This is a genomic window from Paenarthrobacter sp. PPS72, assembly GCF_048537125.1.
GTDB classification, from domain to species: Bacteria; Actinomycetota; Actinomycetes; order Actinomycetales; family Micrococcaceae; genus Arthrobacter; species Arthrobacter nitroguajacolicus_E.
Map to the genome: position 1 here is coordinate 1 of NZ_JBLYIE010000017.1, position 113,259 is coordinate 113,259.

Annotated in this window: 99 protein-coding genes, 1 tRNA gene and 1 pseudogene; 39 read left to right on the forward strand and 62 right to left on the reverse strand. The window is 62.7% G+C overall.

The window, feature by feature from the left end:
- From ACLRGI_RS08060 to ACLRGI_RS08085, 6 genes are all read right to left on the reverse strand, one after another.
- Positions 1–1,738: Hsp70 family protein (locus ACLRGI_RS08060; protein WP_419201154.1), on the reverse strand; the 1,738-nt coding region annotated here is incomplete at its 3' end.
- 214 nt (positions 1,739–1,952) lie between these two features.
- A complete protein-coding gene (gene ccsB / locus ACLRGI_RS08065; RefSeq protein WP_419201155.1) occupies positions 1,953–3,020 on the reverse strand; it encodes a c-type cytochrome biogenesis protein CcsB in 1,068 nt (355 codons plus the stop codon).
- The gene (gene resB / locus ACLRGI_RS08070) at positions 3,020–4,756 is read right to left on the reverse strand and encodes a cytochrome c biogenesis protein ResB (protein ID WP_419201156.1); all 1,737 of its coding nucleotides are present in this window, start codon (positions 4,754–4,756) and stop codon (positions 3,020–3,022) included. The genes ccsB and resB overlap by 1 nt, the downstream gene beginning before the upstream one ends.
- Entirely contained in the window at positions 4,756–5,511 is a 756-nt protein-coding gene (locus ACLRGI_RS08075; protein WP_419201157.1) for a cytochrome c biogenesis CcdA family protein, read from the reverse strand. The genes resB and ACLRGI_RS08075 overlap by 1 nt, the downstream gene beginning before the upstream one ends.
- A gap of 5 nt (positions 5,512–5,516) precedes the next feature.
- Positions 5,517–6,122 (reverse strand): TlpA family protein disulfide reductase, encoded by a 606-nt coding sequence (locus tag ACLRGI_RS08080; protein WP_419201158.1) that lies wholly within the window; start codon positions 6,120–6,122, stop codon positions 5,517–5,519.
- A gap of 5 nt (positions 6,123–6,127) precedes the next feature.
- On the reverse strand, positions 6,128–6,793 hold the full coding sequence (locus ACLRGI_RS08085; RefSeq protein WP_419201159.1) for a histidine phosphatase family protein: 666 nt from the start codon (positions 6,791–6,793) through the stop codon (positions 6,128–6,130).
- A gap of 207 nt (positions 6,794–7,000) precedes the next feature.
- Between ACLRGI_RS08085 and ACLRGI_RS08090 the strand changes: the two genes are divergently transcribed.
- From ACLRGI_RS08090 to ACLRGI_RS08100, 3 genes are all read left to right on the forward strand, one after another.
- The gene (locus tag ACLRGI_RS08090) at positions 7,001–7,552 is read left to right on the forward strand and encodes a YceI family protein (RefSeq protein WP_419201246.1); all 552 of its coding nucleotides are present in this window, start codon (positions 7,001–7,003) and stop codon (positions 7,550–7,552) included.
- Positions 7,553–7,723: 171 nt separating this feature from the next.
- Entirely contained in the window at positions 7,724–8,455 is a 732-nt protein-coding gene (locus ACLRGI_RS08095; protein WP_419201160.1) for a hypothetical protein, read from the forward strand.
- A 261-nt stretch (positions 8,456–8,716) separates the two neighbouring features.
- Positions 8,717–9,496: a hypothetical protein gene (locus tag ACLRGI_RS08100; protein ID WP_419201161.1), complete on the forward strand. Its 780-nt coding sequence runs from the start codon at positions 8,717–8,719 to the stop codon at positions 9,494–9,496.
- Between the two features lie 45 nt (positions 9,497–9,541).
- Here the strand turns inward: ACLRGI_RS08100 and ACLRGI_RS08105 are convergent, their stop codons facing one another.
- Both ACLRGI_RS08105 and ACLRGI_RS08110 read right to left on the reverse strand, forming a co-directional pair.
- Complete coding sequence (locus ACLRGI_RS08105) at positions 9,542–10,249, reverse strand: redox-sensing transcriptional repressor Rex (protein WP_419201162.1); 708 nt, start codon at positions 10,247–10,249, stop codon at positions 9,542–9,544.
- A 72-nt stretch (positions 10,250–10,321) separates the two neighbouring features.
- Positions 10,322–10,576, reverse strand: coding sequence for a glutaredoxin family protein (locus ACLRGI_RS08110; RefSeq protein ID WP_419201163.1), 255 nt, complete (start codon positions 10,574–10,576; stop codon positions 10,322–10,324).
- Positions 10,577–10,774: 198 nt separating this feature from the next.
- On the opposite strand from ACLRGI_RS08110, the gene ACLRGI_RS08115 reads away from it, so the two are divergent.
- Both ACLRGI_RS08115 and ACLRGI_RS08120 read left to right on the forward strand, forming a co-directional pair.
- Positions 10,775–11,635 carry an HAD family hydrolase gene (locus tag ACLRGI_RS08115; protein ID WP_419201164.1) on the forward strand — a complete coding sequence of 287 codons (861 nt, stop codon included), beginning with the start codon at positions 10,775–10,777 and terminating at the stop codon, positions 11,633–11,635.
- A gap of 500 nt (positions 11,636–12,135) precedes the next feature.
- Positions 12,136–12,714, forward strand: coding sequence for an endonuclease domain-containing protein (locus ACLRGI_RS08120; RefSeq protein WP_419201165.1), 579 nt, complete (start codon positions 12,136–12,138; stop codon positions 12,712–12,714).
- Between the two features lie 96 nt (positions 12,715–12,810).
- Here the strand turns inward: ACLRGI_RS08120 and ACLRGI_RS08125 are convergent, their stop codons facing one another.
- The 4 genes from ACLRGI_RS08125 to ACLRGI_RS08140 form a co-directional block, all read right to left on the reverse strand.
- Positions 12,811–12,909 carry a 30S ribosomal protein bS22 gene (locus ACLRGI_RS08125; RefSeq protein WP_003792170.1) on the reverse strand — a complete coding sequence of 33 codons (99 nt, stop codon included), beginning with the start codon at positions 12,907–12,909 and terminating at the stop codon, positions 12,811–12,813.
- 165 nt (positions 12,910–13,074) lie between these two features.
- Positions 13,075–13,287, reverse strand: coding sequence for a helix-turn-helix domain-containing protein (locus ACLRGI_RS08130; RefSeq protein ID WP_017199160.1), 213 nt, complete (start codon positions 13,285–13,287; stop codon positions 13,075–13,077).
- Between the two features lie 151 nt (positions 13,288–13,438).
- Positions 13,439–14,581 (reverse strand): 3-deoxy-7-phosphoheptulonate synthase, encoded by a 1,143-nt coding sequence (locus ACLRGI_RS08135; protein WP_419201167.1) that lies wholly within the window; start codon positions 14,579–14,581, stop codon positions 13,439–13,441.
- Between the two features lie 220 nt (positions 14,582–14,801).
- A complete protein-coding gene (locus ACLRGI_RS08140; protein WP_419201168.1) occupies positions 14,802–15,809 on the reverse strand; it encodes an acetylxylan esterase in 1,008 nt (335 codons plus the stop codon).
- Between the two features lie 271 nt (positions 15,810–16,080).
- Here ACLRGI_RS08140 and ACLRGI_RS08145 point away from each other — a divergent pair, with 271 nt between their 5' ends.
- Positions 16,081–18,165, forward strand: a complete 2,085-nt coding sequence (locus ACLRGI_RS08145) for a DUF6807 family protein (protein WP_419201169.1) — start codon at positions 16,081–16,083, stop codon at positions 18,163–18,165.
- Positions 18,166–18,264: 99 nt separating this feature from the next.
- Here ACLRGI_RS08145 and ACLRGI_RS08150 read toward each other — a convergent pair whose 3' ends face one another.
- The 5 genes from ACLRGI_RS08150 to ACLRGI_RS08170 form a co-directional block, all read right to left on the reverse strand.
- A complete protein-coding gene (locus ACLRGI_RS08150) occupies positions 18,265–19,539 on the reverse strand; it encodes an MFS transporter (protein WP_419201170.1) in 1,275 nt (424 codons plus the stop codon).
- Positions 19,540–19,643: 104 nt separating this feature from the next.
- On the reverse strand, positions 19,644–20,294 hold the full coding sequence (locus ACLRGI_RS08155; RefSeq protein ID WP_419201171.1) for a Poxvirus protein I5: 651 nt from the start codon (positions 20,292–20,294) through the stop codon (positions 19,644–19,646).
- Between the two features lie 13 nt (positions 20,295–20,307).
- Positions 20,308–21,225 carry a carbohydrate ABC transporter permease gene (locus tag ACLRGI_RS08160; protein ID WP_419201172.1) on the reverse strand — a complete coding sequence of 306 codons (918 nt, stop codon included), beginning with the start codon at positions 21,223–21,225 and terminating at the stop codon, positions 20,308–20,310.
- Entirely contained in the window at positions 21,222–22,175 is a 954-nt protein-coding gene (locus tag ACLRGI_RS08165) for a carbohydrate ABC transporter permease (protein ID WP_419201173.1), read from the reverse strand. The genes ACLRGI_RS08160 and ACLRGI_RS08165 overlap by 4 nt, the downstream gene beginning before the upstream one ends.
- Positions 22,176–22,224: 49 nt before the next feature.
- Complete coding sequence (locus ACLRGI_RS08170) at positions 22,225–23,511, reverse strand: ABC transporter substrate-binding protein (RefSeq protein ID WP_419201174.1); 1,287 nt, start codon at positions 23,509–23,511, stop codon at positions 22,225–22,227.
- Between the two features lie 216 nt (positions 23,512–23,727).
- On the opposite strand from ACLRGI_RS08170, the gene ACLRGI_RS08175 reads away from it, so the two are divergent.
- A complete protein-coding gene (locus tag ACLRGI_RS08175) occupies positions 23,728–25,764 on the forward strand; it encodes a beta-galactosidase (RefSeq protein WP_419201175.1) in 2,037 nt (678 codons plus the stop codon).
- A gap of 137 nt (positions 25,765–25,901) precedes the next feature.
- Here the strand turns inward: ACLRGI_RS08175 and ACLRGI_RS08180 are convergent, their stop codons facing one another.
- The 3 genes from ACLRGI_RS08180 to ACLRGI_RS08190 form a co-directional block, all read right to left on the reverse strand.
- On the reverse strand, positions 25,902–27,272 hold the full coding sequence (locus tag ACLRGI_RS08180; protein ID WP_419201176.1) for an ABC transporter substrate-binding protein: 1,371 nt from the start codon (positions 27,270–27,272) through the stop codon (positions 25,902–25,904).
- Between the two features lie 113 nt (positions 27,273–27,385).
- A complete protein-coding gene (locus ACLRGI_RS08185; protein ID WP_419201177.1) occupies positions 27,386–28,327 on the reverse strand; it encodes a carbohydrate ABC transporter permease in 942 nt (313 codons plus the stop codon).
- Positions 28,320–29,264, reverse strand: a complete 945-nt coding sequence (locus ACLRGI_RS08190; protein WP_419201178.1) for a carbohydrate ABC transporter permease — start codon at positions 29,262–29,264, stop codon at positions 28,320–28,322. Before ACLRGI_RS08190 ends, ACLRGI_RS08185 begins: the two co-directional genes overlap by 8 nt.
- Before the next feature lie 375 nt (positions 29,265–29,639).
- Between ACLRGI_RS08190 and ACLRGI_RS08195 the strand changes: the two genes are divergently transcribed.
- The 3 genes from ACLRGI_RS08195 to ACLRGI_RS08205 are packed head-to-tail and all read left to right on the forward strand — an operon-like array spanning position 29,640 to position 34,071.
- Complete coding sequence (locus ACLRGI_RS08195; RefSeq protein WP_419201180.1) at positions 29,640–30,866, forward strand: acetylxylan esterase family protein; 1,227 nt, start codon at positions 29,640–29,642, stop codon at positions 30,864–30,866.
- Positions 30,863–32,965: a DUF6807 family protein gene (locus ACLRGI_RS08200; protein ID WP_419201182.1), complete on the forward strand. Its 2,103-nt coding sequence runs from the start codon at positions 30,863–30,865 to the stop codon at positions 32,963–32,965. The genes ACLRGI_RS08195 and ACLRGI_RS08200 overlap by 4 nt, the downstream gene beginning before the upstream one ends.
- Positions 32,962–34,071 carry a M24 family metallopeptidase gene (locus ACLRGI_RS08205; RefSeq protein WP_419201183.1) on the forward strand — a complete coding sequence of 370 codons (1,110 nt, stop codon included), beginning with the start codon at positions 32,962–32,964 and terminating at the stop codon, positions 34,069–34,071. The genes ACLRGI_RS08200 and ACLRGI_RS08205 overlap by 4 nt, the downstream gene beginning before the upstream one ends.
- 159 nt (positions 34,072–34,230) lie before the next feature.
- On the opposite strand, the gene ACLRGI_RS08210 is transcribed toward ACLRGI_RS08205, so the two are convergent.
- From ACLRGI_RS08210 to ACLRGI_RS08230, 5 genes are read right to left on the reverse strand one after another with little or no spacing between them, the layout of a single operon-like run.
- Positions 34,231–35,682, reverse strand: coding sequence for an aldehyde dehydrogenase (NADP(+)) (locus ACLRGI_RS08210; RefSeq protein WP_419201184.1), 1,452 nt, complete (start codon positions 35,680–35,682; stop codon positions 34,231–34,233).
- Positions 35,663–36,838 carry a mandelate racemase/muconate lactonizing enzyme family protein gene (locus tag ACLRGI_RS08215; protein WP_419201185.1) on the reverse strand — a complete coding sequence of 392 codons (1,176 nt, stop codon included), beginning with the start codon at positions 36,836–36,838 and terminating at the stop codon, positions 35,663–35,665. The genes ACLRGI_RS08210 and ACLRGI_RS08215 overlap by 20 nt, the downstream gene beginning before the upstream one ends.
- Positions 36,838–37,743 (reverse strand): 5-dehydro-4-deoxyglucarate dehydratase, encoded by a 906-nt coding sequence (locus ACLRGI_RS08220; RefSeq protein ID WP_419201186.1) that lies wholly within the window; start codon positions 37,741–37,743, stop codon positions 36,838–36,840. The genes ACLRGI_RS08215 and ACLRGI_RS08220 overlap by 1 nt, the downstream gene beginning before the upstream one ends.
- Positions 37,740–38,738 carry an NAD-dependent epimerase/dehydratase family protein gene (locus tag ACLRGI_RS08225; protein WP_419201187.1) on the reverse strand — a complete coding sequence of 333 codons (999 nt, stop codon included), beginning with the start codon at positions 38,736–38,738 and terminating at the stop codon, positions 37,740–37,742. Before ACLRGI_RS08225 ends, ACLRGI_RS08220 begins: the two co-directional genes overlap by 4 nt.
- Before the next feature lie 27 nt (positions 38,739–38,765).
- Entirely contained in the window at positions 38,766–40,178 is a 1,413-nt protein-coding gene (locus tag ACLRGI_RS08230; protein WP_419201247.1) for a Gfo/Idh/MocA family protein, read from the reverse strand.
- Positions 40,179–40,367: 189 nt separating this feature from the next.
- Here ACLRGI_RS08230 and ACLRGI_RS08235 point away from each other — a divergent pair, with 189 nt between their 5' ends.
- Positions 40,368–41,396, forward strand: coding sequence for a LacI family DNA-binding transcriptional regulator (locus ACLRGI_RS08235; RefSeq protein ID WP_419201188.1), 1,029 nt, complete (start codon positions 40,368–40,370; stop codon positions 41,394–41,396).
- Between the two features lie 67 nt (positions 41,397–41,463).
- On the opposite strand, the gene ACLRGI_RS08240 is transcribed toward ACLRGI_RS08235, so the two are convergent.
- Positions 41,464–42,162, reverse strand: coding sequence for a FadR/GntR family transcriptional regulator (locus ACLRGI_RS08240; RefSeq protein ID WP_419201189.1), 699 nt, complete (start codon positions 42,160–42,162; stop codon positions 41,464–41,466).
- Positions 42,163–42,252: 90 nt separating this feature from the next.
- Between ACLRGI_RS08240 and ACLRGI_RS08245 the strand changes: the two genes are divergently transcribed.
- Positions 42,253–43,584 (forward strand): alpha-hydroxy acid oxidase, encoded by a 1,332-nt coding sequence (locus tag ACLRGI_RS08245; protein WP_419201190.1) that lies wholly within the window; start codon positions 42,253–42,255, stop codon positions 43,582–43,584.
- A gap of 81 nt (positions 43,585–43,665) precedes the next feature.
- Here the strand turns inward: ACLRGI_RS08245 and gdhA are convergent, their stop codons facing one another.
- The 3 genes from gdhA to ACLRGI_RS08260 form a co-directional block, all read right to left on the reverse strand.
- A complete protein-coding gene (gdhA, locus tag ACLRGI_RS08250) occupies positions 43,666–45,003 on the reverse strand; it encodes an NADP-specific glutamate dehydrogenase (RefSeq protein WP_419201191.1) in 1,338 nt (445 codons plus the stop codon).
- Positions 45,004–45,210: 207 nt separating this feature from the next.
- Positions 45,211–45,768: an ArsR/SmtB family transcription factor gene (locus ACLRGI_RS08255; protein ID WP_419201192.1), complete on the reverse strand. Its 558-nt coding sequence runs from the start codon at positions 45,766–45,768 to the stop codon at positions 45,211–45,213.
- Between the two features lie 79 nt (positions 45,769–45,847).
- Positions 45,848–47,074, reverse strand: coding sequence for an acetoin utilization protein AcuC (locus ACLRGI_RS08260; RefSeq protein WP_419201194.1), 1,227 nt, complete (start codon positions 47,072–47,074; stop codon positions 45,848–45,850).
- A 102-nt stretch (positions 47,075–47,176) separates the two neighbouring features.
- Between ACLRGI_RS08260 and ACLRGI_RS08265 the strand changes: the two genes are divergently transcribed.
- Positions 47,177–48,610 carry a TrkH family potassium uptake protein gene (locus ACLRGI_RS08265; protein WP_419201195.1) on the forward strand — a complete coding sequence of 478 codons (1,434 nt, stop codon included), beginning with the start codon at positions 47,177–47,179 and terminating at the stop codon, positions 48,608–48,610.
- Between the two features lie 40 nt (positions 48,611–48,650).
- Entirely contained in the window at positions 48,651–49,289 is a 639-nt protein-coding gene (locus tag ACLRGI_RS08270) for a potassium channel family protein (RefSeq protein WP_011775951.1), read from the forward strand.
- A 77-nt stretch (positions 49,290–49,366) separates the two neighbouring features.
- Here ACLRGI_RS08270 and proC read toward each other — a convergent pair whose 3' ends face one another.
- The 7 genes from proC to ACLRGI_RS08305 all read right to left on the reverse strand — a co-directional run bounded on the left by proC (position 49,367) and on the right by ACLRGI_RS08305 (position 58,365).
- Positions 49,367–50,197, reverse strand: a complete 831-nt coding sequence (gene proC / locus ACLRGI_RS08275) for a pyrroline-5-carboxylate reductase (RefSeq protein WP_419201196.1) — start codon at positions 50,195–50,197, stop codon at positions 49,367–49,369.
- Positions 50,198–50,571: 374 nt separating this feature from the next.
- Positions 50,572–51,405, reverse strand: coding sequence for a sugar phosphate isomerase/epimerase family protein (locus tag ACLRGI_RS08280; protein WP_178995194.1), 834 nt, complete (start codon positions 51,403–51,405; stop codon positions 50,572–50,574).
- A gap of 1 nt (position 51,406) precedes the next feature.
- A complete protein-coding gene (locus tag ACLRGI_RS08285; RefSeq protein WP_419201197.1) occupies positions 51,407–52,525 on the reverse strand; it encodes a Ppx/GppA phosphatase family protein in 1,119 nt (372 codons plus the stop codon).
- 89 nt (positions 52,526–52,614) lie between these two features.
- Entirely contained in the window at positions 52,615–53,049 is a 435-nt protein-coding gene (locus tag ACLRGI_RS08290) for an SseB family protein (RefSeq protein ID WP_419201198.1), read from the reverse strand.
- A gap of 83 nt (positions 53,050–53,132) precedes the next feature.
- Complete coding sequence (gene topA, locus ACLRGI_RS08295; RefSeq protein WP_419201199.1) at positions 53,133–55,859, reverse strand: type I DNA topoisomerase; 2,727 nt, start codon at positions 55,857–55,859, stop codon at positions 53,133–53,135.
- Between the two features lie 122 nt (positions 55,860–55,981).
- The gene (locus tag ACLRGI_RS08300) at positions 55,982–56,692 is read right to left on the reverse strand and encodes an ArsR/SmtB family transcription factor (RefSeq protein WP_419201200.1); all 711 of its coding nucleotides are present in this window, start codon (positions 56,690–56,692) and stop codon (positions 55,982–55,984) included.
- A complete protein-coding gene (locus tag ACLRGI_RS08305) occupies positions 56,689–58,365 on the reverse strand; it encodes a DUF7059 domain-containing protein (RefSeq protein ID WP_419201201.1) in 1,677 nt (558 codons plus the stop codon). Before ACLRGI_RS08305 ends, ACLRGI_RS08300 begins: the two co-directional genes overlap by 4 nt.
- Positions 58,366–58,432: 67 nt before the next feature.
- Here ACLRGI_RS08305 and ACLRGI_RS08310 point away from each other — a divergent pair, with 67 nt between their 5' ends.
- Both ACLRGI_RS08310 and ACLRGI_RS08315 read left to right on the forward strand, forming a co-directional pair.
- Positions 58,433–58,876 (forward strand): DUF6023 family protein, encoded by a 444-nt coding sequence (locus ACLRGI_RS08310; protein ID WP_419201202.1) that lies wholly within the window; start codon positions 58,433–58,435, stop codon positions 58,874–58,876.
- A 63-nt stretch (positions 58,877–58,939) separates the two neighbouring features.
- Complete coding sequence (locus ACLRGI_RS08315; RefSeq protein WP_419201203.1) at positions 58,940–59,470, forward strand: DUF6023 family protein; 531 nt, start codon at positions 58,940–58,942, stop codon at positions 59,468–59,470.
- A gap of 8 nt (positions 59,471–59,478) precedes the next feature.
- Here the strand turns inward: ACLRGI_RS08315 and trhO are convergent, their stop codons facing one another.
- A complete protein-coding gene (trhO, locus tag ACLRGI_RS08320) occupies positions 59,479–60,375 on the reverse strand; it encodes an oxygen-dependent tRNA uridine(34) hydroxylase TrhO (protein WP_419201204.1) in 897 nt (298 codons plus the stop codon).
- A 159-nt stretch (positions 60,376–60,534) separates the two neighbouring features.
- On the opposite strand from trhO, the gene ACLRGI_RS08325 reads away from it, so the two are divergent.
- Both ACLRGI_RS08325 and ACLRGI_RS08330 read left to right on the forward strand, forming a co-directional pair.
- Complete coding sequence (locus tag ACLRGI_RS08325) at positions 60,535–61,227, forward strand: GNAT family N-acetyltransferase (RefSeq protein WP_419201205.1); 693 nt, start codon at positions 60,535–60,537, stop codon at positions 61,225–61,227.
- Positions 61,228–61,311: 84 nt separating this feature from the next.
- On the forward strand, positions 61,312–63,654 hold the full coding sequence (locus ACLRGI_RS08330) for a DEAD/DEAH box helicase (protein ID WP_419201206.1): 2,343 nt from the start codon (positions 61,312–61,314) through the stop codon (positions 63,652–63,654).
- A 67-nt stretch (positions 63,655–63,721) separates the two neighbouring features.
- Here ACLRGI_RS08330 and ACLRGI_RS08335 read toward each other — a convergent pair whose 3' ends face one another.
- From ACLRGI_RS08335 to ssd, 8 genes are all read right to left on the reverse strand, one after another.
- Positions 63,722–64,084 carry an Rv3654c family TadE-like protein gene (locus ACLRGI_RS08335; RefSeq protein ID WP_419201207.1) on the reverse strand — a complete coding sequence of 121 codons (363 nt, stop codon included), beginning with the start codon at positions 64,082–64,084 and terminating at the stop codon, positions 63,722–63,724.
- Positions 64,081–64,467 carry a TadE family type IV pilus minor pilin gene (locus ACLRGI_RS08340; protein WP_419201208.1) on the reverse strand — a complete coding sequence of 129 codons (387 nt, stop codon included), beginning with the start codon at positions 64,465–64,467 and terminating at the stop codon, positions 64,081–64,083. The genes ACLRGI_RS08335 and ACLRGI_RS08340 overlap by 4 nt, the downstream gene beginning before the upstream one ends.
- Positions 64,464–64,895, reverse strand: coding sequence for a DUF4244 domain-containing protein (locus tag ACLRGI_RS08345; protein WP_419201209.1), 432 nt, complete (start codon positions 64,893–64,895; stop codon positions 64,464–64,466). The genes ACLRGI_RS08340 and ACLRGI_RS08345 overlap by 4 nt, the downstream gene beginning before the upstream one ends.
- 245 nt (positions 64,896–65,140) lie before the next feature.
- Entirely contained in the window at positions 65,141–65,737 is a 597-nt protein-coding gene (locus ACLRGI_RS08350) for a type II secretion system F family protein (protein WP_419201210.1), read from the reverse strand.
- On the reverse strand, positions 65,737–66,546 hold the full coding sequence (locus ACLRGI_RS08355) for a type II secretion system F family protein (RefSeq protein WP_419201211.1): 810 nt from the start codon (positions 66,544–66,546) through the stop codon (positions 65,737–65,739). Before ACLRGI_RS08355 ends, ACLRGI_RS08350 begins: the two co-directional genes overlap by 1 nt.
- Complete coding sequence (locus ACLRGI_RS08360; RefSeq protein ID WP_419201212.1) at positions 66,543–67,745, reverse strand: TadA family conjugal transfer-associated ATPase; 1,203 nt, start codon at positions 67,743–67,745, stop codon at positions 66,543–66,545. Before ACLRGI_RS08360 ends, ACLRGI_RS08355 begins: the two co-directional genes overlap by 4 nt.
- Positions 67,742–68,179: a CpaE-like family protein gene (locus tag ACLRGI_RS08365; RefSeq protein WP_419201213.1), complete on the reverse strand. Its 438-nt coding sequence runs from the start codon at positions 68,177–68,179 to the stop codon at positions 67,742–67,744. Before ACLRGI_RS08365 ends, ACLRGI_RS08360 begins: the two co-directional genes overlap by 4 nt.
- Entirely contained in the window at positions 68,131–68,880 is a 750-nt protein-coding gene (gene ssd, locus ACLRGI_RS08370) for a septum site-determining protein Ssd (protein ID WP_419201214.1), read from the reverse strand. The genes ACLRGI_RS08365 and ssd overlap by 49 nt, the downstream gene beginning before the upstream one ends.
- Before the next feature lie 157 nt (positions 68,881–69,037).
- Here ssd and ACLRGI_RS08375 point away from each other — a divergent pair, with 157 nt between their 5' ends.
- Entirely contained in the window at positions 69,038–70,729 is a 1,692-nt protein-coding gene (locus ACLRGI_RS08375; protein ID WP_419201215.1) for a bifunctional 3'-5' exonuclease/DNA polymerase, read from the forward strand.
- Between the two features lie 185 nt (positions 70,730–70,914).
- Positions 70,915–71,115 (forward strand): YegP family protein, encoded by a 201-nt coding sequence (locus ACLRGI_RS08380; protein WP_054808913.1) that lies wholly within the window; start codon positions 70,915–70,917, stop codon positions 71,113–71,115.
- A gap of 38 nt (positions 71,116–71,153) precedes the next feature.
- On the opposite strand, the gene ACLRGI_RS08385 is transcribed toward ACLRGI_RS08380, so the two are convergent.
- Genes ACLRGI_RS08385 through ACLRGI_RS08395 form a run of 3 tightly spaced genes read right to left on the reverse strand, consistent with a single transcriptional unit; the run spans position 71,154 to position 74,192 of the window.
- Positions 71,154–71,831, reverse strand: coding sequence for an NUDIX hydrolase (locus tag ACLRGI_RS08385; RefSeq protein WP_419201216.1), 678 nt, complete (start codon positions 71,829–71,831; stop codon positions 71,154–71,156).
- Entirely contained in the window at positions 71,828–72,622 is a 795-nt protein-coding gene (nth, locus tag ACLRGI_RS08390) for an endonuclease III (protein WP_419201217.1), read from the reverse strand. The genes ACLRGI_RS08385 and nth overlap by 4 nt, the downstream gene beginning before the upstream one ends.
- A gap of 10 nt (positions 72,623–72,632) precedes the next feature.
- Positions 72,633–74,192 carry a hypothetical protein gene (locus tag ACLRGI_RS08395; protein ID WP_419201218.1) on the reverse strand — a complete coding sequence of 520 codons (1,560 nt, stop codon included), beginning with the start codon at positions 74,190–74,192 and terminating at the stop codon, positions 72,633–72,635.
- Positions 74,193–74,662: 470 nt separating this feature from the next.
- Here ACLRGI_RS08395 and acs point away from each other — a divergent pair, with 470 nt between their 5' ends.
- The 4 genes from acs to ACLRGI_RS08415 all read left to right on the forward strand — a co-directional run bounded on the left by acs (position 74,663) and on the right by ACLRGI_RS08415 (position 79,987).
- Positions 74,663–76,708: an acetate--CoA ligase gene (gene acs, locus ACLRGI_RS08400; protein WP_419201248.1), complete on the forward strand. Its 2,046-nt coding sequence runs from the start codon at positions 74,663–74,665 to the stop codon at positions 76,706–76,708.
- 224 nt (positions 76,709–76,932) lie between these two features.
- A complete protein-coding gene (locus tag ACLRGI_RS08405) occupies positions 76,933–77,721 on the forward strand; it encodes a DeoR/GlpR family DNA-binding transcription regulator (RefSeq protein WP_419201219.1) in 789 nt (262 codons plus the stop codon).
- 99 nt (positions 77,722–77,820) lie between these two features.
- A complete protein-coding gene (locus tag ACLRGI_RS08410; protein WP_419201220.1) occupies positions 77,821–78,624 on the forward strand; it encodes an ABC transporter ATP-binding protein in 804 nt (267 codons plus the stop codon).
- The gene (locus tag ACLRGI_RS08415; protein WP_419201221.1) at positions 78,617–79,987 is read left to right on the forward strand and encodes an FtsX-like permease family protein; all 1,371 of its coding nucleotides are present in this window, start codon (positions 78,617–78,619) and stop codon (positions 79,985–79,987) included. The genes ACLRGI_RS08410 and ACLRGI_RS08415 overlap by 8 nt, the downstream gene beginning before the upstream one ends.
- A gap of 37 nt (positions 79,988–80,024) precedes the next feature.
- Here the strand turns inward: ACLRGI_RS08415 and ACLRGI_RS08420 are convergent, their stop codons facing one another.
- Together ACLRGI_RS08420 and ACLRGI_RS08425 are read right to left on the reverse strand one after the other, a co-directional pair.
- Positions 80,025–81,044 carry a LacI family DNA-binding transcriptional regulator gene (locus ACLRGI_RS08420; RefSeq protein ID WP_419201222.1) on the reverse strand — a complete coding sequence of 340 codons (1,020 nt, stop codon included), beginning with the start codon at positions 81,042–81,044 and terminating at the stop codon, positions 80,025–80,027.
- Positions 81,045–81,058: 14 nt separating this feature from the next.
- Entirely contained in the window at positions 81,059–82,258 is a 1,200-nt protein-coding gene (locus ACLRGI_RS08425) for a Gfo/Idh/MocA family protein (protein WP_419201224.1), read from the reverse strand.
- A gap of 214 nt (positions 82,259–82,472) precedes the next feature.
- Between ACLRGI_RS08425 and ACLRGI_RS08430 the strand changes: the two genes are divergently transcribed.
- The 4 genes from ACLRGI_RS08430 (at position 82,473) to ACLRGI_RS08445 (ending at position 88,070) form a co-directional block, all read left to right on the forward strand.
- Positions 82,473–83,435, forward strand: coding sequence for a carbohydrate ABC transporter permease (locus ACLRGI_RS08430; RefSeq protein ID WP_419201225.1), 963 nt, complete (start codon positions 82,473–82,475; stop codon positions 83,433–83,435).
- A gap of 9 nt (positions 83,436–83,444) precedes the next feature.
- The gene (locus tag ACLRGI_RS08435; RefSeq protein ID WP_419201226.1) at positions 83,445–84,371 is read left to right on the forward strand and encodes a carbohydrate ABC transporter permease; all 927 of its coding nucleotides are present in this window, start codon (positions 83,445–83,447) and stop codon (positions 84,369–84,371) included.
- A 70-nt stretch (positions 84,372–84,441) separates the two neighbouring features.
- On the forward strand, positions 84,442–85,782 hold the full coding sequence (locus ACLRGI_RS08440) for an ABC transporter substrate-binding protein (RefSeq protein WP_419201227.1): 1,341 nt from the start codon (positions 84,442–84,444) through the stop codon (positions 85,780–85,782).
- 116 nt (positions 85,783–85,898) lie between these two features.
- Positions 85,899–88,070 carry an alpha-galactosidase gene (locus ACLRGI_RS08445; RefSeq protein WP_419201228.1) on the forward strand — a complete coding sequence of 724 codons (2,172 nt, stop codon included), beginning with the start codon at positions 85,899–85,901 and terminating at the stop codon, positions 88,068–88,070.
- Positions 88,071–88,196: 126 nt separating this feature from the next.
- Here the strand turns inward: ACLRGI_RS08445 and ACLRGI_RS08450 are convergent, their stop codons facing one another.
- Positions 88,197–88,874 (reverse strand): Crp/Fnr family transcriptional regulator, encoded by a 678-nt coding sequence (locus ACLRGI_RS08450; protein WP_011775987.1) that lies wholly within the window; start codon positions 88,872–88,874, stop codon positions 88,197–88,199.
- 223 nt (positions 88,875–89,097) lie between these two features.
- Here ACLRGI_RS08450 and ACLRGI_RS08455 point away from each other — a divergent pair, with 223 nt between their 5' ends.
- Entirely contained in the window at positions 89,098–90,282 is a 1,185-nt protein-coding gene (locus ACLRGI_RS08455; protein ID WP_419201229.1) for a MarP family serine protease, read from the forward strand.
- A gap of 41 nt (positions 90,283–90,323) precedes the next feature.
- Positions 90,324–90,788: a type II 3-dehydroquinate dehydratase gene (gene aroQ / locus ACLRGI_RS08460; protein ID WP_062071734.1), complete on the forward strand. Its 465-nt coding sequence runs from the start codon at positions 90,324–90,326 to the stop codon at positions 90,786–90,788.
- 87 nt (positions 90,789–90,875) lie between these two features.
- On the opposite strand, the gene ACLRGI_RS08465 is transcribed toward aroQ, so the two are convergent.
- From ACLRGI_RS08465 to sp36, 3 genes are read right to left on the reverse strand one after another with little or no spacing between them, the layout of a single operon-like run.
- Positions 90,876–91,787 (reverse strand): NUDIX hydrolase, encoded by a 912-nt coding sequence (locus tag ACLRGI_RS08465; RefSeq protein WP_419201230.1) that lies wholly within the window; start codon positions 91,785–91,787, stop codon positions 90,876–90,878.
- A gap of 17 nt (positions 91,788–91,804) precedes the next feature.
- Positions 91,805–92,341: a RidA family protein gene (locus ACLRGI_RS08470; protein ID WP_142938025.1), complete on the reverse strand. Its 537-nt coding sequence runs from the start codon at positions 92,339–92,341 to the stop codon at positions 91,805–91,807.
- Positions 92,342–92,343: 2 nt separating this feature from the next.
- Positions 92,344–92,499, reverse strand: a complete 156-nt coding sequence (gene sp36, locus ACLRGI_RS08475) for a Sp36 family protein (protein ID WP_011775990.1) — start codon at positions 92,497–92,499, stop codon at positions 92,344–92,346.
- On the opposite strand from sp36, the gene ACLRGI_RS08480 reads away from it, so the two are divergent.
- The 5 genes from ACLRGI_RS08480 (at position 92,498) to ACLRGI_RS08500 (ending at position 99,733) form a co-directional block, all read left to right on the forward strand.
- Positions 92,498–94,816, forward strand: a complete 2,319-nt coding sequence (locus ACLRGI_RS08480; RefSeq protein WP_419201231.1) for a transglycosylase domain-containing protein — start codon at positions 92,498–92,500, stop codon at positions 94,814–94,816. The genes sp36 and ACLRGI_RS08480 overlap by 2 nt on opposite strands.
- A gap of 2 nt (positions 94,817–94,818) precedes the next feature.
- Positions 94,819–95,766 (forward strand): metallophosphoesterase, encoded by a 948-nt coding sequence (locus ACLRGI_RS08485; RefSeq protein ID WP_419201232.1) that lies wholly within the window; start codon positions 94,819–94,821, stop codon positions 95,764–95,766.
- Positions 95,767–95,917: 151 nt separating this feature from the next.
- Positions 95,918–97,717 (forward strand): ABC transporter ATP-binding protein, encoded by a 1,800-nt coding sequence (locus tag ACLRGI_RS08490; protein ID WP_419201233.1) that lies wholly within the window; start codon positions 95,918–95,920, stop codon positions 97,715–97,717.
- The gene (locus tag ACLRGI_RS08495; RefSeq protein WP_419201234.1) at positions 97,714–99,546 is read left to right on the forward strand and encodes an ABC transporter ATP-binding protein; all 1,833 of its coding nucleotides are present in this window, start codon (positions 97,714–97,716) and stop codon (positions 99,544–99,546) included. The genes ACLRGI_RS08490 and ACLRGI_RS08495 overlap by 4 nt, the downstream gene beginning before the upstream one ends.
- A 110-nt stretch (positions 99,547–99,656) precedes the next feature.
- A tRNA-Pro gene (locus tag ACLRGI_RS08500) sits at positions 99,657–99,733 on the forward strand.
- A 143-nt stretch (positions 99,734–99,876) separates the two neighbouring features.
- Here the strand turns inward: ACLRGI_RS08500 and ACLRGI_RS08505 are convergent.
- Complete coding sequence (locus tag ACLRGI_RS08505; protein WP_419201235.1) at positions 99,877–100,101, reverse strand: hypothetical protein; 225 nt, start codon at positions 100,099–100,101, stop codon at positions 99,877–99,879.
- Between the two features lie 127 nt (positions 100,102–100,228).
- Between ACLRGI_RS08505 and ACLRGI_RS08510 the strand changes: the two genes are divergently transcribed.
- Entirely contained in the window at positions 100,229–101,494 is a 1,266-nt protein-coding gene (locus tag ACLRGI_RS08510) for a helix-turn-helix domain-containing protein (RefSeq protein WP_419201236.1), read from the forward strand.
- Positions 101,495–101,568: 74 nt separating this feature from the next.
- Here ACLRGI_RS08510 and ACLRGI_RS08515 read toward each other — a convergent pair whose 3' ends face one another.
- Positions 101,569–102,507: a phosphoribosylaminoimidazolesuccinocarboxamide synthase gene (locus ACLRGI_RS08515; protein WP_419201237.1), complete on the reverse strand. Its 939-nt coding sequence runs from the start codon at positions 102,505–102,507 to the stop codon at positions 101,569–101,571.
- A 2-nt stretch (positions 102,508–102,509) separates the two neighbouring features.
- Entirely contained in the window at positions 102,510–103,868 is a 1,359-nt protein-coding gene (purD, locus tag ACLRGI_RS08520; protein WP_419201238.1) for a phosphoribosylamine--glycine ligase, read from the reverse strand.
- A 163-nt stretch (positions 103,869–104,031) separates the two neighbouring features.
- Between purD and ACLRGI_RS08525 the strand changes: the two genes are divergently transcribed.
- A complete protein-coding gene (locus ACLRGI_RS08525; RefSeq protein WP_419201239.1) occupies positions 104,032–105,048 on the forward strand; it encodes an asparaginase in 1,017 nt (338 codons plus the stop codon).
- 75 nt (positions 105,049–105,123) lie between these two features.
- Positions 105,124–105,594, forward strand: a complete 471-nt coding sequence (locus ACLRGI_RS08530) for a sterol carrier family protein (protein WP_419201240.1) — start codon at positions 105,124–105,126, stop codon at positions 105,592–105,594.
- 69 nt (positions 105,595–105,663) lie between these two features.
- Here the strand turns inward: ACLRGI_RS08530 and ACLRGI_RS08535 are convergent, their stop codons facing one another.
- The 5 genes from ACLRGI_RS08535 to ACLRGI_RS08555 all read right to left on the reverse strand — a co-directional run bounded on the left by ACLRGI_RS08535 (position 105,664) and on the right by ACLRGI_RS08555 (position 111,716).
- Entirely contained in the window at positions 105,664–107,151 is a 1,488-nt protein-coding gene (locus ACLRGI_RS08535) for a C4-dicarboxylate transporter DctA (protein WP_017199038.1), read from the reverse strand.
- 178 nt (positions 107,152–107,329) lie between these two features.
- On the reverse strand, positions 107,330–108,139 hold the full coding sequence (locus tag ACLRGI_RS08540; protein ID WP_419201241.1) for a putative endonuclease domain-containing protein: 810 nt from the start codon (positions 108,137–108,139) through the stop codon (positions 107,330–107,332).
- A 328-nt stretch (positions 108,140–108,467) separates the two neighbouring features.
- Complete coding sequence (locus ACLRGI_RS08545; RefSeq protein WP_419201242.1) at positions 108,468–109,235, reverse strand: SDR family oxidoreductase; 768 nt, start codon at positions 109,233–109,235, stop codon at positions 108,468–108,470.
- A gap of 33 nt (positions 109,236–109,268) precedes the next feature.
- Complete coding sequence (locus ACLRGI_RS08550) at positions 109,269–110,045, reverse strand: aspartate/glutamate racemase family protein (protein ID WP_419201243.1); 777 nt, start codon at positions 110,043–110,045, stop codon at positions 109,269–109,271.
- Positions 110,046–110,150: 105 nt separating this feature from the next.
- Positions 110,151–111,716 (reverse strand): NCS1 family nucleobase:cation symporter-1, encoded by a 1,566-nt coding sequence (locus ACLRGI_RS08555; RefSeq protein ID WP_419201244.1) that lies wholly within the window; start codon positions 111,714–111,716, stop codon positions 110,151–110,153.
- A gap of 290 nt (positions 111,717–112,006) precedes the next feature.
- On the opposite strand from ACLRGI_RS08555, the pseudogene ACLRGI_RS08560 reads away from it, so the two are divergent.
- Positions 112,007–113,259, forward strand: a pseudogene (locus ACLRGI_RS08560) (pyruvate dehydrogenase E1 component-related protein); the annotation flags it as partial.

Here is a 113,259-nt window from a genome sequence, read left to right on the forward strand (position 1 = left end):
TGCTGGGGGCTTGGGTGCTGGGCGCAGTTCCCGTGCCTGGCGCGGAAGGCGTGGTGGTGGCGCCCGTCCCACCGGTAGCTGCAGCGGCAGTACCCGGACCTGCTGTGTTGCCGGAACCGTTGCCCGTGCTGCCGGCGCCTGTGGTGGTTGGGCCGGAATTTGCACCTTGACGGGCCGGAGCGCGTCCGTTGGAACCAGCCCTCGTCACCCCGGCCTTGGCGCTCGCCTCAAGACCCGCTGCCGGTCCTCCCACAACGGGGGTTGAGCCGGCGGCACCTCCGGCAGAGTTGTTGCCCTGTGCACCGGAGGCTTTGGCCACGGAAGCCTTCGCACCGCCGTCGCGCATGGCATCGGCGGCTTGGTTTCCAAACACGGTGGCCAGCAGTCCTGTACCTTCGGGGGTTTGCGCCGCCGTGGCAGTCGCGATGGTCAGCACCGTTGCCGCAGCGGCGGCTGCTGCTGCCATGCGAACGCGGGGCCGCGGCTTGTGGTGGCCAGGGTTTGCCGAGGCAGCTTTGAGGTGGCTGGACACCGGAGCCCGGTTCGGGACGTGCGGCCTTCCAGGTGCGGCGGTCGCGCTTGGTTCCGCAGACCCGGAGACCGCGACTGGGGCAGTTGTGGCGGCCGCGGCGATTGCCACAGCATCCACCGCGCCCATCCCGTTGGAGCGCAGGCCAGCTACCGCAGCGCCAAGGCAAATGGACGACTTGGGATCGGCGTCGACGGCGATGGGACGGTCCAACTCCACGGAAATAAGCTCAGCCACAAGTGGAATCCGGGACGATCCTCCGATGAGCAGCACTGCGCTCAGGTCCTGCGCCTCAAGGTTGATGCTCCGCAGGCTCCGTTCAAGAGCGTCAACGGTGTCCCTGACAGGGGTCTCGATCATCGTCTCGAATTCCGAGCGGACCAGTCGCACGGACTGCTGGGTACCGGGCAGGGAAACGGCCACGTTGGCTTCGCTGTCCAGGGAAAGTGCTTCCTTGGCTTCGCGACATTCCCGCCGCAACCTGGAAAGGGCAGCCAAGGTTTCAGGAGAGCTAGGATCCAGGGCAGCGCCCTCGCTAAGGTTCACCATCACATGACGCAGGACGGCGGCGTCGAAATCGGCGCCGCCAAGGGTCTCAATGCCGTCGGGACGGCCCAATAGTTCAAAATCGCCGGGGCCTGCTTTGCGGAGGACAGCGGTGTCGAAAGTGCCTCCGCCGAGGTCGTACACCGCGATGATGCTGCCGTCTTCCACCCGGGTTTGGGAGGCATAGTGCAGGGCTGCCGCTTCCGGCTCACTGATGAGGGTGACGTCCTCCAGTCCCGCCACGTTGAGCGCTGCAAGAACCAGCGAGGTGCGGTGCTGCCCCCATGCTGCGGGGTGCGTCATGATGATCGACGACGGCGCACTGCCCTCGCGCTCTTCAGCCCGGTCCACCACCCAACAGGCCATCCGGGCATACACGTCTTCGGGGGCCAGCCAGCTGTCCCCGATAGCCAAGGGAACGGAGTCACCTATCCGGCGTTTGAATTCCCTCACCATGCGCTGTGGGTCGTCAAGGCCGCGGCGTTCCGCTGCTTCGCCTACTAAGACCCTGCCGTCATCGGTATAGAACAGCACCGAAGGCACGGCGCTCCCATGCACTCCCAACGGAAGAATTTCGGGTGCGGGAACAAGGCGTTGGTCAGGATTAACAAGGGCTGCGGCGGTAAAACTCGTCCCGACATCAATGGCGAGAACATAGCTCATGGTTACCTCGAAAAGAACACGGCGCGTCGCTAGCGGGCTGCATCACAAGCGGGTTCTGAACAAGTTAGCACCTGCCCCGGACAGGCAAAAGGCATAGCTACAACACCAAGTTGTCATAGTTGATACACCAAATTGTCATATTCCAAGACCGTCATACGCACAAAGGAGCGAAGCCCCTGCTCAGACAGGGGCTTCGCTCAGTCAGCGACGTGGCCTAGAGCCCGGAGTAGGAATGCAGGCCTTGGAAAACTGTATTTACGAGTGTGAAGTTGATAACGACGCAGGCGTAACCAACGATCGACAACCATGCCGCCCGCGTTCCCGTCCAACCTCGTGTGGCACGGGCATGCAGGTAGCCTGCATAGACCACCCAGATCACGAAGGTCCAAACTTCCTTCGGATCCCAGCCCCAGAACCGGCCCCAAGCCTTTTCCGCCCAGATCGCACCAAACATGAGGGTGAACGTCCATCCGATGAAGGCGATGGCATTGATGCGGTAGGAGAGGTTCTCCAGGCTCAGCGCGTTCGGCACCAGGCGCATGAAGCCCAAGCTGTCCGCGCGGCCCGCTGCAAGCTTCTTCTGGCGGTGGGACTGCAGCAACTGCAGTACGGACATGGCGAACGTCAGCGTAAACAGAGCCGACGACAGAACAGCGATGGACACGTGGATGATCAGCCAGTAGCTCTGCAGGGCCGGAACCAAATGTCCCACCGGGGTCCAGAAAGCAGCAGAAGCCGCCACCAGCATGATGATGGCCAACCCGGTCACGAATGTGCCGAGGAAGCGCAGATCCCTCCGGATGAGCACAACCAGGAAGACAGCTACGGCTACAAAGGCGCCGGTGGTGAGGAACTCGTACATGTTTCCCCACGGCACGCGGCCTGCGCCGAAGGCCCGGGTTACAACGCCAGCGCCGTGGATGAGTACGCCCAACACCGTCAGCGCTACAGCCACTCGGGCCGGCACGCGGCGTTCACCCGCGTACTTCATGTCGCCCGCCGCGGTTCCGCCCTCAACGGTGAGGCCCGACGTCGGACGCTCGGCTCGCCCCGCAGGCCCACCGGCGTCGGCCCCTCCCAAGTCTGCTGCTGCTCGGCCTGCAGCAACCGTCACCTTGTGGTCAGCGGTGCTGGCAGCCGCTTTCAGGTCTACGGCGCGGAGCATCTTGCTGCTCTTCGCCAGGTCCCAGGCAAAGGCGATGAACGCCACGGTGTACGTGCCGGCGGCCAACAGCATGAACAGCTCGCTGTACTGGCCCAGGGTTTCGTTGATGACGGGCATTACTGGTCCTTCGAGGTTGAGGAAGATCCTGCTGTTGTTGTGGCGGTGTCCTGTGTTGTGGCGGTGTCCGACGCGTCCGGGACGTTCCATTCCCGGGCAAATATTTCACGGAGGGCTGCGGCTTCGCCGGCGAGGCGGTGGTCCTCACCTCGTGCCAGCAGGCCGTACTCAACCATGGTGCGACCGTCTGCGTGGGTTCCGGTGCGGACCCAGACGCGGCGGCGATTGATGTACAGCGACATGACCAGGCCGGCGACCGCCAAGGAACCGAAAATCAGCGCGTACAGCTGGCCGGGGTTGTGGTGGATGTCCACCCCGATATACTTCTTGACCCCGTCAAAGGTGATGCTGCCCTTGCCTTCGGGCAGGTTGACAGTGGCACCCGGGGTCAGGGTGATACCGCCAGCGGCGAGATCACGGCCATTGAGCTGCTGCAGGTTTGTGACATCCAACTCAAACACGTTCTGGGGCACGCCCTTGTCCAGCCCGAGGTCACCATAAAACGAGTTCAGGCTCAGCTGCGGGTTGACGAGTTCCGGGGCGCCGCTGAAAGAAACGCCGTCTTCTGTGACGAACGCGGTAGGAAGGAAAAAGCCAACAAATCCGAGCTGTTCCGGCTTGGCGTCCGGGACCTTGATGACCACGGAGGAGTAGTAGTTATTGCCTTGGATCTTTGCGATCACTGGTCCCGCGAAAGCAACGTTCCCCCCGCCGTCGCGGACTGTGACCATGGGGGCGTAGCCGTTTCCGGTGAGGTAGAGGCTGGTTCCTCCGAGTGAAACGGGGTCGTTAACCTTGAGAATCTCCTTTTTTCCTGGAGAGTCCGGGGTTTCCTTTGTGGTCACGTCGGCCGTGAAGTCGATGGGCTGTCCGCCTTTGCCGGGCGATTCGCGGTCGAACTTGACTTGGAACTTATCCAATTGCATCGAGTACGGCTGGAGCGAACTGCTCCGGAAGTTGGCGCCCGGCGTGAATTGGTCGTAGCCCACCAGGGTGTTGACGAACGCAGGGCCGCCCTCCACAAGGATTCGCTGGCCGCTGTACCCGTAGAGCCCACCAATCGCCACGGACACAAGCACTCCGATCAGGGAGGTGTGGAACACCAGGTTTCCCACCTCCTTGAGGAAGCCGCGCTCGGCTCCCAAGGACGGCAGGGCGCCGTCAATGTCCCTTACCTCTACGCGGTAGCCGCGCTTCTTAAGCAGCCCGGCGGCATCATTAATGGCTTTCGACGCCGGGATCCCGGCGTCGGCGGGCAACGCCAAGGTCCCGTACTCCGGAAGGCGCGAAAGGCGCTTGGGGGTACGTGGCGGCTGGGATTTCATGGCCCTGTAATGGGCAATGGCACGCGGAGTAACGCAGCCGATCAGGGAGATGAAAAGCAGGATGTAGATGGCGGAGAACCACGCCGACGAGTAGACATCAAAAAGCTGCAGGGCATCAAGAAACCTGCCGTAGGAAGGGTTGTCCTTGATGTACTGCGTGACAACGGCAGGGTTGGCTGGCCGCTGCGGGAACAGGGAACCCGGGACGGCACCGACAGCAAGAAGCAGCAGTAGGAAGAGGGCCGTGCGCATGCTGGTCAGCTGTGTCCAGGACCACCGGAGCATGCCCTTGAAACCGAGCGCGGGCAACGCTGCCTCGGACTTGGCCTCTTGGAGTTTTCCTCCGGCCGTATTCTCGGCCGTGCTTTGGGCGGCTGGTGACTTCTTCTTGACTTTCACGGACTCGCTCATCAAATTGGCAACTTTACATCGTTCTGGAACCAGTACTGCAAGTCGGTCACCCAGATACCCCACACACCGGTGGCCATCAGGATGCCGAGCAAAATCAGGATGCCTCCGCCGATCCGCTGGATGGCCAGCCGATGCTTTCGGAAGAAGGACATGACTCCCATGCCCCGGCGCACAGCCAACGCAATCAGGAGGAAAGGAATGCCGAGGCCAAGGCTGTAGGCGAAGGCCAGAAGGGCTCCCTTGGCCGCCGACGAACCGCCGGACAAGCTCAGCAGCTGCACCGCCGAGTACGTTGGGCCAATACAGGGGGCCCAGCCCAGGCCGAACGTGAGTCCCAGTAGCGGCGCGCCCCACAGGCCGGCCGGTGGTTTAACGTGGATCTTCGCGTCACGCTGGAGCCAGCCGAAACCACCCATGAACACCACACCCATGACGATCACCAGGATGCCCAACAGTTGCGTGATCCAAGCGTTTTGCGGACCGGTCAGCATCGCCCCCAGTTGCCCGAAGGCGCCGCCGACGAGAACGAAAATCACCGAGAAGCCCAGGACAAACAGTCCGATACCGGCCAGCATGCGGCCCCGCCGCTGCTTTTGGAGGTCGACGCCGGTCAGTCCGGTGACGTAGCCAAGGTAGCCGGGGACCAACGGCAGCACGCAGGGAGACAGGAACGAGACCAGCCCGGCCAGCAGCGCCACCGGCACAGCGAGCAGCAGTGATCCACTAAGAATCGCCTCAGCGAAAGGACTGTTCATGGATTCTACTCGGCCACGGCGGAGGCGATGAGGGCTTTCAAGGTGCCCTTCTCGATCTGGCCGAGGACGCGGGAGGCAACCTTGCCTTCCTTATCCAGGACCAAGGTTGTGGGAACTGCCCCCGGAGGCACAATGCCGGACACGGACAGCAGCACCGCCCCGTCCTTATCATTGAAGCTGGGGTAAGTGATGTTAAAGGTCTTGTCAAAGGCCTCGGCGGTGGCTCGTTCATCACGTAAGTTGACGCCGAAGAACTGCACGCCTTGGTCTTTGAATTCTTGGTGAAGGGCCTCAAGCAGGGGGGCTTCGATCCTGCACGGAGCACACGCGGCGAACCAGAAATTGAGGACGGTGACCTTGCCCAGGAGGTCCTCCGGCTTTACGGTCTGCCCGGTAAACAGGGTGCCCTTGAGCGCCACCGGGGCGGCGCGGTCTGCCTTGGCGAACTCCGTCACTGAACCATCACCTGCCACATAGTTCTTGTTGTCGCCTGCTTTGGCTTGCTCGGCAAGGGAGTCTTCCTGGGCACAAGCGGACAGTCCCATGGACAGTCCTGCCAGAAGGACGCCACCGGCGGTCAGCACGCCGCGGCGCGAGAGATTCTTGTCCATAGCTTCTACGCTCCGGGGGTGGTCGCTGCGCCGGAAAGCAAGACGGCGGCAGGTTCGGTGTACTCAACGCGGACTATCTTGCCGTGGTCGTCGAGGGTTAGGGATGTCAGGGACGTGAGGGTGCACTCGCGCTTGCGGGGATCGTGGGCCAGAGGGCGTCCCTCGGCGGTCAACCGGGTTGACCAGATGGGAAGTTGATGGCTGACCAGAATGGCTTCGGCACCGTTGCCTCCCAGCTCGATGGCCTTCACCCGCGCGTCTTCAACCGCAGCGAGTACACGGGCTGCTTGCTCCTTGTAGGGCTCGCCCCAGGAAGGGCGCAGTGGATTTCGGAAGTAGATCCAGTGCTTGGGCTTCAAGAACTCGCTCTTAGTGGGGTGGAGACCCTCGAAGTGGTTCTCTGCTTCGATGATGCGCGGTTCTGTGATGATCTCAAGGTCCAGAGCCTCGGCCGTGGGCATGGCCGTTTCCTGGGCGCGCGTAAGCGGTGAGGCCACCAAATGCACGATCTTGGCACCTTGGCTGGCACGGGCCGCGAAGTGGTCCGCCAGCATCCGGGCCATCTCCCGGCCACGTTCGGAGAGGTGGAATTCCGGCAGCCGGCCATAGAGGACGGCCTCGGGATTGTGGACCTCGCCATGGCGAAGCAGATGGACTGTTGCTTGGTGCATGTTTACCAGTTTCTCAAAGAAGAGGGGCGATCCGAAATCTTCTACCGCTAGTAGAACTCAAAGTTTTCCCGAAATGTTCCGCAGAGTTGGAATAAAAGATGCATATGCATGTTTATACTGGGTACGAAGCTCGGTTGACGCTTCAAGCATTGAGCTCGGCCAAGCAAGCAAGCAGTACCTACCACTCGATATAGGAGCAACACCATGATGACTCTTCCCGCTTCCGTCACTACCGGCACCTGGACCCTCGACGCTTCCCACAGCGAGATCGGCTTCACTGTCCGCCACGCCGGCATCAGCAAGGTCCGCGGCCAGTTCAAGGACGCCTCGGCCACCCTGGAGGTTGGCGAAACCCTGACTGATTCGAAGGTCACCGCCACCATCCAGACCGCCAGCTTCGACTCCGGCGACGTCAACCGCGATGGCCACGTCAAGGGCGAAGACTTCTTCGATGTGGAGAAGTTCCCGGAAATCACCTTCATTTCCCGCCACGTCAAGGCCAACGGCAACAGCTTCGACCTCGTGGGCGATCTCACAATCAAGGGTGTGACCAAGGAAGTTTCCATCGAGACCGAATTCAACGGCGTGGCCGTGGATCCCTTCGGCAACACCCGCGCCGGCGTTTCCGGCGAAACCACCATCAGCCGCAAGGACTTCGGCCTCACCTGGAACGCAGTCCTCGAAGCAGGTGGCGTCCTGGTCAGCGACAAGGTAGTCATCAACCTCGAGCTCGCGTTCATCGCACCGGCCGCCGCGTAGTCTGCACGCGGCGCGGGTTCGCGCGGCGCCCTGCACAGTTCACTCTGCGCAGGGCGCCGTTTCGCGTAGAGGGAAGTCACTCCGCAATTGTTCGGTAAATCGCCTGTGTTTAGCTGCGCATTGGCTCCGAATCTCCTATGCATCCTTCAACCTGCGGTCTAAAGTGATGCCATGAGTACCCCAGACGAAACACCACAGCCACAGCAGCCCGGCTCCCCACCGCCGCAGCCCGGCAATGTTCCTCCTGCGGGTAACCAGCATCCGCAGGGCTCCCCACCGCCGCAGGGTTACCAACCTCCTCAGGGTTACCAGCCGCCGTCGCAGCCTGGGCAGTATTCACAGCCCGGGCAGGCTCAGCCCGGGCAGGCTCAGCCCGGGTCCGGCCAACCGGCCCCCGGACAGCCTGGTTTCCACTTCGAAATGCCCACCGATGGACCGCGCAGTTTCAACGACGTCATGCCTCAAGGCGGCTTCTCGGGAATGTTTAAAACCCAAGGCCTGCCAACGGAGCTGAAGGTTTCCTACTTCATTTGGGTGATCTCCGGACTCCTGGGCTTGCTGTTCGGGCTCATCGCCTTCTTTGCCGTCATCGCCGCCTTCGCGTTTGCTCCGGGTTTCGCTGCCATCGCACTGATCCTCCTCCTGATCACCCTGGCCGTCGCGGCCGCGCAAGTGGTCCTGGCCATGAAAATGAAGGAAGGCAAGGAATGGGCCCGCCTCGCCTTGACCATCCTGGCCGGTGTTTCCCTGTTGCTTGCCATCTTCGGAGCGGCAAGTGGCGGTGGTTCCGGCATGGGATTGGGCGGCAACTGGTTCGGATTCCTCGTCAGTGCTGTAGCCGTAGTGCTGATGTGGCTCCCCAATTCCCAGCTTTGGTTCAAGACTGTGAAAGGCCACGCCTAGCACTGACTGAACCGCCGTCGTCGTGCGTTAGCGGCGGTATTGCAGGCTGAAGGCCGCGGTAAAATCCCCTCGGATCCCGCGGCCTTCATCATGTAGGCGTAAGCCGAGATGATGATTTTTGCGGTGAGCTTGAAATACCCGCGTGTGATCATCTGCAGCGTCGGACCCTGGAGGTACGGTGGTAGCAGAACCACGCTGGGGGCAGGGTCATTTTGCTGATCCCGGCGGCCGAACCAGCAGTCGAACAAGCAAAGGAATGCCATGAGCAACCCTCCGTACCCGCCCTCAAATCCGGGCGACGACAACAAGCCCGAGCAGCACGGCTCCCAACCTTCCGCGCCGCAGCCCCCTGCGCCCCAGTACGGTCAGCCTGCTGCACCCCAGTATGGGCAGCAGTCCCCCGCCGCGCCTCAGTACGGTCAGCCTGCTGCACCCCAGTACGGCCAGCAGTCCCCTGCCGCCCCTCAGTACGGTCAGCAAGCTTCTCCTTATGGTCAGGCTCCCGGGGCTCCGCAGTACGGACAGGACACCAACTGGCCGAGCCAGCAGCCCGGTCCCACCACCGTCCCGCCGATGGTCAACTACGCGTTCTGGATGATCATCGCCGCCGGCATTCTTTCTGCCATCAGCTCGGTGCTGCTGGCCACTACAGGAGCCGATCCCTTTATCAACGCCATGAACGAGCAGGCAGCCCAGCAGGGAACCGAGTTCCCTGAAGGATCCTTGGAAGGCATGCGCGGCGCCATCGCAATCGCCGCCGTGATCGGCGCGATTCTTTCGTTGGGCCTCTACGCCCTGGTCGCTTTCCCCGTCCGCAAGGGCAAGAACTGGGCGAGGATCCTGGGCACAGTGTTTGCTGCCATCTCCGTCCTCGGCCTCACCGGCCTCTTCCAGTTCGGCGCAACCTACGGCATCATGCAGCTGATCGTGATCCTGCTGGGCGTTGCAGCGATCGTCATGCTGTACCTGCCGGCGTCGGCTCCGTACTTCCGCAAGGCTCAGCCCTTCGGAAACCCGTACCAGAACCCCTACGGCCGCTAAACACCAGCTTCCGAGTACTAAACGCGGGCGCGGATCCGGCGAAGGCTAAACAGCCTGGCCCGGTGTCTGCGCCCGTTGTGCGTGGTACGCCAGGATCTGTAGTTCGGTTGCCATGTCCACTTTGCGAAGGTTCACGTGCGGCGGAACCTGCAGCAGCACCGGGGCAAAGCTCAGGATGCTCCTGATTCCGGCCGCAATAACACGGTCGCACACCGCCTGGGCCACGGTGGCGGGCAGCGCCAGAACCACCATGTTGGTATGCGTGCGTTCCAGGACCCGTTCCAACTCGGCCGAGTCACTGACCCGCAACCAGCCCACCTCGTTGCCAATCACCATGGGGTCGGCGTCGAAGATGGCTACTACGTCGAAGCCCCTGGATTCGAACCCGCCATACCGGGCCAAGGCTTTACCGAGGTTACCGGCGCCTACAATCGCGACCTTCCAGTCATGGGTCAGGCCCAAGGCTGCAGCAATGTGGCGACTCAAGTACTGGACCTCGTAGCCAACGCCGCGCGTTCCGTAGGAACCAACGTAGGAGAGGTCCTTGCGAAGCGTGGATGAGCTGACGCCCGAGGCCTCGGCCAAGGCTTCGGAGGAAACGCGTTCCACGCCCTCGGCCAGAAGCGAGTTGAGCGCGCGCAAATAGAGAGTCATCCGGGCCACAGCCGCGGGCGGGATCTGCTTGGTGGCAGGTTCGTTGTCCCCGGCTGTTGCTTCCGGGGACGGTTCCAGCGCAGTCACGGTATTCTCCATTGCGTCGCTTTGTTGTTCCACTCTATGACCCCCGACGGAACTCAACAAAAGCCACTACCTGCCGGTAACCCGTCAGCCCTCGAGGACTTTCTTCAGGGTGCGGGTGAGCCGTTCCTCGTCGATCTTCCAGAAATCGCGCTGGATACCGTTCACCAGCACCACCGGGATCTCCTCCGCGAAGCGCTCCTGCAATTGAGGGTCGGCGTCGATCTTCTGCTCGGTCCACTGCACGCCGAGGTCCTTGGTGACACGCTCGACGGCGGCACGCGCCTCCGTGCAGAGGTGGCAGTCAGCTTTGGTGAGGAGGACGACGTCGGGAGTAGCCATATCTCAACGGTAACCGCCCGGACGCTCTCTCACATCCCACGCGCTTGCGCCGGACGCTCTCTCACATCCCACGCGCTTCGGCCGGACGCTCTCTCACATCCCACGCGCTTGGGCCGGACGCTCTCTCACATCCCACGCGGGCGGCGACACCGCCGTGCGCCCTCAACGCCGGCCCCGGCGATTGACTAGACTCAAGGCATGCCCGAGGAGAAGAACGCCGCCGTGGTCGCAGATGCCTTGGTGCAGGTCACCGCGAGGCAGGACGCGGCGAAAAAGGACCTCGTGCGGAAGCACGCTGGCGAAGCCGCCTTCTTCGACGTCGATAACACGCTGATGAAGGGTGCAAGCCTCTTTCACGTGGCGCGAAAAATGTATGAACGCAAGGCGTTCACACTTTCCCAGGCCGCCGGATTCGCCTGGAAGCAGTTCAAATTCGTTATGCGCGGCGAAAACATGGAAGACGTACACTCCGTTCGCGACTCCGCGCTGACCCTTGCTGCCGGCATCACCGTGGATGACATCAAGGCCTTGGGCGAAGAGGTCTACGACGAAATGATCGAGTCGCGGATCTGGCCGGGAACCAAAGCGCTGGCGGAGCAGCATCTTCGGGTCGGGCGGAAGGTGTGGCTCGTGACCGCCACACCGATCGAGGTAGCCACGGTCATTTCCACCCGGCTCGGCCTCACCGGTGCTTTGGGCACGGTTGGCGAGGTGGACGAAGGCATGTACACCGGGAAGCTCGTTGGCGACATCCTTCACGGACCTGCTAAGGCAATTGCGGTCCAACTCGTGGCGGATCGCGAGGGACTGGACCTGGACCATTGCTGGGCCTACAGCGATTCGGCTAACGACATCCCGTTGCTCACCATGGTGGGTCACCCTGTGGTCATAAATCCCGATGCAAAGCTGCGGCGGCACGCCCGGGACAACAACTGGCCAGTCTACGACTTCCGCTCAGGACGCCGTGCGGCGACGCTTGGCCTCAAAGCCGCCACTGTCGGCGGAGCTGTGTACGGTTTGTGGCGCGGTTTCTCGAAGTTCCGCGGCCCCCGCATCTAACGCTCGCTCATATCCCTCGTGCTTGAACCCAACGCTCGCTCATATCCCTCGTGGGCTTCAACTTGCCTGTGGATAACTTCCGATGGCTCATGGGTTTCTGGGTAAGAATGCCGGTATGCAAAAAACCGCTTCACTGCCTCCCCCACTGACCGCTGCACCTTTCACTCTGGACGAGGCCCCAGGCCGCTGGCCTTAAGCATTCGCACCTATGGAATCGCGTAAAGATCGATGGGGTTAGCCGAGGAGTTTATCGGCCTTCCGATTGGGATTTCGAGCTGTCGGCGGCTGCAAGGTCCCTGTCAGTTGCAAGTCCTGGTGCCTGGATTTCCCATGTAACGGCTGCGAGGATCCATGGAGCATGCCTTCCGCCTTGGCTGTCAGATTCCAACGAATTGCACCTCAGCAAGCCTAGGCATCTCCCATCAGTGCGGCGCAAAGGAGTGATCGGACACACGGTGGTCGCCTGCGATGAAGAGATCGAGTATGTCCAGGGGCTCTGGATGAGCACTCGGGCGCGGACCTGGTTGGATCTCGCAAGACGCCTGCCGGTCCGCGACCTCGTTTGCATGGGTGACGAACTCGTTCGCATGCCGAGGCCGGAATTCGAAGAACGCGAAACACCATTCACCACGATTGAAGCCCTACGCAACTTGGTGGGCAGACACAAGAATCTGCAGGGCGTCGTCCGGGCAAGAGAAGCGCTCGACCTCATGCGTGTCGGTGCCGATTCTGCACCCGAGTCGTTGCTCCGCTTGGCGATGTTGGACGCCGGCATTCCCGAACCGGAACTGCAGGTCCTACTCCGACCGAACGATCCTTTCTCCCCTTCCGCGGACTTGGGCTTCCGTGATCGGCGAGTTGCGATGCAGTACGACGGCGGTCATCACCTTGAGCGGGAACAGATACTTAGCGATCGGCGACGGGACAAGGCATTTGAAGCAGCAGGCTGGACGGTCCTCAAATTCGGAAAGGATGACCTGGCGGACAACTTTTCGGCAGCAACGCAGAAGATTAAGAAGGCTTTGCGATCCGCTTGGACAGACCCCGCCGTCAGTTCGGGGTTTACCCGAGGGATGTGAGCGAGCGTCCGCCCCAAACCCGAGGGATGTGAGAGAGGATGCAAAAATGCCCGCCGCCTCGAGGGGCAACGGGCATTTACGCTTGATGAAGTATCTCTACTTCTTATTGCGGCGCTGGTGGCGAGTCTTACGAAGCAACTTGCGGTGCTTCTTCTTGGCCATACGCTTGCGGCGCTTCTTAATAACTGAACCCACGAAAGTTCCTTACAAACTAGAAGTTCCTGTCTGTTGGAACAGATCCGCGGAAGCAGACAAGTACAACTGACAGATTCTTACATTGACGTAAAACGTTCCTTAACAGAGTACCGCTTCAAAGGGGCACCCCATGACCACGGTCCGCAGGGCTGACCCCGGCAAGCCTCAGGCGGTCTCGGATTGCCCGTCCACCACAGCACCTTTGAGGTACTGGGCAACGGCTTCTTCAGGAACCCGGAAGGAGCGGCCGAACCGTACGGCAGGCATTTCCCCTGAGTGGACCAGGCGATACACGGTCATTTTGGAAACACGCAGGACGTCGGCCACTTCGGCCACCGTCATGAAACGCGCATTCGAGAAGTTAGTCTCCGCGGACATTTCCCATATTCCTTTGCTCTCAGACAGTAGGACACCCCCAGTGGAACGGTGTGCCGATGCTGAGCCATCAAACAACCATGTGCTAGATACTCTAGAGGCTGATGGGGCCAATGTGAAAGAGCTTCCAGTAACTCGTAGCCTTCACACGGATCTAAGCCGCAACAACGTCACGACGCTTCCGGGCCGAGGCTGCGAGCTGCTCCAGCACGGAGGCCGTAACGTCCCACTCCATGCATGCATCCGTGACGCTCCGGCCGTAAACGAGCTCCTGCTCCCCCGCAAGCTGCTTGGCGACATCGAGGTTCTGCGCCCCTCCAACGAGGAAGCTCTCCAGCATGACACCGGCGATCGGCGAAGTCTCGCCCGCTTCGAGCTGCGCACCGATTTCCAGGGCAACTTCTGCCTGCCGATGATGGCTCTTGCCGCTGTTCGCGTGACTGGCGTCCACGATCAAGCGCGGGTTCAGCCCCTTGGAGGCGAGCTTGAAGGAAGCCGCTGCAACATCGTCAACAGAGTAGTTGGGTCCCTTGCGTCCGCCGCGCAGGATCAGGTGGGTGTCCGGATTGCCGGACGTCGCCACGAGTGCCGCGCGACCGTCGTCGTCGATTCCCAGGAAGGCTTGCTCAGCGGCAGAGGCGCCGCAAGCGTCGATGGCCACCTGGAGATCGCCGTCGGTTCCATTCTTGAAGCCGATGGGCATGGACAGCCCGGACGCGAGCTGGCGGTGGATCTGGCTCTCGGTGGTGCGGGCACCGATTGCGCCCCAGGACACGAGGTCGGCCATGTATTGCGGGCTGATGGGTTCCAGGAATTCGGTGGCTGTGGGGAGGCCCAGTGCGGTGACCTGCTTCAGGAAGCCGCGGGCTGCACGGAGCCCGGCGGCGATGTCGTGGCTGCCGTCAAGGTGGGGATCATTGATGAGGCCCTTCCAACCAACGGTGGTGCGCGGCTTCTCGAAGTACGTCCGCATGACGACCAGCAGGTCTTCCTTGTGCTTCTCGGCCTGGCTGACCAACAGGCGGGCGTATTCAAGTCCGGCCTTGGGATCGTGGATAGAGCACGGGCCCACGATCACCAACAGGCGGTCATCCACGCCGTCCATGATGGCGCGGACCTGGTCACGGCCGCGGTCGACGACGGCGGCTGAGTGCGCATCCAGCGGCAACTCGGCGATGAGGTCCTGCGGGGCCGGAAGCGGCTCGAAACGGGCGACCCGCAAGTTGGAGGTCGCGGGCTGTCCCGCCTCAGATGCGGAGTCACGCGAATCGATGGGTTCTGCGGCGATGCTGGTCATTTCTGGGTCCTGTTCCGGGATACGGAGCGGGCCCCTTTTCAGAACCCGCCGGATATGGCGAAGGGCAGAGAATGATCTCTGCCCTGTTGGCTCTGAAGGAAAGTTGGATGCGTGTCAGTTAGACGCGGGCCCCTCCAGAGCCAACGAAAAATACGCATACCAACGGTTAGTCATAGCCACACCATAACCGCGGTTCTTCACCGCGGGCAAATTGCGTCCATCAAGATGACAACAGTTTGCGCAGGAACTGCAGTTGCCTGATCCAGTGGTGCTCCTGCCCGCCTTCATGGTTGTTGAACCGGTACACCTCGATGTCCTTGTCCGGCGACCCGCCCGAAACCCCGTAGTTGTTGAAGCTCGCGAACACCGTTGACGGTGGGCAGATATCGTCCATTTGCGCGGCGGAGAACAGCGCAGGCACTGTGGCCGCACGGCCCAGGTGGACGCCGTCAAAGTAATTCAGGACTGCCAACATGGGTTCGTACTTTTCGCGGTGCCGGCCCAGGAATCCGGCAATCTCCGGGTACGGGCCACGGGGTGTGATGTCAATCGCGCGGGGGAAGTCCTGCAGGAACGGGACATCGGGCAGCGCGGCGATAGCGCCGTCGAGCCTTCCGGCAATCAGCCCGGCCACGGCAACCGTGATGCCACCCCCCTGGCTGACACCGGCCAGCACCACTTTTGAGGGGTCGACGGCGGGATGGTTCCGCGCTGCTTCCACCGCACGGAAGGCGTCCACGTAGACCCTCCGGAAGTAGTAGTTGTCCTGGTGGTCGGCGCCTCGGGTCATGAGACCGGCGTAGTTGACTCCACCGGCTGACGGGTGTGGATCCGGGGTGTCTCCGGAAACCCCGCCATAACCCTGCCCTCGGGTGTCCATGATGAAGTGGGCGTAGCCGGCCTGTGCCCAACGGGTGTTTTGGTTCACCAGTCCCCGGCCTCCCGAGTAGCCGATGTACTCCACCACCACGGGAAGTTGCTCCCCGGACCCGAACTTCGCAGGCAGATGCAGCCAGCCTTTGATGCGGTCTCCCCCAAAGCCTGAAAAGGTGACATCGAAGGTGTCGATCACGCTGAGATAGTTGTCCACTGGCTCAAACACAGCATCAAGCGGAAGCCCACGGGCCTCAGCGATGGTGCGATCCCAGAAAGCCTCGAAGTCGGCCGGTGGCACTGCTGCGGAGGTGTACTGGCGGAGTTGATCAAGGGGAAGGTCAAAGAGGGGCATGGTCCATTCCGGTTCAGGTGGGTCTGACTGGGCTGATTCAGGCTACGGGGCGGGCTATTGCGTCCACTAGAAGACATCCTACGTCATCCGTGAAGGTTAGGAACCAACTATTCTTGAAACGTTACATTTCAAGCCCGGTGCCGCTAAACTAAACACAACAACTCATGGGAAAGCGCTTGCTGAGGTGTAGCCTAATCCCGCCCGAATACTTTTGTGAAGACCCAGACGACGGCGTCCTGCGCCATCGTTGCCGCGCCAGCCGAGGAGAACCATGGACACCGCATCCACCGAGTCCGTCAGTAGTCCCACGCCTGTCAAAACTGCCCCGGCAACCAAGACTGCTGCGTCCGGAACCACGCCGGCAAGGATCGCGCTGGTGGGGGTCCACGGCTTCGGCACACACCACCTCCGGAACCTCGAACGGCTCAGGAACCAAGGCAAAGTAGACCTTGTTGCCGTGGCAGACCCGAATCCCCCGGCGCCCGGAGACTTGCCTGAGACCACGGCTGTCCACACGAACCTGGACGAACTGCTCGCAGCCAACCACCACCCTGATGTCGTCATCGTGGCAACCCCCATCCAGACCCATGCCCCCTTGGCGCTGTCGGTACTTGCTTCGGAGGCCAATCTTTACCTCGAAAAGCCTCCCGTTGCCTCGATGAGCGACTTCCTCTGCCTCAGGAAAGCAGCCGATGAAGCTGGTCGCAGCGTCCAGATCGGTTTCCAAAGCCTCGGCTCCCACGCCCTCCCCGCCTTGGAGAAGCTGGCCAGCGGGGAAGCTGCGGAAGAACTGCCAAGCATCGGCAAGCTGAAGGGGATCTCCGCTACGGGACGTTGGGTCCGGGATCGCGCCTATTACAAGCGTTCCCGCTGGGCAGGCAAACGCAGCCTCGACGGCGTGGATGTGGTGGACGGCGTCGCAACCAACCCGCTGGCCCACGCCATCGCCACGGCGCTCCGCATCGTCGGAGCACGGACGTCGGAGGACCTCACGTCAGTGGAAACCGATCTCTACCGCGCTAACGATATCGAAGCGGATGACACGTCAGTGATCCGCATGCGCACCATCAACGGTCTGCCCATCACGTGCGCCCTCACCCTCTGCGCGGCCGAATCCGTGGAACCGTACGTCACGCTGCACGGCACTGAAGGGACGGCAGTGTTCCACTACACCGAGGACCGTGTGACAGTCCGGACCGGGGCAGGGGAAACCTCTCATACCTTCGGGCGGTATGACCTCACTGAGAACCTCCTCCACCATCTTTCCGTGGGCACGCCATTGCTAAGCCCCCTGGATCACAGCGGCGCGTTCATGCGTGCCCTGGAAGCCATCCGAACAGCAGAGGCACCCGCGTTGATTCCCGCGGAATGCGTGGAATGGGTGGGAACAGGCGAACAGGCACATGCCGTGATCCCAAACATCGAGGACATCCTGGAACGCGCAACGCGAGCCCACGCCACCTTCTCAGAGCTGGGGATTCCTTGGGGACGGCCCATGGCCGAAGGCACGGAGCCACTGTTCTCCCCCACCGCAGGTGGCCCCACCACAGGCAGCCCCACCACAGTCCTCCGCACCGGCGGCCACCTCGAGCCCGACCTCTCTCCCCGGCCCTACTTGCACCCGGTGTCCACGCCAGCCGGCGTTGTTGTCACAGACCACCTGCCCTCGGATCACGTGTGGCATCTGGGGGCAGGGTTCGCACTGCAGGATGTCAGCGGCAGCAACTTCTGGGGCGGCCGCAGCTACCGGCGGACCGCGGGCACGTACGTTGACCTGACGGACCACGGCAGGATCGAGACCGCGAACATCTCGCGGGACAAGGACCACACCACCCTCGAACTCAACTGGCTGGCAGCTGATGGCAGCCTCGTCCTGACGGAACGACGCTCCCTAAGCCGCACTTTGCTGGACGAGCGCACGTGGCGACTCGAGATCCAGACCCGGCTCACCGCCGTCGTGGACGTTTCGCTGGGCAGTCCCGGATCCCACGGTGCGGCCGGCAGCGGCTATGGCGGATTCTTCTGGCGCCTGCCTGTCAACCGCTCCCCGCGCGTCTTCTCCTCCACAGCCGAGGGCGAGCCCTCCGTGCACGGTTCCGTAGCGCCATGGCTGGCCTGGACGGGAGAGTTCGACGGCGGCCCTGCCACGTTGGTGTTTGGCGCACCTTCCGAGTCGGCGGACCCATGGTTCGTGCGGTGCAGCGAGTACCCCGCGGTCGGTTCTGCCTTGGCCTGGGATACGTCGGTGGAACTGGCGGCTGGGGACTCCCTCAGCCGGACCAACACTGTGTGGATCAGCGACGACATCCTTGATGCAACGGAGATCGAGGCCCTGGTGGGCAGCGCCGGGATGTAGGTTCCCGCCTTTGTCAGCCCTCCTCACAGTTCAACTGCGGGAAAGGCGGACAAGGGCGGGATTCGTGGCGGGCTGGAAGCAGCGGGCTGGTAGGAATATCTAGGCGCGGCGGCGGACTGAACAGCGCCAAAGCAGGAAGCCAATCACTGCCGCCGACACCATACCCAACGCTCCCGTGACCACAAGGCCCGCCCGGACACCGAAGTCCTCGGTGAGCCACCCCGCCAGCAAGCCACCCAAGGCATGACCGCCCAGCAGCAACGGGAAGTACAGGGCAAGGACCCTGCCGCGCACGCTGGCGCCCGCCTCGAGCTGTACCGCGGTGGCTGCACTCGTGAGGAACACCAGGGTCATGAACCCCACAACAATGAGCATCACCACGAACCACTCCTGCGTAGGCATCAACGCAGCGAGCGCTTGGGTCAGGCCGAAGAGCCCGGCGCTGGCCACTATCCCCTTGCGTCCAAACCGTTTGATCCGTGTTGCTACCAACGCTCCCGCTAGAGCTCCCAAGGCGCTGACGGTGTTGAAGAGGCCAAAGCCTGCCGGGCCGCTATGCCATATTCCGTCCGCGAAGGCCGCGAGGACAACGGGCCCGTTCATGCCGAAGGCACCTAATAAGCCAGCCAGCAGCATGGTCAATAACAAGGGTGGGCGCGCCCGGACAAAGCGGAAGCCTGCCAGTATCTGCCCTTTCCGGGCCGTGGGATCGGGAGCTTCAGTAGAGTGATGCAGCTCCCCTGGCCTGATGGAGGCGATCATCACCAGGACAGATACACCAATCAAGGCGTTGGCAGCGAAAGCCGCCGCCGGGCCCGCTTGGGCAATGACTACTCCAGCCAGTGCAGGGCCGGCCATGGCTCCCAACTGGCCGATTGCGCTGTTCAGGCCGATGGCGGCGGGCAGCCCGGCGTCGCCCACTACTTCGTTGACGAACACTTGCCGCGCCGGTCCGTCGATCGCGCTGGTGACGCCCAGGGCAATGCACGACGCGTACACCACCCAGACATCGGTGCCTCCCATCGCGTTCCACACGGCCAGGCCGGCGGCCAGCAGGGCGGCGACGGACTGGCAAACCAGGAGGATCCGGCGCTTGGGAAAGAGGTCCACCAACACGCCGCTAAGGGGACCCACCACCAGCATGGGCAGGAACTGAAGTGCAACGGCGAGGCCCACTGCGGCGGGGCTGCCCGTTAGCTGGAGCACCAGCCAGTCCTGGGCCAGCCGTTGCATCCACACACCACCGCTTCCCACAAGGGAGAGGGTCACAAAGATCCGGTAGTTGTGGTGCCTCAGTGGGTAGTGCCAGCTTTCCGTGGAGCGGGCACGCGGTGTAGTGGATTTGGGGCGCAGTGGGAACGGGCGCGGCGACACGGAGGGTTTTGCTCGATTCAGCGGGTTGGGGGCGGATTCACCGGAGTTTTTGTACAGCTGATGCCCTTAAGGAGGGTCCTTAGGGGCATTAGCTGTACAAAAACTCAGCGGTGGGAACGGATTTTGATGGCAGCCGCGGCCAGGACCAAGGTCCCGGGAACGATCACGAACAAGGCCTGCAGCATCCAAACGAAGACAACCGCCATGAAGACCGCGGCCAGCAACAGAAGCGAACCGGTCCAGTCCCGCAGCGCATCAGCTTTGGCCTGCTGGTAGGCAAGGGCCCAGCGCTGCGGACCGGGAACCTCGGCGGGCTGCTGGTCAGCGTCACCGCTCCAGTTCACCCCGCCGCTCCAGTTGGCGGCGATCCGCAGGAAGAGCACCGCCCCTCCTGCGGCCAGAATCAAAGTGGCGGGCAGGATCACTGAACGACCGGGCAGTTGCCCCACCAGGGCGAGCAACAGGTTAAGGACAATCACGACGGCGGCTACCGCCGTCGTGATTCCCGTCTTCCAGCTGCCGGGAAGCGCACGGCGGAAATTGGCCCAGAGACTGCGGAGGGAATCGTCCCTTCCACTGAGGTGCCTTTCCAGGTGCGCGACGCCGGCCGCATAGGCCGCCGGCGCCGTCACCAACGGAACAGAGAGGAGGAGCACGATGACTCCCGCCAGAATGGTCTCGGCGAAGAGGGCAAAGCGGTTGACCGGAATCCCGGGATTCCCCGAAGACTTGCCTGTGGCGTTCATTGTGCTCATTCTCTGTTGTCCTTTAGCCCTTGAGGCCCTGCGTCGAAACGCCTTCGACGATGTAGCGCTGGAAGACCAGGAAAAAGACCAGAACGGGCAGGAGCGCCAGGACGGACATGGCGATCATGGCGCCGTAGTCCGAGCTCTGGGTCTGGTCGACGAAGAGTCGCAACGCAAGGGGCAGCGGATATTTTTCGGGGGTGTTGAGGTAGAGCAAAGGGCCCAGGAAGTCGTTCCAGCTCCAGATGAAGGAAAAAATGGAGGTGGAAATCAGGGCCGGCTTCATGAGCGGGAGCATGATGGATCCGAAGATCCTCACGTGCCCTGCGCCGTCGATCCGGGCTGCTTCGTCAAGTTCGGCCGGAAGGCCGCGCATGAACTGGACCATCAGGAACACGAAGAACGCGTCGGCGGCCAGGAACTTGCCGATCAGCAGCGGCACGTAGGTGTCCACCAGGCCAAGCTGCTGGAACACGATGTACTGCGGGATGATCACCACGTGGAAGGGCAGGAGCAAGGTGGCGATCATCATGCCGAAGAACAGTCCACGGCCCGGGAAGTTGATTCGGGCAAAAGCGTAAGCGGAGATGGAGGCAGAGAGGACGGTTCCCACCACGGCGCCGACGGCCAGGATCAGCGAGTTGGTAAAGAACGTCAGCGTGGAGACGCCGCCGATTCCTTCCATGGCCGTGACGAAGTTATCAAAGCTGAAGTTGTTCGACCACAACGCGTTGTTGGCGCCACCGATCTCCGAGTTCGGTTTGAAGGACGCAGAGATCATCCAGATGGCCGGGTAGAGGACCATCGCCACGAGCCCCAGCGCAACGATGTGGAAGATGGTGCTCTTGATGCGCTTGGCCGTGGTGGACTCGGACTTCGGGTTGTACACCGGTGCCGGCGCCGTGGACGTGGACTGGGTGGGGGTTGCCATGGTTGTCATTTCGAATCACCGCTGTAGTGGACCCAGGACTTGGAGGTCTTGAAGAAGATCAGCGTGATGACGCCGACCACGATCACCAGGAGCCAGGCCATTGCCGAGGCGTAGCCCATCCGGAAGTCGCTGAAACCGCGCAAGTACAGGTAGAGGGTGTAGAAGAGGGTGGAACCTGCCGGGCCGCCCTCACCGTTGGAGATGATGTAGGCCGAAGCGAAGATCTGGAAGGCATGGATGGTTTCCATCAGGAGGTTGAAGAAGATCACCGGGGAAAGCATGGGCCAGGTGATGTTTCTGAACTTCCGGACCGGACCGGCACCGTCCATCGAGGCTGCTTCATAGAGGTCTGCCGGGATCTGCTTGAGGCCGGCCAGGAAGATCACCATGGGGGCACCGAACTGCCAAACGGTCAGGAGGATCATCATGGGCATGGTCATGGACGGGTTACCCACCCAGCCGCCAAGGTTGATCCCGAAGAAAGACAAACCCTGGTCCACCGGACCGGAATCGCCGAACATGGCTTTCCACACGATCGCGATGGAGACGGACGCACCGATCAGTGACGGTGCATAGAACGCGGACCGGTAGAAGCCCTGGCCCTTGCGCTTGCTGTTGAGCAGCATTGCAATCGCCAAAGCTGCGGCCAGTTTCAGTGGAGTACCGAAGATGACGTAGTTCAGGGTCACGCCCACCGACTGCAGGAAACGCTCGTCCTGGAAGAGGGTGATGTAGTTGTCCAGGCCGATCCACTTCGGAGCTTCGAAGAGGTTGTAGTTGGTGAAGGAGAGGTACAGCGAGGAGATCATCGGGCCTACTGTCAGCGCGATGAATCCCAGCAGCCAAGGCAGCAGGAAAGTGTAGCCGGCGCGGGCATCCGCTCCCCGCCGCCGCGACTTGCGCGGCTGCGGGGAAGCGGACGACGACGAGCGCCTGCTCAGGGTTGGGCTTTGAGTCACGAGATCAGTCCGTCAGTCGGGAAAGCCTGGATCAGACGCATAGCTCTGGTCAGGCGTTCTGCTTGATGAGGTCTTCGGCTTCCTTGAACCAGGCATCGGCTGCGCCGTCCAGGGTCAGCTTGCCGTAGTTCAGTTCGGAACTAACGCGCTTGAAGGAGGCTTCAAGCGTGCCGAAACCGACGATGGGGGGCTCGGGGGCGTCCTTGAGGTACTTCTCGATGGACTTCTCGTAATCCACCACCAGCTTGTCGGTACCTTCGAAGGTGGTGCCGTCGCGTTGGGTCTTCGACGCCGGGACACCGCGGGAGGTCTTGAAGATCTGGCCGACTTCGGGATCGTTGACCATGAAGTCGATGAAGCGGGCAGCAGCGTCCTTGTACTTGGTTTTGGCGCTGGCCACCATGAGCATGGAGGGCTTGAGGAAGAGGCCCAGGTTGTCCGGGTCGTCGGAGGGAACCGGCACCAGTTTGAGTTCCTTGGCTCCACTGTCGCCCAGGTAGCCTGCCATGAAGTTGTCCCAGGTGACTTCACTGGCAGTGACGTTGGATCCCATGGCGGACTTGGGCGCGAGCTGGGTGACCCGCTCTTCGGGAACGAGTGCGGGGGTGCCGCGAAGCTCTGCGGTGGTGTTCCACCATTTCTTGAGGTCGTCTTTGGTGAAGCCCAGCTTGCCGTCCTCGGTGAAGGCCTGGATGTTGTTCTGGCGCAACCAGATGTTGAACATCCACCACACGCCCGTGTAGTCGGTGCCGCCGTAGAACGCTCCGTTGCCCTTTTGCCCGACTTCCAACATGAAGGCGTTGAACTCTTTGTAGGTCCACTGGCCATCCGGCTCCGCAACGCCCAGGCTCTGGAGCTTGGCGGGATCGTAGTACACCGCGAAAGCGTTGGTGCTGGTGGGAATGCCATAGGTCTTGCCGCGAATCTGCCCCGAAGGAAGAAGGGACTTATCGAAGGCATCCGTGTTGATCTTCACGGTGCTCAGGTCAAGAAGCTGGTTCCGCTGCCCATAGTCACGCAGGTAAGACAGGTCCCACTGCATAACGTCCGGCAAGCCGCCACCGGCAGCTTCGGTGGCGCGCTTCTGCCAGTATCCGGCGAAGTCGGTAAAGTTGCCGTTCACCTTGATATCCGGGTTCTTGGACTCGAACAAGGCAATGGCCTTGCGGGTACGCTCCGCGCGGTCGTCATTGCCCCACCAGGTGTAGTTGATGGTGACGGGGTTCTCCGCGGAACCTGCCTGTCCGGCGGTCGAGGATTGGCCACAAGCGGAGAGGAACGCGGCAGATGCAGTGCCGAGAGCCACCGTGGTGAGGAATTTCCTTCTATCGATCATGAGAGCCTCCTTGCTCAGTTGGTGCAAGCTTCCAAGTTCTCTACAACGTGGCAGTGATCTCGCTTACACTCGTTCTGAATCGATACAATATCCCTAATCCGCAATCTGGGCAAGCGTTTTCCAAAGAAGCTGTTTCACGCCAATTTCACCGATACGCTGCACTTAGACCTTCAGTACCACCAGTACCAGCACGGCCAACCCGACGAAGGAGTCCCCTTGACCTCCCCCGAGATCCAACGCAGTCCATCCATCTGGAACAACATCAACGGCCTCGCTTACGGCGGCGACTACAACCCGGAGCAGTGGCCGGAAGACATCCGGCTCGAGGACATCGAGCTCATGAAGGAAGCTGGAGTGAACTTCCTGAGCGTCGCAATTTTCTCGTGGGGCCTCCTGGAACCCACTGAAGGAAACTACGATTTCGGCTGGTTGGACGATGTCATGGACAACCTTCACGGAGCCGGAATCAAAGTAGCCCTGGCAACAGCCACGGCTTCTCCCCCGGCGTGGCTGGCCCGCAAATACCCTGAGATCCTGCCCGTCACCGCGGAAGGAGTCAGGCTGGAGCGGGGCTCGCGACGCCACTACACGCCGTCGTCGGCTGTCTACCGCAGGTACGCCACCGCCATGACCCGTGCGCTCGCCGAACGATACAAAAACCACCCCGCCCTGGCGCTCTGGCATGTGGACAACGAACTGGGCTGCCACGTTGGAGAGTTCCACGGCGAAGAAGACGCGGCCGCCTTCCGCTCCTGGCTGGAACGCCGGTACGGCTCAATCGGGGCCCTCAACGACGCGTGGGGAACGGCCTTTTGGTCCCAGCACTACGCTTCCTTTGACGAAATCATCCCACCGGGCGCCGCACCCACCACGCTCAATCCCGGGCAGCAATTGGACTTCGCGCGCTTCAACTCCTGGTCCTTCATGGACTACTACCGCGAGCTGCTGGCCGTGATCCGCGAGGTCACTCCCAACGTCCCGGCGACCACCAACTTCATGGTCTCCAGTGCCACCAAGGCCCTGGACTACTTCGATTGGTCCAAGGACATGGACGTGATCGCCAACGATCACTACCTCGTGGCCGCGGACCCGGAGAGGGAAATCGAACTCGCTTTCAGCGCAGACCTCACCCGCGGCGTGGCGGGCGGTGAGCCGTGGATCCTGATGGAACACTCCACATCGGCGGTGAACTGGCAGCCGCACAACCAACCCAAGATGCCCGGCGAAATGCTCCGCAACTCCCTAACCCACGTAGCCCGTGGCGCCGATGCGGTCATGTTTTTCCAGTGGCGGCAGAGCAAGGCCGGCTCGGAGAAGTTCCACTCGGCCATGGTGCCCCACGGCGGGCGCGATACCCAGGTGTGGCGGAACGTAGTGGACCTGGGCGACGCGTTATCCAAGCTGGAACCCGTCAAGGGATCCCGCGTGGAATCCCGCGTTGCCATGGTGTTCGATTACGAAGCGTGGTGGGCCTCCGAATTGGATTCACACCCGAACAATTCGTTGAAATACCTCGACACCATGCGAGCCTTCCACCGCTCCTTGTACCTGCGCGGGATCACTGCGGACTTTATACATCCGTCCGCGGAGCTGTCCGGCTATGACCTCATTTTGGTGTGCACCCTGTACTCCGTCACGGACGCCGCGGCTGCCTCGATTGCGGCCGCAGCTGAGGGTGGTGCCACAGTACTCATTAGCTACTTCAGCGGCATCGTCGACGAACGGGACCATGTCCGGCTGGGCGGCTACCCGGGCGCTTTCCGGGAACTGCTGAAAGTTCGGAGCGAGGAATTCCACCCGCTCTTCCCCGGCGCATCGGTCACCTTGAGCGACGGAACGGTATTTGAACCCGGAACCGAAGGATCAGTGTGGAGCGAACACGTCCACGCTGCCGAGGGTACGGAGGTTGTGGCAACGTTCACCAACTACCCGCTCGACGCCGTTCCCGCACTGACGCGGCGCACTGTCGGCACCGGTTCTGCTTGGTACCTGGCCACGCTTCCCGACGCTGATGGCATCGACTCACTCACCGCCCGACTCGTGGAGGAAGCAGGGGTGACGGCCGTGACCGAGGTGTCTTCCGGCGTCGAACTCGTCCGGCGGCGCGGTACTGACGGTCGCACCTTCCTGTTCGCCATCAACCACGGCCGGGAAGACGTCACGGTGAAGGCCGACGGCGGCGAACTGCTCAGCGGTGCGCGCTTCACCGGCGTTGTACCCGCCGGAGCCGTGGCCGTCATCGCGGAAGACTGACCCAACTGACTGGCAGTAGCGGCTCTTCCCAGCGCTGGGAGCGACCACTACTGCCACCCAGTGGGGGAACACAAAAGACCGCGTCCCGGATTGATCCTCGTGGACCAATCCGGGACGCGGTTCCCGTTTCAAAAAGGCTAGCTGATGGCGGACTTCATTTCGTCCACGGCCTTTTTGCCTGCTTCTTCCGCCGAGAGCCTGTTGAACATGACTTCGGAGGTGTAGCGCTTAATGATTTCCTGGATGGCACCCGCGCCCTTCGGCGGGGCGGCCGGAGCCTCCCCGAGTTCTTCCTTGATGGCGCCGATGAAGTCGACTACCTTCACGTCTGCCTTGGCCAGCTTGGGAGCAATGGCCTCGCGGACGTCCGAGTTGGGATAGACGCCGCGGTCAGCGAGGAGGATTTCGCCGGCCTTGACGTTATTGGCGAGGAAGTCGATGAACTTTGCCGTCTCTTCAGGGTGCTTGGTCCTGGAGGATGCCGACCAGAACTGCGAGGCCTTGTACCAGAGCCCGGCATCTTCGGCCTTGCCCGTCTTGGACGGGAAGCGGAGGATCTGCAGCTCGCCGCCGGCAGCCTTCTCGAGGGCCGGAAGCTGGTTGGACCACCAGAACGCCATACCGTTCTTACCCGTGGCCAGTCCGCTCTGATCCAGCGGGGCTGCTTCAGCTTCAACGATTTCCGAGGCGGTGGGTACCGCCTTGTTATCGCTCATCTGCTTCAGGAATTCCCAGTAGCCCTTGATGTCCGAGGGCTCGAAGCCAAGCTTGCCATCCTGGGTGTAGAGTGACTTGCCGTTCTGCCGCAGCCACACGCCAAGGGAAGCTTCATCCGTACCGTAGGCAGCCGCGCCGTAGGTTCCCTTCGGGGACTTGGCGGTAACCTCGGCGGCAATCCGTTCGAAGTCTTCCCAGGTCCACGTCTTGTCATCGGGAAGCGGGACGCCCGCGGCCTGGAAGACCGCCGGATTGGCGAGGATAGTGGCGGCATTGATGCCTGCGGCGATGCCGGTCAGTCCGTCCTCGCCCTTGCCGGCGTTCAAGGCGGCTTCGTCCAGCTTGGACGTATCGATGTCGTACTTGGAAAGATCCAGCAGTGCGCCACGTGTGGAGTACTCGGTGATGTACTTTTCGTCCATCTGAATGATGTCCGGAGCATCGTTGGCCGCAACCTGGGTGGCCAGCTTGTCCCAGTAGCCACTCCAGTCGCCATACTCCGGCTTGATCTTGATATTGGGGTTTTCGGCTTCGAAGGCGGCAATGGCCTCCTGCGTCAGCTGTGCACGCTTGTCCCCACCCCACCATGAAAAGCGGAGCTCCACCTTGCCGTCGGCGCTCTTCGCCTCTGATCCTCCGCCGCCGCCGCAAGCGGTGAGGGCAAGGACTGCGGCGGCTGTGGCCGCGACAAGGGCTGAGGCCCGAAGCCGGCGCTTGGCCTTCGGCGCTGATACACGGATTTTCGAGGCAGTTGCAGGGGCGGCTGCTTCACCCTTTGGATTTTCCGGCACTGTTGTCTCCGATCTTCTTTGATCTCGATGCGAACTGAGAAAGCGTTTTCCCGTTGCGATGATGATATAAGTCACAGTCTTGTATTACAAGATAGAAACTTGTTCTAGTTGTTTTATTTGATGCCCGTGGTGGCTATGCCCTTAATGAGGAACCGCTGGCCGAAGAGGAAGACCAGGAATACCGGGAGCAAGGACACGATGGACATTGCAAAGAGCGATCCCCAGCTGGTTGCCGATTGCGAGTCAACAAAGGCGCGAAGGGCCACCGGAACAGTGAACATATCCGGGTCCGTGAGGTAGATCAGGGCGCCGAAGAAGTCGTTCCAGGTCCAGATGAACGTGAAGATGGTGGTGGTGGCCAGGGCCGGGACCATCAGGGGCAGGATCACCCTGAGGAAGATCCTGGGGTGGCCGGCACCGTCGATGCGTGCCGCCTCGTCGAGATCCTTGGGAATGCCGCGGATGAACTGGACCATGAGGAACACGAAGAAGGCATCAGTTGCCAAAAGCTTGGGCACGATCAGCGGCCAGAACGTGTTCACCCAGCCGATCTGCGAGAACAGGATGTACTGCGGGACGATCACCACGTGGAACGGAAGCATGATGGTCAGCAGCATGATGCCAAAGAAGATCTTCTTGCCGCTGAACTGCAGGCGGGCGAAAGCGTAGGCGGCCATGGAGCAGGAGATCAGGTTGCCAAGAATCGAGCCGAGGACCACGATCGCGGAGTTAAGCATGTAGTGCCCGAACGGGTGCGTCAGCGCGGACCAGCCATCGGTGTAGTTGCTCATCTCCAAGCTCTCGAGCCACAGGCCGGGTTCGCGGAAGATGAGGTCATTGGGACGCAGGGAAGAAACCACCATCCACAACAGCGGGTAGATCATCACTCCGCCTACGATGATCAGGATGGCGTGCTTGGCCAAGCCCTTAATGCGGGCGCTGCGGCTGAAGGCAAGGCTCCCTCGGGACTCGCGGCGCCGCGGGCTCTTTCCGTCCTTACCGGACTTGCCCGAGGAGGAACCGGAAGCGGCGGGGAGGGTCTGGAGTTTAGTCATCGTAGAACACCCAATACTTTGAAGCGATGAAGTTGATGGCGGTGAAGACGCCGATGATGACCAGCAGGAACCAGGCCATCGCTGAGGCGTAGCCCATATCAAATTGACCGAAGCCCTTTTGGTACAGGTACAGCGTGAAGAACATGGTGGAGTCGGACGGCCCACCGTTACCGCCGGAGACGATGAACGCCTGCGTGAACGATTGGAATGAACCGATGATCTGAAGCACCAGGTTGAAGAAGATAATGGGGCTCAGCATGGGGAGGGTAATCCGCCAGAACTGCTGCAGCGTGGTGGCGCCGTCCACTTTGGCTGCCTCGTAGTACATCACAGGGATCTGGCGAAGGCCGGCCAGGAAGATGATCATGGGGCTGCCGAACGTCCAGACGTGCAGCAGGATGATGGAACCGAGGGCGGTATTGGGGTCCGAGATCCATCCCGGTCCTTCAATGCCAACCATCGCCAGGACCTGGTTAACCAAGCCAGTGGTGCCGAAGATCTGCTTCCACAGGATGGCTACTGCAACCGATCCGCCCAGCAGTGACGGCAAGTAGAAAATAGAGCGGTAGAACGGCAGTCCGCGGAGGCCCTTGTCCAGGACCAACGCAATCAGCAAGGCCACACCCAGCTGGAGCGGAACACCCACCAGCACGTACGTGAAGGTAACGCGCAGCGAGTTGTGGAGGCGGGCATCGCCGAACATGCGGACGAAGTTATCCAGCCCCACCCATTCCGGCGGTTGCAGGAGGTTGTAATCCGTGAAGGACAGGTACAACGACATCAACATGGGACCCACCGTGATGGCGACCAGGCCGATCAGCCAAGGAAGGAGGAAAACGTAGGCGGCTTTGTTGTCGCGCCCGTTCGCCTTCTTCTCTTCCTTGGTCATGGGACCCTTGCGCCGGGTCATCGTGGAAAGTTCGCCTATGGCGCTCATTGCTTCCCCCTCGCCGGAGCGCGAACGCCTTTCGGCGTCCCCGTGCGTAGTACAGCGGCCATGTGGTCTCCTTTGGTCATCGTGGCCATCCACGGAGTTCGAGTCTGGTTGGTGCTTGCCGTCCGGGACGCCGCCAATCTCCTGGCGTTGTCCCCTGGATTGCCAGGATTGGGGTCCGGACGATCAGCGGCTCCGTATCAAAGTAAACGTTTTCTTGACCCTTGTACAGCCTTTTGCTAATTTTTGAGAAAGCGTTTTCTTGCGAAGCTGCCCGAACTCGTTTTCCCACGCTGAAGAAGTCCGGCGTGCGCTTCCGCACACCCTTGACGCATCGATCAGGCAGGACACTATTGTTTCCCACCGACTCCGCCTGCCATGAACGCCGTTGACATGGCACCATCCCCTACCCGCCCCAGCGCATTGGCTGGCTATGAGGATTGGCCGGCCTATGTTGCCCGGAACAGGCACAACGCTGTTTCCCCGGCATCCCGGCAACTTGCCGACACACTCGGAGTTCCTGCCGTAACACCGGACCTTGAATACAAAGTCCACTCTGAATCAGCACACGACGGCGTCATCACCTCGCGGTTATCGTGGCAGTTGGGGTTCGGGCCCAGGACGTCCGCGTGGTTCGTGCGGCCGGCCGGTGCCACGGGGCCGCTGCCGGGTTTGCTGGCCCTGCATTGCCATGGCGGGATCAAGGCCTACGGTGCTGAGCGGCTGGTGCGGTTCCCCCACGGTTTGGACGATCACGACGGCGGCGCACCCTTGGGCGTCCGACCGGATGATCACCCGTATGAGTTGCCGCCCCTGAACACGAGGGCAAAACTCTACGGTGGACGGGCACTGGCCACCTGGTTGGCGCAACAGGGTTTCTCCGTCCTGGCGCATGACACCTTCATGTGGGGCAGCCGGCGTTTCGGTCTCGAACCCCTTCCTTGGCGTACTGCCAATGCCGTGAAGGGCCAGCAGGCACTGCGGCGGGAGGCCGGCGTCGAACTTTCCGCAACGGAACAGTACAACGCCGCGGCGGCAGCCCACGAAGAAACCGTGGCGAAAGCCGCAACGCTGATCGGCACCAGCGTGGCCGGTACGGTTGCGCACGACGACCTCGCAGCGTTGGGAATCCTCGCGTCGCTCCCTGGGGTGAACGCGGATAGGCTCGGTTGCCTGGGTTTCTCCGGTGGCGGCGGGCGCGCAATGATGCTCGGTGCCCTGAGCCCGCTGATCCGCAGTTACGTAGTGACGTGCATGATGACCACGTTAGGATCGCTCCTGCCCGCGTACTTGGACGCACACTCGTGGCTGCTCCACACTCCCGGACTGGCAAAGCTTGGAGATTGGCCGGACCTGGCCGTGCGCTCCAATGCCAAGGTCCTGGTCCAATACGGCCTGGCTGATCCGCTTTTCCCTGAAAAGGGAATGCGGGACGCCCACCAGCATCTCCTGGAGAACATGCCGGCCCGATACACCGGCAGTTTCCGGCACGAACGCCACGTTTTTACTCCGGCCATGCAGGACGAGGCTGCGTCCTTCCTCGCCGCAAACCTGCAGCCCAACCAACCCACCAGTACCTCTGCACCCGCTAGGACAGACTCATGACACAACCCCTCACCGCCACAACAGCGGCGGGCATTGCCCGGCTCCCCCGCATCGCACTCGTGGGCGTGCACGGCTTCGGCGAACGGCATCTGGAAAACCTTGGACGGTTGACTGCCAACGGCGCCCTTGAGCTGGTGGCAGTGGCCGATCCGCAAAGCCCGGCAGAGGGAACACTTGGCCCCGATGTAGAGGTCTTCGCTTCCCTTGACGAACTCCTGGCTGCGGGAATCGACCCGGACGTCGTTATCGTCTCGACCCCCATCCAGACTCATGCGCCGCTTGCCCTCGCTGCCCTCAAAGCCGGGGCCCATGTGTATCTGGAAAAGCCGCCAGTGGCCTCCATGGCGCAATACGAGGAAGTCATGGCGGCGGCTGCGAGCGCGGGGCGCTTGGTTCAGGTGGGTTTCCAGAGCCTGGGTTCGGAGGCTCTGCCAGCTGTTGAGGCCTTGGTGGCATCGGGCGAAATCGGCGAAGTCCGCGGCATCAGTGCCACGGGTCTGTGGCTTAGGAACAGGGCCTACTTCAAGAGGTCGCGATGGGCCGGCAGGCGAAGCCTTAACGGGACGGATGTGGTGGATGGAGTGGCCACCAACGCGTTGGCCCATGCCGTGGCTACCGGATTACGACTGGCGGGCGCCCGGACAGTCGCGGACGTCGAATGCGTGGATACCGACCTCTACCGGGCCAACGACACCGAGAGTGACGATACGTCCGTGGTGCGGGTCAGGACCGCGGCCGGCACGGGGTTTTCGGCCGGCACGGGGTTTTCGGGCGGCATTGGTTCTTCGGGCGGCACTGTCCTGACGTGCGCCTTGACGCTTTGTGCACCTGTTCAGTCCGCGCCGTCGGTCAGTATTTACGGAACGCTCGGGCAGCTCACTTTCTTCTACACTGAGGACCGCCTGGAGATCAGCTCACCCCGAGGCGTCCGGACCGAGACCTTCGGACGGACCGACCTGCTGGAGAACCTGCTCGCCGCCGGCACGGAAGAGGACCTCCTCAGCCCGCTGTCCGGGTCCGGTGCCTACGTCTCTGTGTTGGAGGCCATCCGCACGGCAGACTCTCCCCGGCAGATTCCCGGGGACTTCCTCACTTGGGAAGGCGAGGGCGACGACGCCCACCCCGTGGTCCAAGGCATCGAATCATTGATACGCAGGGCAGCTCTGGGCCAGGCCACGTTCGCTGAGCTGGGAGCGCCTTGGACGTCATCCGGCGAACCCACCCTGGATATTGACGGCAGGCCCGTCGCTGTCTTGCAGGACGGATCCCACATCAGGCCTACGTCCTCGCCGCGCCCCTACCTCCACCCGGTGCGCACGCTTGCCGGCACCGTAGTTACCGATCACGTCCCGGAGGACCACGTGTGGCACTTGGGAGCAGGTGTTGCCCTCCAGGATGTGGACGGCATCAACTTCTGGGGTGGCCGCACCTACACCCGCGACGCCGGAGCCTATGAGTGGCGCAAGGACCACGGCCGCATCATTGTGGACGCAGCAGACCATGCGGACGGGCACAGGCAGGAACGGCTGAGCTGGATCGGCCCGGACGGATCACCGATACTCCGCGAACAGCGGCAGTGGCGTTGGGCCGCCGTCGGAAATTCAGCCTGGAAACTGACGCTGGACTTCACGCTGGAATCGGCCACGGGGCAGCCGGTACTGCTGGGCAGCCCCGGTTCCAACGGACGGCCACAGGGCGGTTACGGCGGCTTCTTTTGGCGGCTGCCCAAGGTTGGCGACGCGACTATATGGACACCGGAGGCACGGGGCGAGGACGCCGTGCACGGCAGCGTGGCGCCCTGGCTGGCTTGGTCCGGAACGTTCGACGCCGGAACCGCCGCGCCAGCGCATGTCACCGGCGATCCCGGTCTGGGCCACCCTGCCACCCTGGTGTTTCTCGCAGCACCCCAAGCACCTGACCCCTGGTTCGTACGGCATTCGGGCTACCCCGGCGTGGGGCTGTCCTTGGCGTGGGATGCGCCGGTGGTGGCCGAACCCGGCCACCCCGTGCAGCGAACTGTCACCGTGCTCATCGCGGACGGCTTTTTGGCAACACAAGACATTGAACAGCTCATCACTACCTTGGGGGAACCGGCATGACCACGCCTACTCAATTAACGCCAGCTCTGACTGCAGGCACTGCGCCTGGCAACGTCGCCGACCGCGCGGTCAAGCGACAGCGGGTGCTGGATATCCTGGACGCTGCGGGGCGCGATTCGCTTTTGCTGACCTCGAACACAGCCCTCACCTGGTACCTGGACGGCAGCCGGGTGCACATCAGCCTGGCCGGGGACCCCATCGCCGCCCTTTTGGTGGACCGCTCCGGTGACCACCTGGTCACGTTCAACAATGAGGCCGGCCGCATCGCTGCAGAGGAACTGCCGGAGGGCGTCAGCCTGGACGCGGTTCCATGGCATGGTCAGTTGCATGCCGTCGCGGCTGGCCTGGCCGTTGGTGGTGACCCGTTGGTGGAAGCGGCCGTCACAGCCGAACTTCGCGCGGCCCGGCAGCAGCTCCTCCCGGCCGAAACGGCCCGCTACGCCGAACTTTCCGCCGACGCCGCAGCCGCCATGACGGAGGTCCTCACTGCCGTGACGCCTGAAACCACGGAATTCCAGCTCGTCTCGGAGCTTGCCGCGCGGGTTGTCGCAGCGGGCGCGGAACCCCTTGTCCTGCTCTGCAATGGTGCCGCGCGGAGCGACTTCCGGCATCCCTTGGCCACCCATTCCCCCATCGGTCGCCGTGCCATGGCTGTGGTGTGTGCCCGACGGAACGGACTGGTTGCCAACGTGACCCGTTGGGTAGCGTTCGACGCCGGCACTCCCCAGGAGCTCGACGCCGAGGCCCGCATCGCCTCTGTTGAGGCCGACATCTTCCGGGCCACTGTCCCCGGGGCCAAGCTCAACGACATCTTCGCCGAGATCAAGCTGGCCTACGCCCGGCACGGCTTCGGCGAGGACCAGTGGACGCTGCACCACCAGGGCGGGCCCGCCGGTTACGCAGGCCGCGATCCCCGGGTCACCGCAGACGTCACGGATACGGTGGTGCTCAACCAGCCCTTCACGTGGAACCCTTCCGGTCCCGGCGTGAAGATCGAAGATACGGTACTGCTCACCGAATCCGGCCTGCGCGTCCTGACCAGGGACGACCGTTGGCCGACCACCCAAGTGGACGGCCGGCGTCGTCCGCTGACGCTCCGCCCGTAACGTCCTCGCACAAAACCCGACTCAAACGAAAGGGGCGGGGTCACCGTGATGGTGACCCCGCCCCTTACGTTCATGCCTACCCAAGTAAGTCGCAATTGAGGTCGTTCTCAGCGCTCACAACGGCCTGAACTGCGACTCAGTAGGGGACGTGCGGGTGGGTTAGCGGAGGGTGAGCACGCCGTCCACTCGCCGGGGAATGCCCAGCGGGTTGGCGTCGTGCAGTGCCGGGTGCAGGACAGTCTCCGGAGCGTCCTGGTAAGCCACCGGCCGCTGGAAGCGACGTACAGCAGTGGCCCCTACTGAGGTGAACAAGGACGTTGTGGCCGGGTACGGACCACCGTGCTGCTGTGCCCAGTTCACGGCCACGCCGGTGGGCCAGCCGTCGAACAGGACCCTTCCGACCAAGCCGCTGAGCTGCTCCACCAGGGCGGAAACGTCCTCACCCGGCTGCGCGTGCACCGTGCCCGTCAGGCTGCCGGGCACCTTCGCCAAGGCCGCGGACAATTCGTCCTGGTTGGCGTACTCGATAAGCAGCGTGGTGGGGCCGAAGCATTCTTCCAACAGCTCCTCGGGTCGTTCCAGCACGTTCGCGGCGCTGGTAGAGAACACCACAGGGGCGGCGCCATCAGCCAAGCTGTCCTGCTGCACCGTGCCACTGACCACGGCGACACCCGGCTGGTCAGCGACGTTCCGCAGCCCGTCCGGGTAAGCCTCGGCAATGCGTTCGGTAAGCATGGCAGCGGTGGGCTTGTCCTTGCTGGCCTCTGCCAGATGCACCGCGAAGTCCGTGCCGGCCGGGATGAACACGAGCCCCGGCTTGGTGCAGAACTGGCCGGCACCCATGGTGAAGGAGCCTGCCAGGCCCGCCGCGAGCTGCTGTCCACGTTCCGCAAGTGCGTCCGCCGTAATGACCACGGGGTTCAAGCTACCGAGCTCGCCGTAGAACGGGATGGGTTCCGGACGAGAGGATGCGAGATCGAACAGTGCGCGGCCACCCGGGATGGATCCGGTGAAACCGACGGCCTTGATGGCGGGATCCTGTACCAGCGCGGTTCCGGCCTCGCGACCGCTGACCAGGGCGAAGATTCCCTCCGGGGCACCGGCCTTGGCCAGCGCTTCGGCGACAACCTCGGCGGTCCGCTCGGAAAGACGAATGTGCCCCGAGTGCGCCTTGACGATGACCGGGCAACCCACGGCCAGCGCGGACGCGGTATCGCCGCCGGCCACGGAGAACGCGAACGGGAAGTTCGACGCCGAGAACACGGCTACCGGGCCGATCGGGCGCAGGATGCGGCGCAAGTCAGGCTTGGGCGGGGTGGATGACGGGTCAGCGTGGTCAATGACGGCCTCGAGGTACGACCCCTCAGTGATCACGTTGGCGAACAACCTCAGCTGTCCGCTGGTCCGTGCCACCTCGCCCGTGAGCCGGACAGTGCCCAGGCTCGACTCCGAATCGGCGATCGCCACCAGCTCAGTGACGTTGGCGTCCAAGGCGTCGGCGACGGCGTTCAGCCAGGCAGCGCGCTCGGCGTCCGAAGCTGCTGCTGTCACCTTGGCGGCTTCCGTGGCTGCGGCGGTGATGGCTGTCAGGTCAAGAGTTGCTGTACTCAATGCGGTTTCCTTTACTGTCGGGGGCTGCGTTCGCGGGGGCTGCGCTGGCAGGGGCTGCGCTTTCGGAGACGGGCTGCTTTCCGGTGAAGTGGAACCCAAGCCCCGCACGGCCTGTGCTGCTGAGCCGGCTTCGGCCGGTGCTGTTGCTGATCTTCACCGGCGAGGGCGCGGCCAGGATGCCGAGTTGCTCGAAGGAGGCGTCTTCCACGTCCTCCACGCTCACGGCTTCGGCCAAGGTGAGCGCCAGCTGCCCGGAGAGTTCCGGGAGCAGGTGCGGCGCCACCCTGATGCTGTTGGGCCGTGCCAACTCGACGATCCTGCGGAACGGGGTAATGCCACCAACCCGGACGATGTTGGGCTGGATGATGTCCACCGCTTCAGCTTCAATGAAGTCGCGGAAACGGTAAATGGTGTGGACGTTCTCTCCCAAGGCAATGGGCACGGGCGAGTGCTTGCGCAAGCGCCGGTAGGCCCAGAGATCGTCGGCGCGGATGGGTTCTTCGAGCCATTCCAGTCCGTACTCCCCCAAAACGTCCAAGGCACGGAACGTATGGGCCAGGTCCCAACGCTGGTTTGCGTCCACCATGAGCAAGCGGTCCGGGCCGATGACTTGCCTGACTGCGGCAACCCGTTCGGCGTCTTCGCGAAGCTCGGGTTTGCCCACCTTGATCTTCACTGCGTTGTGACCGGCAGCAACCCATCGCCGTGCCTGCTCCACCAGCTGTTCAAGGGTGTAATGCAGGTTCACGCCGGAGCCATAGACCTCCACGGACTCCTGGCGCTGGCCCAAAAGCCCCGTGACGGAGGTACCGGCCTGCCGTGCTTTCAAGTCCCACAGGGCCAGGTCCACACCCGCCATCGCAATGGTGGTCAGACCACCCCCGCCGGCTTCGTGCAGACGCTTCCAGAGTTGGTCCCAGACCAACTCCGGATTGGCTTCCAAACCCACAATGAACGGCGTGATGTCATGGTCCAGGAGCGCCTTTACCGCGTGGGGACCAATGGTCGGCGTCCACGAGAAGCCGTGGCCCGTGCCGCCGTCGTCCGTGGTCAATTCGGTGACGATGACGTGGTTCTCGGACGCTTCCGCACCCCAGCTGCGCAGCAGCGGAACCGTGATCAGCCGGGTGGTGAGGCCCGTGATGCGGGCCGGCATCAGCTGCCGGCCAACTCGTGGCCCTTGGCCAGGATGGACTTGAGCTCCAGCAGTTGTTCCTCGGAGGGGTCCACCAGGGGCGGACGAACCGGGCCAACGGGCAGCCCTGCCAGACGCAGGCCTGCCTTGATCAGGGAGACACCAAAGCCAGGAGTCTGGTCGCGGAGACGGACGAGCGGAGCGTAGAAACCTTCCAGCAACGCGTGGCGGCGCTCCTCGTCACCGGACATGTAGGCGTCGTAGTAAGCCTTGGCGATTTCCGGGGCCATGGCGAACGCTGCCGAGGAGTACAGGGGGATGCCGAGGCCCCGGTAGGCACCCTGAGTCAGCTCAGCTGTCAGCAGGCCATTAAAGAGGGCGAAGTCCGTGCGGCCGCTGGCGTTGATCGCCGAGACGATTTCCTGCGCCAGGCCGACGTCGCCAATTCCGTCCTTGAAGCCAACCACCTTGGGGTTGGCGGTCAGGCGGGTGATGGCCTCGGCAGTGAACTTGGCGGTGCCGCGGTGGTACACGATCACCGGCAGGCTGCTCGCTGCGGCAATGGCCTCAACATAGGCCACAACACCGTCGGTGGGGCCGGTGACCAGATAGGGGGGAAGCACCAGAAGGGCATCCGCGCCGGCTTCTTGGGCTACCTTCGCAGCGGCAATTGCGTGGCCAAGGGGTCCGCCGGCACCGGAGACCACAGGTACTGCTCCTGCAACAGCCTCGACGGCGGCAGTCACCACAGTGCGAATCTCATCGATGGACAGGGCATGGAACTCACCCGTGCCGCACGCGGGGAAAACACCGCCCGGGCCGAACGGAAGCCGGGAAGTGATGTGCTCCTTCAGCAACCCCACATCTACGGTGCCATCTTCAGCGAAAGGGGTGACGGGGAAGAACAGTACGCCGTCGAAGTTCATGGTGTCTCCTTGTTTGCTCCCGCCGGTACCAGGCCGGCGTGAATCTCGTCATTGAGTGCTGCTTGTTCGCTTGATGCTGTGTCTTCGCCCTCGAATGGCGGCGTAAGTTCGGTGCGCCAGGTTCGCTTGGGCTCCCAGCCCAGAAGTTCCTTGGCCTTATCGATGGAGAACGCGGGACTGGTGCCGGTCAAGTGCCCGGTCAGGGGCGCGCTGCCCGGCAGGAACCGCGGGAACAACTCCGCCAGGGGCGCGGTAGCCAAAGCATCCTTCGCACCGACGAAGAACACCTCGCCGTTAGGGATCAAATCCATCTTCTCCAGCAGCACGTCCAGGAAGTCGGCAACGTCCCGCGCATCCACATAGTTGAAGAGCGCCGGCGCGGAAAGTGCCGGGTCCTCCAACCGTTCACGGACTGTATGCCCTTGCTGCGTCAACGCCCCTTCCCATTCCTCCGGGGAAATCACGTAGCACGGACGGAACGCCGCGTACCTGATCTTGCTGCCCTGCGCCGAAGCGAACATCTGCACGGTCTGCTCGGCGATCAGCTTGGAAAGTGCGTAGGCGTTCCACGGCTTGGGTGGCGTCCGCTCGTCCAGGGGGAACGACGGCGGCAGCCACCCGGCCGGCGAGCCGTAGCCCAGGGCCGTGGGGCTGGACGCCGTCACGATCTTCGGGACACCGGCGTCGGTGGCCGCGCTGATCACCGCGTAGGCGAGCCGGGTATTGGTGCTGAAAATGACGTCCTCCGGCGCGCTGAAAGGTACGGCAATAGCGGCGAGGTGGATGACGGCGTCGGGTGCTGTTTCGCGGATGAGCCGCTCCGCCTCCCCCGGCGCCAAAAGGTCCGCGGTGTGCTGCTCGGCGCCCGCCGGCAACAACTCCGCCGGAATGGCATCCCGGTCAACCGAGATGACCTTGTGCCCCGCCTCGGCGAGGCCGGCCACTACGCTGCGGCCGAGTCGACCGGAACCACCGGTAACGAAAATCCTGCTCATGGTCTTTTCCTTGCTCGGGTTGGGGGATCAGGCCTGGCCGCGGCTGAGATCCACGCCGAGGCCAAGTTCACTGATGCGGACGGGAAGTTCTGAGTCCAACGACTTGTTTCCGGCAATGCCCACCGAAACGGACCGGAGGCCGTCGATGTAACCGGAGGGGCGGCCCAGCAGATCTACTCCGGGTCCATTGAAAAGGTCCGAAAGCAACAGGTTGTCGCCGCCACCATGGCCACCTTCGCCGTTGATGATGGGAACTTCGTAGGCAGCTTCCCAGTGGCGCTGGACCACCAGGCGCTCGCCGTTGCGGCGCACGGCGTCCTCTTCTTCGATAGGCGTGGCGCTTGGGTCCACCACGGTCTTTTTATCGGTGCTGGACTCGACGGCAGCGCGTTCCACCACTTCGAGTTCCGCCCGGCCCTCGGTTCCGTTGAACGTGACGCGGTAACCCTCCCACGGGCTGTGCGCGTTCAGTGAGTAGCTCAGTGTTGGGCCGCCCTGGTAGTCCACCACCAGCGCAAGATTGTCCTCGATGGTGATGCCCTCGGTGAAAACGTCCTGGTCGCGGATGTACCCGTCGAACTTCTCATTGTCCAGGTACAGGGCTTTCAACCGCTCGTCTTCCCGCATGTCCAGGCGGAACGGATCGTGCTCGAGTCCGTCAACGGTGCCACGGTCCGGACGGGCTCCCAACCCGCGTTCGGCGGCGTTCTTGTCACCGTAGAAGCGCAGGCCGCCGGATGCGAAAACACGCTCCGGGACGTCGTTGATCCACCAGTTGACGAGGTCGAAGTGGTGGGAAGCCTTGTGGATGAGCAGGCCACCTGAGTTCTTCTTTTCACGGTGCCAGCGGCGGAAGTAGTCAGCGCCGTGCACAGTATCGAGCACCCAGCTGAAGTCGATGGAAGTGACCTTGCCGATCACGCCGTTCCGGATGACTTCCTTCAGGGCGGTGTTACGCGGCGAGTACCGGTAGTTGAAGGTCACCACCACGTTTTTGCCGGTTTTCGCCACCGCTTCGGTAATGCGGCGGCAGCCCTCAACATCGATGGTCAGGGGCTTTTCAACCACGACGTCGGCGCCCGCCTCAAGCGCTTCAACGATGTAGTCCGCGTGGGTGTAGTCGGGCGTCGTGACAATGACGCGCTCGATGCCGTTGGACTGGATGAAGCTGGTGAGCTCCCCCGGAGTGAACGAAGCCACGGGCTCTGTTCCGCCGAGTTCCTTGATCAGGTCCTGGTAAAAGTCCACCCTGCCTTGGTTGACGTCGGAGAGCGCAATAAGTTCTGCGACGTCCGCGTGCTGCCCGTAAATGGCCCTGATGTACATTTCCGAGCGTCCGCCGGTTCCGATGAGCGCGATGCGGGTCCGCTTGCTGCCCCCGGACGGCCTGGCCGCTGCGCCAGGTTGGGTCTGGGTCTCGGCTGAGTCGACGTTGACCATGTTGGCCATGAGAGATGCCCCTTTCAGAAAGGCAGGAGTGAACCGCTTGACGGCCCGGCTTCGTATGGGAAGAATCATGAGAAAGCGTTTTCTCAGAGCGTTATAAGCTTTGTATCAAGACTCTGGTGGTCACGTCAACCACTGCTCCAACGACGGAGCATGCGGGAGGCGGGCAATGGAAGGGGCCACATGGCACGCAGGAACACCAACAGGCGCGTCGGTATCGCCGATGTCGCGGAGAAGGCGGGCGTCTCGCACGCCACCGTGTCGCGCGTCATGAACGGTAACGCCGCCGTGGATCCCGGCATCGCCGCCAGGGTTCGTGCCGCCGCCGTTGAATTGAAGTACCAGCCCAACCCGGTGGGGCGCAGCCTGGCGCTTGGCAAGACGGACACCATCGGCATTGTGGTCCCGGACCTGGCCAACCCCACTTTCCAGGCGATCCTCCGCGGACTCAGCATCGCAGCGGCCCAGGACGGCTACCGCGTCCTCATTGCCGATTCCTCGGAAGTCACCAGCGAGGAAGCCATCCTCGCTGGTGAGGCTCGACGCCGTTGCGACGGCGTGGTGCTCTGCGCCCCCCGCATGAGTGATGCCGAGCTGGAGGAGTTGGCGCCCACCCTGCACCCGCTGGTACTGATCAACCGCACCACCATAGCCACCAACACTCCGAGCCTGAGCGTGGACTACGGCCAGGGCATCCAGGAACTGGCACAACACCTGGTGACTTTGGGTCACCGGCGGCTGGTATTCCTCTCCGGCCCCGAGCACAGTGCATCCAACCGCCAACGCCTGGTGGGCCTGGACCAATTCCGCGAGGAGCACCCGGAGATCGAGCTGCAGATGCTCTACGGCGGCTCCAACTTCGACTCGGGCCACGAATCCACCGAGGCCATCATCGCCAGCGGTGCCACCGGGATCCTGGCCTTCAACGACCTCGTGGCCATGGGCCTGCTCAGCGGACTGCATGAGCGGGGGGTACGTGTTCCTGAGGACATCTCCGTCACAGGGTTCGACGACATCCCCTTCGCCAAATACACCACTCCCCCACTGACCACCGCCGCCGTGCCCATCAACGAGCTCGGAAGCCTGGCCTGGCGGAGGATGCGGGAACAGATCCAGCAGGCCGGCGAGGCAGCCACCCAGGCGCAGGACGAATTCTCGCCCAGGGTGGAGATCCGCAAGAGCACCGCAGCACCCGCCCTCAAGCCCGCCTAGAGCAACGCGGGGTCACTTGTGGCCCCTTGAGGGCGCCATTAGGGGCCAGAAGTGACCCCGCGTTGCTTTACTGGGACGAAGGGTTTGAGCCGACGCCAGCCTCCTTGTAGAAGCCTTGGATGTGGGCGGCAACCAGCTCAGCTGCTTTGACGCCGTCGTTGTTGTTCACGGCGGCCAGGATGGCGCGGTGTTCAGCACGAAGCCTGGCGGACGTTGCGTTCCAGTCGGGGAGATTGCCGGTCAGTTCACCCGCATAGTTTTCGATCGCACCCCTGAGCGAAGCCATCATGGCGCTGACCACCGAGTTGCCCGCCGCCTGGGCGAGGGCCACGTGAAAACGCGCGTCAAGGGCAAGGAAAGAATCGATGTCCGGGGCGGCATCCATCTGATCCAGCAGATTTGCAGCTTCCTGCAGCGCCGGAACGCCCACATGAGCCCGCTCTGCCGCCCAGGATTCAAGCAGCACGCGGGTCTCCACGATGTCCGCCACGGGAAGGTGCCGGGTTGCCACGTGCAGCCGAAGGGTGGAGCCAAGGGCCGAGCCCGGCTCGGCAATCACCACAGTTCCGGCGTCCTTGCCCGAACCCACTCCGGCGCGGACCACGCCCATGGCTTCAAGGATCCTGACGGCCTCGCGCACCGACGTCCGCGATACCTTCAGCTGCTCGGCCATGGCGCGCTCACCGGGGAGTCGGCCACCCAAGGTGAGGTCTCCGTCGGACAGTTGCTTCTCGATCCATTGCAGGACCAACTCGTGGGTACGCATAACGGAATACTAGTTGATGTGGTCCAACCACATGGATTACAGTGTGGTTAGACCACAGTGGTAAGACCATAGCTTTCAAGGGAGAACCGCATGACCGACACCCTCGATCCCAAGATCACAGCCGAGCCGGCCAATGCCGGGAGCGACCAAAACGTCGCCCGCCCACCGCAGCCGGCACCCGCCGTCGTGATCCCTCCGGCACTGAAGCGTCGCGTGCCCAAGGTTTCGGACCTGGCACCGCTGATGCAGTTCAAGAAGCCCGAGTTCAGCAAGACCGCGCGGCTCAAGCGCGCCAGCACCATCTGGGAGCTGCGGGACATGGCCAAGCGCCGGACCCCGCAGGCGCCCTTCGACTACACGGACGGTGCTGCGGAAGAAGAGATCACGCTGCGCCGCGCACGCCAGGCGTTCCAGGACATCGAGTTCCGTCCCGGAATCCTGCGTGACGTCTCCAAGATTGATCTCCGCACGGACATCCTGGGCAAGGAATCATGCCTCCCGTTCGGCATCGCGCCCACGGGCTTCACGCGGATGATGCAGTCCGAGGGTGAATATGCGGGCTCGCAGGCTGCAGAAGCCGCAGGAATCCCGTACACCCTATCCACCATGGGCACCGCGTCCATCGAGGATGTTGCCACCGCTGCCCCGAACGGCCGCAACTGGTTCCAGCTGTACCTATGGACCGACCGCCAGCGTTCGCTCGAACTGATCGAGCGCGCCGCCAAAGCCGGCAACGACACCCTCATGGTCACCGTGGACACCGCTGTTGCCGGTGCCCGCCTGCGCGATGTCCGCAACGGTATGACCATCCCGCCGGCACTGACCATCAAGACCGTCCTGGATGCGTCTTACCGTCCTGCGTGGTGGTTCAACTTCCTCACCCACGAGCCCCTGACCTTCGCCTCACTCTCCCGTTACACCGGCACGGTAGCCGACCTCATCAACTCGATGTTCGACCCCACCCTGACCTACGAGGACCTGGACTGGCTCCGCGAAACGTGGAAGGGCAAGCTGGTGGTCAAGGGCATCCAGACTGTGGAGGACGCCCGCAAGGTGGTGGACCACGGCGCCGATGGCATCATCCTGTCCAACCACGGCGGCCGCCAGCTGGACCGCGCACCCATCCCGTTCCACCTATTGCCGGAGGTCACTGCGGCCTTGAAGGCGGACAACAGCAAGGCCGCCGTCATGCTGGACACAGGCATCATGAGCGGTGCAGACATCGTGGCGGCACTGGCTTTGGGCGCCGACTTCGCCCTGATCGGCCGCGCATACCTCTACGGACTCATGGCCGGCGGACGCGAAGGCGTAGACCGCACCATCCAGATCCTGGAGAAGGACATGACCCGCACCATGGCGCTGCTCGGCGTCAGCAAGGTCTCGGACCTGAACCCGGACCACGTGCGGCTACTGCAGCGCTAAACGCGCCCAAGTAAGTAGCAGCAGAGGCCGTTTTGAACGCTCAAAACGGCCTCTACTGCTACCCAGTTGGGTTAAGGGGCGCTAGATGAGGCCCTGCGCCAACATCGCGTCGGCTACCTTGACGAAGCCGCCAATGTTGGCACCCACTACGTAGTTTCCTGGTGCGCCGTATTCGTCGGCGGTCGCGGCGCAGCGATCATGAATGCCCACCATGATCTCGGTGAGGCGCTGTTCGGTGTGCTCAAAGGACCAGGAGTCCCGGCTGGCATTCTGCTGCATTTCGAGCGCGGAGGTAGCAACACCGCCCGCATTTGCGGCCTTGCCCGGCCCGAACAGGATGCCGGCTTCCTGGAAGACCGACACGGCTGAACGGGTGGAGGGCATGTTGGCGCCCTCAGCCACTGCGATCAGGCCGTTGCTGACCAGCTTTGCGGCGGCCTCGCCGTCAAGTTCGTTCTGCGTGGCGCAGGGCAAGGCCACGGTGCCGTTGACGTCCCACACGGAGCCGCCGGAAACGTGGTTCGATCCCGGCCGACGTGAGGCGTACTCGGTGAGGCGCCCGCGCTCCACTTCCTTGATCCGGCTCAGAAGCGCGACGTCGATCCCGGCCTCATCCACGATGTAGCCGGCCGAATCGGAACAGGCAACCACAGTGGCACCTAGCGACTGCGCCTTGGCGATCGCGTGAATGGCCACGTTGCCTGAACCGGAAACCACAACGCGCTGTCCATCGAAGGACTGCCCGCGGGTCTTGAGCATCTCCTGGGCGAAGATCACCGTGCCGTAACCGGTGGCCTCCGGACGGACCAGGGAGCCGCCCCACGAGATGCCCTTGCCTGTAAGGACGCCGGATTCATAGCGGTTGGTGATGCGCTTGTACTGGCCGAAGAGGTAGCCGATTTCACGGCCACCCACACCGATGTCGCCGGCCGGAACGTCGGTGTACTCGCCAATGTGCCGGTACAGCTCAGTCATGAAGGACTGGCAGAAGCGCATGATTTCGGCGTCCGAGCGTCCGCGGGGATCGAAGTCCGAGCCACCCTTGCCGCCGCCAATGGGCATGCCGGTGAGCGCGTTCTTGAAGATCTGTTCGAAGCCGAGGAACTTCACGATTCCCAGGTACACCGAGGGGTGGAATCGGAGTCCGCCCTTGTAGGGGCCGAGCGCGGAGTTGAACTCCACACGGAAGCCACGGTTTACGTGGACGCGGCCGGCGTCGTCGGTCCAAGGGACACGGAAGATGATCTGGCGCTCGGGCTCGCACAGGCGTTCCAGAACGGCGCCTTCAAGGAACTCCGGGTGGCGATCATGAACAGGGCCAAGGCTTTCGAAGACCTCAGTAACGGCCTGGTGGAATTCTTTCTCCCCCGGGTTCCGCGCCAACACAGTGTCGCGGACAGCTTCGAGCCTTGAATCCATGCGTCTTCCTATCCTCGGTGCGCCGGCCAGCGGCGAGACGATCAGTCCCGCCCATGGTTGCACCGAGGGATATAGGATCTCCATCCAGAGCCAATGTGACTCAAAGAGAGGAGTTAACACAACTGTAGAAAATCGTTGAAAAATCAAGGAAAACGGAGATTAACAAAAACTCACAATGTGAGAAGGATCACGTTAAGTTGATGTTCACTATCGCTTTCGCCCGAACTTGGGAAGGTTTTGCAGGTTCGGAAGATTGGCCAGAAGATCAGCGGCCTTAGTGGCGGCCCGACCCACGGTGCGGCCGATCTGCTGGGGCACGGTATCGTCCGACGCCGGGTCCAGAGAGACGGGCGTACCACTGGCATGGACCTTCACGGCCTGGCCAATGGCGTCAGCGCGCGTGGGAGCCTCCAGTGCCGCGACTGTTGTTGCAGGCTCAACTGCGGAAGGCGTCACCTCGGAAGGCGTCACCTCGGAAGGTGCGACGACGGCGGGCGGCTGAGTGCCGACGTCGAACGTTTCCAGCCAGGTGGCCACGCCGGCCAGCGGCTTGGGATTCAACGCGTAGAAGCGCTTCTGACCCTGGGCGCGCATGCTGACGAGGTCCGCCTCGCGGAGCACTTTCAAGTGCTTGGAGATAGTGGGCTGGCTCGCAGCCAGTTCTTCCACCAGTTCGCCTACAGCTTTATCCCCAGAGCGGAGGGAGACCAGGATGTCGCGTCTGGTTGCCTCAGCTATGACGGCAAATACGTCGTCAGTCACCATGCCTCCCACCCTAGCGACATATACGCCGATTGGCATCCCTGTTTCTTGGCGCTACAAGCCCGCCAACCGAACCGAACCGTCAGTCGAACCAAGGATCCAGTCCGTAGAGGGGGAAGATTTCCTTGCGCGTGGCTATGACGGTCCGGTCAACCTCGTCCGCAGGATCGTAGCCGACCTCCCAAGAGCGCCACCAGACGTCCACGCCGTCGCCCATCGACTCCGGGGCCCAGACTCCGTACGTTTCCTTTACGTACGTCCGCCATGCTTCAGGCACGGCCGTGCTCAGCGGCACCGGCCGTTGCGTCACCATCCCGATCAGATGGCTCCACGCACGCGGGACCACACCGGTGACGTCATAGCCGCCTCCCCCGGTGGCGATCCAGCGGTTGTCGCAATACCGGGCAGCAAGTCCGGCGACGGCGGCAGCTGCCTCGCGCTGGCCATCAACGCTCAGGTTGAGGTGGGTCAGCGGATCATCGCGATGCGAATCGCAGCCATGCTGGCTGACGATGACCTCAGGCTGGAAGGCACCAACAAGCTGCGGGACCACAGCATGGAATGCGCGCAGCCAGGCCGCGTCTCCCGTGAAGGCGGGGAGCGCGACATTAACCACGGTCCCCGTTGCGTTCGGGCCACCGGTTTCGTTGGCAAAGCCGGTGCCAGGGAATAGGGTCAGGCCCGTTTCGTGCAAGCTGATGGTCATGACGCGGGGGTCGTTCCAGAAAATGCTCTGCGTGCCATCGCCATGGTGGGCGTCGACGTCGATGCTCACCACCCGCTGCACGCCCCCGTCGAGCAGCCTTTGGATAGCAATCGCTACGTCGTTGTAAACGCAAAAGCCGCTGGCACGCTCCCTCGCGGCATGGTGCATTCCGCCGCTGAAGTTCACGGCGCGGACAGCGTGGCCGGACAGGATGGTCTCGGCCGCCAACAGCGAACCGCCCGCCAAGCGGGCGCTGGCCTGGTGCATTCCGGCGAACGCAGGATCATCCTCGGTTCCCAGTCCGCGGTCCTCCTCGGGCATGGAGGGGTCGGCACTGACGCGGCGCACGGCCTCCACATATTCGGGGCTGTGCACGGTAAAAAGCTCGACGTCGGTGGCTACCCTGGGTGCCTCGACGGCCACATGCTTGTGGTCGAACAGGCCGAGGGATTCGGCCAGCCGCGCTGTCAGTTCGAGCCGTTGCGGCGCCATGGGATGCCCCGGGCCAAAGTTATAGGCAGTCATGGCTGGATCCCACACCACCGTCGTTGGCAGTGCGGATCGCGTAATGCTGGAAGCTGTTGTTCCAAGCCGTGAGTTCATCCAGAACAGGCTACCTGAGCCCGGAGGGACCTACCGCCGGGTTACGCCGCGGGAATAGTGGTTTACTACTCAGGAAAGCTTGTTCAACCGAGGAAGAGCGCCATGTCTCAAAGCCAGTCGCGGTCCACGAGCCCGACCAACTGGCAACCCAACCAGCAGGAGCGGGAAGGTCTCTGGATCTTCACGCGCGTGCGCGACTTCGTTGACAACATTGCCAACACTTCCCCTGCCCGTTTGGCGTTGACCGTCTTTGCCGTGGTCATCCTGGTCTTCACTGGCTTGCTGTCCCTCCCCGCCGCTTCCACGGCCGGAACAGTTACGCCGCTCCACCAGTCCATGTTCACGGCGGTCTCGGCCGTCTGCGTCACAGGCTTGACCGTGGTTTCCACCGCCACTCACTGGACCTTCTTTGGCCAATTGGTCATTTTGGTGGGCATCTTCGTTGGCGGCCTCGGCACGCTGACCCTCGCCTCGCTGCTGGCCCTCATGGTCAGCAAACGGTTGGGCGTCCGTGGCAAGCTCATCGCCCAGGAAGCCATGAACAACGCGGGCAGGCTCGGCGAGGTTGGTACGCTGCTGCGCATTGTCATCGTCACGTCCGTGGTGATTGAGGCGGCCTTGGCAATAGCCCTGATTCCCCGCTTCATGGTGCTGGGCGAACCTTTCTGGCAGGCCGTCTGGCATGGCGTGTTCTACTCGATCTCCTCTTTCAACAATGCCGGCTTCACGCCCCATTCGGACGGCATCGTCCCCTACGAAACAGACCTCTGGATCCTCATCCCGCTCATGTTGGGCGTTTTTCTCGGCAGCCTCGGCTTCCCCGTGGTGATGGTGCTGCAGCAGAACGGACTCAACTGGAAAAAGTGGAACCTCCACACCAAGCTCACCATCCAGGTCTCCTTCATCCTGCTCGCGGCAGGCACGGTCCTGTGGGCTTTGATGGAGTGGGACAACGTGCGCACCATCGGCCGCATGGACATGGGCGACAAGGTGATCCATTCATTATTCGCTTCAGTCATGACGCGCTCGGGTGGCTTCAACCTGGTGGACCAGAACCAGATGGAATCCACCACCATGCTCCTCACGGACGCCTTGATGTTCGCCGGTGGCGGTTCCGCGTCCACGGCGGGCGGCATCAAGGTGACCACCATCGCGGTCATGTTCCTGGCCATCATGGCTGAAGCCCGCGGCGACGCCGATGTGAAGGTCTACGGACGCACGATTCCGCAGGGCACCATGCGGGTGGCAATCTCCGTGATCGTGGCCGGAGCCACCCTGGTATCGGTGGCGGCCTTCCTGCTCCTCTCCATCAGCGGCGCTTCACTGGACCGGGTGCTCTTTGAATCCATCTCCGCTTTCGCCACCGTGGGACTGAGCACCAACCTCAGTGCCGAGCTGCCGCCGTCGGGCGTCTATGTCTTAACCGCGCTGATGTTTGCCGGTCGCGTGGGCACTGTAACCCTCGCGGCCGGGTTGGCCCTGCGCCAACGCAGCCAGCTGTATCACTACCCGGAAGAGAGGCCAATCATTGGCTAGTAGCACAGGGGCAGCCAACCGTCCCGCCCACAACGCACCAGTGCTGGTGATTGGCCTTGGCCGGTTTGGTTCTGCCACCGCTGAGCAACTGGTGAAGCAGGGCCGTGAAGTCCTGGCTATTGAACGCGATCGGACCCTCGTCCAGAAATGGGCTCCCGTTCTCACGCACGTGGTGGAGGCCGACGCCACCAACATTGATGCCCTCCGTCAGCTCGGCGCCCAGGAATTCAGCTCAGCGGTGGTGGGTGTGGGTACCTCCATCGAGTCCTCCGTGCTCATCACAGTGAACCTGGTGGACCTGGGCATCCAGCACCTCTGGGTCAAAGCCATCACGCCCTCGCACGGCAAAATCCTCACCCGGATCGGCGCCAACCACGTGATCTACCCGGAGGCCGATGCCGGTGTCCGGGCAGCCCACCTGGTATCCGGGCGAATGCTGGACTTCATCGAGTTCGACGACGACTACGCAATCGTCAAAATGTACCCTCCCAAGGAAACCGTGGGCTTCACCCTGGAGGAGTCCAAGGTCCGCTCGAAGTACGGCGTGACGATCGTCGGCGTGAAGACGCCCGGTGAGGACTTCACCTACGCGCGGCCGGAAACCAAAGTGTCCGGCCACGACATGTTGATCGTGTCCGGACACGTGGACCTGCTGGAGCGCTTCGCAGCACGCCCGTAATCCGTGGGAGTTTTTGTACAGCTAACGCCCTTTAGACGCTCCTTTAGGGGCGTTAGCTGTACAAAAACTCCGAGAGGTTAGCCGAGCTGCTTGGTGATCTCTGCGGCGCGGGCTGCTGCCGCGCGGGCTCCGTCGGCAATGATCTTGGGGATCCCGCCGTCGTCGAAGGTGGCGATGGCCCGCTCGGTGGTGCCGTTGGGGCTGGTGACGGCGATGCGGAGCGCTGAAGGGTTTGCTCCCGGTTCGGCCAGCATGAACCCGGCGCCTGCCACCGTTTCACGTGCAAGCGTCACGGACAGTTCTTCGTCCAGACCAAGCTCCACGCCCGCCGCGGCCATGGCTTCGGCGAGGTAGAACGCGTAGGCAGGGCCGGAGCCACTGATAGCTGAGAGTGCGTCCACTTGTTCTTCGGGAATCTGGACCACTGTGCCGGCGCCGGCCAACGCCTTCTTGGCCTTTTCGAGCTGCTCAGGCGTGCAGTGGGTACCCGGGGAGACAGAGATGACGCCGCGGCCCAGCCTTGCCGGAGTGTTGGGCATGGTGCGGATCACCGGCTGTCCATCCGGGAGTGCAGCTTCGAGCTGGGCAATGGAGACTGCCGCCGCGACGCTGACAACAACCGTGTCCTTCCCCAGTGCGGGGCTGATCTCCCGGGCCAGGTCCAGGATGCCCATCGGCTTGACGCCCAGAACCACCATGCTGGAGCCCTTGGTGGCCAGCTTGTTGTTATCCGGCTCCTCCTCGCCCGCAATGGCCATGACCCCGTGGCGTTGCGCGAGCTCATCGGCGCGTTCAGCGCGGCGGACGGTAGCGACGATGTCTGACGGGTCCGTCCCGGCGGCCAGTAGCCCTCCCAGGATTGCCTCGTTCATGGATCCACAGCCAAGGAATGCGATTCGGTTGCTCATGGCTCCATCATTGCAGTTGGGCTTGGACGGGGTCTAACGAATTCCGGATTCCCAGCTTGCTCCCAAGGTTATTGCAGGCAGCACCCATCCTTGGTCCGTAACTTAGTAGTTACCTCATTGAGGGTGCGAGTGATGAGGCGGGCATGGGGATGTCCGCCAGCAGCACCGGTGGCCGGGCGGGTTTTCCCCCATTTCCCGATTCGGCCGCCGGTGCTTTCGCTTTTAAGGGCCCGACGACGATGGCCCGACAGCGTGGGTCCCGACGGCGCGAGGCCCGACTGCGCGAGTCCCGCCTTTGTTCGCCTGACACACCCTTGTGGGGCGGGTCAGACGAACAAGAGCGGGATATGTGGCTCCGCTAGTTGTCGGCTCCGCTAGTTGTCTACGCTGCGCAGCAGTGGAACGCTGAGATGGTGCCGGGCAAACCGCAGGGTTTCAGCCAGCATTTCCTCGCGCTCTCCCGCTACCTTCGCCTTACGGGTTGAAATCTCGGCCACTACTACTCCGTCGAAACCCGTGGCTGCCAAGTGCTGCAGGGCGTCGGCACACTGCTGAGTTCCGGTGCCGGGCACCAGGTGCTCGTCCTTGCCGGAACCCGAACCATCGGTGAGATGGACGTGCCTTAGCTTGTTCCCCAAGGCTTTGATGGCTTCCAGGCTGTTGGCTCCCGCTGTGGCGGCGTGCGAGAAGTCCCACGTGACGTCGTCGTAATCCTGGCCCAACGGGTCCCAGTGCGGAAGGTAGGCGACCGCCTCGCGCCCACGGACGCGCCATGGGTACATGTTCTCCACGGCGATGCGCACCCGGTACCTGGCAGCGATTTCACGAACGCCTTCGACGAAGTTCTCCGCATAGTTCGACTGCCAACGGAACGGCGGGTGGACCACCACGGTGTCGCATCCGACGTCCGCGGCCATTTGGCAGGATTTCTCGATCTTGTTCCACGCAGTACCCCACACCTGTTGGGTCAACAACAAGGTGGGGGCATGGATGGAGACGATCTCCTGGTGGTACCGGTGGCTTAGCTGGATAAGGGCGTCCGGGTTCTGGCTCACCGCATTGTTGGTGACCATCACCTCCACGCCTTCGTATCCCAGGTCCTGCGCCACCGCGAAAGCGTCGTGGACGCTCAGGGGGTACACGGATGCGCTGGACAGCGCCACGGGAATTTGGCGGTCATTCACTTCAGGTTCGACGTCGTTGCTCATCTCAGGAGGCCAGCCCGCCTGCCACGGGGGCTGGGACGGGTGAAAGGGAGGGTGTGTTTGCGGGGACGGGGAATTCTTTGAACCCGGGGTGGGGTTCTTCTTCGGGAGCCTTCGCCGCTTCCTTGGCTGCTTTTTTCTTGAACTTGTCCTTCTTGCGTTTCCCCACGTGCGGCGCCGGGTCCAGGGCTTCCTCAAAGACCAACTGGTCCAGTCGGCGCAGGATCAAGCCTTCGCGGAGGGCCCAGGGACAGATCTCCATTTTGGGGAATTCAAAGAGTTCCAGCGCCGCTTCAGCAACCAGCGCCCCTGCCAGCAACTGGCGGGCGCGGGCATCGGAGACGCCGGGAAGGTACAACCTGTCCTCAACCGTCATGGCTGAAATCCGCTGTGCCCACAGACCCAGGTCCGCCGCGTGGAGCTCACGCTTCACGTACGGTCCTGCCGCGCTGGGGGCTGCACCGGCAATGCGCGCCAAGGAACGGAAAGTCTTGGACGTTCCGGCCACCAGGTTAGCCCGACCCAACTCGTGGAAGTCCCGAACCACGGGTTTCAGCGTGGACCGGATGTAGCGCCGGAGTTCCTTCACGCTCTTGGCGCTGGGCGGATCGTCATGGAGCCAATCCCTGGTCAAGCGGCTGGCCCCCAGGGGAACGGAGGTGGCGCGCTCAGGAAGTTCATCGGTCCCATAAGCCATTTCGAATGATCCACCTCCGATGTCCAGGTCGAGAATGGGACCTGCACCCCATCCATACCAGCGTCGTACAGCGAAGAAGGTCATGGAGGCTTCTTCGCTGCCCGTAAGTTCCTGGAGGGTCACCGTGGTCTCGTGCTTGACCCGGGCCAGGACCTCGGGCCCGTTGGTTGCCTCCCGAATGGCCGAGGTACAGAACGCCAGCAGGTCCTCTGCCTTGTGGCTGGCCGCGAACTCCCAGGCTTCCAGGACGAACTCGATGAGCTCGTGTTGGCCGGCGTCGTTGATGTTGCCATCGCCGTCGAGGTACTGCACCAGTGAAAGGGGGCGCTTATGGGAAGCGAAAGCTACCGGACGCGCGCCGGGGTGAGCGTCCACCAGCAGTAGGTGGACGGTGTTGGACCCAATGTCGAGAACGCCAAGACGCATTCTGCCATTATTCACCGATTCGGAGCCCGGGAAGCAACTTGGCGACGACGTTTCGCTGACCGGATGGTTACCGGCAGCTTGGGCCACCGCTATTCGGCGGACTCCCCGCCTTCGTCGGCTCGCTTGAAGTCGCGCCGAATGTTCGAAATGCCCTCGGGATCGATTTCGAAGCCGAATTCGCTTCCGGGGTTGATGACCATGCCAAGCTCGTCCCCGATGTTGCCGAGGATCGCTGAACCCATAGTGCCAAGGACGTGCGGGGCAGCTTCGAGGAAACGCTCATCGACGCGGCTCGGGTGGCTGAAAACGGCGAGGACAGGCTGGCCGTCGGCGTTGGAAAGCACCAAAGGCTCCACCGAAGAGTCCGGACCATCCACGGCCTCGGAGCTGACGAGGTAGACCTCGTTGTTCAGGAAAGCGAGGATGACGTCCACCGGGTTCGCGTCCGGCTGGTCGGCCGAGGCGAGCTTGGCCTCAAGGTCATTCAAGGGTTCGTTGTCCGGTGAAACCGTCTGTTCAGTCATGGTTCTACTCGACCACGATGCCGGCCGGGACGCAATTCGCGAATGCTGCCCCGGCCGTCATGGCACTACTTCTTGGCTGCAGCCTACTTCTTGGCTGCAGCCTTCTTCTTGGCCGGTGCCTTGCGGGTGGTGGTCCGCTTGACCGGCCCCTTGGCCCGCTTCTCTGCCAAAAGTTCGACGGCGCGTTCCCGGGTCAGTTCCTCGAGGGACGTTGAGCGCGGCACAGTGATGTTGGTGACGCCGTCTGTGATGTAAGGGCCAAAGCGGCCTTCCTTCACCACAATGTTCTTTTCGGAGACGGGGTCGGGACCGAACTCAGCCAGCGGCGGTACGGAAGCGCGGGCGCCCCGCTGCTTGGGCTGGGAGTAGATCTCCAGTGCCTGTTCCAAGGTGATCGTGAAGATTTCCTCTTCCGAACCGATGGAGCGGGAATCCGTGCCCTTCTTCAGGTAGGGCCCGAAGCGGCCGTTCTGCACCGTGATGGGGTTGCCGTCTGCATCCTCGCCGAGGACCCGGGGCAAGCTCATGAGCGCGAGGGCCTCATCCAAGGTGATCGAGTCCACCGTCATGGACTTGAACAGGGACCCGGTACGCGGCTTGGCCTTCACCGGCTTCTTGGGAGGCTTGGGCTTGCCGTTCTTGTAGTACTCCAACGGTTGGTTGGCCAGCTGTTCCTCGGTCATTTCAGGAATGATCTCGGTGACGTATGCGCCGTAGCGGCCATTCTTGGCAACGATGGTGTGGCCGGTGTGCGGGTCGGTTCCCAGAACCCGTTCCTCCGGTGCTGCTGTCTCCATGAGCTCTTTGGCTTTGTCGGCCGTGAGTTCGTCGGGAGCGAGTTCCTCGGGGACGTTGGCCCGCGCGGATTCGACTACTTCGCCGGTCTTCGCATCCAAGGTGGGGATGGAGCTTTCCAGGTACGGTCCGAACTTTCCCACACGCAGCGTGATGCCATCAGCGATGGGGACGGAGTTGATCTCGCGGGCGTCGATTTCACCGAGGTTATTGACGATGCTCAGCAGGCCCGGATCTGCGTCTTCACCATAGTAGAAGTGCTTCAGCCAGGCAGCGCCCACGGCCTGGCCGTTGGCGATCTTGTCCAGGTCGCCTTCCATGTCAGCCGTGAACTCGTAATCCACGTAATCCGTGAAGTGCTGTTCCAGCAAACGGATCACGGAGAACGCGATCCAGCTGGGAACCAAGGCGGAGCCCTGCTTACGAACGTAGCCCCGGTCCTGGATCGTGGAGATCGTGGACGCGTAGGTGGACGGGCGGCCGATGCCCCTCTTCTCCAATTCAGCGGTCAGCGATGCTTCGGTGTAACGCGGCGGCGGCGAAGTTTCGTGACCCACAGCCACGATGTCCGTGGCCGTCAGCGAATCGTCCTTGGCCACGTTCGGCAGGCGACGAGCTTCATCGGAGTCATCATCACCACGGCTTTCGTCCTTGCCCTCTTCATAAGCTGCAAGGAAGCCGGGGAAGGTGATGACCGTACCGGAGGCGGAGAATTCGGCGTCGCGACCGTCAGCGGCCACTGCACCGAGGCGGATGGTGGCCGTGGAGCCCTTGGCGTCGGCCATCTGGGAGGCGACCGTGCGCTTCCAGATGAGCTCGTACAGGCGGAACTCGTCGCCGCTCAGCTGCTTGGCAACCTGGGCGGGAGTGCGGAAGGAGTCTCCCGCGGGACGGATGGCCTCGTGGGCTTCCTGGGCGTTGGCAGCCTTGTTGGCGTAAACGCGGGGGCTCCGGGGCACGTACTCGGGACCATAAAGCTCCGAAGCCTGGCGGCGGGCTGCCGTGAGTGCTTCATCGCTCAAGGCAGACGAGTCGGTACGCATATAAGTGATGTAGCCGTTTTCATACAGGCGCTGGGCAACCTGCATGGTGCTCTTCGACGAGAAGCGGAGCTTACGGCCGGCCTCCTGCTGCAGCGTAGAGGTGGTGAACGGCGCGGCAGGACGGCGGGTGTACGGCTTGGTATCTACGGATCGGACGCGGAAATCAGCGTTCTCCAATCCGGTGGCCAACGATGTAGCGAGTTCCTCGTTGAGGTGCACCACGTTGGAGGAGGTGAGCTCCCCGTTGTCGTTGAAATCGCGGCCGCTGGCTACCTTGGAACCGTTCACGGCGGCAAGCTTGGCTTTGAACGAACCCGAGTCTGAGCCGAACTGGCCTGTGAGGTCCCAGTAGGAGGCTGCCCGGAAGGCCATGCGCTCACGTTCGCGGTCAACCACCATGCGGGTCACCACGGACTGGACACGGCCGGCCGACAGTCCGCGGGCAACCTTGCGCCACAGGACGGGCGAGATCTCGTACCCGTACAGGCGGTCAAGGATGCGGCGGGTTTCCTGGGCATCCACCAAGGCGGTATCCACATCGCGCAGGTTGTCCATGGCGCGGTGGATGGCTTCCTTGGTGATTTCACCGAAGGTCATGCGGTAGACGGGAACCTTGGGCTTCAGTACCTCCAGGAGGTGCCACGCGATGGCCTCGCCTTCGCGGTCCCCATCGGTTGCGAGGTAAAGAGCGTCAGCATCTTTCAGCTGGGCCTTGAGCTCGGCGACCTTTTTCTTCTTGTCCGGGGAAACAACGTAGTACGGCTTGAAGTCGTTTTCGACGTCGACCGCGAACTTGCCCAGCGAGGTCTTCTTCAGTTCGGCAGGGAGGTCCGACGGCTGCGGGAGGTCCCGGATGTGGCCGATCGAAGCCTCGACGATGAAGCCCTCGCCAAGATACTTGGCGATGGTCTTGCTCTTGGCCGGAGACTCCACGATCACGAGTTTCTTGCCGGTTTTTGCCTTGCTGGGCACGGTGCTCCTACAGAAAAAATGTGTAATTGGGCTGGTGCCCATATTGGCCTAGTTCACCATAGTTTGCAGAATCCTGCGTTGTGATGCGGAACCAGGACGGACAGTCGAAGACCCGGGGGCTCTTACTGACCGGGCGCTACCCGGTCATCCGGGATCATTGACCACAAGGTTGCCACACGTTCGGCACCTTCCGGTATCCGGGTGGGATCCTCAAGTTCGTACTCCCGCAGAACCGCGCGGATTCTGTCCAGAAGTTCCCGGCGCTGAGGGTTGGTCAAGTACAGCAGGTTGCTGGAAAGGACCACTGCTGCCGGCTCTTCTCCCGTTTCCCCGCGTTGCCGTCGTTCCCCGCGGGCCTTGGCAAAGGCCGAAGCCCTGCGTCGGAAGGCATCAAGCTCCAAATCGACTACGGCAATCTCAGGGCTCGCAACACTGCCACCCGAAATAGTGAAGTCCGTTCCAGCCGCTTTCCAGCGCCGCTCCCGGGCATCACCGGCGTTTTCCGCAGGTGCCACGATCCCCCATTTCTGAAGGGCACGAAGATGGTAGCTCATGGCGCTGGGCGTTAGACCGGTCCTGGCAGCAAGTTCCGTGGCTGTGTGGCTGACCTGTGTGGCGTAGAGCTCAGAGATAACCTCGATCCGGGCTGCGTGCGCCAATGCACGGATAGCCTTGGGATCAGTGATCTCAACCGTCTTCTCGGCACGCTTCCGCCGAGGAACGTCGCCTGACGCTTGGGATGTTTCGTTGTTCGCAGTCACTTCATCAGTGTAGTCAGGGTCACTTCCCGGGGGTCCGGTGTTTGATGAGCGTGGCGTTGCACTCCGGATCATGCGCTGACTTGCGCCGGGTCTGGAAGGAGGTAGCCGTCCAGGACCAGATTGGTGACGTCTCGGAAAAGCCCGTCGCGGAAGGATTCTTCATCGAAGTCTTCACCCCCGCCCAGGAGCGCGACCAATGCCGAAGCGATCTGGCGGACCGACAATTGGCCGTCGCAGGCGGAGACGAACCCGGCCAGCTCGGTACTGAGCAGGTTGGTCCGGCGAAGGCCCGCCCCTTGCCTCAGGAGGATCACTCCAGGGTGGGCAGCCCCTGGACGCTGGTGTCTTTCCTCGGTGACGTCTTCGGCAACCACCAGGTGCGCCTCCGGGACCGAATGGGCAGCCACCCAATCAGCCCGTTCCACTGCAGCGCCCAGAGCCGGCCCGACTGGCTGCTCGATGGGGTAGGTGATTTCTTCGAAGCGGCTCATATTGGCCGCAAGCGGTGACGCCGGGCGCCGCAGCCAGATCATCCCGAAGCCAATTCCCTCGACGTTCCTCGAAGCAAAGTCATCCAGATAAGCGGCGTAGGCTTCCTTATATTGACGGCCCTCGCGGTTCTGTGAGGCGTCCTGCAGCCAGGTCTCCGCGTACTGCTCAGGACCCACCTGCTCCCGCTGGATGAACCAGACATCCAAACCCGAGTCCTGGAGCCATGCTTTGGGCCGGTCCTTCCAGTCCGTGCCGGAAGTAACCTCCCAGTTGCCCAGCATTTGCGCTGTTCCGCCGGGCTCGAGGACCTCGGCAAGGGACTGAACGAGGGAAGCCACGATGTCGTCACCGGGCAGCCCTCCGTCGCGGTACGTGAACTGGTCCGACGACGATTCGCCGCCCGTTCGCGGTGTGATGACGAACGGTGGGTTGGATACCACCAGGTCAAACTGCTCCCCTGCCACCGGTTCCAGGAGCGATCCGAGCCGAAGGCTCACCCGATCCTCCAGGTTGTTGGGGTCCAGCTCCAGTTCAGCGGCGTTCAGCAGAAGATTGAAGCGGGTGAACGCGAGCGCCCTTTCAGAAATGTCCGTGGCGGTGACATGCTCGCAGTGATGGAGCAGGTGGAAGGTCTGGATACCGCAGCCGGTTCCCACATCCAGGGCACGTTTGCTGTGCTTCCTGAAAGTGGTTTGGACCAGCGTTGTGGACGCACGCCCAATTCCCAGAACGTGGTCGTGCCTCAACACTCCCGGCTGCTGGTGGGCCGCGAGATCGCTGGCAACCCAAAGTTCGGCGCCGCCGCTGCCATCAGAGTTGGCGTCCCAACCATAGGGGCGCAGGTCCGCCTTGGCCCTGACCAGTTCTGAATCCATAGTCACCAGACCCAGTTCGGCAAGCCCCTGCGCACGGATGCCGGGGAGGGCGGAATCGATGTCCGCGATGGTCTGCGGTACAGCGAGCAGCCAGAGACGAACAATCATGGCCTGTGAGCGGAGGCCCGGGTCCTGCGAGTCCATGAGCCGCTCACTGGCAAGGAGCGCTGGAATCAGCTGGTCCCGGCCAAGTGCTTCTGAGGCCGAGGCCCCCAGGAGTTCAGCTACACCGTCCACTGAGTAGTTGAGGGCACGAAGGTCCGAGGCGAGCGCCGCAAGCATTTCGGGGCGGTCACTGCGGGGAGCGTCGTCAGTGTTGCCTGCGGTGAAGGAGGAAGCTGTGTCAGTCACCTTGCAAGTGTAGGGGCGTGGCAACATCCCCTTGGATCCTGAACCAGTGTTATGTGGACAAATCCCCCCGCTGGAACGCGGTAGCGTTGGATTCATGCTCAAGTTCTCCTCCCCAAGGCGCAGTGCGGGCCTTGTTGCCATCACCGCCGCGGTACTGCTGGGAGTCTGCGGCTGCCAGGCCCCGGTCAACATCGAAGACGCGGACGTTCCTGCCTGGAAGGATAAGGTTCTTCCCCCGGCAAGCGGCGTCGTGCTGGAGGACTCCGGCAGGATCCTTAACCGGGACCCATTGGTCAAGGAAACTCCCAATGTTCAGGCCGGAAGTTACACGCTCACCATGGCGTGCGATGGGGGCGGCAAGGCATACTTCGCGGTTTCCTCGGGAGGCAGCAAGGTCGCGGACGCGGCTGCAGCATGCAATGGCAACCGCGATGTGGTGAAGATCAAGGTGCCCGGTACCGGTCCCCTCAGCATCTCGACGAGCAGCGTCGACGCCCCGCTGATCTTTGCTTACCACCTGGTCCCTGCAGCCGTCTGAACAAGGCCGATACCAACCCTGATAGCTCTTTGGCTCGTAGCTGTACGGGCGTAAAGTCTGTGCATGAGCAGCAAGGCAGCTCGCTCGGTGATGCCACAGCGGCTGGCGAGAGCCGCCGTCGTCGTCCTTGTTGTGCTGGGCGGCAGCCTGACGGCGTGCGAATACACCTATGACGAGGACGGAAGGCCGGATGCCGGCCCCACTTCCACTGCCGGCAATGTAGTTCTTCCGCCCGATCCGGCTTTGGAGGAGACTGTCACCGGTGAGGCGCTCGAAGAGTGGGCGAAGTCCGCCCTGCCTGAGTCCCAGGGGCAGTCTTTCTACTCGAGCAGCGGTTACCTCAACCCCGGTGAGTCGAAGACTGAGCAAACAGTGCAACTGCCGGGAGGGACGTACGCGGTAACGCTGGCCTGCCGTGGCACCCGCCGGGTGACGTTTTCGGTCAAGGAGGGTGAAGTGGAACTGGTGAACCTGACGCTGGGATGCGCGAATGCACGCGTGAGCGTGGTCCAGCTGGAAAAGGACGCCATACTGTCCATCACCGTAGGGACCAGATCGGATGCCAACTTCACTTACCGGGTGAGCCGGCTCTGATTCAGTTGTCAGGCCGCTTCGCAGCCTCCGGGGCAGCGGAGCGTTTCCGGGCTGGAAGCACATTCCTCGCAGTACAGGGTCAAAGTACGGCAACTGAGGTTGGAGCAGTTCTCGAACTTGTTGGTGGGAGTAGAGCAGCGGACGCATTCGCCGATGGTCTTGGCGTCCTCGCTGAACTCGACGTGCATGCGTTTGTCGAAGACGTACAGCGAGCCCTCCCAAAGACCTTTGTCCTTGAACGTCTCGCCATAGCGAACGATTCCGCCATCCAACTGGTAGACCTCTTTGAAACCCCTGTTGACCATCAGGCTGGAGAGTACTTCGCAGCGGATGCCCCCGGTGCAGTAGGTGACAACAGGCTTGTCCTTGAGGTCGTCGTACTTACCGGAGTCGAGTTCCTTGATGAAGTCGTGGGTGGTGTCCACGTCCGGGACCACCGCATCCTTGAACTTGCCAATCTGCGCTTCGAACGCGTTCCGGCCATCGAAGAAAACTACGTCTTCACCACTGGACTTCCTGGCATCCACCAGCGCGTGAAGTTCCTCGGGTTGGAGGTGCTTCCCGCCACCCACCACACCGTTGGCGTCCACTTTCAACTCACCGGGCGCACCAAAGGACACGATCTCATCGCGGACCTTGACGCTGAGGCGCGGGAAATCTGCGGCGCTTCCCTCCGACCATTTGAAGTCGATGTCATGAAAACCCTTGTACTCACGAGTTGTCTTGACGTACTGCTTCATGTTGTTGAGCTCGCCGCCCACCGTGGCATTGATGCCGTCTTTGGAGATGAGGATCCTGCCGGTGAGGCCCAGCTTCTCGCACAGGGCACGCTGCCATAGACGCACGGCGTCGGGGTCGGCGATCGGGGTAAAGCCATAGAAGAGCACAATTCGGTTCAAAGCCACTATTAAAGATTACTTGGTGCAGCAAAAGCGGTTGGTTCCGTGCGGCCGACAGCTGGAGCCTCGCTGTGCGATGCGGCCGGAAGTCACAATTGCATAAGCAACCATCCTTGGGCTGACATGGCTCTGTTGCTTCATGGTGCGCTGGCATACTCTCTCTACATGAGTCCAGACGCCTTGGTTGAAGACATTGCGCACCTCTTGGAAGTCTGGGTAGCCGGTTGGGCCGGCTGCCGCGGCTATGAGTCACGCCTAGAGGGCCGCTTCCCTGCCGCACTTCGCGCCGACAAAACCGGTGACTGGGAGTATTTTGCCCATGACCCCTCGGACGAAGAGTTCGCCGCCCTTGCGGACAAGACCACTGAATCCCCCAACCGGATCCTGACTGTCCTGACCAACGACGTCCAACGATACAAATACCTCGCCGAACAGCGCGGCCTCACCGTGACGTCCGCATCCCAGACCATGATGATCGTGGACATGGAAACCCAGGATTCCGAGGATCCGTGGCTTCCTGACGACGATTTGGAGCTCGCGACCTACGAATCGAACGGCGTCCATCACGCGGTGGTCCATTCCGGTGAACAGGTTGCTGCCAGCGGCCGGGTCTACGTAGTCAACGGCACAGCCGTTTTCGACAAGATCGTCACTGAGCCTGACTTTCAGCGCCGTGGTCTGGGCAGTTTCATCATGAAGGCGCTCGCGGCCCAAGCCTTCTCGCACGACGTTGAAAACGGGCTTTTGTTGGCATCATTGGACGGCCAGAAGCTCTACTCCCATCTGGGTTGGGACGTGGTGTGCCACGTCCTCATGATGTCCAGTGGTGCAGAAGGTTCCGATCTGTCAGGAGCGTAAAAACCCTCCGCTTAACAGTCAGGCCCGACGGCGGCGCTCACAGGCGCCGCCGTTGGCGTGCCCGCAGAGTGACAGAATGATTCGGTGGCTGCACCTCAATCATTGATTTCCCTGCTGGGCCGGACGCCGGACCCCGAGCAGTTGCGCCATGTCCACACCATTCCCGCGCGAAAAGCCGTGAACGAACCCTGGCCCGGCTGGGCCCACCCGGACGTGGTGGCAGCTTACGGCGCACTGGGCATCCATGAACCGTACCGCCACCAGATCCAGGCGGCGGATCTGGCCCATTCCGGACAACATGTTGTCATTGCTACGGGAACCGCCTCCGGAAAATCGCTGGCCTATCAGCTGCCCGCGCTGGATGCTATTCACCGTTCAGAGCTGCGGGTCCTCTCCGACCCCGGAAAGATCCATGACGACGGCGCAGTGACGCTCTATTTGTCACCAACCAAGGCCTTGGCAGCAGACCAGCTCGCAGCGATCCGCTCGTTGAAATTGCCTACGGTCCGGCCAGAGACGTACGACGGCGACACCGACGTTTCGTCGCGGCGGTGGATCCGTGACCACGCCAATTTCATCTTGGCCAATCCGGACATGCTGCACTTCGGTATCCTTCCCAACCACACGTGGTGGGCACGATTCTTCCGGCGCTTGCGCTACGTCATTGTGGACGAAGCACATAGCTACCGCGGTGTCTTCGGCTCGCACGTGGCCAATTTGATGCGGCGCCTCCGCCGGATCTGCGCCTACTACGGTGCGGGCACTTCCTTCCCTGAGCCGGTCTTCATAGCTGCTTCAGCCACAGCTTCCGATCCCGGAGTCTCCTTTGGGCGTCTTATCGGCGCTCCCGTCCGGGAAGTTTCCGAAGATTGCTCACCGCACGGTTCTACGACCGTGGCATTTTGGGAGCCCGCCCTGACCGACGTCAAAGGCGAGAACGGTGCTAAGCAGCGCAGGACAGCCGTTGCTGAGACTGCGGACATCCTTGCCAACTTGGTTTCCTCTCGTGTCAGGACCATCGCGTTCATCAAGTCGCGGCGCGGCGCCGAGTCCATTGCATCCATCACCAAGAGACTCTTGGACGAGGTGGATCCCAGTCTCCCCGGGCGCGTGGCTGCCTACCGTTCCGGGTATTTGCCCGAAGAACGGCGGTCCTTGGAACAGGCTTTGAGGTCCGGCCAGCTGCTGGGGGTCTCCAGCACGTCCGCCTTGGAACTAGGCATCGACATTTCGGGTCTTGATGCCGTGCTGGTCGCTGGATGGCCTGGCACCAGGGCTTCGCTCTTTCAGCAGATCGGCCGTGCAGGACGTGCAGGACAGGACGCCATTGCCGCTTTTGTAGCCAGCGACGATCCCTTGGATACCTATCTGGTGAACCACCCGGAAGCCATCTTTGACGTTTCCGTGGAAGCCACAGTCTTCGACCCCGGTAATCCCTACGTCCTTGGCCCCCACCTCTGCGCGGCGGCGGCGGAGTTGCCGATTGGTCCGGCAGAGCTCGATCTCTTCGGCACCACTGCCGAGGGGCTGCTGGATCGTCTGGTGGTACAGGGCTACCTCCGCAAGCGGCCGGCGGGATGGTTTTGGACCCACCCGGAGAGCGCTGCCGGAATGGTGAATCTCCGTGCAGACGGAGGGGGACCTGTCAGCATCGTTGACGCCGAGACCGGGTCCCTCTTGGGAACCATGGACTCGCCCCAAACCCACTATCAAGCCCACACGGGCGCCATCTATGTCCACCAGGGTGACAGCTATCTGGTGGAGGAGCTCAACGAAGCCGATCACTGCGTCATGGTCCGCCGGGTAAATCCGGACTTCTACACCACGGCCCGTGATGTAACCCAGATCGAAGTCCTTGAAACCTCGCGCTCGGTCCAATGGGGTGACATCACCGTGCACTTCGGCGACGTCAAAGTAACCACCCAAGTGGTCTCCTTCCAGCGCAAGGCATTGATTTCGAATGAGATCCTCGGTGAAGAACCCTTGGACCTGGGTGCTCGGGACCTGTTTACCAAGGCGGTCTGGTTCGTTGTGGACAACCGTTCGCTGCACGGAGCGGGATTGGTGGAAGCGGAGTTCCCCGGGGCTCTGCATGCAGCTGAGCATGCGGCTATTGGGCTCCTCCCCCTGGTGGCTTCCAGTGACCGCTGGGACATTGGTGGCGTCTCCACTGCCCTTCATGCTGACACCGGCGTGCCAACGATCTTCGTTTACGATGGCCATCCAGGCGGTGCCGGATTCGCTGAACGGGGCTTTGAAAAGGCCAGGATTTGGCTGACTGCAACCCGGGAGGCAATCAAAGCCTGCGAGTGCGATGCCGGCTGCCCGTCCTGCGTTCAGTCCCCTAAATGCGGCAACAAGAACAATCCCTTGGACAAGGCAGCCGCCATCACGCTCCTTGACGTCTTGTTGAAGGACGCCAGCTAACCAAGGACGGCGTCTGAACACCGCTCTCGTCGCGTCCGTCCGGCCGGAAGCGAGTCCGGTGCACCGCCTACGGAGGGGGTCCCGCCCGCGCGCGGCCAGTGGCAGCTCCCCATTGGAAGAAGTGCGCCAACTCGGTGCCTACCTCCACCACGTCCCCGGCGGCCACCGTGCAGGACGTGAGCTTCGCATCGTGCTTCCCGGCCACGCCTGCGGCCACTGAACAGGGTTCCCCGGAGGTGAGGCCCCGGGCAGCATCCGCGGCGGCAAGGGCTGCAAGGTCTGCCGCCGCCGCGGCCCGGGATGCCATCACCCCGGCCTGCGCCAGGAGAAGCAGTCCGAGAAGCATGGCCATCACCACAGCCCCTAAGGCGAGAACGAGCACGGTTCCAGCGCCGCGTTCACGCTGGGTGCTTGTCCTGAACTTTCTCACGGGCTACCCGATTCTGCCCGCGCCGATGCCGAGGCCTTCAGCGTCCATGGAATAAGCGGGCCCAGCGCCCCACCAACTGGCGACGAAGCTGTCACGGTCAGCCACTCGCCGTCGTCGGTCATCGATGAGGTGGCGCTCTCTCCGGCGAGTCGCTTAACGATCCCCTCCACCGAGCCGGTCGTCTCACCCCGGGCGGAGGCGCGCGCTCCCGCCCTCACCGCTTCCTCGAGCCGGAGTTGGGTGATACCCGCTGCACCGCCTGCCAGCAGGAATGCCAGGAGCAATACAACGGCCGGCAAAGCGACGGCGAACTCCGCAGTGACAGCGCCTCCTTCCGTCTCCTTCCGGGACGTTCTCCCGCGGGCAGGCAGCACATCAATCATGGCAAGGACAACGCCGTACGGATCAGGTTGAGCAGGAAGCCGCGGACCTCCTCGCTCCGAAGGATGACCACAAGGAGGCCCGCGAGCCCAACAGCAGCAAGCGTGGCAATAGCGTACTCGGCGGTGGCCATGCCCACTTCCGAGCCCATCAGCTTGATCCGTGTGCTTGCCCTTGTCCTGAAGCCAGCATCCTCAAATCGTTCGTCGTCGGGCTCCACAAATTCCTCAAAGCCGAGTCCTAACTGCAAGAGTTTCTCCTCGAGACCGAATCGCTCGAGGTCGTTGTGTTCGAGCTGGTACTCGGCGAGTTCGTCGGGCTGGTCTATCACCGGCTCCGCGGAGGGATCCTCAAAGACTTCATCGGGAGCCGCCCGATCCCGGGGCATGTCACTGAGAAGACCAGGAAGCATGGTGGGCAGTGTTTTCACGGTGGATTTCCTTCCAAGAATTGCCGGCTATCTGCCGACAGAACCGACTCTTCCGTAGCGAGGGATAGCCCGGAAGAAGTCGATTCCTGCAAGTGGATAACCACTCCGAACCGGCCGGGTGTGGAGGAAAGGTTGTTGCTGCCAAAGCCAAGCTCCCCAGCACGAAACGCCCGGCACCAAGGGTGCCGGGCGTTCCTGTACGCGTTTCCTCCCCATTCATGGTCTTCTCTTCAATAGCCCCCATCTCAGCCTGGGGGAAGCATGGCGATCAGGACCGGGACGATGCCGAGACAGATAAAGGCCGGCAAGGAACAGAGACCCAAAGGAACCACCAGCTTTACGCCGAGGGCAGCTGCCCTTTTCTCCGCTTCCCGGAACTGCCCACGCCGTTCCCTCGCAGCCTGTGCGTAGAGGATGGAAGCAGACGGCGCGCCAGTCAGGGCTGCGAAAGCCAACGCTTCCTTGAGGCGGACCACTTCTGGCGCATGCCTGGTGGGAGTCCGCCAAGCAGTTTCCCAATCGGCACCGATGGCCAGCGCGGCAGCAACAGGCCGGAGTGATTGCCCGATCGTCGGGGAGGCACACTTTGCTATCAGTTCCAGAGCCCGCCCAACTCCAGCGCCGGCGTCGAGCATCGAAGCTACCAATTCCAGCATCATTGCAGTGTCACGAAGACCGTCCGATGCCAGGTCACCTTGGGTTGCCACAGAGAAGTCCTGTTGCGCCTCAGCCTCTCTGGACCAATGACGAAACTGCGCTCTCAACGTCGCGGGTACGGCGAAGCTGATGAATGCGGCCAGCGCCATGACCGCCATCATCACCAAGACCGGCGCTACTGACATCAGTGGCCGCCAGCCGCGGACGCCACCAACCGCGAAGACCAAACCCGTCCGGCTACCGTCAGGAGCAGTCCGGCCGCGAAGGTGGCAACACCCAGGAAGTTATTCAGCAGGATCCCCAATGGATCCACGCCCAATGCCATCCCCAGACCAAGTCCGAAAACCGGGAGCCACGACAATAGGCGGACGGTGGCTTTGGGCCCTGCGAGTGCTGTCTGCCGGGCAGCTTCGGAGTCTTCTTCGGCTTCCAGTTGGGCTGCAAAGCGGGTGAGGAGTTCGGCAAGAGGACAGCCGCTGGTTTCCGCGATATCCAGGCATGCTGCCAATTCCATCCACACACGGCGTTCAGGACTTCCGCGCCGCGGATACGCTTTCGCTGCCGTGCCACGGATGGCTTCAGCCGGCGAATTTCCTACGGTGGACGCTGCCCGTGCTGCCGCGAGTACTTGCAAGGACTCGTGGGACAGCCCGGCGTTTCCCTTCTGCCTTGATATATCCGTACCCGCACCCGCACCACCGTCCGTCATCTGCCGTGAACCGTGGACAATCCATAGCTCTTCCCACAGCCTGGAAGTTCCCCGCCCGCCGCGCAAAAGGGCGGCGAGCTGTTGCACCAGCACCACAAGCGGCAAAGGCTCATTCCGCCTCTGGCGTCGTGGAGGCCCGGGCCACACTTTCACACGTGCGTTGGCCCTCTCTGCCCGGCCGATCGGCTCCCCCAGGCTTATCCGGAGACGCCGGCTGCCAACCCGATGGCCCCTCAGCTGCAGCCAGGCAGCAAGCGCCGCAATGAAGACAAAGGCTCCGATCACGGCTCGTCTCCAAAGCGTTCCAAGGACAGCCGGCCAGCGAGTTGGTTCCATGCTGGCCCTTGTGTCATTCCCGGCGAGCTCCAGCTGAGGGCTGGTACCACTTTCTGGCCCTTGCCGGTTTCGACGACGACCCCGATGGATGCCACCTTCCGTCCCGACGCGGTTCTGTCCACGTGAATCACCACGTCCAGGGCGCTGGAAACCTGCAGCCGGACGGCTTCGGCGTTCAAACCTGCGAGGGCGCCGAGGGCCACCAACCTTGCTGGCACAGCCTCGGCAGTGTTGGCGTGGATGGTGCCTCCGCCGCCGGTGTGGCCGGTATTCAGTGCCGTCAGCAATTCACGGACTTCGGCGCCGCGGCACTCTCCCACAATCAGCCTGTCGGGCCGCATGCGCAGTGCTTGACGGACCAATTCACCCAAGTCCAGGGCCCCTCCGCCCTCCAGGTTTCCGTGGCGTGATTCGAGGGTCACTACATGCGGGTGGACCGGGTTGAGCTCGGCGGCGTCCTCTATGAGCACCAGCCGCTCCGACGGATGGCTCAATCCGAGCATGGTGGAGAGCAGGGTCGTCTTCCCTGAGCCCGTGGCGCCGCTGATGAGGAAACTGAGTTTCTGCGCCATGATGGCACGCAGGACCGACTCGACGTGTTCCGAAAACATACCCCGCTCCCTCAACTCGGCGAGAGTGAACACCTCTTCCCGACGGATGCGGATGGACAGCAGGGTCCCGGCCGTTGATATGGGTGCGAGGACCGCATGCACCCGATACCCGCCACTGAGCCGGACGTCCACGCACGGGGAACCGTCGTCCAAACGCCTGCCCCCGGCTGAAACCAAGCGAGTTGCCAGTGACCTGATCTGTTGTTCAGTGTCGAAGTGCACCGCTGAACGTTCCAAGCCGTTGCCGCGGTCCAACCAGACTGAGTCAGGCCCGTTGACGAAGATGTCCGTGACTGCAGGATCCTGGGCGAGTTGCTGGAGGGGTCCCAACCCGTTCAGTTCCGCGCTGATGGATTCCGCAGCCTCCAACGCACCGGCAGAGCCCAGTAGCCTGCCGCTTGCCTGCACAGCTGCTGCCACCGTAGACGGGGTTACGGGTCCGTTCCCTGCGAGCACTGATTCCCGCACTGTCTCGAGAAGAACGGAGTCCAGCCTGCGGGCCTGCCGCCGGCGGGTTCCCTCGGCGAAACGGCTCACTGGATGGCTCCGTTCAGCTCCAGCACAGAACCGGCCAAACGGCTGATGGACTTCCGGCGTCCGAGTTCCAGCAATCGTCCAAGTTCGGTGCCTGCTGCGACACCGCGCATCTCTGGAAGGACGCCCAGCAGCGGCAGTCCCAGTGAGTCGGCGATCAGCGTTGCGTCCACGGAAGTGGCGATGGTTCCCCGGACCAAAAGTCCGGTGTCGATGGGCGGGAGCTCGCTGAGGACGCGCGTGGCCGCCACCGCGGATTTGAGGTTGGCCTTGGCCAGCAGCAGAATCCTGTCGCAGTCCCACGCGAGCGTCGCCAGTCCCTCCCCAGTGCGTCCGATGTCCACCAGGATGAGTTCAAAGCTTCGGCGTGCGGCGTCAACCACGGCAGCTACGGCGGCGGCCGGGGGATCTGGACGGATTCCCGGGTCCCTGGCCACGACAGGTAGGCGAAGCCGCCGGCCACTGGCAGGGAGTCCCGGAACCGGGAGGGATCTATGCTGCCGCGGGTTTCTGCGAAGTCCGGCCATCGCAAGCCGGGAATCTCGTCAGCCGTCACCGCAAGTTCAAGGCCTCCGCCCCAGCGATCACCATCGATGAGGACAGTACTGACGCCATGCCCGGCTGCGGCTTGGGCGAGCCAAATCGCGGTAGTGGTGGCGCCTGCCCCGCCGCTGCCGCCAATGATTCCCATGACCGTGCCTCCGGGATCCGGGGAGCCGGACATGCTGAGATGTTCAGCCAGCCAGGCTGCGGCCTCGGGGAGGACGGCGACCCGCTCAGCTCCCAGTACGGCAGCCAGACGCCATAGCCCGTCGCCTTCGGCGGCTTTACCAAGCAACACCGTGGGGGCTCTTCGCCTGGGCGGCAGTTCGCGGATGTCACTCCCCACGAGAACCACATCCGCGTTGTCCCAGCCGTGGACGGCTTCCGTCACGTCAGTGGCCGTTCTCAGGTTTCCGCCTGCCGCTGCGACTATCCGCTTGGCCTCTTCCTGGAGGTAGGGATCGCCGGAAACAAGCAGGATTCCGACGGCGTCGCGGGGCACCCAGTATCCATCCGCGTCCCCCTGCACCGGTTGTTTGCCGTTTTGCCCATGGTGCCTGCTGCTTTGCCTGTGCCCACGATCTCGCTTGCTCATGGGCTCCACATTTGTTGATTCGGCCAGCAGAAAGAAGGTCCAAATTCCCGTATGTGCACAACCTGGCGTGGCCGGAGCTGTGGAGGAGCAGTCCTTTCCTGCAACAGCAACAGCGACAGCACCACACCACCCTTCCGCACAGGGCAGAATGGACACCATGTATTTGCTGCTCGCCGCCCACCCGGAAGGCGCAGCCATACAAAGAATCTCCCCCACCGGTAAGGCTACTGCTGACGCGCGCGTCGTCACCCGCGCTGAGTTGCCCGGCGTCGTGCGTGAATTCGAAGCCCAGCGGCCCCGCTGGGTTTGGCATCGCACCCAGGATTGGTATTCGGACCTACTGACCCATGGCATAGAGCTGGAGCGTTGCCACGACCTCTCGCTCTGCGGGGCTATTCTGGCCCACTCGGAATTCACCGCCCACACGGACTATGCCAAGCATGCGGTCAAGCTCACCCAGGACGACGACTCAACACCGCCGCGGACTCTTCAGCCACCGCCACCGCCCGCGGATCAAGGGGCGCTCTTCGAGGACCCTTCACCATCGAACTCCGCAGCAGGGGTAGCTGAACTCAAGGAGGAGTTTGCAGCCCAACAGCACGCGATTTCCCAGGTCCCGGAAGCCAACCAACAGAAACAGCGCCTGCAGCTGCTGCTCGCCGCTGAGTCGGCATGCGCGATAATCGCCCTCGAGATGCAGCACGCCGGCGTCCCCTGGCGCGAGGAACTGCATCAGCAGATCCTCGCCGATGTGCTTGGACCCAGGCCGCCGCTGGGACACCGGCCGCCCGCCCTTGAGGCTCTTTGCGCCGAGCTTAGGAGCATCCTCAACTCCCCCAGCCTGAATCCGGACTCCCCGCAGGACCTCATGCGTGCATTGCACAGGAACGGGATCGAGGTGAAAAGCACCCGCCAATGGGAGCTGCAGGAATCGAAGCACCCCGCCATCCAGCCTCTGCTCGCCTACAAAAAGCTCTCCCGCCTGCACACCGCCAACGGTTGGTCCTGGTTGGACGCATGGGTGCGTGACGGCCGGTTCCACCCCGAGTACGTGGTGGGTGGAGTTGTGTCCGGCCGCTGGGCTTCACGCGGTGGCGGTGCCCTCCAGATCCCACGCAACATCCGGGCAGCGGTCCACGCGGATCCCGGTCACAAACTCATTGTCGCCGACGCCTCGCAACTGGAGCCAAGGGTCCTCGTGGCACTGGCGCAAGACACGAAAATGGCGGAGGCCGCCCGCGACAAAGACCTCTACGCCGGCATCGCAGCCCAAGGCTTTGGTGGTGACCGTGCGAAGGCAAAGATTGCACTGCTGGGAGCCATCTACGGTGCCACCACGGGCGAGTCTGGCAGGCTGATGCCGCAGCTCACGCGAACCTATCCCCGCGCCGTCGGGTTCGTGGAGCAGGCAGCCCGTGAGGGCGAAGCAGGGCGAACAGTAACCACCCGGCTGGGCAGGAGCAGCCCGCCACCGTCCGCCGGTTGGATACGGAGCCAGCAATCGGCCACCGCCGAAGAACAACGCCGCGCCGACAACCTGGCCCGGTCCAGGGGCCGCTTCACCCGCAACTTCGTAGTCCAGGGCTCGGCTGCTGAGTGGGCGGCCTGCTGGCTGGCGGAACTACGCCGGCGGTTGAGGGCCTCGCGCGCCGAAGGCTCGGCTATCGGGGAACTCGTCTTCTTCCTGCACGACGAAGTGATGGTTCATGCGCCCGACCACGCGGTGGACGCCTGTATCCGCGCCATCGAAGAAGCGGCTTCGGCAGCGAAAGAACTCATGTTCGGGCGGATCCCTGTGGAATTTCCGGTGAGTGTTGCCGTCGTCGATTCCTACGACAAAGCGAAGTAGCCGGACCATAGCCGGAAGCTGCGGGACTATCCAGTCACATCTCGCCATATGAGCCGGAATGACCCCGCAGTGACGGGTACTGCGAAGTAACTTTGGTTCGCGCCCGGTTCTGGATACTTTCACTATGTGGATAGTTTGCTGGTCCACATCTTTGTGCAAGGAAGCATCAAAAGGGGGAGCATTCGATGGCTGGCAGGTTTGAAATTCTCAAGGACAACGACGAAGGTTACCGGTTCCGTCTGACGGCGGCCGACGGAACCGTCGTGGCTGTCTCTCCCACGTTCACTCACCTTGAGGGCGTGGTTGCCGGGATCAACGCCGTGCGGGAAAACGCCGCCACCGGACTGATCGTTGACCGTTCGACGACGGCCCGCAAGGCTGCCTGAACGGTCCCGAGGGCGCAAGACCGGTGGGCACCGACCTGTTAGAGGTCGATGTCCCGCAGCTTGTCCTTGTCCCAGGGAACGGTCCAGCCCAGTTCGTCGAAGAGGCCGCTGAGGACCATCCCGGTGAAGCCCCACACCAGCACGCCGTTGACGGTGAAACCAGGGCTGGTGTATGTGCGGCCGAACCTGGAAATGGTGGCTGTGACCCGGTTGACGGGATCCAGGAGGTCGCGCACCGGCACCCTGAAGACCTGCGCGGATTCGGCGTAGTCCACTACGCGAACCGGGGATGGCGCATCCCACCACGCGAGGACCGGAGTTACCCGGAAGTTGCTCCGGATAAGTCCAAGCTCAGGGATAACACCAAGAACCCGGACACCACTTGCATCCAGCCCGGTCTCTTCCACGGCTTCGCGAAGGGCAGCGGCCACTACCGTCTCATCTTCCGGGTCTACGCTGCCGCCCGGGAACGCCACTTGGCCCGGATGGTCGTCAAGGGTGTGCGCCCGTTCGAGCAGGAGGACATCAAGGTCGGCCGGTGCTATGGGGCGTCCTGATTCGGCAGGAATGTTGTCCAGCACACCGAAAAGCATCAGGACCGCCGCGGCCCGGTTGGTTTCCGGAGTGACGGGGAGCTTCTCCCACAGGGCCGAGTGCTGTTGCTTACCGTTTTCAAAGCGGGTGACCAGTGCGGATAGTTCTTCAAGCGCGGTCACCCGGGCCTCCTTTGCGATTCCATGCGGATCTCCGCGGCCCTATGCGTCTCTGCCAGGAGTTGCTTCAGCAAAGCTTCGTTGCCCGGTGCAAGCTCGTACTTCAGCAGCTTGGCTGCCTTGACCGGGTCCGTTTCGCCCTCTCCGTAGCTCGGGCAGAGGCTGGCGACCGGGCAAGCACCACAGGCGGGTTTCCTGGAATGGCAAATCCTGCGCCCGTGGAACACCACCCGGTGGGAGAGCATGGTCCAGTCCCGGGGTTCAAACAATTCCGCGACATCGAACTCGATCTTCACAGGATCATCCGAGGCCGTCCATCCGAACCGGCGGGCCAGCCGGCCGAAGTGCGTATCCACCGTGATCCCGGGAATACCGAATGCGTTGCCCAGAACGACGTTCGCGGTCTTCCGCCCTACGCCCGGGAGCGTCACCAAGTCTTCAAGACGTCCCGGGACCACGCCGTCGTACTCATCCACAAGCCGCGTGCTGAGCGCCAGCACGTTCCGGGCTTTGGCCCTGAAGAAGCCCGTCGGCTGGAGTATGGTCTCCAGCTCGACCGGATCCGCTTCAGCCATGGCGCGGGCATCCGGGTAGCGGGCAAACAGGATTTTGGTGACCTGGTTGACGGCCACATCCGTGGTTTGGGCCGAGAGGACCGTGGCCACCACCAGCTCAAAGGGGTTCCTGAAATCCAGCTCTGCATGGGCGTAGGGATACTTATCAGCGAGAACCCTGTTGATCTTGCGAGCCCGGCGTTTGAGCGCGAGCAGGGAACCGGCTTCGGCGATGGCCACGGGGTCCTGCTTAGCCGCGTTCGATGTTGCTGAGCTCCCGAAGAACCCCAACCTTGCCATCGGTGTCCTGAACCAGGAATTCGTGTCCGCGGTCCTCGAGTGCCAGGACCCAACCACCGGGTTCGATGGTGAAGGCCGGAGCACCCGTGTGTTCGTCATATGCAGTCCGCGGCTGTGCGACAGCGAACCAGAAGGCTTCATACTGTGGCGCATCGGATTCTTCCGGTCGGCTTGCCGGGTCCACGGTTGCGCCGATCGAGTCGCTGACCCTGCGCGTGTCACCGGAGACTATGGGCGTTGCCATGGTGGCAGCCCAAGGCTGCTGAGGCGCTGGTTGGCTCGCCTGCTGGGCCGCGTGCTGGGTGGTGGCAGGCTGCGCCGCGTGCTGGGTAGTGGCAGGCTCGGCCGGCGAACCCTGAGCGGGGACCCGGGCATCCTTGGCGCCGGAACCTCCAGCCGGTTCCGCCTTGTCAGGCGATGACGAAGCAGGAGATGCGCCAGCGCCGGAAGGCACGGGAGCAACTGCAGAGCCAGCGGATGCCGGTCCTGTTGTTGTCGGGCCTGTTGTTGCCGGTCCTGTCATTCCGGAGCCGCTTCCGTCTGCAGGCTTGGCGTCCGCTGCATGTACGACGGCGGAGGCTTCAGTTGCAGGCGACGGCGTGGTTCCGTAGCTGGCCGGCGGAGCGAAGGGGCTTGCACCTGCTGCGGGAGAACCCGCGCCGGGAGCGCCCGTGGAGGCAGCTGCAGCAGCTGTACCTGAAACATGCGAGACGGGAGCCTGGTTGCCGGGCGCCGCCCCCTGGAACCCGGGTGCCGCCCCCTGGAACCCGGGCGCCGATCCATGGAATCCGGGGGTTGAACCGGCGCCCTCGGACGGCTTGGGGGCTTTGGGAGCCTTGGGAGCCGCCGGCTTGCGGCTGGGCACAGCTGCCTCGCGGGCGACAACGTGCGCCGGCTGCTCAGCCCGCCCCTTGAAATCAGCGGAGAGCCACGGAAGATGAGGGGCAAGGACGGTCGCGGCCAGCAGGCCCACGGAACCAACCAATCCCAGCAGTACGCTGCCGTTGAAGGAGTTGGCAATGGTGAGGAAGAACAAGGGGAAGGCGAACGAGGCAACCACGGACGCGAACTGGTCCACGGACAGCGAGCCAATTCGGACGATTGTTCCCGGCTGCAGCCTGCGGGCCACGAAGAGTGCCGCCACCACCAGCGGGAGGATGATGCCCAGCAGCAGGAAGAACAGGTTTCCGAGGTTCCAGAGGTTGTACAGGTCCCCGAACATCGGCAGCAACGAGGCGACGAACATCAGGAGCGTGGAGCCGAAAACAGTAAGGTCCCGGATGGTGAACGGCCCGGCAACGGCGTCATACTTGGCGGCATCGCCCTGGGCAGCAGCGTCGCCCTGAGCAGCAGCGCCGTTCTTGGCCGCAGCGTCCTTCTTGGCAGGAGCTCCGGAGGTACCCGTGGCAGGATTCCCAGCAGCGTTTCCACCGGCAGCGGTGGCCGTTCCAGCCGTGGTGTCCGGTCCCGTCGGCTGTGAGTCGTGCGGGCCTGGGCTCAGCTGGTTCATCTATTTCTCCTTCGTACGGCGGCGTCTTGGACAGTCCGGCCCGGCGACCTCCGCGGAATCCCGCCGAGAACCGGACACGCCAGAAGTGCGTCCCAAGACGTCTTCAGCCTATGCCACCCCACTGACAGGGTTCTAGCTGAAAACGGCCATACCGCTCCGCCCACAGCAAACTCCAAGGTTCCTTACAGAATGTAATCAACACTTAGGCCCCCAGCAGCGGCAGCCCGCGGCCGCCGTCGTGCGTCATGTAAGCGGTTCCCCACTGCCTAAGCCGCCATTCGTCGCTAAATCCGCGCCGCTCACTGCCGCATTTGTGACGACGCACACGTAGGACTTCCCGAAGCGATAGTGTTGATGGCGGACAGCACTTTGCGGATCCTTGGGGGACGCGCTCGACGCCGACGACGGCCCGGGCGGGAACCTCACGGCAGGATCCGCGCAGCAAAGATCGATGAATGATGAGGTTCACCATGTCCCAGGACACCACCGGATCCACGGCCACCGCTGCAGCTTCAACTGCTCAGAACGGTCCCGCCGCACACGTTGAGGCGCTTGAAAACCTCCTCCACGAGAACCGTAAGTTCGCTCCGTCGGCAGAGTTCGCCGCGAACGCCGTCACAAGCGCTGACGCCTACAAAGAGGCAGAAGCGGACCGTCCTGCGTTCTGGGCCAAGCAGGCCCGCGAGCTGTTGAGCTGGGACAAGGACTTTACGGAAACTCTGGACTGGTCCAATCCTCCGTTTGCCAAGTGGTTCGTGGGCGGCGAAGTCAATGCCGCGTACAACGCACTGGACCGCCATGTGGAAAACGGCTTGGGCGACCGCGTGGCGATCTACTTCGAAGGTGAACCCGGTGACACCCGCACCTACACGTACGCGGAACTGACCGAAGAAGTGAAGAAAGCCGCCAACGCCTTCGAGTCCCTCGGTGTGGCCAAGGGTGACCGCGTGGCCGTGTACCTGCCCATGATCCCCGAGGCTGTTATTACGCTCCTTGCCTGCGCCAGGATCGGCGCCGTGCACTCCGTGGTGTTCGGCGGCTTCTCCGCGGACGCCCTGCGGTCCCGGATCGAGGACGCCGAAGCCAAGCTCGTGGTCACCGCCGACGGAACCTACCGGCGCGGCAAGCCGAGCGCGCTGAAGCCGGCCGTGGACGAAGCCCTGTCCAAAGAAGGTCATACGGTCCAGAACGTTGTTGTGGTCAAGCGCAACGGCGAGGACGTCAACTGGGTGGAAGGCCGCGACCTCTGGTGGAGCGAGACGGTAGATACGGCATCAACCGAGCACACCGCCGTGGGCCATGACTCCGAACACCCGCTGTTCATCCTCTACACCTCCGGCACCACGGGCAAGCCCAAGGGCATCCTGCACACCACCGGCGGGTACCTCACGCAGGCTGCGTACACGCACAAGGCCGTGTTTGATCTCCATCCCGAAACGGATGTGTACTGGTGCACGGCCGACGTCGGATGGGTCACCGGCCACTCGTACGTCACCTACGCTCCGCTCATCAACGGCGCTACCCAGGTCATGTACGAAGGCACCCCCGACTCCCCCCACCAGGGCCGCTGGTGGGAAATCGTGGAGAAGTACAAGGTGTCCATCCTGTACACCGCGCCGACCGCGATCCGGACGTTCATGAAGTGGGGCCGGGACATCCCGGACAAGTACGATCTCTCCTCCATCCGCGTGCTGGGCTCCGTGGGCGAATCCATCAACCCCGAAGCGTGGATGTGGTACCGCGACGTCATCGGTGCCAACGCAGGCAAGAACGGTGAAAAGAAGGAACACCCCGCCCCGATCGTGGACACCTGGTGGCAGACTGAAACCGGCGCCCAGATGATCGCACCGCTGCCCGGAGTGACCGCCACCAAGCCCGGCTCCGCGCAGGTTCCGCTGCCCGGCATCGCCATTGACGTTGTAGACGAAAACGGCCAGTCCGTGGCCAATGGCGAGGGCGGCTACCTGGTGGTCCGCGAGCCGTGGCCCTCCATGCTGCGCGGCATCTGGGGCGACCCCGAGCGGTTCAAGGACACCTACTGGTCCCGCTTCGAGGCCATGTACTTCGCCGGCGACGGTGCCAAGAAGGACGAGGACGGCGACGTCTGGCTTCTCGGCCGCGTGGACGACGTCATGAACGTCTCCGGCCACCGCCTCTCCACCACGGAGATCGAATCGGCACTGGTCAGCCACCCGTCCGTGGCTGAAGCGGCCGTGGTTGGTGCCGCTGACGAGACCACTGGACAGGCCGTGGTGGCGTTCGTCATCCTCCGCGGTGACGCCGTGAACAACGGTGATGAAACCGTCCTGGAACTGCGCAACCACGTGGGCAAGGAAATCGGCCCCATTGCCAAGCCCAAGCAGCTCCTGATCGTTCCGGAACTGCCCAAGACCCGCTCCGGCAAGATCGTCCGCCGCCTCCTCAAGGACATCGCCGAAGGCCGCGATACCGGCGACGCCACCACATTGGCCGATCCCGGCATCATGACCCAGATCGCGGAGTCCCTCCGTAAGTAGTTACTTCGTTTCAGTAGTTAATGCACGACGACGCCGCTCACCTCCCAAGGCGAGCGGCGTCGTCGTGCGTTAAGGCGCCGTGCGTGAAGGCGTTGTCCGCAACGGACTATCGTGACGCAGGCGTGACCGTCGCCGCGCTTGGCCTGCCGGGCTCTGGAAGCCGGCCGCCCTAGACTGGAGCCAGATTCAGCCCCATGTTTGACGAGGTTCCCAGAAAGGCCCTGATGCTTCAGGCAGCACGCCACTCCGCCATCATCGACGCCGTCCAGCGCGAACGCGTGGTGCGGGTCTCGGACCTCGCCCAAGTGCTGGGGGTCTCCCCCATGACTGTGCGCCGGGACATCGAAGCACTCGAGGAAGCCGGCCGCGTGGAGCGCATACACGGCGGAGCCAAGCTTCCAGGCGATGCGAGCACCCACGAGCCCGGCTTCGAGCTCAAGTCCACGCAGCTTCCCGCGGAGAAGCACGCCATTGCGGTGGAGGCGGCGTCCCTTGTCCAGGAGGGCATGGCGATCGGCCTCGGTGCGGGCACCACCACCTGGGCGCTGGCGAAGGAACTCGTCAACGGTCCCCGTATCACCGTGGTCACCAACTCCGTGCGTATCGCAGACCTGTTCCACCACGGTTCCTCGTCCGGCCCCGCACGCTTCGGGTCCACGGTAATCCTGATCGGTGGCGAACGAACACCGTCGGACGCACTGGTAGGCCCCATAGCGACTTCTTCACTGAAGCAGCTCCACTTGGACGTCTTGTTCCTGGGCGTCCACGGCATGGACGCCCACGCGGGCTTCACTACTCCCAACCTGCTGGAAGCCGAGACCAACCGCGCCTTCATGGCGTCCGCCCGGAGCACAGTTGTCCTGGCCGACCACAGCAAGTGGGGCGTGGTGGGCATTGCCTCGATCGCCCAGCTGGAAGAAGCTGACGAACTGATCACGGACTCGCTGCTGGGTGAAGACGCCCGGCGCGTACTGGCCGAGAACGTTGCAAAACTCCGAATCGCCGAGGCGTGACCGTGGTAGGTGGGTCTCATACCCCGGGTGGAGGCCGGCCGGCAGAGTTCAGCCGCCGGACTGACGCCGCAGGGTAGGGGCCGCAGGGATGCTGGATATATGAACGCCATCCTCCACGCCCAGCAGCTCACCAAGCACTACCCCGGCAGCATCGCCTTGGACCACGTCGACTTCACAGCGAATGCCGGCGAGTCCATTGCGATCATCGGACCTTCCGGTTCCGGTAAAACAACACTCCTGCACTGCCTCGCCGGAATTTTGAGGCCCGACGCCGGTGCCATCACCTTGACCACTCCTTCCTCGCCTTTGCGGCTGGATACCTTGGGAGATGCCGCGCTGTCCCGGCTGCGGCGCGAGGAGTTCGGCTTCGTTTTCCAGCAAGGCATGCTGCTTCCGGAGCTCACTGCCTTGGAAAACGTGGCCTTGGCTCTCATGCTCAACGGCACAGACCGCACCACTTCAGAGGCCAGGGCGGCGGAATGGCTTGGTGCTTTGGGTCTTGCCGGGATGGAACAACGCCGATTGGGTGAGCTCTCCGGCGGACAGGTACAGCGCGTGGCCATCGCCCGCGCCCAAGTCACCGGCGCCAGGGTTGTCTTCGCTGACGAGCCCACCGGCGCTTTGGACTCGGCCACCTCCACGGAAGTCCTGGACGTTCTCCTCCACTCAGTAGCCGCCAACGGCCGGACACTGCTGGTCGTCACACACGATCCCAACGTCGCGGCCCGCTGCCGGCGCGTCGTGGAGTTGCGCGACGGCAGGATCGTCGCAGACAGCGGAAGCCCCGTTCCGGCACCCAATCTTCCAGCGCAAGCGAGCCCGGCAGCGCCGGACATGCAACTAGCGCCGGGCATGCAAGCAGCGCCGGGCACCGCCAACTTCAAGGGCGCCTTCAATGTCTAGCCTTTCCATGGCCCTGCGCCTCACCCCGTATCTTGCCCGAAGCAACGGGAGCGGTTTCCGGGAATCCGGTCTTCGCGACGCCGGGCTTCCTATCCTCGCTTTCGGAACCGTCACCGCGCTGCTCCTCACCGTAGCCGGAGGTTCACAGGTCTTCTGGTCCTGGTCCGACGACATCGCGGGCACTTACCAAGCCTTGGCCGTCGTCGCCATGGTCTTGCTCATCATCCCGTTGTTGACGCTCGGTGCCTCGGCCGCGCGACTTGCCGCCCGTCGTCGTGATGACCGGTTGGCCTCGCTGCGGTTGTTGGGCGCCAATAGCGCGACAGTGGTTTGGATGACCGTCATTGAGTCCACGGTCCTCGCGGCCGTAGGGGCTTTGGCAGGCTCGGGGCTCTATGCCTGCATCGCGCCTTTCCTGGGGCTTATCCAATTCCGGGGCCAGGCAATCGGCAGCCACGCATGGCTATCAGTGCCGTCCATCCTCGGCTGCGTCCTGGCAGTCTGTGTCCTGGCCGCGGTGAGCGCTGCCCTGGGGCTCCGGAAAGTCGTGGTGACACCGTTGGGAGTCCGGACCCGGCAAACGCCCGACGGCGCGCACTGGGTTCGTGGACTCATCGCCGCTGTTGTGGTGGTTGTGGGAGTGGTGGCGATGGGGATGCTCAGCAGCTTCGGTACATTCATTGTGATCGTCGCCGTTATGGGTGGCTGCTTTGGACTGGCGCTGCTGGCGTTGAACCTCATGGGGCCATGGGTCCTGCGGCTTCGGGCGTCGTCTCAGCTCAAGCGGGCCAAACGACCCGAACAACTGCTGGCTGCGAGGACCGTGCTGGAAAGTCCCAAGGAATCGTGGCGGCAGGTTGGGGGCGTCGCGATGACCAGTTTTGTGGGCGTATTCGTGGGTGTCGGCATGGCTGTGGCTGACAGCATGGGCACCGGCGGCGACGCTGAAGCCACGCTGCTGGTCCGGGACATCAACACCGGAGTGATGATCACCCTGCTGGGCTCATTCCTGATGGTCGCTTGTTCTGCGGGCGTGAACCAGGCTGCTGCCGTCCTTGACCGGGCCTCCACCCTGGTGGCATTGGACCGGGTTGGAATGCCCCGGAAGCTCATGGTGGCGGCGCGGGTCAAAGCCGTGATGTCGCCACTCTTCCTGGTGGCGGGCATTTCAGCTGCCGCAGCTGCCGTCCTGGTCCTGCCCCTGACGGGTGCTGTCCTGCTGACCCAGCCCGTGGTGTTCCTGACCATCGGAGGGGTGTTCGCGGCCGGCTTCCTGCTGGTCCGGCTGGCCGTTGCCGCCGGAACAGCACAGATCGGCCAGGTGCTGGCCCGGCCCGAGCGCTACGCAAGCATGGACTCGTAACCCGGCGGGCCGCCGTCGTAATCTCCCGCGCGGCGGGTTACTCGCAACCGCAGGACTGCCGGATGATCAGCTCCGTAGGCAGGATCCGGTGTTGCAGCTCATCTCCGCGGCTCTTGCCTACCAAGGCCTGCACAGCCGCTTCTGCCATCGCTTTGACAGGCTGGGCAACCGTAGTCAGCGCAGGCCAGCTGTATTCGGAGTCCAAGGAGCCGTCGAAGGACACCAACGCAAGGTCCTCGGGCACTCGAACACCCGCCTCATGAAGGGCGCGCAGGATACCGATGGCCTGCATATCGTTGCTGGCGAAAATCGCGGTGGGGCGATTGGCCATGGAGAGGAAGCGCTTGCCAACCTCATAGCCGCCCGGCCGGCTGAAGGGACCATGCAGCATGGGCCCGTCCGGCAGTCCGGCGTCACGCAGAGTCGCCAGCCACCCCACCTCGCGCCCATCCAGTTGATTGCCGGTATTGGTGCCGATCGCCAAGCCAATGTTCGTATGCCCATGGCCAATCAGGTGCTCCACGGCGGCGCGCGCTCCGGCCTGAAGGTCAACGCCCACGCTACTGAATTCCGGTGGCGAGCCTGCGTTGTTCAGGAGGACTGCGGGGATTTCCGAAGCCTCAAGTTCCGAAACGTCGGGATCGAACACACAACTGGCCAGGAAAACCCCGTCCACCTGGCGGGCGGCCAAGGTGCGGATATTCTTGCGTTCACGCGTCAAGCTTCCATCGGAGTTGGTGAGTACCATTCCGAAGCCAAGTTCCGCTGCGGCGTCTTCCACAGCGTGGGCCAGTTGCGTGAAAAACGGGTTGGTGTTGTCCGGAACCACCACGCCGATAGTCTCGCTGGATCCCAACTTCAAGGCCCGGGCGGCCGCGTTGGGCCGGTATCCCAGGACACGGATGGCATCGCGCACTTTGGCTTCCGTCGCCGGGGCCACGTTCTTGGGCCCACCGTTCACCACATAACTCACGACGGCGGTACTCACCCCGGCGTATCGGGCCACGTCTTTGCGTGTTACCGGGCCGCGCGAGGTTTGTACCGCCGAAGTTGTCATGGGGTAAATGCTAGCTACTCCACGGGAGCATCACCGAAGTCACGGATGGGGAGGCGCTCGCCGCCCCGAAGCGCAGACTCATGGGCGACGATTCCCGGCAACGTGAAACGGGCCGCCACCCAGGCGTTGACCGGAGGAAGGCTGCGGTTGTTCACGGCCGTGACAAAGTCGTCCACCAGGAATTGGTGGCTTCCTTCATGACCGTTGGGCGCTCCGAGGAACTCCTGCGGAAGCCTGGACTGGTCATGCACCGGAGCCAGTCCGGAAATGAAGGCATCCCGCAGCTCAGGGGCAACATCTGCCAGCGATGGGTCATCCAGGGACATGGTGGGCTTGGTTTCCACCTGATCCGAGACGTCCTCCACCGTGGACTTGTCCTGCCACACGGTGGTGGTGGCAAGCTGCTCGAAGCTGGCGTCGGTGCCGAAGAAACGGAAACGGGACTCACGAATGTGTGATGGGTACCCGACTCGGCGCATCTCGTTGGTGCGCATCGCACCGCCGTCGTTCATTTCAAACAGCGCCGTGGCGTTGGAGAAGTCGTTGGCGAACATGCTTACGTCCTTGTCGAAGACGCCATCGCCGCGATGGTCCTTCACACCGATGCAGCTCACGCTGACCGCATGCCCGGGGACGGCACCAAGCACGCCACCGATCGCGTGCGTGGGGTAGAGCATGGGAGGGTAGCTGGCCGTTTCCTTCCATCGTTCTCCGCCGCTGTATTGGTAGGCCTCATAGAATCCGAGGTCCATGTCATGGACGTAGTCGCCCTCGGTGTAGAAGATGCGGCCGAATTTGCCTGCTGCGTGTTGCTGCCGGGCGAAGACAGTGGCCGGGTTGTAATAGCTGGTCTCACCCATGGCGTAGACAAGCTTGGTCTCACGCACGGCCTCGATGATCCGTTCAATCTCCTCTTCGGAAATGGCCATGGGCACGGCTGAATAGACGTGCTTTCCGGCACGCAGCGCCCGCTCTACGAGCGGCCCGTGGGTCCACCGCTGCGTGAAGATGGCCACGGCATCGACGTCGGACTCCAACAGCTCCTCAAAGCTGCCCAGCACTCCATCCAATCCCCACCGTTCCTGCGCTGCGGCTGCCCGTTCGGGGAGTTCGTCGATTGCGTAGACCGCGCTGACACCCGGGTGGATCTTGAACAAGTGGGCGAACTGGCTGCCGAACTGTCCAGCACCCACAACACCGATCGAAAACGTCATTGTTTGCCTTCCTTGGGGCTGCCGAAGCGGCCTCCGCTGTTTACTGACCTGATTTCCCGTCGAGTCTTCCACCGCGATCTACTCGAGTCAATGGAAGCAACATAAGTGAACATTTTTCACCACAAAGTTTGCAGCTGGCCTTGCGCTGATCAAATCTACTCGTGTAGATTCTCATCCAGTTGTTATGCACATCACAGCCACGAAAGGGTCGACGATGACCACGCTCACCAAGCAACCAGATCCGGGGCTCTCCTCCGCCAGGGCGCCGCGGAAGTCACGGAGACGGGGAAAACCAGCCGATGGGTTCCGTGGGATCGGAGACCTCAAGGTTGCGCTCTTCTTCATCGCCCCGGCGATGCTCGGACTGATCCTCTTCTACCTTGTCCCCACCATCCGGGGCATTTACCTCAGCTTCACCGAGTACAGCATCCTGGGCGACCCGGAATGGATTGGCACGCGGAACTATGAACGCATAGCCAAGGATCCGCTGTTCTGGAACGCCTTGGGTGTCACCTCGGAATACGTGGTGATCAACATTGTCCTCCAGACCGCGTTGGCCCTGGGCCTTGCCATCCTGATGCACCGTGTCGCAAAGTCCACGCTCGTCCGTGGTGCGCTCCTGATGCCCTACCTGATGGCAAACGTCATCGCCGCCCTGCTGTGGTTCTGGATGCTTGACTACCAGATCGGCATCATCAACCAGATCATCGAATGGACCGGTCTTCCCCGGGTGGCCTTCTTCGGCAGCGAGCAATGGGCCATCCCCACCCAGGCACTCATCAACACGTGGCGGCACATGGGCTACACAGCGCTCCTGATCTTCGCCGGGCTCCAAGCCATACCCAACAGCGTCTATGAGGCCGCCAGCATCGACGGTTCCAAGGCGGCGAGCACCTTCTGGCGGATCACGCTGCCGCTGCTCCGGCCAGTCCTGGTACTGGTCCTCGTAGTAACTGTGATCGGTTCTTTCCAGGTCTTTGACACCGTTGCCGTCACAACGGCCGGCGGTCCTGTCAACGCCACCCGGGTCCTGCAGTTCTACATCTATCAACGTGCCTTCAATGAACAGGACTTCGGCTACGGATCCGCCTTGGCTGTCATCCTCTTCCTCATCCTCGCCATCGTCGCTTTCATCCAGATGAAGTTCCTCCGCGGCAACCAGTCGGACCTGGACTAAGGACTCGCCATGACCACTCTTGCCTCACCCAAGAACGGCGCCAGCCGTCGCCCGCTCAGCCGCCCCTTCAACTGGCGCCGCGCCATCGCCCTGACCCTTCTCGCCTTGGCTGTTGCCGTAAGCATCCTGCCCTTCTACTGGGTGCTTCGCACGGCCCTGTCCTCCAACGGCTCCCTTGCCGCGAACTCCGCCAACCTGCTGCCGGCCGACTTCAACCTGGGTGCGTTCAAGCGCGTTTTCGGCCTCCAGAGTGCCTCCGAAGCCATCGCGGAAGGCGGCTCCGGCGCTTCGATCAACTTCTGGCAATACCTTTGGAACTCGCTGCTCTTCTCCGGGATCACTACAGCCTGCGCCGTGTTCTTCAGCTCAATGGCCGCCTATGCCTTCTCCCGGCTCCGGTGGAAAGGACGGGACGCAGTCTTCTCGCTGTTCCTTGCCACCATGCTCGTCCCGCCGATCTTTACCGCCCTGCCCAACTTCCTGCTCATCAAGAACCTGGGCCTGCTCAATTCCATGCTCGGACTCGTGTTGCCTTACTTGTTCATGACCCCGTTCGCGATCTTCTTCATGCGCCAGTTCTTCCTGAACATGTCCAGGGAAGTTGAAGAAGCTGCAATGCTCGACGGCGCCAAGCACTGGCGGATCTTCTTCCAAATCATCATGCCCAATGCCGCTGCCCCGATTGCCACCCTGGCGCTGCTGACCTTCATGGGTCAGTGGAACGAATACTTCTGGCCTCTACTGGTAGGCACCTCTGAGGAATCCCGGGTGCTCACCGTGGGACTGGGGGTCTTCAAATCCCAGTCTCCGCAGGGCGCACCGGACTGGTCCGGGCTCATGGCCGCAACGCTCGTGTCCGCCACACCTGTGCTGATCCTCTTTGCCATCTTCGGTAAACGGATCGTCAACTCCATCGGCTTCAACGGCACCAAATAGCTTTCTCTACCTCCCCCCGCAGAAACCGGCGTGTGCCGGCACGCACCCACCCGTCCCGAAAGGACCAACCATGATGAACAAGAAGCCACTCGGCGCCGTCGCCGTCGCGGCAGCTGCCATCCTCGCACTTTCCGCCTGCGCCGGCGGAAGCTCCGGAGGAGACGCTGCCAAAGGCGAGATCAATTATTGGCTCTGGGACGCCAATCAGCTCCCCGCCTACCAGCAATGCGCCACCGACTTCACCCAGGCCAACCCGGACATCACCGTCAAAATCACCCAGACAGGTTGGGACGACTACTGGTCCAAGCTCACCAACGGCATGGCCGCCGGCACTGCACCGGACGTCTTTACGGACCACCTGTCCAAGTACCCGGAGTTCCTCAAGACCAAGCAGTTGGTGGCCCTTGACGACGACAACGCCGATCTTTCACAGTACAACGAAGGCCTCGCAGATCTCTGGGTGGGCCAGGACGGCAAGCGCTATGGCCTCCCCAAAGACTGGGACACCATTGCATTGTTCTACAACCAGAAGATGGCCACCGACGCCGGCATTACCCCTGAACAGATGGGCTCCCTGGCCTGGAACCCGCAGGATGGCGGAACGTACGAGAAAGCAATCGCCCGTCTCACCGTGGACAAGAACGGCAAGCGCGGCGACGAAGCAGGCTTCGACAAGAACAATGTTGCCGTTTACGGTTTAGGCCTGCCTGGCTCCGATGCCGAGAACGCCGGCCAGACGCAGTGGAGCTACCTGTCCGCCACCACTGGTTGGACCACCACGGATAAGAACCCTTGGGGCACCCACTTCAACTACGACGACAAAAGGCTTCAGGACACCATCGACTGGTGGGCCTCGCTCGCCGAGAAGGGCTACATGCCCAAGCTTGAAACCACCGTTGGCGCCAACGCCGCCGACAGCTTCGGCGCAGGCAAAGCGGCCATCAACAGCAACGGTTCCTGGATGATCGGCCAGTACACCGGCTACAAGGGCATCGACCTCGGCATCGCCCCCACACCTCAGGGCCCCGAAGGCAAGCGTGCCTCCATGTTCAATGGCCTGGCGGACTCCGTTTGGGCAGGCACCAAGAAGAAGGACGCCGCCATCAAGTGGGTCGAGTACCTGGGCTCCACCGCCTGCCAGGACGTCGTTGCCTCCAAGGCCGTGGTGTTCCCCGCCATCACCACCTCCTCCGAGAAGGCCGCAGAGGCCTTCAAAGCCAAGAACGTGGACGTCAGCGCCTTCACGCAGCACGTGAAGGACAAGACCACCTTCATGCTCCCCATCACGGACAATGCCTCCAAAGTTTCGGGAATCATGAAGCCGGCAATGGACGCGGTGATCGCCGGGAAGTCCCCGGCCAGTTCGCTGACGGCCGCGAATGAACAGGTCAACGCACTCTTCGCTAAGTAAACCCACCCGTTGCGGGGCCCGCTCTGCGCTCCATTTCCTTCGCGTAGCGCGCAGAGCGGGCCCCACAACACTTCTGTACCGGCTCAAAGCCAACCCGATTGAAAGTGACTCCATACATGCACCCGCTCCATCTCCGTTCCGCAGGTACCAGCCTGGTGATCAGCACCCACCGAGGCGAGGCTGAGATAACCCACTGGGGAGCCGACCTGGGCGATGCCTTGCCGGACCTCGCCATCCTTAACGAGCCCATTCCGCCCTCCTCCATCGACGCCAACGTCCCCGCAGGGCTCCTCCCCCAGGCTTCCTCGAGTTGGCAGGGCAGGCCGGGACTTCGCGGCCACCGCTTCACGGATGGCGTACCCGGCTTTGATTTCTCCATCCGTCTTCGCGTGGCGAGCGCGACGGCCGATGGCAGCACAGCAGTCATCGTCCAAGCAGACCCCGACGCCGGTATCACGGTGACCAGCAACCTCACCCTGCACCCGGGCGGGCTTCTCGAACTGCGGCACTCGGTGACGAACCACGGCACGTCGCCTTTCCAGGTGGATGAGTTGGCGACGATGCTCCCGGTGGCGCCTGACGCCGTCGAACTTTTGGACCTGACCGGCCGTTGGTGCCGTGAACGCCACCCTCAGCGCCGGGACATTCAGCAAGGAACCTGGGTTCGTACAGGCCGTCACGGCCGTACCGGGCACGACTCCTCCTTGCTGCTTGCTGCGGGAACTGCCGGGTTCGGCAACCGGCACGGCAAGGTGTGGGCCACGCACCTTGCCTGGAGCGGCAACCACGAGCAATTTGCGGACAGCGTTGCCGATGGACGCACCATGGTGGGTGGCTCCGAGCTGCTGGGACCAGCCGAAGTAGTCCTTCAGCCCGGCGAAAGCTACACCACGCCTGCGCTATTTGCCGCATACTCGGACCGCGGTTTGGACGGGATCTCGGAAGCGTTCTACTCCTGGTTCCGCTCGCGGCCGCACCACGTGGGTGCAGCTACCGGAAAGGCCCGCCCAGTAGTCCTCAACACCTGGGAAGCGGTGTACTTCGACCACAACCTGGAAACCCTGATCGAGCTGGCGGAGTCCGCTGCCGACCTTGGAGTTGAGCGTTTCGTGCTCGACGACGGCTGGTTCCGCGGGCGCCGCGGCGACCACGCCGGCTTGGGCGACTGGTATGTGGACGAAACCCTCTGGCCGAGCGGGCTCACGCCCCTGATTGATGCCGTGACCAGCCACGGTATGGAGTTCGGGCTGTGGGTAGAGCCGGAAATGGTCAACCTGGATTCCGACATCGCCAGGGCGCATCCCGAATGGATCGTTGGGCCTTCCGCCGTTTCCTACAAGGACGGTGGCCGCCTGCCGCTCGGGTGGCGGCAACAACATGTGATCGACCTCGTAAACCCGGACGCCTGGCAGTACATTTACGACCGCATCGACGCGCTGCTCAGTGAGAACAACATCAGCTACCTCAAGTGGGACCAGAACCGCGACCTACTCGAGCACGGGCATGCCGGCCGGGCTTCGGTACACGAGCAAACGTTGGCGGCCTACCGGCTGTTCGATGCGCTCCACGCGGCCCATCCCGGGGTTGAAATCGAAAGCTGCTCCTCCGGTGGCGCCCGCGTGGACCTCGGAATCCTGGAACGGACGGACCGGATTTGGGCCTCGGACTGCAACGACGCCCTGGAACGGCAGACCATTCAGCGATGGACCGGAATGGTGGTGCCGCCGGAGTTGGTGGGCGGCCACATTGGACCCACCACATCGCACACCACCGGGCGGACGCACGACCTCTCATTCCGAGCCATCACGGCGTTGTTCGGACACTTCGGCATGGAGTGGGACGTCCGCTCCGTCACCGGGGCGGAACGTGAAGAGCTCAAGCGATTCATCGGCCTCTACAAGGAACACCGCGGCCTGATCCACAGTGGACGAATGGTGCGGGCAGATGTGCCGGACGAGTCTCTGATGGTGCACGGCGTGGTTGCTGATGCTGCAGTGACCGGGTCCACAGCTGCACTATTCGCTGTGGTGAAGACCCGGACAGGCTTTGGCGAACTCTCCGGACGGGTGACCATCCCGGCGTTGGACCCATCCCGTAAATACCGGGTAGAGGCGATTTTCCCTTCGCCTGGGGACGCCGACTACGGGCACACGTTCACGGAGGCAAAACCGGCCCCTTGGCTGGAGTCCGGAGCTGAAGCTACAGGACGGTTCCTGGGCGAGGTGGGTCTGCCCATGCCCGTCCTGAACCCGGAGCACGCCATCCTGCTGCGGTTCACGGCCCTCTGACGCTCGCTCACATCCCTCGGGCTTCCGGCCGACGCTCGCTCACATCCCACGGGCTTCCGGCCGACGCTCTTTCAGTAACAAAAAAGCCGCCCCGGTTCGCAACCGGGGCGGCTTTTCTTTAGTTGTTTAGCGTGAGCGCTGGCGAAGGCGCTGCATGTCCAGAATCACCACGGCGCGGGCTTCCAGGCGGAGCCATCCACGCTGGACGAACTCGGCCAGTGCCTTGTTCACGGTTTCGCGGGAAGCGCCCACCAGCTGGGCCAGCTCTTCCTGGGTGAGCTCGTGGGCTACCAGGACGCCGTCCGTGGCGGGGCGGCCGAAGCGGTCTGCAAGGTCCAGAAGGGCCTTGGCTACACGGCCCGGGACGTCGGAGAAGACGAGGTCGGAGAGGGAGTCGTTGGTCCGGCGGAGGCGGCGGGCCAAAGCCTGCAGCAGCTGCGCGGAAACCTCGGGGCGCGTGCGGAGCAGCGCGTTAAGGCTCTCGTTCTTGAGCCCGGCCAGGCGGGTTTCCGAGACGGCTGTGGCCGTAGCGGTACGCGGGCTGGGATCGAACAACGCCATCTCGCCGAAAAGCTCACCCGGGCCGAGGATGGCCAGAAGGGACTCGCGGCCATCTGGAGAGGTGCGGCCGAGCTTCACCTTGCCGGAAACGATGAAGTAGAGCTGGTCACCCTGGTCACCTTCGCGGAACACCGAAGCCCCACGTGAAAGGTCCACCTCGGTGAGTTCGTCCGTCAGCAAGCGGAATGCGTCGTCGTCAAGGGTGGCGAAGAGGGGTGCGCGGCGCAATACCTCGATGTCCATGAAATCTCCTGAGTATAAGTTTCGGTCGTGGCGCTCAGGCCATTGTTTCAGAATTTTTCAGCTTCTGTGACGTACTTGGCACGTGAAACGCTGAAACGACGCGGGTTTTGGGCCATCCAGCCCCCTCAAAGAGGTATTCCCGGCTCCGTATCGTGATCGGACTAACGGTTGGTTGTCAGGGTGGACATCTAGAATTGGCGCTACCCGGCTATGAGGAGCATTGGTGTTTGGCTTGACGATATTGGATTTGGCATTGATCCTGATGCTGCTGTCCTACCTGATCTACGGCCTTCGCAACGGCTTTATGGTCACATTGGGTGGAATCGCCGGATTCGTCGTCGGTGCCATTGCCGCCTTCATGGCCGTTCCGCTCGTCAGCGGCTGGGTGGCCGACAGCGGTTGGAGGCTGACCGCCACGGTGGGCGCCGCCGTCGTACTCATCGCTTTGGGCCATGGACTGGGCACCATGATCGGGCGTAAAGTCCGCCATGCCGTACGGATCAAGCCGCTGCACGCAGTGGACCGGTTGATCGGTGGCGTGGTGAGCGTGGTGGTGGCGGCGCTGGTGATGTCCATGCTGGCGTTCAGCATCAGTTCGCTGGGCGTGCCGTTCGTTTCCCAGCAGTTGGCAGAGTCGCGGGTCATCCGCTACATCGACAACCTCACACCCACGCCCGTCAAGAGCACCATGGCTCAGCTGCGTTCCACGGTGATCGGCGACGGCATACCCAAGCTCATTGAGGGCATTGGACCCGTCACTCCGGTGCCCGTTCCCAACGAGTCAACTGACACTCCCGCCTTGAATCAGGCCGCCGATTCGGTCCTCAAGATCGCCGGCACCGCCTTCGAGTGCGGGCAGAACCAGACGGGTTCTGGATTTGTTGTCTCGCCCGGGCGCGTCGTCACCAATGCGCACGTTGTGGCGGGCGTGTCGCAGCCGGTTGTGGAAGTTCCCGACGGCGGCGCGGTGCCGGGTCGCGTGGTGTACTTCGACTCCCAGCGGGACATCGCCGTCCTGGCCGTGGACGGACTGCGGGCCAACCCCCTGCCCTTGAGCGCAGACTTGCCCGAGGGTAGTTCCGCCGCATTTGCAGGGTATCCGCACGGCGGTCCGTTCCAGTCCAAACCAGCCACAGTTCAGGGCATATCGACCATTCTGGTTCCGGATATTTACGGCAACAATCCTTCGCCGGAGCTGGTTTACCGGCTGGCTGGCGATGTTCAGCCGGGCAACTCGGGCGGTCCGCTGCTGACCATGCAGGGACAGGTGGCCGGGTTGATCTTTGCCAAGACCACAACCGACGCCGCCCTCGGCTTCGCTCTCACCATGGCGGATCTGGAACCGGTAGCTGCGCAGGCACCCGGCCTCAGCAGCCCCGTCTCAGCTGGTCAGTGCACCCGCAAGTAACGGATTCCCGGAGTCCTCCGGACCGCTATAGATTGGGAGCCATGACTGAAGCCACTCCTGCCACCGAAACCGGTCGCGGCACCATCCTTGTGATCAATGGCCCCAACCTGAACCTTCTGGGCACCCGCGAGCCGGAGAAGTACGGCACGTCAACCCTGGCCGACGTAGAGCAACTGGCCATGAGTGCAGCGGCTGCCCATGGCTTCACTGTTGACTGCGTTCAGTCCAACCATGAGGGCGACCTCCTGGACGCCATCCACGCAGCGAGGGGCACCGCCGTCGGAATTGTGATCAACGCCGGCGCTTACACGCATACGTCCGTGGCCCTTCGCGACGCCCTGGCGGCTGTGCAGCTGCCCGCCGTCGAGGTCCACATCACCAACGTGCACCAGCGGGAAGAGTTCCGCCACCACTCGTACTTGTCCGGTGTGTGCAACGCGATCATCGTGGGCGCGGGCGTGCTGGGCTACAAACTGGCCATCGATTACTTGGCTGACTCGGTCTAACGTTTCCACGGGTGAGCGAGCGTCCGGCCCAAACCCGAGGGAAGTGAGCGAGCGTCCGGCCCAAACCGAGGGATGTGAGCGAGCGTCCTAGCGCTCGCGCTGGGGCTCTCCGGCTACGGTGCGGGCGGCTTCGACCTCGAGCATGAGGATCCCGCCCTCGTCCACCAGTTTCGCTTGGTACACGTGGGCTTTGCGCTTGTAGCTCAGGTAGGCGATGCAGCCGTTGGCGTTGGCCATCTTTTCGAGCATGATCTCCGAGCCCGGCACCAGAAGCTGGCCGAGCTTGAGGCCCACGGTGTTCTCTTGGCCGATTTCATCACCGAGGGCTGAGGTGTCCCGCATGGTGATGGCTTGGGCGGCACACACCCAGCGGCCCCACACGCCCTTGCTGCCCAGGATGCTGGGCTGCTGGTTCACGGGGACAGTGGCGGCGAAGTACCGGGTGTTGAATCGCGCGTGCGCAAAGTCCGGGCTGAGCCAGTTCACCAAGGGTTTCAGGAGGTCGGTGCGGAGGGACAGTCCGCGCTTGGAGAGCATCTCCGTGAAGGACTTTTCCTGGGCGGCCACGGCTTCGCGCGCGCGCATCCAATCGACGGTGGAGTTCGCCTCCACTGTGGAAGAGGCGTCGGGGCCTGCGAGCAGGACGCCCGTCTCTTCAAAGAGTTCGCGGATGGCGCCCACCACGTGGCGGCGCGCGAGTCCGACGTCGTCCGTTCCCATTTGCTCAGCCCAATGCTGAGGTGTGGGGCCCAGCCAACCTACGGGGTCGTCGTCGGACGGGTCCAAAGAACCGCCCGGGAACGCCACGACGCCCAACGGCGAGGAACCTGGCCTGTATCCAAGCCAGGTTTCCAAGCCGGTGGGCGAATCGCGCAACAGCACAACGGAGGAGGCGTAGCGGGCGGCCCTGGGGGTCCGCTCGCCAAGCTCAAGCCAGTTCCGTGCTGCCCCTTCGAGTTCCGGGGGCAGTACGAACAGACGGCGGGCAAGCTGCGGCAATTGGGTGAACCGGTTCCTTAGCTGAATTCAGCGATGAGCTCGACTTCAACGGGAGAGTCGAGCGGCAGGACAGAAACGCCGACGGCGGAGCGTGCGTGCTTGCCGGCGTCGCCGAATACTTGTCCGAGGAGTTCGGAAGCACCGTTGATCACGCCGGGCTGGCCGGTGAACGTGGATTCGGACGCGACGAACCCGACTACCTTGACGATGCGGGTGACGCGGTCAAGATCGCCGATGACGCTCTTGACTGCTGCGAGGGCGTTGATGGCGCAGAGTGCTGCGTAACGCTTGGCGTCTTCCGGATCAACGGTGGGTTCATCGGACGTGCCCAACTCGCCGAGGGACACCTTGCCCGTAGCTTCGAGTTTGCCGTTAATAAATGGCAGCTGGCCGGAGGTGTAAACGTAGTTGCCCGAGACGATGGCAGGTACGTAGTCGGCGACGGGCGCGGCGACCTCGGGGAGGGTCAATCCGAGCTCGGCCAGACGCTGCTCAACAGCCGAGGTGGGGGCGCCGGATTCCGCGGCAGACGTGGTTTCTGCGGGGGTGGTCATGATTACTGCTTCTCCCTCTTCAGGTATGCAACAAGGCCTTTACCGTCGGGGCCACCGACGACCTGGACGAGCTCCCAGCCGTCCTCGCCCCACTGGTCCAGGATCTGCTTCGTAGCGTGAATAATGAGCGGAATCGTGGCGTACTCCCATTTGGTCATGACAGAAAGCCTAGCCCTTGCCGGTAAAGTGGAAAACATGGTGACTCGCAAGAACCCACTATTCGACACTGCCACCACCCTCGGAAAGATTCTAGGCTTCCTTGGTGTGAGCGCGATTTGTGGCGTCCTGGTGGCGGGCCTTCTGGTCCCCGCAGCCGCCGTTTCGGGCAGTGCCGCAAGTGGTTCAATTCAGTTCTTTGACACTCTTCCGGCCGAGCTGCAGGTAGATCCGCCCGCCCAGAACACCACCATTCTGGCGAAGGACGGTACGCCGATCGCCTCGATCTACGCGGAGAACCGGACCAAGGTTCCGCTGGATCAAATGAGCCCCTTCATCAAGGACGCTGTCATCGCTATCGAAGACAGCCGTTTTTATGAGCACGGCGGCATCGATACCACCGGCATCATGCGAGCCATTGTGAGCACCGCCCGCGGCAACAAGCAGGGCGCGTCCACCATCACGCAGCAGTACGTGAACAACGTCATCAACGAGTCCCTCGTTGCTGCGAACCGTGCAAACGACGTCAAGCTCAACGGTGGCGACAAGGGCGTTGGGGACAAGCTTCGCGAGATGAAGCTCGCCATCGCGTTGGAAAAGAAGTTCTCCAAGGAGCAAATCCTTGAGGGATACCTCAACATTGTCTTCTTCAACCGTGACGCTTACGGCATTGAGGCTGCTTCGAAGTTCTTCTTCAGCACCACAGCCAAGGACCTGACTCTTCCGCAGGCTGCCTTGCTGGCCGGCCTCGTGAACAGCCCCTCGGCTTTCGATCCGATCGCCAACCCTGACAGCTCCAAGGTCCGCCGCGACCTGGTGCTTGCCTCCATGGTCAACCAGGGCAAGATCACCCAGGCACAGTACGACGAAGCCGTTGCCACCCCGGTCACCACTCAGGTCACGCCGGCACGCCAAGGCTGCGCTTACGCCACCATGGCCCCATACTTCTGTGACTACGTGCTGCACCTGCTCTTGAACAACCCCGCTTACGGCGACACCCCGGATGATCGCGAAAAGCGGGTCATGCGTGGTGGCCTCACCATCCAGACCACTCTGGATCCGACCGCCCAAAACGTTGCACAGCAGCAAGTGGACGCAACGGCAGGTGCAAACCCGGATAAGTGGGGAGCATCGATCGTCTCCGTTCAGCCCGGCAGTGGCCAGATCGTGAGCATGGCCCAGAACACGGTTTGGCTCCCTCAAGAGGGCAAGTTCGATCAGACACAAAACTTCAACGTGGACGTTCTGGACAAAAACGGCAATGACCTCAACGGCATTGGCGGGTTCCAGCCCGGTTCAACCATGAAGCCCTTCACCTTCGCCCAGTGGCTGGAAGAGGGGAAGTCGATGGAGACCAACATCAACGCGGCGCAGCGTAAATACGGTGTTAACTTCCCGTGGAGAAACACTTGCCCGACACCGACAGACGGCTTCTATGACGCCAATGTTCCGGGTAGCTTCGACCTCCAAAATGCCGAACCGCAGTACTACCGGAACATGACGGTTCTCTGGGGGCTCAAGAACTCCATCAACACGGCCACGTTCGCTTCGGCAGCACAGGTTGATCTCTGCGGAATCCAGAAAATCGTGGACGCGACAGGCATCCATGGCGGCCTTCCTGCCCGCGATGACACGGGCAAGATCACGGATCCGAATCCGCAGGTTCAAATGACCCGTCTGTCCAACCTAATTGGTGCAACGCAGACCGCGCCCCTCACCATGGCCGCCTCGTTCGCGACCTTTGCCGCTGACGGCAAGTACTGCGAGCCGATCGCCATTACATCCGTCAAGGACCAGTCCGGCGCGGACCTGCCGGCCCAGTCCTCCAGCTGTAAAGATGCGGTCAGCCCTGCAGTAGCCCGAGGCGTTGCTTATGCCATGGGCAAGGTGCTGGACGAGGGTTCAGGGTCCCTGATTCGTCCGGCTTTGAACTCCAAGAACTTCCCCGTTGCTGCCAAGACCGGAACCAACGACACTAACGGCTCAACGTGGGTTGTCGGTTACACCTCCGGCCTCGCGACTGCCTCATGGTTTGGTGATCCCCTGGATGACCAGTCCCGTCCCGGCCGTAACCTCACCATCAACGGCAAGTCCTACGATGCCATTGACGGTTACATGATCGCTGGACCGCAGTTCACCAACTACATGCTGGCCGTGGCGCCGGCCTATGGAACCAATCCGTTCCCGGCCCCGCCGTCCAACCTGACGGGAGCTCCGGCTCCCCAGCGGAACACCACTCCGTCAACTGCGCCTAAGCCGCCGACTACCGGAAACGGCAACAACGGCAACGGTAATAACGGCAACGGTAACAAGAACTGACCATGACGTTTAGAGATTCATTGGCAAACCGCGTCCGCACTGTCGGGCGCGGTTTCGCCGTCACTGCTGCCGTCGGAGCAGCAGCAGGAACAGCCGCGGCAGCTTACGGTTGGTGGGAGAAGGACCAGTTCGAGGTCCGTCACGAAACCCTGCCCATTCTTCCGGAGGGCTCCAAGCCGCTCCGCGTCCTTCACCTGAGCGATATCCACTTCGTCCCGGGCCAGGACAAGAAGACCAAGTGGCTGCAATCGCTGGCGGATCTAAAGCCCGACCTTGTGGTCAACACGGGCGACAACCTGAGCCACGCCAAGGCCATCGAACCTCTGATCGAGGCACTTCGGCCGCTGATGGAGTTCCCGGGCGTTTTTGTTCCGGGTTCCAACGATTACTACGGCCCGCGGATCAAGAATCCGGCGGGTTATTTCCGTGGTCCATCCAAGCCCAAGACCGAACCCATTCAGCTCGACTGGCCCAAGCTCCGCTCGGCGTTCGGCATGGGCGGCTGGATCGACCTCACCAATCGTGCGCAGTCAGTGGTGCTGAACGGGCTGCGGTTCGATTTTTCGGGGGTCGATGATCCGCACCTGGGCCGTGAACGTTATGCCGGTTGGCCCCGCGGAACGGTCAACCAGGACGCCCGCCCCCACCTGAAGGTGGCCGTCATTCATGCTCCGTACCAGCGCGTGCTGGACCACTTCACCGAGGCCGGAGCAGACCTGATCCTCGCCGGCCACACACACGGTGGCCAAATCTGCATCCCCGGCTACGGTGCGCTGGTGGCTAACTGCGATCTCCCCAATTGGCGAGCCAAGGGCCTTCACGATTGGGAAAGCGATAGCTTCACGACGCCGGTGAACGTCTCAGGCGGCATCGGCACCTCGCGCTTCGCGCCGGTCCGCATCGCGTGCCGCCCGGAAGCAGTGCTGCTGACGCTCACGCCGCGCAGCTGAAGCGCAGCAAGCATTACGATCCTCAATAACTGGGTCAAACATTTCACCCGCGTTGCGTTGTCCTGTGAATCGAATCACGCCATGACATAGGGTAGTTGCTACGGGAAACTACCTCCGCACCATCTGAAGATCCAGCTGTTGAGAAGCGGGCATGTCCAAGCAAACATCATTCTTTACCTCCGTCGGCCGCCTGTACCCTCACGTGCGGCCCATCCTCCCCCGACTCTTCATGGGCCTGATCTGCGCCCTGTTGGCCAGCATTGTTGCGCTGACCATCCCCCAGGTACTGCGGGTCCTGGTCAACAACTCCCTGCAGCCCGGCGGTTCCACGGACGCCGTCTGGATTGCCGCCGTCGTGATTCTTGCCTTGGGTATTGCTGAAGCCGGGCTTGTGGCGTTGCGCCGGCAGTTCGTCATCAACCCCGCCACCACGGTGGAAACCCGGATGCGAGTGACCCTGTATGGCCACTTGCAGCAGCTCACCGTGGCGTTCCACGATCGCTGGGGTTCGGGCCAACTTCTCTCCCGCGCCATGACGGACCTGAGCTTCCTGCGCCGCTGGATGGCGTTCGGCGCGATCATGTTGGTAGTCACCACGCTGACGGTGATCATCGGTGTGGGCGTGATGTTCTCCATGAGCTGGCAGCTGGCGCTGATTTTCCTTGCAGCGGCCGTGCCGATCATGATCAACTCATTCCGCTTCCGCCGCCGCTTCAGTTTGGTCACCCGCCTCAGCCAGGACCAGGCCGGCGATCTCGCCACCACCGTGGAGGAATCCGTCCACGGCATCCGCGTCCTGAAGGCTTTCGGGCGGAGCCGCGAGGCTCTGGAGAACTTCAACGGCCAAGCCGAAGAACTGCGCCAGACCGAGATCGCCAAGGCCAAGCAGCAAGCGGGCTTCACGCTGGTGGTGACGCTGCTGCCTGAGTTGGCGCTGGGCGTCGGGTTGGTAGTCGGCATCATGCTTGCCGCTAGTGGAGAACTCAGCATCGGCGCATTGGTGGCGTTCTTCGCAACGGCGGCCGTGGTGGCCACACCCGTGGAATTCTCCGGCATGCTGCTTGCCATGGCTCTGACCGCCAAGACCGCCCTGGACCGCCACTTCGAGGTGATGGACACCGAGAACACCATCACCTCGCCGGACCAGGCGGTGGTTCCGGAGACCGTGAAAGGTGCCTTGCGCTTTGAGCACGCAGGCTTCGGGTTCGACGACGGCGGCACCCTCCTTCACGACGTCACCCTGGACATCCGCCCCGGCGAGACCATGGCGCTGGTGGGCATCACAGGCAGCGGCAAGAGCGCACTGCTGCAGCTGGTCCCCCGCCTCTACGACGTCACCTCCGGCGCGGTGACCATTGACGGCGTGGACGTCCGCGACTACGAAATCGATGAACTCCGCAAGATCGTCGCCGTGGCGTTCGAGGACACCACGCTGTTTTCCAGCTCAGTCCGGGACAACGTCCTCCTCGGAGCCCCCGATCCCACGGATGCCGCCCTTGACGAGGCCTTGGACGTGGCACAGGCGCAGTTCGCGTACTCGTTGCCGGACGGCGTGGACACGTTGATCGGTGAGGAAGGTTTGAGCCTTTCCGGCGGACAGCGGCAACGCATCGCCCTGGCCCGCGCCATCGCCGCCAAGCCCAAGGTTTTGGTCCTTGACGATCCCCTGTCTGCCTTGGACGTGAATACCGAGGAACGCGTGGAGGCACGTTTACGCGAGGTACTGCGCGAGACCACCACACTGATTGTCGCTCACCGCCCCTCCACCGTGGCATTGGCGGACCGGGTGGCTTTGCTCGAAAAGGGGACCATCACCGCCGTCGGGACCCATACGGAACTGTTGGCCGAGAACGATCACTACCGCTACGTCATCGCCAGCCTGGACGCCGGCCCCAAGGACCTGGACACCGAACTGGACGAGCTCGAAGAAGCAGAGGAGGCCCGCCGGTGAGTGCCGCAACGTTTGGAACCGCCAACGAGGACAACACACTCCTCAGCAAAGCAGACAGCAAAGCCGTACGACGCCGGTCGCTCACCTTGCTTGCCTCCCTCATCCGCCCCGTGCGGCTGCGTTTCTGGCTGACGATTGTGATGGTGGTGGTCTCGCAGCTCACCAGGGTTGCCGGGCCTGCGCTGATCGCCTTTGGCATTGATAGTGCCCTCCCCGCACTGCAGGCCGGAGACAACGGACCCCTGGTACTGGCTGGTTCCCTCTACCTGGCGGCCGCGATTGCCACTGCCGGGATGACGGCGCTGTACGTGACCTCCACTGCCCGGCTCAGCCAGGCCATGCTGCTTGATCTGCGCGTGCGGGTCTTCCGGCATACCCAGCGATTGAGCCTGGAGTTCCACGAGAAGTACACCTCGGGCCGCATCATTGCCCGGCAGACCTCGGACCTGGAGGCGCTGCGCGAACTGCTGGACTCCGGCGTGAGTTCCCTGGCATCCGGCATGCTGTTCATGGTGTTCACAGCTATCACCATCTTTGCGCTGGACTGGCGCAGCGGCTTGATCGTCCTCGCCGCCGGCGTACCCATGTTCTTCCTGGCCCGTTGGTACCAGAAGCACTCGCAAATCGCGTTCCGTGAATCCCGGGTGGTCTCTGCCCGGCTGATCGTCCACTTCGTGGAAACGATGACCGGCATCCGTGCGGTAAAGGCGTTCCGCAAGGAGCGCGAGAATGCCTCACGCTACGGTGAGCTGGCCGAGGACTACCGCAAGAACACTGTCCGCTCCATCAATTTGAACGGCATCTTCCAGCCTGGTTTGGTGCTGATCGGCAACGTGTGCGTGGCTGTGGTCCTGCTGTTTGGCGGCTTCAGGGTGCTGGACGGAGACCTGGCTGTCGGCGTGCTGCTGGCGCTCATCTTGTCCACCAAGCGCTTCTTCCAGCCAGTGGACCAGATGGCCATGTTCTACAACTCGTTCCAGAGTGCACAGGCGGCGCTGGAGAAGGTGTCCGGCCTCCTTGAGGAGATTCCCACGGTCCGTCCGCCAAAGAATCCTGTGGCCTTGAAGAGCTCACGCGGCGAGATCGACTTCAAGGGTGTGGAGTTTGGCTACAGCGACGGCAAAGTGGTTGTTCCTAAGCTTGATCTGCACATTCCGGCGGGCCAGACCGTCGCTTTGGTAGGCCAGACGGGTGCCGGCAAATCAACGTTGGCCAAGCTCGTGGCCCGTTTCTACGACGTCACATCCGGGGCCATTACCCTGGACGGGATCGACCTCCGCGATCTCTCCACCACGGAGCTCCGCCGCGCCGTGGTGATGGTGACGCAGGAGGCTTTCCTCTTCAGCGGCTCCGTGGCAGACAACATCGCTTTGGGCAGGCCCGAGGCTTCACGCTCTGAAATCGAGGCGGCCGCTGCAGCGGTGGGAGCCCACGAGTTCATCATGAGCCTCCCCGAAGGCTACGACACGGACGTCAACAAGCGTGGTGGCCGGGTATCTTCCGGCCAGCGTCAGCTCATCGGCTTCGCCCGAGCCTTCCTGGCCGCACCTGCAGTGCTGATACTGGACGAGGCAACGTCCTCCTTGGACATTCCTTCCGAGCGTATGGTCCAGCAGGGACTGTCCAACCTCCTGGAGGAAGTAGCTGGTGGAAGGGGAGCCCGGACGGCCATCATCATCGCCCACCGCCTTTCAACCGTGGAGACAGCTGACCGGGTTCTTGTGGTCCACGACGGACGAATTGTGGAAGATGGGACCCCCGCTGAACTGATCAGCGGCGGTGGACGTTTTGCCCAGCTGCACGGGGCTTGGCGGGACTCGCTGGTCTAAGCTCAGGTCCCTGCTCGCGACGCCTTGGAGGGTGAGAAGCGACACCCACTCCCCGATTTCGCATCACGGGACGTTTCGGCTATTCTTGAACAGTTGCTTTCGCAGCGGATCGGGATGTAGCGCAGCTTGGTAGCGCGCTTCGTTCGGGACGAAGAGGTCGCAGGTTCAAATCCTGTCATCCCGACCAAACACGAAAATGGCGTCGAGAAATCGGCGCCATTTTTGTTTGCCCGGAACGACCCACAGCGCCGGAACACCCTGCTCAAGGGCAAAAAGAAACCCCCGGAGCATCGCTCGTCACGCTCCGGGGGTTTCTTTACTACAATTGTTTTACATAGGGTCGGGCCAGTTGCCGATGGACATCGTGGTGACTGTCGTCTCGGTCTTGTCCTTCTTGGCTTTGTCCGTGGTGGCCCGCATGGGGTCCGGCCAGTTGCCAATGGCGCTTACTGTGTTGGAATCTGCTGCCGGAGCAGCAGAAACTACACCGGGAGCCGCAACCGCGAACGTCAGTGCGCCCGCCACGGCCACTGAAGCGATGATTTTCTTGAACATGATGTTGTACCCCAATGCGAGTCGGATTCGTTACGGAAATTGCACGGTCCCTGTTGACATACATTGTAAAATGTTTTCCACAGAGACTGTCAAGGTTTAGGTCAAAAGACGCCTGTAGGAGGGACCCGTGGGAAACGGATTCGGCGAGAAGCTACGTGCCGAACGGCTCGAACGTGGGTTGACGCAGGCAGAGCTGGGCAAAAACCTGTATTCACCGAGCTACATTTCGCTGCTCGAGACCGGCCGGCGGGAGCCCACGGCCGAAGTCATCGAGGAGTTGGCCCGCCGACTCGAACTTGCACCCAAGGCCTTGGAAGCGTGGAGCCAACCCGTCTCCGTCAGTGATGCTGAGTACGTCCTCGCCGGACTGTACGCCCGCCAAGCCTGGGATCTTCGCGACTACCAACTTGCCGCCAGCCACGCCGCCGCTGCCGCGCAGATTGCCCTTGAGGCCAAGAACAACAGTGCCTGGTGGAACATGACGTACATGCAGGCCGAGTGCGTGATGAAGCAAGGCCGGTTGAAGGAATGCCAACAAATCGTTGAGCACCTCCTGGAGCACCCCATGGCCACGGAATCCGCCGGCCTCGGAGTGCGTGCCTGGCAGATGCTTGCCGCTGTGTGTCACGGACAAGGTCAGCTGGCCACCGCCGTCGAGCATGCCAAACAAGCCGTAAAGCTCAGCGAGCAGCTGCCCAAGGGATCCACCCTCATCATCGGCGCGCACCGCGCGCTGATCGGTGCCTTGGCCGAGAGCGGCAAGCTGGACGAAGCGTGGGAGTATTGCCTGGCGATGATCGAGCACATGGACGAGCACTCCATGTCGCAGCTGGCCGGTGAAGTGGCGTGGGTTGTTGGCAACGTTGCTTTCATGCGCCACGACTACGTGGAGGGCATCAAGCACCACGAACGCGCGGCCAAGCTCCTCTCCCCCGCCAACGACATCGAACTGTGGGCCAGGTTCAACAAAGCTTCCGCAGCGGTCCGGCTGTCGTCCGGCATCGTCGAACCGGAAACACTGTCCGCTATTGAACGTGCGGAACTCGCGCTGTCCATCGTGGGCGGCAACAAGACGGACCAGTTGGAAGTCGCCTTCATCCGCGCCCGCTGGCTGTACCTGACGGGCGACATTACTGCCGCCGTCGAGAAGCTCCGCGAAATCCATGCAGACCGCAAGGTCCTGGCACGTCACACCGCCGGTGAGGTATCGCTGCTGCTGGGCAAGTCCCTCAAGGCCGCTGGCGAAGCGGCTGAGGCCCTGCAGTTCCTGGAAGAGGCCCAGCACGACTTCAGCGCCGCGGGAGCCTCGGACAGGGTCCAGCAAGCCATGGACGCCGTGCTTGAGATCCGCTTGGCCGAGCGCCGTGCCGCGAAAGAACACTCACAAGCCTAATTAACCAAGTAGGTCGCAGTTGAGGTCGTTCTGAGCTCTCAAAACGACCTCAACTGCGACTCAGTTGGGTGCTGCTAGGCGAACGTGCGGCCCGTCAGTTTTTCGTACGCTTCGACATAGCGGGCACGGGTGCGCTCCACTACCTCGGCGGGAAGCGCCGGCGGCGGAGTGTCAGAGGACTTGTCCCAGCCCGACTCGGCCGAGGTCAGCCAGTCGCGGACGTACTGCTTGTCGTACGAAGGTTGCGACTGCCCGGGTGCGTACGTGGACGCATCCCAGAACCGCGAAGAGTCCGGGGTGAGGACCTCGTCACCCAAAGTGATCACGCCAGTGGCTGCGTCGATGCCGAACTCCACCTTGGTGTCGGCCAGGATAATGCCGCGTTCGCGGGCGATCTCCTCGGCGCGGGTGTAGATCTTCAGTGTGAGTTCGCTCAGGCGGGCAGCGATATCGTCGCCCACCATGGCCGCAACATCGTCGTACGTGATGTTGACGTCGTGCTCGCCAACTTCAGCCTTGGCGGAGGGTGTGAACAGCGCCTTTTCCAAACGCGAACCGTCCACCAGGCCTTCGGGCAGGGGAATATTGCAGACCGTGCCGGATTCCTTGTATTCCACCAGGCCTGAGCCAGTGAGGTAACCCCGGGCGATGCATTCCACAGGGAACATGTCCAGCTGCTTGCAGATCATGGCCCGGCCCTCCACAGCGGCAGGAACGCCGCCCTCAACCGTGGACGCCAGCACATGGTGCTCAACGTCCAGCTGATCGAACCACCACAGGCTCAGCTGCGTCAGGACGCGGCCCTTGTCCGGGATCTCGCTGCTCAGCACGTGATCGTAGGCGCTGATGCGGTCGCTGGCCACCACCAGGACACATTCCTGGCCGATTTTTTCCGTAATGGCCTCGTCGGCCGGGACATAGAGATCGCGGACCTTGCCGGAGTAGACGTGCTTCCAGCCCGGGAGTTCCAGCGTTTCGGTTTCAAATCCGCCGGTGGGGATGCCTTCAGTCATGCTCAGGCCTGCACTTTCGGGAAGGTTCCAGTGGCCGCGTGCGGCACGCGGATTTCGTTGCGCGCGGCTTTGCCACCAATATCCGTACGGAACTGTGAACCTTCAAGCTGAACCAGCTCAACGCCGTCGTACGCTTTTTCGCGGGCCTCCACAAGATCGGAACCGAGCGCAACTACCGCCAGGACGCGGCCGCCGGCGGAAACCACTTTGCCTTCATCGTCCAGCTTGGTACCTGCGTGGACAACATGGACGCCGTCCAGCTCGTCAACCTTTTTCAGGCCACGAATGCGGTCGCCGGTGCGGGGTGCGTCCGGGTAGTTTTCGGCAGCAACGACGACGGCGACTGCCGTGTCCTTGGACCAGCGCAGCTCTTCTGCGGTGTCCAGTTCGCCCTTGGCAGCTGCCAGCAGCAGCGCACCGAGCGGGGTCTTGAGCCGGGCGAGGACGGCCTGAGTCTCCGGATCGCCGAAGCGGACGTTGAACTCAATGACGCGGGTGCCGCGCGATGTCAGGGCGAGTCCGCAGTACAGCACGCCAACAAACGGGGTGCCGCGGCGGGCCATCTCATCCACGGTGGGCTGGGCCACGCGGTCGATGACTTCCTGGACAAGGCCCGCGGGAGCCCATTCAAGCGGGGTGTAGGCACCCATGCCGCCGGTGTTGGGACCTTCGTCGTTATCGAAGATGCGCTTGAAGTCCTGCGCCGGGGACAACGGAACGGTGGTGCGGCCATCGCAAAGGACGAACAGGGAAACCTCGGGGCCGTCAAGGAATTCCTCGATCACCACGGTTCCACCGGCATCGAAGCACGCCTGCGCGTGAGCCAAAGCCTCCGTACGGTCCTTGGTGACTACAACGCCCTTACCTGCGGCCAGGCCGTCGTCCTTAACAACGTACGGTGCGCCGAAGGTGTCCAGGGCGTCGGCAGCTTCCTCGGCGTTGGTGGCAACGCGGGCCATGGCCGTGGGAACGTTGGCCTCGGCCATGATCTGCTTGGCGAAGGCCTTGGAAGCCTCCAGCTGGGCTGCTTCCTTGCTGGGGCCGAAAACCGGAATGTCGGCTTCACGGACGGCGTCGGACACACCGGCAGCCAAAGGCGCCTCGGGTCCTACGACAACCAGGTCCACGCCCAGCTTGGTGGCGAGGGCGGACACGGCTTCCGGGCTGTTCCCGTCAATCGCGTGGGTGGGAACGAGTTTGCTGATGCCCGCGTTACCAGGGGCCGCGTGGACCTCGGAAACGTTGGGATCTTCAAGCAGAGAGCGGACAATGGCGTGTTCGCGGCCGCCGGGGCCAATGACGAGTACCTTCACAGTCCTCAAGGGTACTTTGTGAAGGGCGCGCGGCCTAAGCTGTGTCATTCACCGGACCGGCCTTTAGGTGTGGTCCGGGCTGACGGGCTGACGGGCTGACGGGCTGACGGGCTGACGGGCTGACGGGCTGACGATCCAGTGCACAGGATCACGCGCGCGGGTGCGCGCGTATGACCGGGGAACCGCGCTGCCGCGCCCCTAGACTTGCAACATGCCCTTAAGTTCGCATGAAACGTTCAACGTTGAGTCCGCGGTGGAACTGGCAGTGATCGAACGAAGTGGCTTTATTGAGTCCCGGCACATCGGCGCGGCCGTGGTTCTTGCCGGTGACGGCTCGGTGGTCACCCGTCTTGGTGACATCGACGCTCCCGTCCTCGCCCGCTCCACCCTCAAACCCTTCCAGGCCTTGGCTTCCATGCAGTCCGGCGTGCCCCTCCGCGGCGCGCAGGTTGCTGTGGCCTGTGGCAGCCACACCGGTTCCCTGGACCATATGGACGTTGTGGAGGGGATGCTCAAAGCAGCGGGCGTGAAGGAGGAAAACCTTCAGTGCCCCACAGCTTGGCCCCAGGACGAAACGGCCCGCAACTGGCTGGTGCGCTCCGAACGCGGGCAGTCCAGGCTGGCCTTCAATTGCTCCGGCAAGCACGCAGCATTCCTGTGGGCCTGCACCGAGAACGGCTGGGACCTCCGCAGCTACCTTGAACCGAATCACCCGCTCCAGCAGCGTGTGCGCTCGGTGATCGAGGAATACAGCGGCGAAACCATCTCCCACCTGGGCATCGACGGCTGCGGCGCACCTGTTGCAGCCATCTCGTTGACCGGCCTGGCCCGCGCCTACTCCCGCTTGGCCAAGTCTCCTGGCGATAAATCTTCCAATGCGCGTGCCGCCACCATCGCCACGTCCATGCTCGATTACCCCTGGGCCGTCCAAGGCAAGGGCGAGTCCAACACCATTGTCATGGAAGAACTGGACGTCCTGGCCAAGATCGGGGCCGAGGGCGTCCTGGTCCTGGCCACCCCCACCGGCGCCACCGTGGCCGTGAAGATGCTGGATGGAAACCTTCGCGCCACGTCCCTGGTGGGGTTGACCCTCCTGGCCGTGAGCGGCGCCGTGGACATCCCCGCAGTGTCCAACGTCCTGGAACGGGTGGTTGAGCCCGTGCTCGGCGGCGGCCACGAGGTGGGCAAGATCCGGCTGGGCCACGCTGTGTCCGCCCTGTTGGACTAGTAGTTCCGGCTGGACGAGTACTTCCTGTTGGACTAGTAGTTCCTGTTGGACTAGTAATTCTGAGGAGAGAAACACATGGCCGTCGCACGACGCCGCGTCAACATTGAGGAAGGCCGCGCTGCGCTGGCAGCCTGGCAGGCCGGCGTCGCACCTTCCAGCGGTGAACCTTCCAGTGGTGAAACTTCCAGTGGTGGACCTTCCAGCGGTGAACCTTCCAACGGTGAAACCGGCGGTGAGCCGGGCAGCCCTGCCGGGCCCCCGCCGTCGCGCACGTTAATTGCGACGGCGGTGCGCTACTCCCTGGAGGAAGTCACCGCCCGCGCGCCGGGTAACTCCGTGGAGGTCCGGGTGCCGCCGTTCGGTGTGACGCAGTGCGTTGAGGGGCCGCGCCACACACGCGGTACTCCCCCGAACGTAATCGAGTGCGACGCCGCCACCTGGCTTTCGTTGGTGACCGGCCGGATTTCGTGGGCAGACGCCGTTTCAAACCACAAGCTCACAGCGTCAGGCTTGCGGGCAGACCTCTCGGAACTGCTGCCGCTATAGGGAGTTTTTGTACAGCTAATGCCCCTAAGACGACGTCTTAAGGGCATCAGCTGTACAAAAACTAGCCGGTTAGTCCGGGCAGACCGGGGCGGATGGTTGGCCCCGTTTGCTCATTTCGAACTGCGGGATGTCCTCCGCAGCGGGGCCGCCACGGAACTTCGGTGAGGGCTCCTGGCCACCACTGATGCGTTCGAGTTCCTGTTCCTCGAAGACCTCTTCCTTGCCCAGCATGATGGCGGAATCGTGGTTGGTGATCTCGCCATTGAAGGCGCGGAGCATGACGCTGCGGTCGAACTGCCCTTCCCACTTGGCCACGACGAACGTCGCTACGCAGTTGCCCAGCAGGTTCACTACTACGCGCATGGAGTCCATGAGACGGTCGGCTCCAAGGAGGAGCGCGACGCCGGCTACCGGGAAGATCCCGAGCGCAGCCGCCGTGGCGGAGAGCGCCAGGAAGGACGAACCCGGCACACCCGCCATGCCTTTGGACGTCAGGAGCAGGACTCCCAAGGCCGCCAGTTGCTGACCGAGGTCAAGGTTATGGCCGAAGGCCTGCGCCAGGAACAACAGCGATATGGACAGGTAGATCGCGGCGCCGTCCAGGTTGAAGGAATAACCCGTGGGAACCACCAGGCCCGTGGTGGCCCGCGAGCAGCCGGCGTTGGTCAGCTTGGTCATGATGCGGGGCATCACGGCTTCGGTGGACGCGGTTCCGAGTGCCAGCAGGAATTCTTCGCGGGTGTACTTCAGGAAGGCCCACAGCGGAACCCGGGCGAACCCCCAAGCCACCAGGAACAGCAGGCCGATGAAGATGATGGCCGCGCCGTAGCAGGCGGCTATCAGGAGGGCGTAGGTGCTCAGCGTCCCGAGACCGTACTGGCCGATGATGAAGGCCATGGCACCGAACGCACCAATGGGGGCCACTTTCATGATCCAGGACATGATCTTGAAGATCAGCTCCAGGACGGTCTCCATGAGGCTGATGACCGGGAGGCAACGTTCGCGGCCGATGACCACGATGGCTGCGCCGAAGAAGACAGAGAAGAACAGCACCTGAAGCAGGCTGTTGTTGGCAAAAGCACCGATCACGCTGACGGGAATGACATCCAGGATGAACGCAGCCGCATCTTTCGGAGGCGCGTTTCCGGTCTTGGCGTTCAGGGCGTCCTGGGAGAGCGTAGCGGGGTCGATATTAAGGCCAGCACCAGGCTGAACGATATTTCCGACGATGAGCCCGAAGACGAGGGCGAAAAGAGTGGCGCCGGTGAAGTACAGGAGCGCTTTGACCCCGACCCTTCCGACCGCCTTGACGTCGCCCACTGCCGAGATGCCCGTGACGATCACGAGGAAAATCAGCGGGGCGATGATCATCTTGATGAGTTGAATGAATCCATCGCCCAGTGGTCGAAGGGCGGACCCAATGGTCGGCCAAAAATGACCGATGAGTACACCTGCGACGACGGCGATCAGGATTTGAAAAAAGAGCGACTGGTACAGCCGCTTTTTCTTCTGCGGGGCCGAACTCGCCTTCAGCGCCGCGGAGTCTGGGATCTTCATTGTTCTGAACCAATCAGTTGTGAACAGCCTCACATTTTGTGGGGTTTTTCAAATGTAGGCCCGGTCACATGATTCCGCAAGGGGAAATTGGATTTCCATATTATGGAAGTCATATTTGGTTCTTTGTACAGTTGCGGCCCTTATGGGTGGCTCATGAGGGCGGTAGCTGTACAAAAACTCAGTTCTTCCATCCCTGCTTGCGGAGGACTTGGACTACCCGGGCCACCACCCACTTCCTGCCTTGCTTCATGTCGATCTTGTTGATCTTCACCTGCCGCCAGCCGGCCTCCGAGACACGCTGATCCCGGTAAGCATCCAGCGCTTGCTGCTCTGGGGACAGATGATGAAGGCCCTCATACTCAAGGCAAGTCCGATACGCCGGGCACCCCAGGTCAGTCCACACCGGCTTGCCAAGGGCATCGTCAACCCTGCAGTTTGGGACGAATGCAGGAAGGCCGGCATCTTCCAGCATCAGGCGCAGCTTCGTTTCCGGCGGAGAATCAACGCCCACTCGAAGGAGGTCCAACGCAATACGAGCCTTGCGGACCCCGTGGACACCGTTGGCCTTCTCAACGAAAAGTCGAAGCTTTTGCAAGGAAACCATCGGAACCCGGGGCGGCCCGAACGAGCGTTCGTGTTCGCTGACAATGGCATCGCCCACAACAATCAGATCGTCCAGGGGCAACATCGTGGCCAGATCCACCCATGTTCGCGCCACGGACGTAACAATTACCCCCTCCAGGTCGGTGAGATCACCGTCCCTCAACGTCAACCGATGGCCGGCCACTCCCCTCCGCCGAGGCAACGAACCATCCCTTGGCCGCGATAGATGGATGAATCGCCCCGGCTGCCGAAAATGGGGACCGCTCTTTGGCCCCCAGGGGATAGGTTCGACGACGGCGGTCACCGGGCCGCCGTCGTCGGGCCTGAACTGCGCCCAAGCAGGCAGCGGCAGCCCGAGCACCTCAGCGGCGCTGAGATGGCTCAAGAAGTCACCTTGGTGGAGGTCAAGGTGGGGCCGGGCAACCTCCAGCAACGTCTGCGTCCGCTGCGGCAGCCGGAGTCCCCGACTGGGCACCAGAAGATCCGATGCCCGCAGCCTTTTTGGGGCAACACCAAATTCGGCAGCCGCGGCCAGGGTAAATGCCTGGTCAGAGAGTACGGGAGGAAGGGAAGATAACGGGCGCATGCCCTATTGAGTCACAGCGGCTGAGGCGACAGAGAGTTATCCACAGATCAGCTCTGTCAGCACGGAGTTTTTGTACAGCAAATGCCCGGAAAGGGCGGTTTTAGGGGCGTTATGTGTACAAAACTCGCTAGCCGCGGCCGACGAAGGGCATGCCTGCAGCCGTCACCACCAGTGATCCGACACTGGCCGACGCCGGCATGTTGGCCATCATGAGCACGGCACGGGCGGCGTCGTCCACGGGGAACATGGGCTCCACCTTGCGGCTACCGTCGGCTTGAAGTGCGCCGGAGCCCACGCCGATGGTGTCCATGATTTCGGTACGGGTATTGCCGATGTCGATCTGCCCGCACGTGATGCCAAATTCCCTGCCGTCGAGCTCGATGCTCTTGGTCAGGCCGGTCATCGCGTGTTTGGTGACTGTATAGGCCACGGATCGTGGCCTGGGCGAGTGCGCAGAGATGGAGCCGTTGTTAATGATTCGGCCACCCCGGGGTACTTGGGCTTTCATGGTGCGCACGGCCTCGGCAGCACACAGCATGGAACCGGTCACGTTCACGCGAAGCGTCGCTTCCCACTCGTCCACGCTGATCTCCCCCACGTCGCCCGCCGGACCGAAGATTCCGGCGTTGTTGAACAGCACATCAACCCGACCCCAACGTTGGCGGACCTCGGCGAAAAGGCGCGCGACGTCGTCGGGCGCCGTGACGTCGCACGGAACCGGCAGCGCGTCCGGATGGTCCCCCGCTGTTTCCAGCAGTTGCGCCTCGCGGCGGCCAGCCAACGCAACGCGGTAACCGTCGGCGAGCATGAGCTTGGCGACCGCCCGCCCAATACCCGAACCTGCCCCGGTTACGACGGCGACCCTGGGGCTTGGGGGCGGGCTGGAGTCAGTCATGGGGTTGCCTTTCAAGAGTTGCAGGTGGCAGGGTCAGTGGGCGGCTGTGGTTGGTTGGGGTGTGGTTGCTTGGGCTGTGGTTGCTTGGGGTGTGGTTATCGGCCAGCCTATGACAGTCTTTGGACGTGGGGTGGCATACGTCCTGACTTTGGACGTGGACAGGCCGAGCCGGACCAAGGACTCGGCGATAGTGACGGCTGCAGCCACGCCATCCACCACGGGGACGCCGGTGCGCTGCCGGATCTGCTCGTCGAGTCCGGCCATTCCGCCGCAACCGAGAACGATGACCTCGGCTTTGTCATTCCGGACGGCTTGTTCGGCCTGGCTCACGATTGCTTCGACGGCACGTTCCGGGTACTCCTCGAGTTCCAGCACAGCCATGCCGCTGGCCCTCACGGAGGCGCAACGCGCTTCAAGGCCGGCGAGCTTGAGACGGTCCTCGATGAGCGGAACGGCACGGTCCAATGTTGTGACCACTGAATACTTGTGCCCCAGGAACATTGCGGTGCTCGCTGCTGCCTCGGTGATATCAACCACCGGGACATCCAGGAGTTCCTGAAGGCCCTCACGGCCATGCTCGCCGTACCCGGCTTGGATGACGGCGTCGAACGGTTCGGGATAGTTCACCACAGCGTCCATGACGGCGATCGCAGCGAGGTAACTTTCAAAGTTTCCTTCGCAGGAGTCCGCACCGAAGCGTGGAGTGATGCCGATGATTTCCGTGCCCGGGGCAGCTGCAGCGCGGGCCTGGGCTGCGATGGAGTCCGTCATGGACTGTGTGGTGTTTACGTTTGCGACAAGGATGCGCATGGGTTTCCTCTCAACGGCAATGCCCGTCCTTTGCCGGCTGCCCCGGAACAATTTGCTGGGATCCGGTTGACTGGAAGGACGGGCTACGCCTTGATGTCGGGTGAGTCAGTGGGTGCTGGCGACGGCGATCGGCTCGCCGGAGACGTCCTCGTGGACCTGCTTCTTGTCCGCGACGGCGAAGTACGTCAGGGCGGCGACGCCGGCCCCGATGAACCAGGCGAACGGCGCCGCTGCTGCCAGTCCGGGAATGAAGGCGATGGCTATGGCGAGGCCAGCTGCGGGGAGCATCGCGATGATGGCCTTCGGGTTCACGCCGCGCTTGTAGAAGTAGGCGCCCTTGGGATCCTCTGTGTAGAGCTCCGGGACATTGACCTTGCCTCGACGGATCAACCAGTAGTCAGCCATGACCACGCCGAACAGCGGACCGAGCAAAGCACCAAGGCCACCGAGGAAGTACACGATCACGATCGGGTTGTTGTAGAGGTTCCACGGCAGGATGATCAGCCCGATGGTACCGCTGACCCACGCAGCCTTGCGGAAGTTCAGGTGCCGCGGGAAAAGGTTGGTGAGGGCGTAGACGGGAGCCACGAAGTTGGCCATCAGGTTCACTGCGATGGTCAGGATCAGCAGGGCCAGGCAGGCCAGGACCAACAGAAGAGTATTGGGGATGCTTTCCACAATGTCCGAGGGGCTCTCGATGACAGTGCCGTTGATCTTGTACTGCCCACCCGCCATGACCACGACGATTGCGCCGAAGACGAGCATGTTGATGGGGATGCCCCAGAAGTTTCCTTTGACGATCGACTTTTTGGACGCCGAGGAGCGGGTGAAGTCGCAGAAGTTCAGGACGAACGTTCCGTAGATGGAAACCCACAAGGCACCGCCGGCAAAGATGGTGAGCCACATTTCAGTACCCTCCAGGCCCTTGATGCCGCTCCACTGGATAGCTCCGCCGGCCTCGATGAAGACCCATACGGCAATCGCGGCCATAGTTACCAGGATGATGGGACCAGCGAAGGCCTCGTACTTACGGATCATTTCCATACCGAAGCTGACGATAACCAACTGCACGATCCAGAGCGCCACGAATGAGAGCCAACCCAGTGTTGAGAGACCAAGGATGGAGTTGCTGTCCAGGTCCTTTAAGCCGGGAGCCATGGCCACCAGCATCACTCGCAGGACCACCGAGGCCAGGTACGTCTGGATGCCGAACCAGGCCACGGCAACGGCGCCGCGAACCAGGCTGGCAATCTGGGCTCCCCTGATGCCGAAGCTGATGCGGCTCATGACGGGGAACGGGACACCCGTCTTCTCGCCCATGAATCCGGAGAAGTTCAGGAGGGCGAAAAGGAGAATGGCGCCGATACCCAGCGCCACCAGGATCTGCCAGCCGCCCAGCCCCAGGGAGAACAGGCCGATGGCGAAGGCATAGTTACCCAGGCTGTGGACGTCATTGGCCCAGAGGGTAAAGATGCTATAGCTGGTCCACTTGCGGCCCTTGGCCTTGGTGGGTGCTAGGTCGATGTTGTAAAGACTGGGACTGATGGTACGGCCTGCGGCTTCGGAAGCAATGGCGCAGAGGTCAGTGTTACCCACCACCGGGTGGTTGGGGCGACCTGCGTTACTGTCTCCCGGAGTCTCAGTGACGCCGACTGATGAAGTCGTCTGCATCGTGGATCTCCACTTCATACTGATTCCATAATGTGGAATCTAGTTATTGAATAGTGAAAGCACTCTATGACTCAGGTCACGTAACGTCAAGGAAACCGAGTGTATGCAGGGTCACATTCGGTTGCTTGACCGTCAGTTTCCCAGTTGACTGTTTTGGTTACGCGATCCGTGTTGACGCTGCCTACCTGCAGACGTAATCTCGAATTGCAGAATTTTATTCTCACAATACGAAATTCCTTGAGCGCCCCCACAGAGCAAGCGCCCAGACATTCAATGAAGAGAGGTTGGACGTGGCTGCAGGAGAAGAGACCTCACACATCCTCAGCGGGTTGACTGCCCAGCTGCCTGATCGTGATCCGGAAGAGACCGCGGAGTGGATTGAGTCCCTTGATGCGTTGATCGCGGAGCAGGGTACCGAGCGTGCCCAGTACATTATGCGTTCGTTGTTGCAGCGTGCCGGTGCCAGGTCGGTGGGTGTGCCGATGGTGACGACCACTGATTATGTGAACACGATCCCGGTGGACCAGGAAGCGCCGTTCCCGGGGAACGAGGAGTTCGAGCGCCGGTACCGGGCGTATATGCGGTGGAACGCCGCGGTGATGGTTCACCGTGCGCAGCGGGCCGATATTGGTGTTGGCGGGCACATCTCCACGTATGCCGGGGCTGCGACGTTGTATGAGGTGGGTTTCAACCATTTCTTCCGCGGGGATGTACGCGAGGGCGTTCATGGAAGGCCGGCTCACGGAGGAGGACCTGGACGGGTTCCGTCAGGAAAAGTCCAAGGCCGGCCATGCCCTGTCCTCGTACCCGCACCCGCGGTTGATGCCTGATTTCTGGGAGTTCCCCACCGTGTCGATGGGTATCGGCCCGATGAACGCGATCTACCAGGCCCAGTCCAACCGGTACCTGCAGAACCGTGGCATCAAGGACACCTCGGACCAGCAGGTCTGGGCGTTCCTTGGTGACGGGGAAATGGACGAGCCCGAGTCCCGTGGTTTGTTGCAGCTCGCCGCGAACGAGAACCTGGACAACCTGAACTTCGTGATCAACTGCAACCTCCAGCGCCTGGACGGACCGGTCCGCGGCAACGGCAAGATCATGCAGGAACTCGAGGCGTTCTTCCGCGGTGCGGGCTGGAACGTGATCAAGGTCGTCTGGGGCCGGGAGTGGGACACCCTCCTGGAAAACGACCGGGACGGGGCGTTGGTGAAAATCATGAACGAAACCCCCGATGGTGACTACCAGACCTACAAGGCCGAGTCCGGCGGGTTCGTCCGTGAACACTTCTTCGGCAAGTCCCCGCAGACCAAGGACATGGTCGCGGATCTGGACGACGAACAGATCTGGGGCCTCAAACGCGGCGGCCACGANNCTGGGCCCGCACTTCGAGGGCCGCAACGCCACGCACCAGATGAAGAAACTGACCATGGAAGACCTCAAAGCCTTCCGTGACCACCTCCGCATCCCCATCAGCGATGACCAGCTCGACGCTGACCTGTACCGGCCCCCGTACTACCACCCCGGCATGGACGCCCCGGAAATC

Excerpts from the sequence above, each read along its gene's own strand:
- ACLRGI_RS08220 (WP_419201186.1), bottom strand. The coding sequence starts at position 37,743 with ATGAACTTCGACGGCGTACTGTTCTTCCCCGTCACCCCTTTCGCTGAA.
- purD (WP_419201238.1), bottom strand. The coding sequence starts at position 103,868 with ATGACACAGCTTAGGCCGCGCGCCCTTCACAAAGTACCCTTGAGGACT.
- ACLRGI_RS08445 (WP_419201228.1), top strand. The coding sequence starts at position 85,899 with ATGCACCCGCTCCATCTCCGTTCCGCAGGTACCAGCCTGGTGATCAGC.
- ACLRGI_RS08485 (WP_419201232.1), top strand. The coding sequence starts at position 94,819 with ATGACGTTTAGAGATTCATTGGCAAACCGCGTCCGCACTGTCGGGCGC.
- ACLRGI_RS08195 (WP_419201180.1), top strand. The coding sequence starts at position 29,640 with ATGAACGCCGTTGACATGGCACCATCCCCTACCCGCCCCAGCGCATTG.
- ACLRGI_RS08080 (WP_419201158.1), bottom strand. The coding sequence starts at position 6,122 with ATGGACAAGAATCTCTCGCGCCGCGGCGTGCTGACCGCCGGTGGCGTC.
- ACLRGI_RS08530 (WP_419201240.1), top strand. The coding sequence starts at position 105,124 with ATGGCCGTCGCACGACGCCGCGTCAACATTGAGGAAGGCCGCGCTGCG.
- ACLRGI_RS08325 (WP_419201205.1), top strand. The coding sequence starts at position 60,535 with ATGAGTCCAGACGCCTTGGTTGAAGACATTGCGCACCTCTTGGAAGTC.
- ACLRGI_RS08130 (WP_017199160.1), bottom strand. The coding sequence starts at position 13,287 with ATGTCCGCGGAGACTAACTTCTCGAATGCGCGTTTCATGACGGTGGCC.
- ACLRGI_RS08085 (WP_419201159.1), bottom strand. The coding sequence starts at position 6,793 with ATGCACCAAGCAACAGTCCATCTGCTTCGCCATGGCGAGGTCCACAAT.
- ACLRGI_RS08515 (WP_419201237.1), bottom strand. The coding sequence starts at position 102,507 with ATGACTGAAGGCATCCCCACCGGCGGATTTGAAACCGAAACGCTGGAA.
- ACLRGI_RS08555 (WP_419201244.1), bottom strand. The coding sequence starts at position 111,716 with ATGCAGACGACTTCATCAGTCGGCGTCACTGAGACTCCGGGAGACAGT.
- ACLRGI_RS08115 (WP_419201164.1), top strand. The coding sequence starts at position 10,775 with ATGCCCGAGGAGAAGAACGCCGCCGTGGTCGCAGATGCCTTGGTGCAG.
- ACLRGI_RS08140 (WP_419201168.1), bottom strand. The coding sequence starts at position 15,809 with ATGCCCCTCTTTGACCTTCCCCTTGATCAACTCCGCCAGTACACCTCC.
- ACLRGI_RS08545 (WP_419201242.1), bottom strand. The coding sequence starts at position 109,235 with ATGACTGACTCCAGCCCGCCCCCAAGCCCCAGGGTCGCCGTCGTAACC.
- ACLRGI_RS08440 (WP_419201227.1), top strand. The coding sequence starts at position 84,442 with ATGATGAACAAGAAGCCACTCGGCGCCGTCGCCGTCGCGGCAGCTGCC.
- ACLRGI_RS08170 (WP_419201174.1), bottom strand. The coding sequence starts at position 23,511 with ATGATCGATAGAAGGAAATTCCTCACCACGGTGGCTCTCGGCACTGCA.
- acs (WP_419201248.1), top strand. The coding sequence starts at position 74,663 with ATGTCCCAGGACACCACCGGATCCACGGCCACCGCTGCAGCTTCAACT.
- ACLRGI_RS08095 (WP_419201160.1), top strand. The coding sequence starts at position 7,724 with ATGAGTACCCCAGACGAAACACCACAGCCACAGCAGCCCGGCTCCCCA.
- ACLRGI_RS08230 (WP_419201247.1), bottom strand. The coding sequence starts at position 40,178 with ATGGTCAACGTCGACTCAGCCGAGACCCAGACCCAACCTGGCGCAGCG.
- ACLRGI_RS08200 (WP_419201182.1), top strand. The coding sequence starts at position 30,863 with ATGACACAACCCCTCACCGCCACAACAGCGGCGGGCATTGCCCGGCTC.
- ACLRGI_RS08205 (WP_419201183.1), top strand. The coding sequence starts at position 32,962 with ATGACCACGCCTACTCAATTAACGCCAGCTCTGACTGCAGGCACTGCG.
- ACLRGI_RS08405 (WP_419201219.1), top strand. The coding sequence starts at position 76,933 with ATGCTTCAGGCAGCACGCCACTCCGCCATCATCGACGCCGTCCAGCGC.
- ACLRGI_RS08490 (WP_419201233.1), top strand. The coding sequence starts at position 95,918 with ATGTCCAAGCAAACATCATTCTTTACCTCCGTCGGCCGCCTGTACCCT.
- ACLRGI_RS08420 (WP_419201222.1), bottom strand. The coding sequence starts at position 81,044 with ATGACAACTTCGGCGGTACAAACCTCGCGCGGCCCGGTAACACGCAAA.
- ACLRGI_RS08340 (WP_419201208.1), bottom strand. The coding sequence starts at position 64,467 with ATGATTGATGTGCTGCCTGCCCGCGGGAGAACGTCCCGGAAGGAGACG.
- ACLRGI_RS08240 (WP_419201189.1), bottom strand. The coding sequence starts at position 42,162 with ATGCGTACCCACGAGTTGGTCCTGCAATGGATCGAGAAGCAACTGTCC.
- ACLRGI_RS08305 (WP_419201201.1), bottom strand. The coding sequence starts at position 58,365 with ATGTTGCCACGCCCCTACACTTGCAAGGTGACTGACACAGCTTCCTCC.
- ACLRGI_RS08410 (WP_419201220.1), top strand. The coding sequence starts at position 77,821 with ATGAACGCCATCCTCCACGCCCAGCAGCTCACCAAGCACTACCCCGGC.
- ACLRGI_RS08380 (WP_054808913.1), top strand. The coding sequence starts at position 70,915 with ATGGCTGGCAGGTTTGAAATTCTCAAGGACAACGACGAAGGTTACCGG.
- ACLRGI_RS08160 (WP_419201172.1), bottom strand. The coding sequence starts at position 21,225 with ATGACAACCATGGCAACCCCCACCCAGTCCACGTCCACGGCGCCGGCA.
- ACLRGI_RS08430 (WP_419201225.1), top strand. The coding sequence starts at position 82,473 with ATGACCACGCTCACCAAGCAACCAGATCCGGGGCTCTCCTCCGCCAGG.
- ACLRGI_RS08100 (WP_419201161.1), top strand. The coding sequence starts at position 8,717 with ATGAGCAACCCTCCGTACCCGCCCTCAAATCCGGGCGACGACAACAAG.
- proC (WP_419201196.1), bottom strand. The coding sequence starts at position 50,197 with ATGAGCAACCGAATCGCATTCCTTGGCTGTGGATCCATGAACGAGGCA.
- ACLRGI_RS08090 (WP_419201246.1), top strand. The coding sequence starts at position 7,001 with ATGACTCTTCCCGCTTCCGTCACTACCGGCACCTGGACCCTCGACGCT.
- ACLRGI_RS08255 (WP_419201192.1), bottom strand. The coding sequence starts at position 45,768 with ATGGTGACTGACGACGTATTTGCCGTCATAGCTGAGGCAACCAGACGC.
- ACLRGI_RS08350 (WP_419201210.1), bottom strand. The coding sequence starts at position 65,737 with ATGTCAGTAGCGCCGGTCTTGGTGATGATGGCGGTCATGGCGCTGGCC.
- ACLRGI_RS08185 (WP_419201177.1), bottom strand. The coding sequence starts at position 28,327 with ATGACTAAACTCCAGACCCTCCCCGCCGCTTCCGGTTCCTCCTCGGGC.
- ACLRGI_RS08425 (WP_419201224.1), bottom strand. The coding sequence starts at position 82,258 with ATGACGTTTTCGATCGGTGTTGTGGGTGCTGGACAGTTCGGCAGCCAG.
- ACLRGI_RS08300 (WP_419201200.1), bottom strand. The coding sequence starts at position 56,692 with ATGATCCGGAGTGCAACGCCACGCTCATCAAACACCGGACCCCCGGGA.
- gdhA (WP_419201191.1), bottom strand. The coding sequence starts at position 45,003 with ATGGATTCAAGGCTCGAAGCTGTCCGCGACACTGTGTTGGCGCGGAAC.
- ACLRGI_RS08075 (WP_419201157.1), bottom strand. The coding sequence starts at position 5,511 with ATGAACAGTCCTTTCGCTGAGGCGATTCTTAGTGGATCACTGCTGCTC.
- ACLRGI_RS08105 (WP_419201162.1), bottom strand. The coding sequence starts at position 10,249 with ATGGAGAATACCGTGACTGCGCTGGAACCGTCCCCGGAAGCAACAGCC.
- ACLRGI_RS08135 (WP_419201167.1), bottom strand. The coding sequence starts at position 14,581 with ATGACCAGCATCGCCGCAGAACCCATCGATTCGCGTGACTCCGCATCT.
- aroQ (WP_062071734.1), top strand. The coding sequence starts at position 90,324 with ATGACTGAAGCCACTCCTGCCACCGAAACCGGTCGCGGCACCATCCTT.
- ACLRGI_RS08190 (WP_419201178.1), bottom strand. The coding sequence starts at position 29,264 with ATGAGCGCCATAGGCGAACTTTCCACGATGACCCGGCGCAAGGGTCCC.
- resB (WP_419201156.1), bottom strand. The coding sequence starts at position 4,756 with ATGAGCGAGTCCGTGAAAGTCAAGAAGAAGTCACCAGCCGCCCAAAGC.
- ACLRGI_RS08215 (WP_419201185.1), bottom strand. The coding sequence starts at position 36,838 with ATGCCGGCCCGCATCACGGGCCTCACCACCCGGCTGATCACGGTTCCG.
- ACLRGI_RS08315 (WP_419201203.1), top strand. The coding sequence starts at position 58,940 with ATGAGCAGCAAGGCAGCTCGCTCGGTGATGCCACAGCGGCTGGCGAGA.
- ACLRGI_RS08375 (WP_419201215.1), top strand. The coding sequence starts at position 69,038 with ATGTATTTGCTGCTCGCCGCCCACCCGGAAGGCGCAGCCATACAAAGA.
- ACLRGI_RS08290 (WP_419201198.1), bottom strand. The coding sequence starts at position 53,049 with ATGACTGAACAGACGGTTTCACCGGACAACGAACCCTTGAATGACCTT.
- ACLRGI_RS08450 (WP_011775987.1), bottom strand. The coding sequence starts at position 88,874 with ATGGACATCGAGGTATTGCGCCGCGCACCCCTCTTCGCCACCCTTGAC.
- ACLRGI_RS08550 (WP_419201243.1), bottom strand. The coding sequence starts at position 110,045 with ATGCGCATCCTTGTCGCAAACGTAAACACCACACAGTCCATGACGGAC.
- ACLRGI_RS08285 (WP_419201197.1), bottom strand. The coding sequence starts at position 52,525 with ATGCGTCTTGGCGTTCTCGACATTGGGTCCAACACCGTCCACCTACTG.
- ACLRGI_RS08280 (WP_178995194.1), bottom strand. The coding sequence starts at position 51,405 with ATGAGCAACGACGTCGAACCTGAAGTGAATGACCGCCAAATTCCCGTG.
- ACLRGI_RS08480 (WP_419201231.1), top strand. The coding sequence starts at position 92,498 with ATGACAGAAAGCCTAGCCCTTGCCGGTAAAGTGGAAAACATGGTGACT.
- ACLRGI_RS08235 (WP_419201188.1), top strand. The coding sequence starts at position 40,368 with ATGGCACGCAGGAACACCAACAGGCGCGTCGGTATCGCCGATGTCGCG.
- ACLRGI_RS08535 (WP_017199038.1), bottom strand. The coding sequence starts at position 107,151 with ATGAAGATCCCAGACTCCGCGGCGCTGAAGGCGAGTTCGGCCCCGCAG.
- ACLRGI_RS08260 (WP_419201194.1), bottom strand. The coding sequence starts at position 47,074 with ATGAACTCACGGCTTGGAACAACAGCTTCCAGCATTACGCGATCCGCA.
- ACLRGI_RS08395 (WP_419201218.1), bottom strand. The coding sequence starts at position 74,192 with ATGAACCAGCTGAGCCCAGGCCCGCACGACTCACAGCCGACGGGACCG.
- ACLRGI_RS08525 (WP_419201239.1), top strand. The coding sequence starts at position 104,032 with ATGCCCTTAAGTTCGCATGAAACGTTCAACGTTGAGTCCGCGGTGGAA.
- ACLRGI_RS08145 (WP_419201169.1), top strand. The coding sequence starts at position 16,081 with ATGGACACCGCATCCACCGAGTCCGTCAGTAGTCCCACGCCTGTCAAA.
- ACLRGI_RS08265 (WP_419201195.1), top strand. The coding sequence starts at position 47,177 with ATGTCTCAAAGCCAGTCGCGGTCCACGAGCCCGACCAACTGGCAACCC.
- ACLRGI_RS08110 (WP_419201163.1), bottom strand. The coding sequence starts at position 10,576 with ATGGCTACTCCCGACGTCGTCCTCCTCACCAAAGCTGACTGCCACCTC.
- ACLRGI_RS08120 (WP_419201165.1), top strand. The coding sequence starts at position 12,136 with ATGAGCACTCGGGCGCGGACCTGGTTGGATCTCGCAAGACGCCTGCCG.
- ACLRGI_RS08415 (WP_419201221.1), top strand. The coding sequence starts at position 78,617 with ATGTCTAGCCTTTCCATGGCCCTGCGCCTCACCCCGTATCTTGCCCGA.
- ssd (WP_419201214.1), bottom strand. The coding sequence starts at position 68,880 with ATGAGCAAGCGAGATCGTGGGCACAGGCAAAGCAGCAGGCACCATGGG.
- ACLRGI_RS08225 (WP_419201187.1), bottom strand. The coding sequence starts at position 38,738 with ATGAGCAGGATTTTCGTTACCGGTGGTTCCGGTCGACTCGGCCGCAGC.
- ACLRGI_RS08435 (WP_419201226.1), top strand. The coding sequence starts at position 83,445 with ATGACCACTCTTGCCTCACCCAAGAACGGCGCCAGCCGTCGCCCGCTC.
- ACLRGI_RS08470 (WP_142938025.1), bottom strand. The coding sequence starts at position 92,341 with ATGACCACCCCCGCAGAAACCACGTCTGCCGCGGAATCCGGCGCCCCC.
- sp36 (WP_011775990.1), bottom strand. The coding sequence starts at position 92,499 with ATGACCAAATGGGAGTACGCCACGATTCCGCTCATTATTCACGCTACG.
- ACLRGI_RS08245 (WP_419201190.1), top strand. The coding sequence starts at position 42,253 with ATGACCGACACCCTCGATCCCAAGATCACAGCCGAGCCGGCCAATGCC.
- ACLRGI_RS08310 (WP_419201202.1), top strand. The coding sequence starts at position 58,433 with ATGCTCAAGTTCTCCTCCCCAAGGCGCAGTGCGGGCCTTGTTGCCATC.
- ACLRGI_RS08155 (WP_419201171.1), bottom strand. The coding sequence starts at position 20,294 with ATGAGCACAATGAACGCCACAGGCAAGTCTTCGGGGAATCCCGGGATT.
- ccsB (WP_419201155.1), bottom strand. The coding sequence starts at position 3,020 with ATGCCCGTCATCAACGAAACCCTGGGCCAGTACAGCGAGCTGTTCATG.
- ACLRGI_RS08505 (WP_419201235.1), bottom strand. The coding sequence starts at position 100,101 with ATGTTCAAGAAAATCATCGCTTCAGTGGCCGTGGCGGGCGCACTGACG.